The sequence below is a fragment of the Flavobacterium piscisymbiosum genome, assembly GCF_020905295.1.
Lineage (GTDB): Bacteria > Bacteroidota > Bacteroidia > Flavobacteriales > Flavobacteriaceae > Flavobacterium > Flavobacterium piscisymbiosum.
This window is the reverse complement of the sequence record NZ_JAJJMM010000001.1, coordinates 346,028-461,370: the sequence shown is the minus strand read 5'-3', so window position 1 is coordinate 461,370 and position 115,343 is coordinate 346,028. Positions and strand designations below refer to the sequence as shown.

The following is a 115,343-nucleotide window of genomic DNA, read 5'->3' as shown; positions in this document are numbered from 1 at the left end:
TTATTACCTAAGATAGCAAGTACATTAAAATTGTCATTTAAATTATAGTTAAAGTTCAATAAAAAAGTAGATTCTATATCTTGGTTTGTATAGTTATCGCTTAGTAGATCTCCTAAGCCATTATTAGCTCTTGAGCCAAGATCACGAATTTGAATTCTATCTAATGAATATTTATTTAGACCTGCTCTGTAAGATGCTGAAATGTGATCGTCAAAAGCGTAATTTAAATTAATACCAGTAACAATTCTTTCTGTATTGGTGATAATTTGGTCATGTTCCCAAGACCAAAGCGGGTGGTCGAACTGTGTTCCGTTTGGAGTAACTGAAGCACCCGTAACAGGATTTACATATGGTAAATTTAAATCCCAGTTTCTTGCTAGAAATAAAGTTCTGGCAAATGAAGAAGAAGCCCCGTCGAATTGATTTTCTCCAAAAAATGCTCCAACTTGCTTTGTTTTTGAGTAAGCTAAATTCGCCCCTACTGTGAATTTTTTACTTAATTTAAAGTTTCCTCCGGCAGACATCGATGTTCTGTCGTATGTATTATAAGGAATGTAACCGTCTTGACGTAAATCGGAAACGGTAGCATTAAAAGTACCATCTGGTCCTGCATAATTAAAACCAATAGTTTTGTCTAATACTGTTCCTGTTCTAAAAAGGTCTTTTACATTGTTTGGCTTTGCAACATAAGGAACAGTGGCGCCAAATTGATCAGGGAAGGCGGCTAAAAGTGTTGGCCAAGTTGGAATTGTTTCTAAAGTACCAAAGCGTGGTCCCCAAGAACCATTAGCATTTGAGTATTGAAAGTTTGATCCCGCTCCGTAAGAGTTTTGGTAATCTGGTAAATTAGCAATGGTTTCAAAATAGGTTCCTATTCCAACATTTACACTTAGTTTTTCTGCTCTTGTTGTTTTTGAAGATCCTGATTTTGTAGTTACTACGATAACACCATTCATTGCTCTGGATCCGTAAAGTGCAGCAGCAGCAGTACTTTTAAGTACGCTGATGTTGGCAATATCATTTGGATCTAATGAAGATAATGCTGATTCGTAACCACCACCACCAGTAATTTGGCTTGTACTAGTTACCGATACATTGCTGTATGCGATACCGTCAACAATAATTAAAGGATCTGTTTCTCCTGTTAAGGAATTTACACCTCTAATTGTAATTTGATTGGCAGCTCCTGCCACACCTGTTGATGTGTTAATGTTTACCCCGGCAACTTTACCGGCTAGGGCTCTTGATAAATCTGGCTCAGAATTTTGAGTGATTTCTTCTGCTTTTACGGTGCTTACAGAATATCCCAATTTTTTAGGATTTCTTTTAATTCCAAATGCAGTAGTTACAACAACAGCATCCAGTTCTTGTGCGCCTGAATCTAATAGTTTTACATTTACTTTTGCTGCACTAGCCTGTATTTCTTGGGTTTTCATCCCAATGTAGCTAAATACTAAAACTTGTGTTGAAGATGCTTTGATGGAAAATTTCCCATCAAAATCAGTTTGAGTTGCAGTTTTAGTTCCTTTGACTAATATGCTAACACCCGGTAGAGGCATTCCGCTATTGTCGGAAACTGTTCCTGAAACAACTCTTTCTTGCGCAAAGGTTAGTTGCGCAACTAGTACTAATAATAGTACTAAGAATCCATTGAACTTTAGTTTCATTTTTAAAAATTTTGAATTAGTTCGACAAAAATCTTAATAAATTGTTAATATACCTAATAAGTAGACTCTTTTTTTTAGTTAAATTATGTTTTTTGTGCTGGATATTTCATGTTTATTGTTAAATATGTTGCTTAATTCTCTTAATTTGTGTTTTTACTCTATTTTATATATTTTTTAATATTTTGTAGTTTTTATGTTATAATTATGATAATCGTGTAATTTGGATAGTTTTTAAATAGTCTATATTATGAATTATCATTATTTTTGGAGAATTTGTTTTTAAGTTTTAATCAGTTAAATCATTGTTTTTAAAATGTTTAAAACAGTGTTAAAATTTGCTTTTAAATACCCTTTTTTGTGTATTTTTTTTATAATTCTGTGTTTATTTTTATGTAATTGGTCTGAAAATTGTTTGAATATTAAAATGATTCTTGGTATTTGTTAGGATTAGTGTAGTGGGTATTGAAAAAAATAGAATTGAAGAGATTGTGGGGAAGGATTTATTTGGAATACTTAATTCTTAAATTAGTTAAAAAAAAGAAAGGGCTTTTGAGATGTAGGAAGTTTGTGTTGTGGGTATTGTTGTTTAAATCTTCGGTAAGTTTTCGGTTTATAATGTTCTTGTGAGGATTTGTTTTGTTAAGATTTATTTTTTTGTTATCAAAACAAGAGGTTGTTTTTCTTTATATAACTTTTGCGCAAAAAAAACCACCCTTCAAAAAGGGTGGTTTTTCAGTTAAAAAAGTTTGAATTACTATTTTACTTATCCCAGAAAATTTTTGTGCTTAATTTATCACCTCCAATTGAAGTTGATGCGGCATTGTAATTTGTAGCATTTAATGTTTGCTCTCTAATAGGATATGCCATTCTGGAAGGTACCTGACCTTCGGCGGCTGCGTCTGCATTTGCAGCTAGTGCTAAAACCGGGAAATTTAGTCTTCTTGTAGAAGTCCATCCTTCAAAACCTCTATTGAATAAAGCATACCATGCTTGTTCTCCAACTCTTTGTTGCCATGTTCCTGTTGCTGTAGCATAAGCGACAGAAGGTTGGTTTAAGTAAGCGTCTGCATCTGCTGAAGAAACACCCCAATCTTGCATAGAAGCTCTAATTGCAGCTTCATAATGTGAAGCGATAGATCCTCCTACTGCGACTCCTCTTCCAGAAGCTTCGGCTAATAAAAACTCTACTTCGGCATAATCTAATAAAGTACCGCTGAAATCAGGAGCTTTAATTTTATCGCTAACATGTGTAAATCGTGCTTGGGCGTTTTTTTCTCCAACGATTCCTCCGTTATAACCTGTAACTGTTACCAATTCTTTTGTAACGGGATCTTGTACTTTGTAAGTTGGTTTGAAATAGGGAGTTTTTCTTGGGTCGTTAAGTGTTACTAATGCGTCAACGAATGGTTTTGCGACAACAAAGTCATTTCTTCCAGAAAATACCATATCTACGTAAAGCGGATTAGTGTTGGGAAGGTCTAGCATATAAGGTAATTTTGCATTGTCAGCATTTGATGTAAATCCGCCTGCTGCACCTGATATAATTGTAGAGTCGGCAATAGCGTCTTCTAGTCCTGATGCTTTTAGGTTTACTCCTAATTTTAGTTTAATACTATTGGCAAATTTTACCCAGGCGTCTAAGTCATCTTTGTAAATAACTTCAGCATCACCAAATGCAGGTGATGAAGTGTCGATGTTTGCAATGTCATTGTTAAGACGAGTAATTAGATCTTTATAAATATCAATTGCTTTGTCGTACTTAGGTAGATAATTAGCTGCCGCTTTTAAAGATTCTGTATAAGGAACATCTCCATAAGTATCTACTAGTACCTGGTAAGTGTAAACCATTAAGATGTCGATTAGAATCAATTGGTTTTTCTTTATTACGGTTTTTTCAGCAAGTTCAGGATCTGTAGGTGATATTACTTCTTTTTCTATAAAACCTTTTGCTTGTGATAATTCAGCTAATGTTCCTGCGTATAATCTGTCCCAGTGATTGTCAGAAATTTTACGTGTTACCCAGTTGTACGTAGATTCATCCAAGTAAGTGGTTTCTGTCCATTGTTGGTTTACTAATCTAAAAATGTTTTTATTTACGTTAGTGTTAACAATTTGTTCAGTAAGGCCTTTTTCTGCATTTGTAAATAAAGTACTAGCAGGAACAACAGAAGGGTTTTTGACATCTACATTTAAGTCTGTTAGGCTATTATCATCACATGAGACTGTGAGGATCATAATTCCTAAAGCATATATTAATTTTTTCATTTTTTTTGTATTAAAATTTGAATGTTAAGTTAAATCCAATATCTCTGGTTGTTGGAAGCGATCCAACTGAATAGCCTCTTGAGCTATTTCCTGAAGACAATCCGCTTTCTGGATCTGCGTATGGTAGATTTTTACTGATTATCCATAGATTCGATCCTACAAGACTTGCTGATGCAGAGCTTAAAAATGTGTTTTCGAACATGTTTTTAGGGAAGTTGTAGGTAATTGATACTTCTCTTAATTTTACGAATGAAGCGTCGTAAATGAATGCTTTGTTTGGAGCGGCTCCATAACCCATGCTGTTTTCAATTGTTCCGCCTTCTGTTCTTACGGTATTAACTGATCCGTCTGGTGCTACGCCTAGTTGTATAACTCCATTTTCTCTGATGTCTCCTACGGCGGTTTCTTTATATAATCCAGAAGCAAGACCGTAATACATATCTAAAGAGAAAATATCTCCACCTTTTTGAGTATCAATTAAAAACCCGAAAGTTAAATTTTTGTAGGTGAATTTATTTCTAATACCCCCAATCCAATCTGGAGTAATATTTCCGATTGTGTTGCTTGAAGATGTAGTAATCATATATTTCCCTGTTGCTTGATCTATAGTTGGTTGTCCGTTAGTGTAAACGTAATCCGTTCCTTTTAGGGCTCCATAGGCTTCTCCCGGAGCAGCATTAACAGTAACACCACCTTGAAAAGCTCCTAATTGAAGATTGTCTAGTCCGTTTGGTAATGCGATAACCTTACTTCTGTTATTTGACCAGTTGATGATAATTTCCCAGGTAAAATCTTTTGTTTTGATTGGAGTACCATTTAATTGAATTTCTAGACCTTTGTTTTCGATATCTCCACCGTTAACAAGTCCTGCAGTGTAGCCTGAAGCAGAAGATACTGCTGCAGATACAATTTGATCGACAGAGTTTGTTTTGTAGTAAGTAATATCAAATCCTAAGCGTCTGTCTAGCATACTTGCTTCCAAACCAACTTCAAATGATTTTGTTCTTTCTGGTTTAAGTTCCGGATTTTTGTTGATACTACGGAATGGAAGTAATAATGAATTTGTATAAAGGGGTTGTCCTTGAAAATTAGAAACTCTGGTATAGGTATTGTTTAGTTGTAATGCATCTGCATCGTTACCAACTTCAGCATAGTTAATTCTGAATTTTCCTAGATTTAACCAGTTTGCTTTTACTACGTTTGAGAATAAAAAAGACCCTGAAATTGCTGGATAAACGTATGAGTTATTGTCGTCTGGTAATGTAGATGAAACGTCTCTTCTGATAGAAGCGTCTATAAAATAAGTGTCCAGATACCCAATAGATCCCTGAGCATAGATACCGTTAACGCCTGAAGAAATTTTAGCTTCTTTTGGAAATGGTAAGTCTAGTTTTGAGTTAGATAAAGCATAGATTCCGGGTACTACTAATCCGCCAACTGTTGAAGATAGTACGTTTTCTCTGTCGTTTCTTCTTATGTTTGTTCCAAGAACTCCGTTTACACTAATGTTATCTCCGAATTTTTTATTGAAGTTTAACATAAAATCGTAATTGATTTCTTGAAAGCTAATGTCGTTTCTTTGGTATCCTGATGATTCATCAACCGGAGAAAGACCAAATCCTGAAGCAATAGAACCAATTGCTCTTCTTTCTTCCTGAAGTTGTTTGTACGTGTCTAAGGAAGCTCTTCCTAATGCGCTTAACCATGGAGTGATTTCGTAGTTTAAGGATGCGTAGCTAAATAAACGAGTTCTGTCATCAGATGAGTAATTCTGATAACGTGTAAAGTAAGGGTTGTCCCAGTAAGCCGGTACTAAACCAGATGGTTCTGTTGGGTCTTTCCAGTTCCAGGTTACATTTTGTCCTCCTGATGCAAAGTAAACATCTTTTTGAGCTTGAACATCAGTGTTGGTTTGCCACCATTGTCTGAAGTTACCCATAATGTTGTCATTATAACCAGTAGAGTTTCTACCTATTGTACTTTGTAGTGTAACCGAAGCATAAGCATTAGCGGTAAGTTTATCAGTAACTTTTTGACTGAATCTTGCGCTTATTTGATTTTTTTTCAATTCACTATTTGGTAAAATACCTGTTTGGTTTGTGTTAACATAGCTCATAGACAAACTTGATCTTTCTGTAGCTTTTTCAAGAGAGATGCTGTTGACGAAAGTTTGAGCGTCTTTAAAGAAAGTCACAGGACCATTTTTTGCAGCTGCCCATGGAGTTGCTTTTCCGTAATTTGGTGAAAACGGTGTAAAAGCATCCCATTGATATACTAGTTGATTGTTGAATGCGTCTCCATCAGATGCGTCATTCGATGTGTCTACCGTATCTGGGGTTCCGGTTCCTAAAAATGACGAATCAAAACCATATCCTGATCCATATCTGTCTTGGTATTTTGGAAAAGTTGATTTGTCAATCCTTCCATTTGTGAATCCGCTCGAGAAAGTAAAGCCGATTTTGTTGTCATTTGTCTTTCCTTTTTTAGTTGTTACCATTACAACACCATTTGCTGCTCTTGATCCATAAAGTGCTGTTGCTGCGGCTCCTTTAAGAATGTTAATGCTTTCGATGTCTTCCTGGTTGATGTCTGATGCGTTGTTGCCATAATCGTAACCTCCGCCACCAATTTGCTGAGAAGAAGTATTTGAGTTAGAGTTGTCAATTGGTACACCGTCAATAACCCAAAGTGCTTGGTTGTTTCCTGTAAGAGATTTGTTTCCTCTAATTACAACGTTTGTAGATCCTCCAAAGTTGTTATTTCTTTGAACTTCTACACCAGCTGCTTTACCGGATAAAAGGTTAGCAACGTTTGTGCTCCCTGCTCCGCCGTTAACATCAGCGCCCGAAATTTGTTGTGAGGCATATCCCAGAGATTTTTTTTCTCTTTTAATACCCATAGCCGTTGTTACTACAACTCCTTCAAGTTGTTGAGCATCTCCGGTTAGCTTAGTGTTTACTTGTGATGAACTCGCTGCTATTTCCTGCGTTTTCATCCCAATGTAGCTAAATACTAAAACTTGAGTTGTTGTTGCTTTGATAGAGTACTTACCATCAAAATCAGTTTGCGTGCCGGTTTTTGTTCCCTTAACTAATACACTTACGCCTGGTAATGGCATTCCTGCATCATCGGTAACTTTGCCCGAGACAGCTCTTTCTTGCGCAAAGGTTAATTGCGCGATTAGCACTAGTAGGAGTGCTAAAAATCCATTGAACTTTGGTTTCATTTTCTCAATTATTTTGAATTAGTGTTACAATATTCATAATAATTAGTTAATAATCCTAACGTTGTGTTAATGATTTTCTAATAATGGTTAAAATTTAACATTATAACATATATTGACAATAGTGTTAAATAATTGAATTTCCTGAAGTCGTGCCCCGCCATTAGTGAGATTAATCCGTAATAATCCGTTTGTGGTTTGGATATTTGTTCCGATTCCAATTCCTGTTAAATTTTTTATTTTATCCGGATTTTGACTATTTGTTAAATCTTGGTAAAGGGCGTAATCCAAAATTGAGTTTATGTATAAATTGTTTGATACAACATATCTGTATTCTGTTAGAAGCATTGCTGCGAAATTACCTTGAAGGCTATTTTCAGAAAAACCTCTTATGGAGTTTATTCCGCCAAATCGAAATAATTCGTTTGTAATGTAGTTTTTGCTTTTTAGATATAGATTTTGCGAGTTAAGATAGATAAAGTTCTTTTTGTTTAGTTCGAAATTATACGAGAGGTTGAAGGTTGTTGAAAATTGCTTGCTTGGTTCAGCTGTTTCGGGATTGTTATTGGTGTCTCTTTTTCCGTAACCAATCATGAAGTTAAGTGATGCTTTTTTTGGGAATAGGTTATTGATGTAGTCCGTTTTTTTATATTCTAAAGTTGATGTTATATAAGAGTTTTTGTAGTCGCTAATGGTAGAGTTGTTTGTGTTTTGGATATCGCTTGATTCAGTAGATTGGTATCCCAGATATATTTTTGAATTATAATTAATGTAATATCCCAAATCAATTGCCGTTTTTGTGTTTTGAAAAGTGCTATCTTGTTTAAAAATGTTTAATTGTGCTTTTATTCCTAGCCGTGACTGAAATATATAGGGAATTTCTAATTTGGTGTTAAAAGTCTTTTGTTGATTTCCATCGCTTTTCCAGTACAATGAAAATTGCTCGCCGGCATGTAGTGTGTTTATAAGTGCTATGTCAAGGTAGCCATTGATGGTTGTTTTTTTATTTTCGTCGTTAGAAAATCCAATATAGCCATCAAAAGTATTTGCTTTTCTTTTTTCTATGTAGGTATAAATTTTGGTTGAGTCCTTTGTGAATAAAATTTGAGGATATTTGCTTTGAGTTACAAATTCGAAATTATTTATGTCATCATGTAATTCTTTTACAGTCTCTTGGTTAAAAGTTTTATTGATGTATTTTTTGTTTAATTGTTTTAAGTGTCCTTTAGGGAAAAAAATTTTCTCTTCCAAATTAATCTGGGTTAGAATAATTGAATTTACAATGCGTTTTTTTTCGGATTTAAAATTTAAATCAGCGTAAATTATTAAATTCTTTCTCTTGATGTTTTCAAGTTTTATTTTGCTTAGTGCAAAACCTTTTTTTTCTGCGTCAATTATTTTTTGGTTTAGAAAATTTTCTACTTCATAGTATGGTATAGTTATAGTGTCTTTTTCAGTATTTATTGATTCAAAAAAAAGATTATTTGTACCTATATATATATGTATCTCTTTAATTCTTTTTTTTAATTGAATTATTGAGGAATAAGTGCTATCATTTATTTGTTGGAGCTGCTGTGTTTGATTGTCTAAATAGCCAATTTTGTTTAGTTTTTCAGACATGATTGTTGTTTCCTTATTTAATGATTTAATATTAGGGTGTTTTATAGTGTAATTAATAGAGTCAATTATTTGATTTTCGATTTTGCTTGAGCCTGTTATTTTTAAATAAAAATTTTGGCTATAGCTCAATGTGCTGAGTAGGAAAGTAATTATGTATAAGAGATGTTTCAAATCTAATTGTTTGGTTTTTAAAAGTATTGCAAATATCTATTATTTGTTTGTAAAAGTTTAAGCTTAAATAATGTTATTGAAAATTAATGAATTAACGTTTGTATACTGAAAAATATTTTATACATTTGCAACCCCGTAAAAAGCGGGAATTTAATATACATAATAAATTTTTAGTATTAATTATGCCAACAATTCAACAATTAGTAAGAACAGGAAGAACTCAGATAACTAAGAAGAGTAAATCGGTTGCTTTAGATTCTTGTCCTCAAAGAAGAGGGGTTTGTACGCGTGTTTACACTACTACACCAAAAAAACCAAACTCTGCAATGCGTAAAGTTGCGCGTGTACGTTTGACAAATGGTAATGAGGTGAATGCTTACATCCCTGGAGAAGGACACAATTTACAAGAGCACTCGATAGTATTAGTTAGAGGTGGAAGGGTAAAAGATTTACCAGGTGTTAGATATCATATCGTTCGTGGAGCGCTTGACACGTCAGGAGTTGCAGGAAGAACGCAAAGAAGATCTAAGTACGGTGCTAAACGCCCAAAAGAAGCAAAAAAGTAATTTAAAACGTTAAGAGTTGGAGGTTAGGAGTTAAGCGTTGGGGGTTGGAACTTAGGTGAAAATCTGTAACACATAACATTTAACGGATAACCTATAACTTTTTATTAAAAAAAAGACATGAGAAAAAGAGCGGCAAAGAAAAGACCACTTTTACCAGATCCAAGGTTTAACGACCAATTGGTAACACGTTTTGTAAACAACTTAATGTGGGATGGTAAGAAATCTACAGCTTTCAAAGTATTTTATGATGCAATTGACATCATTGAGTCTAAAAAGCAGGATTCAGAGAAATCTTCATTAGAAATTTGGAAAGATGCTTTAACAAACGTTATGCCTCACGTAGAAGTACGTAGTCGTAGAGTAGGTGGAGCTACATTTCAAATTCCAATGCAAATTAGACCAGACAGAAAAATTTCTATGGCAATGAAGTGGTTAATACTTTATTCTAGAAGAAGAAATGAAAAATCTATGGCACAACGTTTAGCGTCAGAATGTTTAGCTGCTGCTAAAGAAGAAGGTGCTGCGGTTAAGAAAAGAATGGATACTCACAAGATGGCAGAAGCTAATAAAGCTTTCTCTCACTTTAGATTTTAATTCGTAAGAAATGGCTAGAGATTTAAAATATACAAGAAATATCGGAATTGCTGCTCACATTGATGCTGGTAAAACAACAACAACTGAGCGTATCCTTTTTTATACTGGAAAGTCACACAAAATTGGTGAAGTACACGATGGTGCTGCAACAATGGACTGGATGGCTCAAGAGCAAGAAAGAGGTATTACAATTACTTCAGCTGCAACAACTTGTGAGTGGAATTTTCCTACTGAGCAAGGTAAACTTTTGCCTGAATCTTTGCCTTACCACTTTAATATTATTGATACTCCTGGGCACGTTGACTTTACTGTAGAAGTAAACCGTTCTTTGCGTGTACTTGATGGATTGGTTTTTTTGTTTAGTGCTGTTGATGGTGTTGAGCCTCAATCAGAAACTAACTGGAGACTTGCTGATCAATATAGAGTTCCACGTATGGGATTCGTTAATAAAATGGACCGTCAAGGATCTAACTTTTTGGCAGTTTGTCAACAAGTTCGTGATATGTTGAAATCAAATGCTGTTGCGATCACTTTGCCAATTGGTGAGGAGAATGATTTCAAAGGTGTTGTAGATTTAGTAAAAAATCAAGCGATCATTTGGCATGATGCAACTCAAGGGGCAACTTTTGATATTGTTGAAATTCCTGCTGATATGGTTGCAGAGGTTAAAGAATATAGATCTATTCTTATTGAGGCAGTTGCTGATTACGATGAAAATCTTTTAGAGAAATTCATGGAAGATGAAAACTCTATTACAGAGGAAGAAATCAACAAAGCTTTAAGAGCTGCTACTATGGATATGGCTATCATTCCGATGATTGCTGGTTCTTCTTTCAAAAACAAAGGAGTTCAATTCATGTTAGATGCAGTTTGTAAATATTTGCCTTCTCCAATGGATAAAGAAGGTATCGAAGGGATTCATCCTGATGATGCTGAATTGTTAGAAGAAGATCAGACTAAAATCTTGCGTAAGCCAGATGTAAAAGAGCCATTCGCTGCTTTAGCATTTAAAATTGCTACTGACCCATTCGTAGGTCGTTTAGCTTTCTTCCGTGCTTACTCTGGACGTTTAGATGCTGGTTCTTATGTTTTGAACACTCGTTCAGGAAACAAAGAAAGAATTTCTCGTATCTACCAAATGCATGCTAACAAACAAAATCCAATCGAGTTTATTGAGGCTGGAGATATTGGAGCTGCTGTTGGATTTAAAGATATCAAAACTGGAGATACATTGTGTGATGAAAAACACCCAATTATTCTTGAGTCTATGAAATTCCCTGCGCCGGTAATTGGTATTGCAATTGAGCCTAAAACTAAAGCTGACGTTGATAAAATGGGTATGGCTTTGGCTAAATTAGCCGAAGAAGATCCAACATTTACTGTTAGAACAGATGAGGCTTCAGGGCAAACTATTATCTCTGGTATGGGTGAGCTTCACTTGGATATCTTAGTAGATCGTATGAAACGTGAATTTAAAGTTGAAGTGAACCAAGGTGAGCCTCAAGTTGAATATAAAGAAGCGTTTACAAGAACTGCTACACATAGAGAAACTTACAAGAAGCAATCAGGAGGTCGTGGTAAATTCGGTGATATCGTATTTACACTTGAGCCAGCTGACGAAGTTGACGGTAAAGTTCCTGTGGGATTACAGTTTATCAATGCAGTAAAAGGTGGTAATGTTCCTAAAGAATATATCCCTTCTGTAGAAAAAGGTTTCCGTGAAGCTATGAAAACAGGTCCATTGGCAGGTTATCAAGTGGATAGTTTAAAAGTAACTTTGACGGACGGATCTTTCCACCCTGTCGATTCTGATGCGCTTTCTTTTGAGTTAGCTGCTAGAATGGGTTATAGAGAAGTAGCTAAAGCTGCTGGTGCGATTATTTTGGAACCAATCATGAAAATGGAAGTTATTACTCCTGAAGAAAACATGGGAGATATCGTAGGTGATATCAACCGTCGTAGAGGTCAGGTTAATGACATGGGTGACAGAAACGGTGCAAAAACTATTAAAGCTGATGTGCCTTTATCAGAGATGTTTGGATATGTAACAACATTAAGAACATTATCTTCTGGTAGAGCAACTTCAACAATGGAGTTTTCTCACTATGCAGAAACACCTTCTAATATTTCAGAAGCTGTAATTAAAAAAGCAAAAGGTAACGCTTAATTCTTAAGAAAATGAGTCAAAAAATCAGAATAAAACTAAAATCTTACGATCACATGTTGGTAGATAAATCTGCTGAAAAGATCGTAAAAACAGTAAAAACTACTGGAGCAGTTGTAACAGGTCCAATTCCGTTACCAACTCACAAAAAACTTTTCACTGTGTTACGTTCTCCGCACGTTAACAAAAAAGCGAGAGAGCAATTTGAAGTAATGTCATACAAGAGATTGATTGATATTTATTCATCTTCATCTAAAACTATTGATGCATTAATGAAACTTGAATTGCCAAGTGGAGTTGAAGTGGAAATAAAAGTATAATTTTTTATTATATTTTATATATAAAAAGCGAGTCAGAAATGTCTCGCTTTTTTTTTGTTGGTAAAAATTTTGATGAGTGAATTTTTGAGATATTTATTTTGATAAAATATTTGCGTTTTTGTTGAAATGTCTTTAGTTTAGGCTGTTAAGAAGGTTTTTTCTTTTGAAGATTATGTAATTGTTAAGGAAGATGACGTCACGGGTTAAGATGAGGAAAATTAATTTTTTAAAGAAATGGAATGTGAATGTTGATGAGATTGGTGCTTTGATTTTGATTATGAGCTATTTAATTTTTATAACCGTTTGGTATATTCAATTTTAATGTATACTTTTGCACTCCCTGTTTGGAAATTTCTGTTATTTTCAAATTGAAGGGAATTTTAGTAATTAATAATTAATATTTATGTCTGGGTTAATTGGTAAAAAAATCGGCATGACTAGTATTTTCGACGAAAACGGGAAAAACATTCCTTGTACAGTAATCGAGGCTGGGCCGTGTGTTGTTACCCAAGTCAGAACCAAAGGTGTTGACGGGTACGAAGCGTTGCAACTTGGTTTCGATGACAAAAACGAGAAACATTCCACTAAAGCGGCTTTAGGTCACTTTAAAAAAGCTGGAACTGTTGCTAAGAAAAAAGTCGTTGAATTTCAAGATTTTGCAACTGAACAAAAATTAGGAGATCTTATTGATGTTTCTATTTTTGCTGAAGGAGAATTTGTAGATGTACAAGGTGTGTCTAAAGGTAAAGGTTTTCAAGGGGTTGTTAAACGTCACGGATTTGGTGGTGTTGGACAAGCAACTCACGGTCAACACAACCGTTTAAGAGCGCCAGGTTCTGTGGGAGCTTCTTCTTATCCATCTAGAGTATTCAAAGGAATGCGTATGGCTGGAAGAATGGGAGGAGACAATGTAAAAGTTCAAAACCTTAGAGTTTTAAAAGTAGTTGCTGAAAAGAACCTACTTGTTATTAAAGGATGTGTTCCTGGACATAAAAACTCTTATGTAATCATTCAGAAGTAATGGAAGTAAAAGTATTAGATTTCAACGGAAAAGATACTGGAAGAAAAGTTCAACTTTCTGATTCAGTATTCGCAATTGAACCAAACAATCACGCTGTATACCTTGATGTTAAGCAATATCTTGCTAATCAAAGACAAGGAACTCACAAAGCTAAAGAAAGAGCTGAAGTGACTGGAAGTACACGTAAGATTAAAAAACAAAAAGGAACAGGTACAGCTCGTGCGGGAAGTATCAAGAATCCATTGTTTAAAGGTGGTGGAACAATTTTTGGACCAAGACCAAGAAGTTATTCATTCAAATTGAATAAAAGCTTGAAAAGATTGGCTAGAAAATCAGCTTTCTCAATCAAAGCAAAAGAGTCAAATATTATCGTTCTTGAGGACTTTAATTTTGAAACTCCAAACACTAAAAATTTCATTAACGTTTTGAAAGCTTTAGGGTTAGATAATAAAAAATCTCTATTTGTGTTGGGAGAGTCAAATAAAAATGTATATTTGTCGTCACGCAATTTAAAGGCTTCAAATGTCGTAACTAGCTCAGAATTAAGCACTTACGCTATTTTAAACACTAATAATTTAGTGCTTTTAGAAGGTTCTTTGGAGTTAATTGAAGAAAATTTAAGTAAATAATAGGAATATGAGCATCATAATTAGACCTATAGTAACAGAAAAAGTAACCAAAGAAAGTGAAGTTTTAAACCGCTTCGGATTCGTTGTTGACAAAAAAGCAAACAAAGTTCAAATTAAGAAAGCTGTTGAAGCTGCTTATGGAGTAACTATCGTTTCAGTTAACACGATGAACGTAAGACCGGATAGAACTACGAAATACACTAAAAGTGGTTTGATCAGTGGAAAGACAAATGCAATTAAGAAAGCGATTGTTCAAGTACAAGAAGGAGAAACAATTGATTTTTACAACAATATCTAAGATAGAAAAATGTCAGTAAGAAAATTAAAACCTATTACCCCAGGTCAGCGATTTAGAGTTGTGAATGGTTATGACGCCATTACAACTGATAAGCCGGAACGCTCTTTGATAGCGCCGATAAAAAACTCTGGAGGTAGAAATAGTCAAGGAAAGATGACCATGCGTTATACGGGTGGTGGTCACAAGCAGAGATATCGTATCATTGATTTCAAAAGAACTAAAGACGGAATTCCGGCTACTGTGAAATCAATTGAATATGATCCAAATCGTACTGCATTTATCGCTTTGTTAGCTTATGCTGATGGAGAGAAAACTTATGTAATTGCTCAAAACGGATTGAAAGTTGGTCAGAAATTAGTTTCTGGTCCAGAATCTCAACCTGAAATTGGTAATACATTACCTTTAAGCAGAATTCCTTTAGGAACTGTAATCTCTTGTATTGAGTTACGTCCAGGTCAAGGTGCGGTAATCGCTCGTTCAGCTGGTACATTTGCTCAATTAATGGCAAGAGATGGAAAATATGCTACAATTAAAATGCCATCTGGTGAAACAAGATTGATCTTGTTAACTTGTTCGGCTACAATTGGAGCTGTTTCTAATTCAGACCACCAATTAGTTGTGTCAGGAAAAGCTGGTAGAACAAGATGGTTAGGAAGAAGACCTAGAACAAGACCTGTTGCAATGAACCCTGTTGATCACCCAATGGGTGGTGGAGAAGGACGTTCTTCTGGTGGACATCCACGTTCAAGAAATGGAATACCAGCAAAAGGTTATAGAACTCGTTCTAAGAAAAACCCGAGTAACAAGTATATCGTAGAACGTAGAAAGAAATAATAAGATATGGCACGTTCATTAAAAAAAGGACCTTTCGTTCATTATAAGTTAGACAAGAAAGTTCAGGAAAACGTAGAAAGTGGTAAAAATAGTGTAGTGAAGACTTGGTCTAGAGCTTCTATGATTACTCCGGATTTCGTTGGACAAACAATCGCAGTTCATAACGGTCGTCAATTTGTACCAGTTTACGTAACAGAAAACATGGTAGGTCACAAATTAGGAGAATTTTCACCAACTAGATCTTTTAGAGGTCATGCTGGAGCAAAAAATAAAGGTAAAAAATAAGAAGCAATGGGAGTTCGTAAAAGAGAAACAGCAGATGCGAGAAAAGAGGCTAATAAGTCTATTGCTTTCGCAAAATTGAATAACTGCCCTACTTCACCTAGAAAAATGCGCTTAGTAGCGGACTTGGTAAGAGGTCAGAAGGTAGAAAGAGCACTTAACATCTTAAGATTTAGTTCTAAAGAGGCTTCAAGAAAATTAGAGAAACTATTATTATCTGCAATCAACAACTGGGAGCAAAAAAATAGTGAAGGTAATTTAGAAGAAGCTGGATTATTTGTTAGGGAGATCAGAGTAGATGGTGGAATGATGTTGAAAAGACTTCGTCCAGCTCCACAAGGTCGTGCACACAGAATAAGAAAACGTTCTAATCACGTAACAATCGTGCTTGGAGCTATCAATAACACACAAAGCAATTCTTAAGCAGCATGGGACAAAAGACAAATCCAATTGGAAATAGACTTGGTATCATCAGAGGGTGGGACTCAAACTGGTATGGTGGAAATGATTACGGTGATAAACTTGCCGAAGATCACAAAATCAGAAAGTATATCCACGCTCGTTTATCAAAAGCTAGTGTATCTAAAGTAATTATCGAGAGAACTTTAAAACTTGTAACCGTTACTATCACTACTGCCAGACCTGGTATCATTATCGGAAAAGGTGGACAAGAGGTAGACAAGTTGAAAGAAGAACTTAAGAAAGTTACTGACAAAGAGGTTCAAATCAACATCTTTGAAATCAAAAGACCTGAATTAGATGCTTATCTTGTGGCGACAAGCATCGCTCGTCAGATCGAAAGCCGTATTTCTTACAGACGTGCAATCAAAATGGCTATTGCTGCTTCTATGCGTATGAACGCTGAAGGTATCAAAGTTTTGATTTCTGGTCGTTTGAATGGTGCAGAGATGGCGCGTTCAGAAGGTTTCAAAGAGGGTAGAATTCCTCTATCAACTTTCAGAGCTGACATTGACTATGCTTTGGCTGAAGCTCACACTACTTACGGTAGAATGGGTATCAAAGTATGGATCATGAAAGGTGAAGTTTATGGAAAGAGAGATCTTTCTCCACTTGCAGGAATGGATAAAAAACAATCTGGAACTGGTGGTGGTAAAGGTGGTGATTCTCCAAGAGGAGACAGAAAACCCTTTAATAAAGGTGGAAAACCAGACGCTCGTAAAAGAAAGTAAATTTTTAAACTAAAGAAAAATGTTACAGCCTAAAAGAACAAAATACCGTAAGGTACAAAAGGGTAAAATGAAAGGTAACTCTCAAAGAGGGCATGAACTTTCTAATGGAATGTTTGGTATTAAATCTGTACATGAAGATGGAATGTTCTTAACTTCTCGTCAAATCGAAGCTGCGCGTATCGCTGCAACTCGTTTCATGAAGAGAGAAGGACAATTATGGATCAAAATATTTCCAGACAAACCAATTACTAAGAAGCCTCTTGAGGTACGTATGGGTAAAGGTAAAGGTGCCGTTGAATATTGGGCTGCCGTTGTTAAACCCGGAAGAATTATGTTTGAAGTTGGAGGAGTTCCTTTATCAGTTGCAAAAGAGGCTTTACGTCTTGCAGCTCAAAAGCTTCCAGTAAAAACTAAATTCGTCGTTGCTAGAGATTTCGAAGCATAATTAAATTTATATTATGAAACAATCAGAAATAAAAGATCTTTCTGCAGCGGAGTTGCAAGAAAAACTTAGTCAAACTAAGAAAATATATGCTGACCTAAAAATGGCTCACGCTATTTCTCCAATTGAGAACCCGCTTCAAATTAGAAGTGTAAGAAGAACAGTTGCAAGATTGGCTACAGAGTTAACTAAAAGAGAGTTACAATAATTGTATTCTGCTGAAAGATGGAAGAAAAAAGAAATTTAAGAAAAGAAAGAATAGGTGTTGTTACTTCAAATAAAATGGATAAGTCTATTGTTATTGCTGAAGTAAGAAAAGTAAAACACCCATTATACGGTAAGTTCGTGTTGAAAACAAAGAAATACGTTGCACACGACGAAACAAACGACTGTAACATTGGAGATACTGTAAGAATTAGCGAAACGCGTCCTTTAAGTAAAACAAAATGTTGGAGATTAGTTGAAATCTTAGAAAGAGCTAAATAATTATGGTACAACAGGAATCAAGACTAAAAGTAGCAGATAACACGGGAGCAAAAGAAGTTTTAACTATCCGTGTTTTAGGAGGTACCAAAAGAAGGTATGCCTCTGTTGGTGACAAGATTGTAGTATCTATTAAAGATGCAACTCCTAACGGTAACGTTAAAAAAGGAGCTGTTTCAACTGCAGTTGTTGTACGTACCAAAAAAGAAGTGAGAAGAGCTGATGGTTCTTATATCCGTTTCGATGATAATGCATGTGTTCTTTTGAACGCTGCAGGGGAAATGAGAGGGACTCGTGTTTTTGGTCCGGTAGCAAGAGAACTTCGTGAAAAACAATTCATGAAAATTGTATCATTAGCACCAGAAGTGCTTTAATTCGTTTTAAGATGATAAAGCTAAAAATAAAATCAGGAGATATCGTAAGAGTTATTGCTGGAGACCATAAAGGTGCTGAAGGTAAAGTTTTACGTGTTTACCGTGAGAAAAATAAAGCGATAGTTGAAGGTGTAAACATGGTTTCGAAACATACAAAACCAAGTGCTAAAAACCCTCAAGGTGGTATCGTTAAGAAAGAAGCTTCTATACAAATATCTAACATTTCACTAATTGATCCTAAAACTAAGGAAACAACTAGAGTTGGTATTAGAGTAGAAGGAGATAAGAAAGTAAGATTTTCAAAAAAATCTAATCAAGTACTATAGTAATGGCATATACACCTAGACTAAAAGAAGAATATAAGAGTAGAGTAATCTCTGCTCTTAAAGAGGAATTCGGATATACAAACGTGATGCAAGTTCCAAAACTTGAAAAAATCGTTTTGAGCCGTGGAGTTGGTGCAGCTGTATCTGATAAAAAACTTATTGACTATGCAGTTGATGAGTTAACAAAGATCACTGGACAAAAAGCAGTATCTACAATTTCAAAGAAAGACGTTGCGTCATTCAAATTGAGAAAAGGGATGCCTATTGGAGCAAAAGTTACTTTACGTGGTGAAAGAATGTATGAGTTTTTAGATAGACTTGTTACTTCTGCTTTACCACGCGTTAGAGATTTTAGTGGTATTAAAGCTACTGGTTTTGACGGAAGAGGTAATTACAACCTTGGAGTTTTAGAGCAAATCATTTTCCCTGAAATTGATATTGACAAAGTAAACAAAATTTCAGGAATGGATATTACATTTGTTACTACTGCAAAAACAGACAAGGAAGCAAAGTCATTATTGGCTGAATTAGGATTACCTTTTAAAAAGAATTAAGACATGGCTAAAGAATCAATGAAAGCCCGCGAGGTTAAGAGAGAAAAAACGGTAGCAAAGTATGCTGAGAAAAGAAAAGCTTTGAAAGAGGCTGGAGATTTTGAAGGTTTACAAAAATTACCTAAAAATGCTTCACCAGTTCGTTTGCACAATCGTTGTAAATTAACAGGTAGACCAAGAGGGTATATCCGTCAATTCGGTATTTCACGTGTAACTTTCCGTGAAATGGCTAACAATGGGTTAATTCCTGGAGTTAAAAAGGCATCTTGGTAATCTCGTAAAAAGTTATTACTTTTGCAAACCAAAAAATAATTTTAATTGATTAAAGGTTCGGGAGGCGAGTGCCTCCCGAAAACCATAATCGCAATCAAATACATATGTATACAGATCCTATTGCAGATTATTTGACTAGAGTTCGTAACGCTGTGGCTGCAAACCACAAAGTTGTTGAAATTCCAGCTTCTAATCTAAAAAAAGAAATAACTAAGATCTTATTTGATCAAGGTTATATCTTGAGTTACAAATTTGAAGACAACTCTGTTCAGGGTTCGATCAAAATTGCTTTGAAGTATGACAAAGATACTAAAGAGCCTGTAATTAAAGATATCCAAAGAATTAGTAAACCTGGTTTACGTAAATATGCAGGTGCTGCCAAATTACCAAGAATCCTTAACGGATTAGGAATTGCAATTGTTTCAACTTCAAAAGGTCTAATGACTGGAAAGCAAGCGAAACAATTAAATGTAGGTGGTGAAGTAATTTGTTACGTATACTAATTTTAAAGACTAAATAAGATGTCAAGAATAGGTAAAAGCCCAATTGTAATCGCTGCTGGAGTAACTGTAGAAGTTAAAGACGGTATCGTTACGGTAAAAGGAAAAAAAGGTCAACTAACTCAGGAGTTTTCGGACATTACTGTAAAAGTTGAAGGCGATCAGGTTCTTTTAGAAAGATCGTCTGATCATAAAGACCAAAGAGCAAAACACGGATTATACAGATCGTTAATCAATAACATGATAATTGGTGTATCTGAAGGTTTTACAAAAGAACTTGAATTAGTTGGAGTAGGTTATAGAGCTTCAAACCAAGGTCAAAAGTTAGATTTAGCTCTTGGATATTCTCACAATATTGTTTTAGAAATTGCTCCTGAAGTAGCTCTAGAAACAATATCTGAAAAAGGTAAAAACCCTATCGTAAAATTAACATCATTTGATAAACAACTTTTAGGTCAGGTTGCTGCGAAAATCAGAGGTTTCCGTAAGCCAGAGCCGTACAAAGGAAAAGGTGTTAAATTTGTGGGTGAAGTATTAAGAAGAAAAGCAGGTAAATCAGCTTAAAAAATAAGATTATGTCATTAACAAAATCTGATAGAAGACAGAGAATTAGATTCAGAATTAGAAAATCGATTAGTGGTACTGCTACTAACCCAAGACTATCTGTATTTAGAAGTAACAAAGAAATTTACGCTCAAATTATTGATGACGTAAACGGAGTTACTTTATTATCTGCATCTTCAAGAGAAAAAGAAATAGGAAAAGGTACTAACGTTGAAATCGCTGCTGCTGTTGGAAAACTAGTTGCTGAGAAAGCGTTAAAAGCTGGGATTGATACCATCACTTTTGATAGAGGTGGATATTTGTATCACGGTCGTATTAAATCATTAGCAGAAGGCGCAAGAGCGGCTGGACTTAAATTCTAATATATTATGTCTAAATACAAAAATGTAGAATTGGTAAAACCAAGTGGTCTTGAACTTAAAGATCGTCTGGTAAGTGTTAATCGTGTTACTAAAGTTACAAAAGGTGGTAGAGCTTTCGGTTTTTCTGCTATTGTAGTTGTAGGTGATGAAAACGGAGTAGTTGGTCATGGATTAGGAAAATCTAAAGACGTTTCTGAAGCAATTGCGAAAGCAGTAGAAGATGCTAAGAAAAATTTAGTAAAAATTCCTTTGAACGGACAATCTGTTCCTCACGAACAAAAAGGTAAATTTGGTGGTGCACGTGTATTCTTAATCCCTGCGTCTCATGGTACAGGAGTTATTGCTGGTGGAGCTGTTCGTTCAGTTCTTGAATCAGTAGGTATTCACGATGTATTATCTAAATCTCAAGGATCATCAAATCCTCATAACGTAGTGAAAGCAACTTTTGATGCTTTATTACAAATGAGAAGCGCTTACACTGTTGCAAAACAAAGAGGTGTTTCTTTAGAAAAAGTTTTTAAAGGTTAATTCAAGGAAATTATGGCTAAATTATTAGTAAAACAAGTAAGAAGCAAAATCAACTGTCCTCTTTCTCAAAAGAGAGGTTTGGAAGCTTTAGGTCTACGTAAAATGGGACAAGTTGTAGAGCATGATTCAAATCCTGCTATCCTTGGTATGATAAACAAAGTTAAACACTTAGTTTCTGTCGAAGAAGCTAAATAACAAATACTGTTATGAATTTAAGTAACTTACAACCAGCTGAAGGGTCAACACACAATCAAAATAAAAGATTAGGTAGAGGAGAAGGTTCAGGAAAAGGTGGTACTTCTGCAAGAGGTCACAAAGGAGCAAAATCTCGTTCTGGTTATTCTAAAAAGATTGGTTTTGAGGGAGGGCAAATGCCACTTCAAAGACGTGTACCTAAGTTTGGTTTCACAAACATCAATCGTAAAGAATACGAAGGTGTTAATTTAGATACGCTTCAATTATTAGTAGACAATGGTGTGATTACTGATTCTGTTTCAATGACAGATTTCGTAGCTAATCGTCTTGCTACCAAAAATGAAATCGTTAAGATTTTAGGTAGAGGAGAATTGAAAGCAAAATTAAAAGTAACTGCCCACAAATTTACTGCTACTGCAAAAGCGGCTATTGAAGCTGCTGGTGGAGAAGCTGTAACTATATAACTTATCTACTAAGATGAAGAAATTTATTGAATCAATAAGTAATGTTTGGAAAATCGAAGAACTGAAAAACAGAATCTTAATTACATTAGGATTGCTTTTAGTATATCGTTTTGGTGCACACGTAACGCTACCTGGAATTGACGCAACTCAATTAACAGGTTTAGCGGGACAAACTAAACAAGGTTTAGGATCAATCCTGGACATGTTTACAGGAGGTGCTTTCTCTAAAGCTTCAGTTTTTGCTTTAGGTATTATGCCTTATATTTCTGCATCTATTGTTGTTCAGTTAATGGGAATTGCTATTCCTTATTTGCAAAAACTTCAAAACGATGGAGAGAGTGGTAGAAAAAAGATTAATCAAATCACTCGTTGGTTGACTATAGCTATTACACTGGTTCAAGGTCCAACTTATATCTATAATTTATACAGAACGTTACCTGGAAGTGCATTCTTACTAGGCTTTAATTCACCTGAATTCTTGTTCTCTTCTGTTATTATCTTAGTTACAGGTACAATTTTTGCTATGTGGCTTGGAGAAAAAATTACAGATAAAGGTATTGGAAACGGAATTTCATTATTGATTATGGTTGGTATTTTGGCGCGTTTACCGCAAGCTTTTATCCAAGAGTTTACAACCAGAGTTACCAATAACAATGGTGGTCCAATGTTGTTAGTTATTGAAATTATTGTTTGGTTATTAGTAATCATTTCTTGTGTATTGCTTACAATGGCAGTACGTAGAATTCCTGTTCAATACGCTCGTCGTACAACAAGTGGGGATTACGAGCAAGATTTGGCAGGTGGTAATAGACAATGGATTCCTCTTAAGCTTAATGCTTCTGGGGTTATGCCTATCATTTTTGCTCAGGCGATTATGTTTATACCTGCAGCTGTAGCTGGATTGTCTAAATCAGACACATCACAATCTATTGTTGGCGCGTTTAGTAATATGTTCGGATTTTGGTATAACTTTGTATTTGCAACTTTAATTATTGTATTTACATTTTTCTATACTGCAATTACAGTTCCTACTAACAAAATGGCTGATGATTTAAAAAGAAGTGGTGGTTTTATTCCGGGCGTTCGTCCAGGAGCTGAAACTTCAGAATTTCTTGATAAAGTGATGTCTTTAATAACTTTCCCAGGATCTTTATTCCTTGCTTTGATTGCTGTGTTCCCAGCTATTGTTGTAAGTATTATGGATGTACAACAATCTTGGGCAATGTTTTTTGGAGGTACCTCGTTAATAATTATGGTTGGAGTTGCAATAGATACTATTCAACAAATCAATTCATACTTGTTAAACAAACATTATGATGGTTTAATGAAGACTGGTAAAAATAGAAAAGCAGTAGCTTAATTTTTATATGGCAAAACAATCAGCAATAGAACAAGACGGATCAATCATCGAAGCATTATCAAATGCGATGTTCCGTGTAGAGTTAGAAAATGGACATATCGTAATTGCTCATATTTCTGGTAAAATGCGTATGCATTACATCAAATTATTACCTGGTGATAAAGTGAAACTAGAAATGAGTCCTTATGATTTGTCAAAAGCAAGAATTACTTATCGATATTAAAGGATATTCACTATGAAAGTTAGAGCATCAGTAAAAAAGAGAAGTCCCGAGTGCATCATTGTGCGTAGAAAAGGGAGATTGTACGTAATAAACAAAAAGAATCCTAGATTTAAACAAAGACAAGGATAATTATGGCAAGAATAGCAGGGGTAGATATCCCAAAAAATAAAAGAGGTGTTATAGCACTTACCTATATCTTTGGATTAGGAAGAAGTAGAGCTATTGAGATTTTAGAAAAAGCTCAAGTTAGCCAAGATAAAAAAGTTCAAGATTGGAATGATGATGAGATCGGAGCGATTCGTGATGCAGTTTCATTTTACAAAATTGAAGGAGAATTACGTTCTGAAGTTTCTTTGAACATCAAACGTTTAATGGATATTGGTTGTTACAGAGGTATCCGTCATAGATCTGGTCTTCCATTAAGAGGGCAAAGAACTAAAAACAACTCTAGAACAAGAAAAGGTAAAAGAAAAACTGTTGCTAACAAGAAAAAAGCAACTAAATAATAAGTAATATGGCTAAAGCAACTGCAAAAAAACGTAAAGTTATCGTTGAATCAACGGGAGAAGCTCATATTTCTGCTACCTTCAATAACATCATCATTTCTTTGACAAACAAAAAAGGTGAAGTTATTTCTTGGTCTTCAGCTGGTAAAATGGGTTTTAGAGGTTCTAAAAAGAATACTCCATACGCAGCCCAAATGGCAGCAGAAGATTGTAGTAAAGTAGCTCTTGAGGCTGGACTTAAAAAAGTAAAAGTTTATGTAAAAGGACCAGGAAACGGACGTGAGTCTGCTATTCGTTCTATTCATAACGGTGGAATTGAAGTTACTGAGATTATCGATGTTACTCCAATGCCTCACAACGGATGTCGTCCTCCAAAAAGACGTAGAGTTTAATTTTATTTATTCATAGTATAAACAAGGTAGAATATAGATTATCGAAGGATTTGACCTGAATTCATAATCTCTACCTTAAATTTAATTTTTTAGAAATGGCAAGATATACTGGTCCAAAAACTAGAATTGCTCGTAAATTTGGCGAAGCAATCTTCGGAGATGATAAATCTTTCGAAAAAAGAAATTACCCACCTGGACAACACGGGATGGCTAAAAAAAGAGGTAAAAAATCTGAGTACGCTGTTCAGTTAATGGAAAAGCAAAAAGCTAAATATTCTTACGGAATTTTAGAAAAACAATTCAGAAATTTATTCAAAAAAGCATCAGCTACTAAAGGTGTTACTGGTGAAGTTCTTTTACAATTATGTGAAGCAAGATTAGATAACGTTGTTTTTAGAATGGGTATCGCTCCTTCTAGAAGAGGTGCTAGACAATTAGTTTCTCACAGACACGTTACTGTAAATGGTGAAGTTGTAAATATCGCTTCTTACCACCTTAAACCTGGTGATAAAGTTGCAGTTCGTGAAAAATCTAAATCTTTAGAAGCTATCGAACGTTCTTTATCAAATTCAAGTCATGTTTATGAATGGATTACTTGGAACAATGATCTTAAAGAAGGAACTTTCGTTTCTGTACCTGCAAGACTTCAGATTCCAGAAAACATTAAAGAACAATTAATCGTAGAGTTGTACAACAAATAATAATTGACTTAGTCGAAATTTATGGCAATATTTAATTTTCAAAAGCCCGATAAAGTTATCATGATCGATTCAACCGATTTTGAAGGTAAATTCGAATTTAGACCTTTAGAACCTGGTTATGGATTGACAGTTGGTAATGCACTTAGAAGAGTTTTGCTTTCAGCATTAGAAGGTTATGCAATTACATCTGTTCGTATCGAAGGTGTAGATCATGAGTTTTCTACTATTTCAGGTGTTGTTGAAGATGTTACCGAAATTATCCTTAATCTAAAACAAGTACGTTTCAAACGTCAAATTGAAGATATCGATAATGAAGCAGTTACAATTTCTGTTTCTGGTAAAGATCAACTAACAGCAGGTGATTTTCAAAAATTTATTTCAGGTTTCCAAGTGCTGAATCCAGACCTTGTTATCTGTAATTTAGATTCTAAAATCAAATTGAACTTCGATTTAACAATCGAAAAAGGTAGAGGATATGTTCCTGCTGAGGAGAACAAAAAACAGAACGCTGCAATTGGTACTATTTTTACAGACTCTATTTTTACTCCGGTAAAAAATGTAAAATACGCAATTGAAAACTTCCGTGTTGAGCAAAAAACAGATTATGAAAAATTAGTTTTTGAAATTAAAACTGATGGTTCTATTAATCCAAAAGATGCTCTTACTGAAGCTGCTAAAGTTTTAATTCACCACTTCATGTTATTTTCTGACGAAAGAATTACACTCGAGGCTGACGAAATTGCACAAACAGAATCGTATGATGAAGAGTCATTGCATATGAGACAATTGCTTAAAACTAAGCTTGTTGATATGGATTTATCTGTGAGAGCATTAAATTGCTTGAAAGCGGCTGAAGTTGATACACTTGGTGATTTAGTATCGTTCAATAAAAATGACCTAATGAAATTCCGTAATTTTGGTAAAAAATCTTTAACTGAGCTAGATGAACTTGTAGCTGTTAAGAATTTAACTTTCGGAATGGACTTAGCTAAATACAAATTAGATAAAGAATAATTCAATCCGCCGCGGCGGATTAAATTTAAAATAGCAATGAGACACGGAAAAAAATTCAATCACTTAAGCAGACAGACTGGACATAGAAAAGCTATGTTAGCTAATATGGCTTGTTCTCTTATTGAGCACAAACGTATTAACACTACTGTTGCTAAGGCTAAAGCGCTTAAACAATTCGTTGAGCCTTTAATCACAAAATCAAAAGAAGATACGACTCACAACCGTCGTATTGTTTTTGCTTACTTACGTAGTAAATATGCGGTAACTGACTTGTTCAGAGACGTAGCTGCTAAAGTTGGAGACCGTCCAGGTGGATACACTCGTATCATTAAAGTTGGAAATCGTTTGGGAGATAATGCTGATATGGCAATGATCGAACTTGTAGATTTCAATGAACTTTACAATGGTGGTAAAAAAGAAGTTAAAAAAGCTAAAAGCCGTCGTGGTGGTAAAGCAAAAAAAGCTGAGGAGACTACTCCTGAAGCTCCAGCTGCTGAATCAGAATCGACTACTGAAGCTTCTGAATAATTATGAAAGTAATGATTCTATAGAAATCAAGGATAAGCTAATTTTTAGTTTATCCTTTTTTTTTTGATTTTTTTTAAAATAGTTTGAAATATAACTTATTTTAAAACTTAGGTTTTAATTTTATCAATGAAATTTTTAAAAAATCTTGGAAGCACTGTTTTAAAGAAGTAAATTTGCAAAATATCTAATTACAAATAAAAACAAGCTTCGCGGTTTTTATAAGACGCTTAAAAAAAACAATACAAAGTAAATAATGAAATACACTACACGACAAAGCGCCATTTTATTACTAAGTGATGGAACAATTTTTCACGGGAAATCTATCGGAATTAGCGGTAAAACTTTTGGTGAAGTTTGTTTTAATACTGGAATGACAGGATATCAGGAGATTTTTACAGATCCTTCTTATTTTGGTCAAATAATGGTAGCAACTAATACACATATTGGTAACTATGGTGTTAATGATTTAGAAGTTGAATCTGATAGTATCAAAATTGCTGGTTTGGTTTGTAAAAACTTTAGTTTTAATTATTCAAGAGAAGATGCTTCAGGAAGTTTAGAAGATTATTTTATTAAGCAAAATCTAATCTGTATTTCTGATGTTGATACCAGAGCACTAGTAAGCTACATTCGTGATAATGGTGCGATGAATGCTGTTATTTGTACAGATGGTACTTCGATTGAAGATTTGAAAAAAGAATTGGCTAATGTGCCAAATATGGAAGGTTTAGAGTTGGCGTCAAAAGTTTCAACTACTGAGCCTTATTTTTTTGGAGATGAAAACGCTACTTATAAGATTTCAGCTTTAGATTTAGGAATTAAAAAGAATATCCTAAGAAACCTTGCGAAAAGAGATTGTTATATCAAAGTGTTTCCATACAACTCTACTTATAAAGATCTGGCCGAATTTAATCCGGATGGATACTTCTTGTCAAATGGACCTGGAGATCCGGATCCTCTTTTTGGAGCTATTGAAGTAGCAAAGGAAATTTTGGCTAATGATAATCCGTTATTCGGAATTTGTTTGGGACATCAGGTAATTGCCTTAGCAAATGGTGTTCAGACTTATAAAATGTTTAATGGTCACCGCGGAATAAATCATCCGGTAAAAAATATTATTACGGGTAAAGGTGAGGTCACTTCTCAAAACCACGGTTTTGCTGTAAACAAAGAAGCATTGGATAATCATCCTGATTTAGAAATTACACATTTACATTTAAATGACGGAACTGTTGCTGGTATGCGTATGAGAAATAAGAATTGTTTTTCAGTACAATACCATCCAGAAGCAAGTCCTGGGCCACATGATTCTTCTTATTTATTCGATCAGTTTGTTGAGAATATAAAAGGAGCTTCTGCTAAAACGATGTAGTTAATAAATAAAGATATTTAATTGTTAAATGTGGTATTTAATATTGAATATTTTTATAATTTCGGAAAATATTTATAATTTATTAATAAAAAACAAAAATAATGAGTATTATAATAAAAGTTCACGCAAGACAAATTTTTGATTCTAGAGGTAATCCAACTATCGAAGTTGATGTAATTACTGAAAATGGAGTTTTAGGAAGAGCTGCTGTTCCGTCTGGAGCTTCAACTGGAGAACATGAGGCTGTTGAATTACGTGATGGAGGAAAAGCATTCTTAGGAAAAGGAGTTTTAAATGCAGTGAACAATGTAAATACTGTTATTGCTGAAGAATTAGTTGGTACTTCTGTTTTCGAACAAAATACAATTGATCAGTTAATGATTGATTTAGACGGGACTCCAAACAAATCTAAATTAGGAGCTAATGCAATTTTAGGAGTTTCTTTGGCTGCTGCAAAAGCTGCTGCTAACGAACTTGGATTGCCATTATACAGATATGTAGGAGGAGTTTCTGCTAATACATTACCTGTTCCAATGATGAATATCATTAACGGAGGTTCTCACTCTGATGCGCCTATTGCATTTCAGGAGTTTATGATCTTCCCTGTAAAAGCAACTTCTTTCTCTCATTCTATGCAAATGGGAACTGAAATTTTTCACAGTTTGAAAAAAGTATTACATGACAGAGGATTAAGTACTGCTGTAGGTGACGAAGGTGGTTTTGCTCCAAACTTGGCTGGTGGTACTGAGGATGCTTTAGATACTATCAAATTAGCTGTTGAAAAAGCTGGATATACTTTTGGAGACGAAATTATGATTGCTCTTGACTGTGCTGCTTCTGAGTTTTATGTAAACGGTAAATACGATTATACTAAATTTGAAGGAGAGACTGGAAAAATCAGGACTTCTGAAGAGCAAGCTGATTATTTAGCTGAACTTGCTGCTAAATATCCAATTATTTCTATTGAAGATGGTATGTACGAAGATGACTGGGATGGATGGAAATATTTAACTGAAAAAATTGGACACAAAGTTCAATTAGTAGGGGATGATTTGTTTGTTACTAATGTTGAGCGTCTTTCAACTGGAATCGAAAAAGGAATTGCAAATTCAATCTTAGTAAAAGTAAACCAAATTGGTACTTTAACTGAAACTATTGCAGCTGTAAACATGGCGAAAAATGCAGGGTATACTTCAGTAATGTCTCACCGTTCTGGAGAAACAGAAGATAATACAATTGCTGATTTAGCTGTAGCTTTAAACTGTGGTCAAATTAAGACAGGTTCTGCTTCTCGTTCTGATCGTATGGCAAAATACAATCAATTATTAAGAATCGAAGAAGAGTTAGGAAGTACTGCTTATTTCCCTGGATTAAACGCTTTCAAGATCAAATAATTGTAAGAGTTATATATTAAATTTAAACCATTCGTTTACGCGAATGGTTTTTTTTTGGAGTTTTAACAAATTCATAGCAGGATTCTTTTTTTAATTAGTCTTAAATTCCTTAGATTTGATAAATTATTATTTTAAAGATTTATTTCCGATATATTATGTCAAAAATAGCTACATTAGAAGTAGATGGTCAAAAAATTGAACTTCCGGTAATTACAGGGAGCGAAAATGAATCAGCTATCGATATTAACAAATTACGTGATTTAACTGGTATTATTACTTTGGATCCTGGATATAAAAATTCTGGTTCTTGCAAAAGTGAAATCACCTTCTTAGACGGAGAATTAGGAATTTTACGTTACAGAGGATATTCAATCGAAGATTTAGCTGAAAAAGCTAATTTCTTAGAAGTATCTTATCTTTTAATTTTTGGTGAATTACCAACAGCTCAACAATTAGAGCAGTTTGAAAATGGTATTAGAAAACATACTTTGGTAAACGAAGAGATGAAAAATATCATTGACGGATTCCCTAAAACAGCGCACCCAATGGGAGTGTTATCAGCTTTGACAAGTGCTTTAACAGCATTTAATCCAAAAGCGGTAAACGTTGAAAATGAAAAAGAGATGTACGAAGCCATTTGCAAAACAATGGGTAAATTTCTTGTAATTGCAACGTGGACTTATAGAAAAACTATGGGTTATCCATTAAATTATTATGACAATACGCAAGGTTATGTAGATAATTTTATGCAATTAATGTTTAAATTGCCTACAAGCCCTTACTCTGCTAATCCGGTTATTGTAGCAGCATTAGATAAATTATTTATTCTTCATGCAGATCACGAACAAAACTGTTCTACTTCTACAGTAAGAATGGTAGGGTCATCTCATGCTGGTTTATTTGCTTCTATCTCTGCAGGAGTTTCTGCACTTTGGGGACCACTTCACGGAGGTGCAAATCAGGCAGTACTTGAAATGCTGGAAGAAATTAATAAAGACGGTGGTGATACTGATAAATTTTTAGCGAAAGCGAAAGATAAAAACGATCCTTTCCGTTTAATGGGATTTGGTCACAGAGTTTACAAAAACTTTGATCCACGAGCTAAAATAATCAAAAAAGCAGCTAAAGAAGTTTTGGAAACTTTAGGAGTTGAAGATCCTATTTTAGAGATCGCTAAAAAATTAGAAACAGCAGCTTTAGAAGATGAATACTTCAAATCAAGAAACTTATATCCAAACGTAGATTTCTATTCTGGAATTATTTATAGAGCATTAGGTATTCCTACAGATATGTTTACAGTAATGTTTGCTATAGGTAGATTACCAGGGTGGATTGCACAATGGAAAGAAATGCGTGAGAATAAAGAACCAATTGGCCGACCAAGACAAATTTATACTGGGCACCCGTTGAGAGACTTTAAGTCGAACAAATAAAAATATTTTAAAGCTTCACTTAACTGTGAAGCTTTTTTTATCTTTGGCCAAAATATAATAAAGTTATGTTGCAATTAAATATAAAGAACGAAACGTCAAGATTGCGTGCTGTAGTCTTGGGTTCTGCTGTTCATAATGGGCCGACTCCATCTTTAGATGATGCCTATGATCCTAAATCATTGGAACATATTAAAGCAGGGACATATCCTATCGAAAAAGATATGGTTGCTGAAATGGATACTTTTAATGCCGTTTTTCAAAAATATGATGTAAAAGTTTATCGTCCTGAAATGATTGAAAACTACAATCAGATTTTTGCAAGAGATATAGGTTTTGTAATAGATGATACTTTTGTAAAATCAAATATTCTTCCTGATAGAGAGCGTGAATTAGATGCTATTCAATATATAATTGATCAGATAGATCCTCTAAAAGTAGTTCGTCCGCCAGAAGAAGTTCATATAGAAGGTGGAGATGTTATGCTTTGGAATCATCACATTTTTATAGGAACTTATAAAGGAAGTGATTATAAAGATTACATTACGGCAAGAACCAATATGCACGGTGTAAATTTTATTAAAGAATTATTCCCAAATAAAATCGTAAAAGAGTTTGATTTGGTGAAATCTAAAATCGAAGCGCGCGATAATGCGTTGCACCTTGACTGTTGTTTTCAGCCTGTTGGAAAAGATAAAGGAATTATTTATAAAAGAGGTTTCCGTGAAGAAGCTGATTATATGTATTTAGTGAATCTTTTTGGAAAAGAAAACTTATTTCATATCGAAAGAAACGAAATGTATAATATGTTTTCAAATGTATTTTCTATCGACGAAAATGTAGTTGTTTCAGAGAAAAATTTCACAAGATTGAACAATTGGCTTCGTGCTAAAGGTTTTACAGTAGAAGAAATTCCGTATGCTGAAATTGCAAAGCAGGAAGGTTTGTTAAGATGTTCGACATTACCTTTAATTAGAGACTAAAAAATAAAGTTTCAAGTTTGCTTCGCCTGTTCGAGCAAAGCAAACTTGAAACAAAAAAATATAAAGAAAATGAAACAAACGACAAATGCAATTGTAATGATTCGGCCAGTTGCTTTCAGAATGAATGAGCAAACAGCTGTAAATAATTATTATCAAAAAGTATTAGACGGACTTTTACCAAGTACGGTAAATGCTAAAGCGCAACAGGAATTTGATGTTTTTGTAGAAAAATTAAGAGCAGTTGGGGTTGATGTTACAGTTATTGATGATAATTTGGAAACAGATACACCGGATAGTATTTTTCCAAACAATTGGGTTTCTTTTCACGAAAATGGTGATGTAGCACTTTATCCCATGTTTGCAGAAAATCGTCGTCAGGAACGTCGTGAGGATATTCTAGATACTCTTGAAGACAAAGGATTCGAAATTGCTAATATAATGGATTATACATCTGCAGAAGAAGATGGCTTTTTCTTGGAAGGAACAGGAAGTTTACTTTTAGACCGAGCAAATGCAAAAGCATATTGTGCACTGTCTCCTCGTGCTGATGAAGAATTGTTTATAGAATTTTGTGAAGATTTTGATTATGCTCCGGTTATTTTTGAAGCTTTTCAGACAGTTGACGGAGAACGTAAACTAATCTATCATACTAATGTAATGATGTGTTTAGGAGAAACTTTTGCTGTTATCTGTGCTGATTGCATCGATGATAAAAAAGAACGCAAAATGGTTCTTGAAAACCTAAAAGCGGATAAAAAAGAAATTATTTTGATCACCGAGGCTCAGGTAAATAATTTTGCAGGTAATATGCTCGAAGTTAGAGGTGCAAACGATAAGAAATATATCGTTATGAGTGCATCGGCACATCAAAGTTTAACCCCAAAGCAAATTGCTCAATTAGAAAATCATGCTGAAATTTTAAGTTCAAGCCTGGATACGATTGAAGCTTGTGGTGGCGGAAGTGCAAGATGTATGATGGCTGAAGTGTTTTTGCCAAGAAATTAAGTTTTAGCAACTTTAAATAAAAAAATCCAAATTCTATACTGAAATATTCAGCTTTGGAATTTGGTTTTTTTTATTTGAAATATTGAACAAGTTACATCAAATTCCCTTTGACAATATTGATAATCGAACTTACGATATATTGAATTCCGATAGAAATTACTATAAAACCAACAATTCTGGAAATAGCCACAATTCCTGATGCACCTAATATTCGGGCTAAATAATGCGCACTTTTCAAAATGGCGAAAATGGCAACTGCAATAGCCAAAATGGCTAGAGAAGATATAATGATTTCTTCTATTCCGTGATGTTCCTGATAAAAAGCAATAAGTAACGAAATTGATCCCGGTCCGGCTAACATTGGTATTGCTAATGGCGTTAGTGCAATGTCATTACGCTGTTGCGCATCCGTTTCAACCTTTTTATTGATTCCTCGTTTTTTATTGATTTTTCCGGAAAGTAACGAAAACCCAGAGTTTACAATTACAATTCCGCCTGCAATTCGAAGCGCGTCAATGCTAATTCCAAAAAAGCTCAGAACATATTGACCAATAAAAAACGAAACGATCAAAATGATAAAAACGTTTATGGCAGTCCAAAGCGAAATGCGGGAACGTTCTTCCTGAGAATCATGCTGCGTAAGTCCAACAAAAATTGGCACGGTACCAATTGGGTTTAAGACCGAAAAAAGTGCCGCAAATAAATAAATGAATAAATCCATGTAGTTTGAGTTAATGAAGTAAAAATAGTTATTTTTTGATATCTGAAAGCAAATTCTTGTTAGGATATTGTCGCGAATGTTATTATTTCTAAATCAATAACCTAAAATAAGCTCATTCTTTTTGATTACTTTTGTAAAATATTTAAAAATGATGAAAAATAAAAAAACTTTAGTTCTGGGTGCAACCACTAAGCCAGATCGTTACGCTTTTAGAGCCATAAATATGTTAGTAGAAAAAGGACATACTGTATTAGCAATTGGTCAAAACACAGGAGAAGTTGCAGGTGTAAAAATTCAAACCAAAGCAATTCCGGTAAAAAACATAGACACAGTGACTTTGTATCTAAATCCTGCGCGTCAGCGTGATTACTATAATTATATAATCGAAGCACAGCCAAAGCGTGTAGTTTTTAATCCGGGAACCGAAAATCCGGAATTATATCAATTATTAGAATTGAATAATATTAAGGCAGAAGTTGCTTGTACTTTGGTTTTATTAGCTACGAATCAATATTAATTTTTTTTAGGAGCTATTTCTCCCGAAGTTTCGGGATCCACTATATCTTTTGTGGTGAACCCCACCACAAAAGGATGCCGTTACCATCTGGGCTAGAAAGAACTTTTGTATTTATAATTAGTATTCTTGATCATATTGAATTTAGTTGTCTCCAAGTCTACTAAACCATTAAAAATATTACTTTTGTCGTCATGGAATTTTCATCAAAATTAATAGAAAAAGCGGTCAACGAAATGTCACAATTGCCAGGAATTGGTAAGCGTACGGCATTGCGTTTGGTGCTTCATTTATTAAAACAGCCAAAAGAGCAAACGGGCTTTTTATCTCAGGCATTATTAAATATGCGTGAGGATATTAAATTTTGCGAAAGCTGTCATAATATTTCAGACACAAAAGTTTGCGAAATTTGTGCAAATCTCGCGCGAAATCATCAGACTATTTGCGTAGTCGAAGATATTCGTGATGTTATGGCGATTGAAAATACCGGTCAGTACAAAGGAATTTATCATGTTTTAGGCGGCAAAATTTCTCCCATAGAAGGTGTTGGCCCAAGTCAGTTAAACATTTCGAGTTTGGTCGAAAAAGTAAAAGCAGGAAAAGTAATCGAAATTATTTTTGCCCTTAGCTCAACTATGGAAGGAGATACAACCAATTTTTATATCTATAAACAAATTGCAGAATCAGAAATTATAATTTCTACAATAGCCAGAGGTATATCAGTAGGCGATGAATTAGAATATGCAGACGAAATTACCCTCGGAAGAAGTATTTTACATCGCGTTCCGTTCGAAAAAACTTTCAAAAACAATTAAATAAACTCAAATAAAGGTTAGATTTTCTGAAAATTAAAGGAAAAGCTATATTTGCGATAAAATTTCAATAATGACAAAAAACGGCTTTTATATATTACTGCTAATTAGCGTGTTGTTTACATCCTGTATTCCAGTAAAAGACTTGACCTATTTGCAGGATAAAAATACTTCAGCAGAGCAAAATAATATAGCTGCAGTAGAGTCTAAACCTTATAGGTTACAAGTAAATGACATTTTAAGTGTCGATATAAAAGCGATAGATCCTAAGTTAGTTTCAATTTTTAATACAACAGAAGTTTCTTCTGGAGCAGGGAAATCTGAATCGACGTTATATTTTAACGGATTTACAGTTGATGATCACGGTAATATTAGAATGCCTATTTTAGGAGAAATTAATGTTATAGGATATACTCTTGAAGAAGTTCGGGTTACAATTGAAAAAAAATTACTGGAAGAATATTTTAAAAAAGAAGCTAATATTTTTGTTACTGTAAAATTAGCAGGTTTTAGGTATACAATAAATGGCGAAGTAGAAAGTACCGGTACTAAAACATTATTTCAGGAACATGTAAATATTATGGAAGCCATAGCAAATGCGGGTGATATAACCATAACAGGAAATAGAAAAGCAGTAACGATCATTCGTCAGACTCCAACAGGCGTACAAATGCATGATATTGATTTAACAGATGTTAATGTAATAAAATCGCCTTATTTTTATTTACAGCCAAATGATTACGTTTACGTAAAACCACTTAAACAAAAAAGTTGGGGAACAGGAAAAACAGGTATAGAATCCATAACTACAATTATTACTGTTTTGTCATTGGCCACGACAGTTTTTCTATTGCTTAAAAACTAAACTTAAATTCAAAAAATGTTAGATATAAAAGATTTTTCCATTTTTGAGAATCATTCAAATTTTGATTTTAAAGGATTCCTGTTGAAGATTTTAAGTTATTGGAAATGGTTTTTAGCTAGTTTGATCATTGCTTTTACAATTGCATATCAGGTAAATATTCGAAAAGAGAAAATTTACGCCATGCAAACCATGGTTTCTATTAAAGAAGAAAGAAACCCATTTTTTACATCAAATACCAGTTTAGTTTTTAATTGGGGAGGAGTTTCTGATCAGGTAAACGGAATTTCGACTATAATACAATCACGATCTCATAATGAATTGGTTGTAGATAAATTGCAATTTTATATCGATTACCTTACACAAGGAAAATACAATTTAGTAGATTCTTATGGCGCAGTTCCCTTTTATGTCAATATAGACAAATCAAAAGGGCAATTAGCGAACACCTTGATCAGTGTTAAGTTTTTAAGTGCCAATGAATATGAAATTCGCATCCCTTTCGAGAATAGTTCTGTTTCATTAATAACCTATTCTAATAACACTTATAGCAATACTGCTGTTCAGCCAACAGAATTTGTAAAAAAATATAAGGTTGGAGAACAAGTTTCGTTACCTTTTTTAAACTGGAAACTTCAAATCAATGATAATCCCGGTATGTATACAGGGAACGAGTATTTTGTAAAATTCAATGATTTTGATGGTACTGTATCAGGTTACAGAGGGGTAAATGTTAGTTCTGACGATAAAGGCGGTTCAATACTTACATTATCAATGCAGGGAACAAACAAAGCCCGAATGGTGGAGTATTTGAACGCTACGGTAAAAATGTTAATCAAACTTCAGCTTGACGGAAAAAACCAATTTGCAACCAATACCATACGATTTATTGATAGTACGCTGGTTGCAATGGAGTCGCAATTGAAAGAAACAGGAAGTGAGCTTAAATCTTTCAGGAAAGACAAAAATATCTATGAAATTGAAGGAGGAGGAGAAAAGGTTTCGGATAAAATTATGGATTTTGATGTCGAAAGAGACCAGGTTACAAGAAAAATTGCCTATTACAATTCTTTAAAATCATATTTAAATAATAGCGTTGATTATTCGAGATTGCCTGCGCCATCTGTTGCAGGAATAGAAGATCCTAATGTTGTTGTAAACGTATCAAAACTTATTGCCCTTTCTACACAAAGGTCAGAAATGGCTTATGCGGTAAAAAGCGACAAGATTTTTAAAGATTTTGATAATCAAATGCAGGCTGTGAAAAATGTTTTGCTGGAAAATATAGCTTCTGCAAAAGGATCTTTATTGACAGATTTAGCAATGGTAAATTCTAAAATTGGTCAGGCCGAAAGTACTGTAAAAAGACTTCCGGAACAACAGCAGGAATTATTGAAGATCCAGAGAAAATATGATTTAAGTGATAATATTTATAATGAATTTTTGAAGAAAAGAAATGAGGCCGAGATTGTAAAAGCATCAAATTTATCAGATCTGCATTTTATCGATCCCGCAAAAGATATTGGCGGAGGATTAATTGGCCCTAAAACTTCTGTAAATTATATTTTAGCTTTATTCTTAGGGACCTTAATACCTTTATTATTCATTTTCGGAATTTTCTTTGTTAATAATTCAATCCAGAATACTGAAGATATTAGCAAATTAACTCAAATACCATTAATTGGAGTGATTGGAGTTAATAAAGATTCTTTGAATTTAGCGGTTTTCGATAAGCCAAAATCGGCACTTTCAGAAGCCTTTAGGACGATTCGTTCTTCGTTGCAGTTTTTGTATAAAAAACAACAAGTAAGCGGTTCAAAAACATTGATGATTACTTCGTCTATAAGTGGTGAAGGAAAAACATTTTGTTCGATAAATATCGCTACAGTTTTCGCTTTAAGCGAAAAGAAAACGGTAATCATTGGTTTGGATTTAAGAAAACCAAGATTGGCAGATGAGTTTAATTTGAAAAATCAAATAGGGGTTGTAAATTATTTAATAAAACAAAATAGTTTAGCTGAGATTATAAACCCTACACAAATTCCGAATCTTGATGTTATTCTTTCAGGTCCAATTCCGCCTAATCCGTCAGAGTTAATTTTGAGCGATGCAATGCGGGACTTGATTTTGGAGCTGAAACAGCAATACGATTATATTATTCTGGACACGCCTCCGGTTGGGTTAGTGTCAGATGCATTAGAGTTAGCACAATTTGCAGATGTTACGCTTTATATAGTAAGACAAAATTATACTAAAAAAGACATGATAACGTTGCTAAATACCAGGGTGCAGCGTGGCGAGCTTGCAAATGCGAGTATTATTTTGAATGGTTATGAAAATAAAGCGAAATATGGCACGGCTTATGGATATGGGTACGGCTATGGAGCTTACTCAAACGGTTATCATGATGAAGTAAATAAATTAAGTTTCTGGAAAGAAATTTTGAATAAATTCAGGAAAAAATAATTGGTCATATGAAAACATCAACTCAACGTACAATTTTAATTACGGGCGGAGCGGGCTTTATTGGTTCCAATTTGTCCGAGTATTTTTTAGGATTGGGTCATAAAGTAGTTTGTCTGGATAATTTTTCTACAGGGCATCGTCATAATTTGAAAGATTTTATAGAGAATCCGAATTATAAATTAATCGAAGGAGATATTCGAAATATTGCCGATTGTAATTTAGTAGTAGATGGAGTCGATTATGTTTTGCACCAGGCCGCTTTAGGTTCTGTTCCAAGATCTATAAATGACCCCATTACGACAAATGATGTTAATGTTTCCGGTTTTCTAAATATGTTAGTGGCTGCTCGTGATGCAAAGGTTAAAAGATTCGTATACGCAGCAAGTTCTTCGACGTATGGAGATTCTCAGGGATTGCCAAAAGTAGAAGATGTTATTGGTAAACCTTTATCACCATATGCAATTACAAAATATGTAAACGAATTGTATGCTGAAATTTTCAGTAGAACTTACGGTTTAGAAACGATAGGTTTGCGTTATTTTAATGTTTTTGGAAGAAAGCAAGATCCAAATGGAGCATATGCCGCTGTGATTCCAAAGTTTGTTAATCAGTTAATGAATTATGATAGTCCCGTTATTAATGGAGATGGAAATTATTCTCGCGATTTTACTTATATCGACAATGTAATTCAGATGAATGAATTGGCAATGACAAGTCAAAATCCGGAAGCTATAAATACAGTTTATAATACCGCATTTGGAGATCGCAATACATTAAACGATCTCGTAGGATACTTAAAAAAGTATCTGTCTGAATTTGATGCTAAAATTGCTGATGTAGAAATTGTTTATGGAGAAAATAGAGCAGGAGATATTCCGCATTCACTGGCAAGTATCGATAAAGCAAAAACAGTTTTAGGATATGATCCTAAATATTCATTGCAAGATGGATTAAAAGAGGCTGTAAGCTGGTATTGGAATAATTTAAAATAAAATAAGGATCAAGATAATAGTAAATTAAATGAAAATTACAAAAATTTGTTGCATTGGTGCAGGTTATGTTGGAGGTCCGACAATGGCAGTAATTGCTCAAAAATGCCCGAATATTCAAGTCACAGTTGTTGATTTGAATGAACAAAGAATTAAAGACTGGAACGATCCAAATACAGATAATATTCCAATTTACGAACCGGGACTTTCAGAAATAGTTGGTGAAGCAAGAGGAAGAAATCTTTTCTTTTCGACTGAAGTAGAAAAAGCTATTGATGAAGCTCAGGTTATTTTTATATCTGTAAATACGCCAACAAAAACCTACGGAAAAGGAAAAGGCATGGCTGCCGATTTAAAATATATCGAACTTTGTGCGAGACAAATTGCTAAAGTAGCAAAGCAGAATAAAATTGTTGTCGAAAAATCAACTTTACCAGTACGTACAGCCGAAGCGATAAAAAGTATTCTGGACAATACCGGAAATGGAGTTCAGTTCCAAATCTTATCAAATCCTGAATTTTTGGCTGAAGGAACTGCTGTAACTGATTTATTAAACCCGGATAGAATTTTAATTGGTGGAGATACAACGCCGGAAGGTGAAGAAGCAATTAATGCTTTAGTTGATGTTTATGCAAATTGGGTAAGCAAAGATAAAATCCTGACAACAAATGTTTGGTCATCTGAACTTTCAAAGCTAACGGCTAATGCATTTTTAGCACAACGTATTTCATCTATAAATGCAATGTCTGAACTATGTGAAAAAACAGGAGCTGATGTTAGTGAAGTGGCAAAAGCAATTGGGATGGATAGCAGAATTGGGCCGAAATTTCTAAAAGCATCGGTTGGCTTTGGAGGTTCTTGTTTTCAAAAAGACATTTTGAATTTAGTTTACATTGCAAAATCTTACGGATTAAATGAGGTGGCTGATTATTGGGAGCAGGTAATTATAATGAATGATCATCAAAAAAGAAGATTTTCGAACAAAATTGTGCAAACTTTATATAATACAGTTGCTGATAAGAAAATTACATTTTTGGGATGGGCTTTCAAAAAAGATACCAATGACACCAGAGAATCTGCTGCAATTTATGTAGCTGATGATCTTATCAACGAGCAGGCTAAAATCTCTGTTTATGATCCTAAAGTTTCGAGAAATAAAATGCTTAACGATTTAGATTATTTACAAACCAGAAGTGAGGAAGCAAATAGCAAAGCCTTATCAATATTTGATAATGCTTATGAAGCATGTAAAGGCGCTCATGCTATTGCGATTCTAACAGAATGGGATGAGTTTACAACTTATGACTGGCAAAAAATTTACGATTCGATGCATAAACCGGCATTTCTTTTTGACGGAAGAAATATCTTAAATGCAAAAGAATTGGAATCAATAGGCTTCATTTATAAAGGAATAGGTTCTTAATTGCAAAAGATATTGAGGTAAAATTTAATATGAAATGAATAAGGCAAGATTGGTTTAAGGTTTTATTTCAATAAAAAGAAAAATGAAGAATTGGTATGTAGTGTATACAAAACCCAAATGGGAGAAAAAAGTTGCGGAAAAACTCAATGAAATCGGAATTGAATGTTACTGTCCATTAATAATCCAAATCAAACAATGGACAGATAGAAAGAAGAAGATTGAGGTGCCGCTTTTTAACTCCTATGTTTTTGTCCAATTAGAAGATGGTGATCGAAATTCCGTTTTTCAGATCTCAGGTGTAGTCCGGTATTTGTTTTGGTTAGGAAAACCTGCGATTGTTCGTGATGAAGAAATTAATATCATAAAAACAAGTTTGGCGTCTCCTAACTTAAGTGATGTTTCAGTGTCTTCGATTCAGGTTGGTGATCGTATAAAATTAGAATCAGGAGCTTTTAGTAATCAAGACGCAATAGTTCAGGAAATCTCAAATACTTATTATACGTTAGTTTTAGAATCTTTAGGGTGTGTCCTTAAAATAAAATATAAATAATATAGTTATATTGTGTAGCTATTGGTAATAAACAGAAGGTAAAATTTCTCCAAATAGAGATTTTATTTTCTGTTTTTTTTATAAGGTAAATTTTTACATACTGATAGATAGAGTGTTGGTGCTTAGTGTTGCTATTTATTTGTTAGTTTTTTCTGTATTACGGGAAACCGTATTGAATAAATTGACTTAATGTGCTATATTTGCCGAAAATGATTTTAGAGTATCTGTGTCAAAATTTTGTGACTCAGAGTGGCGAAGCCGTGAATTGTTATGACTGAAATAGATAAAAAAGATTACAAATTGAACGAAAACATAAAAATCGCCATTATTGGTTTAGGTTATGTTGGCCTGCCTTTGGCTCGATTATTTGCTACTAAATATTCAGTTATAGGTTTTGATATTAATGAAGCAAGAGTAGCTTCTTTAAAATCAGGTACAGATACAACATTAGAAGTTGATGATGCTACATTGCAGAATGTTTTAGTAGATAATTCCACTTCTGACGCGGGATTGTATTGCACAACTTCTTTAAACGATATTGCAGATTGTAATTATTTTATAGTTACGGTTCCTACTCCGGTAGATAAAAATAATCGTCCTGATTTGACTCCGTTATATAAATCGAGCGAGTCTGTTGGTGAAATATTGAAAAAAGGAGATATTGTTATATATGAGTCAACGGTTTATCCAGGTGTTACTGAAGAACAGTGTGTGCCAGTTTTAGAAAGAGTTTCAGGATTAAAATTTAATGAAGATTTTTATGCAGGATATTCACCGGAAAGAATAAATCCGGGAGACAAAGAGCATACAGTCGAAAAGATCTTAAAAGTCACTTCAGGTTCAACACCTGAAATTGGTTTAAAAGTTGATGCTTTGTACAAGTCAGTAATTACTGCTGGAACTCATTTGGCACCTTCCATAAAAGTGGCAGAAGCGGCTAAAGTGATAGAAAACTCACAAAGAGACATTAATATTGCTTTTGTAAATGAACTGGCTAAAATATTCAATTTAATGAATATTGATACGCAGGAAGTATTAGCAGCAGCCTCAACAAAATGGAATTTTTTACCATTTAAACCAGGATTAGTAGGAGGACACTGTATTGGTGTCGATCCTTATTATTTAGCACAAAGAGCTCAAGAATTTGGATATCATCCCGAAATAATTTTAGCAGGTCGACGTTTGAATGACAGCATGGGAGAATACGTTGCTTCTCAAATAGTGAAGTTGATGATTAAAAAAGGAATTTCTGTTAATGGTGCAAATCTTTTAATGCTTGGAATTACTTTCAAAGAAAATTGTCCTGATGTACGTAATACAAAAATTGTTGATGTTGTAAAAGCATTAAAAGAATATGGTATTTTAGTAACAATATTTGATCCCTTGGCTAATGCGAATGATGTAAAAAAAGAATATAATTTAGTAACAATTAACACTTTGCCAAATGATAAATTTGATGCCATTGTTCTGGGAGTTTCTCACAAGGAATTTTTAGAATTAAATTTTTCAGAGTTGCAAAAAGAAAATAGTTTATTATACGATGTAAAAGGAGTTTTAGGAGCTATAGCTGATAATAGATTATAGTAACTAAAGGTCTTTTTTTATTTTAAGAAAAATGGAAACAAAGAATTCAATTATACATGTCATTTTAACTGGTGGAGTTGGTAGTAGATTATGGCCGCTATCTCGAAAAAGTCAGCCAAAACAATATTTAGAAATATTTGAAAATAAATCTTTATTTGAAATAACTGTGGATCGTAACAGTCATTTAGCAAATAAGGTCATGGTGGTGGGGAATGTAGATAATCATCACCTAAGTGGTAAGGTTATGGATAAAACCAAAACTTCTTATGTAAACATTGTTGAAGCTACACCTCGCAATACTGCAGCTGCAATTGCTTTTGCTGCATTTGCTTCAGATCCTGATGATATACTAATTGTAACGCCTTCAGATCACATTATTGATAAAATAGAGGATTATAATAAAGCTATAGATGAGGCAGTTCTGAAGGCAAAAGAAGGATTTATTGTGACTTTTGGGATTATCCCAACCAAGCCAGAAACAGGATATGGTTATATTGAGTCAAAAGGGGATAATGTAATTTCGTTTCGTGAAAAACCCAATCAAACTACAGCAAAAGAATTCATTGCAAAAGGAAATTTTCTTTGGAATAGTGGGATGTTCTGTTTCAAAGCGAGTGTTCTTTTAGAGGAGCTAAAACAATTCCAGCCGGATGTTTATGAGAAATCAAAAGCAGTTTGGGAAGCCAGCGAAAATGGATTTTTAGATTTGAATTTGTCATTAGAAATTCCATCAATCAGTATTGATTATGCTGTTATGGAACGCAGTAAAAAAATAAAAGTCGTACCTGCATCATTTTCATGGTCTGATTTAGGATCATTTGAGTCGGTTTATGATTATTTAGTTTCAAAAGGACATCCTACAGATAAAAATGGAAATATGGTGATTGGTTCTGGTAAGCATACTACTTTTCTGGGATTAAAAAACACTATTTTCGTGTATACCGATACAGCAAATTTAATTTTGCAAAAAGAAAACTCACAAGATGTAAAGGATATTTATAGTGAGTTGGAAAAAATAAATTCAGATTTATTAAATTAATTGAAATTTAAATGAAAAAAATTCTTATAACTGGTGGTGCTGGTTTTATTGGTTCACACGTAGTAAGACGTTTTGTAAATAAATATCCTGAATGCCAAATCTTTAATTTAGATGCATTAACTTATGCAGGTAATTTAGAAAATATTAAGGATATTGAAAACCAGCCTAACTATACCTTTGTAAAAGGAGATATTGTTGATGAATCTTTTATAAATGAGCTTTTTTCATTACATAATTTTGATGGTGTTTTGCATTTAGCAGCAGAATCTCACGTCGATCGTTCTATTGAAGATCCATTAGCATTTGTTAGGACGAATGTCATTGGTACGATGAATTTATTAAACGCAGCCAAGAATCAATGGAAGAATAATTTTGAGGATAAACGTTTCTACCATATTAGTACCGATGAAGTCTATGGTTCTCTTGGAGCAGAGGGACTTTTTACAGAAACTACTTCTTATGATCCTAATTCGCCGTATTCTGCTTCTAAGGCAAGTTCAGATCATTTTGTAAGAGCGTATGGTGAAACTTACGGTTTACCCTACGTTCTGACCAATTGTTCCAATAATTATGGTTCCTATCATTTTCCTGAAAAATTAATTCCACTTTTTATAAATAATATTATTAATAACAAACCATTACCAGTTTATGGAGATGGGAATTATACCCGTGACTGGCTTTTTGTTGAAGATCATGCTATTGCTATAGACTTAGTTTTTCATGAAGGAAAAAATCATGAAACCTATAATATTGGTGGTTTTAATGAATGGAAAAATATTGATTTGGTAAAATTATTATGCCAAATCATGGATCAAAAATTAGGAAGGTCTGAAGGAACTTCCCAGAGATTGATTACTTATGTAAAAGATAGACCTGGACATGATTTGCGTTATGCGATAGATGCTTCGAAAATTAATAAGGAATTGGGATGGAGACCTTCTGTTACTTTTGAGGAAGGTTTAGAAAAAACAATTAATTGGTACCTTAATAATGAAGTATGGTTACAAAATGTAACCTCTGGATCTTATAAAGAGTATTATCAAAAACAATATTCATAAACAATAAACAATTTTATTTAAACCAACTTAGGTTGAATTATAGTTTCATATGAAAAAGATAACATACGTTCTTACACTGTTTTTTATTTTATTGCTTTCATTTAATGCAAATGCACAGGACATCCTTAAATCAAAAGATTTAAGCACAGTAAAAGTAGATTATTTGTCTGATGATGATTTAGCTAAAATTAGTGCTCAATTAAAAAGTAATAATGCAACGATTGATAGTGTAGAGTCAATGGCTTTGTCGAAAGGGATGAGTCAAACTGAATTCAATAAATTGAGAATCAAACTTAACGAATTTGACAAGAAAAATGCTAAAGGAGATGTAAATGATAAAAATAGTAAGCCAAAAATAGTAGATAAGGATTCTGAGTTTGGAAGAAAACAGGAAAAAACTAAAAATGATAAAGTAAAAGATTCTGTAAATGCCTTAATCTTTGGTTCTGAATTATTTGATAATCCTACTTTAAATTTTGAACCTGATTTAAAATTAGCCACTCCTATGAATTATGTTTTGGGACCAGGAGATGAATTGCAGATAAGTGTATATGGTGTTCAGGAATACAATGCCAGTATTCCAGTTAGCGTAGAAGGAAAGATAACGATAGATTACGTTGGTCAAATTTCGGTTTCGGGAATGTCAATTGAAGCAGCTACTCAAAAAATTAAAGCAGCTATAGCAAGGGTTTATAGTACAGTAAGTTCTGGACAATCTCAAGTTAGTGTAAGTTTAAGTCGAATTCGTACTATTAAAATCACTATTGTAGGTGGGAAACAGCCGGGAAATTATTCTATTTCTTCTTTGGCGACAGTCTATAATGCTTTGCATTTGGCTGGAGGGCCTGGAAAAAATGGAAGTTATAGAAATATAGAATTAATTAGAAATAATAAAGTTTACAAAAATGTAGACATCTATAAGTTTTTAGTTAAGGGTGATCAATCTGATAATGTAAGTTTGAAAGATAACGATGTTATTCGAATTCCGGCATATAGCCAAAGAGTTACAGTTGAAGGAGAAGTAAAACGTCCCGGGATTTTCGAGATGAAAAAAGGAGAAAAGTTTTCTGACCTATTGAATTTCGCATCTGGTTTTAATGAATTTGCCTATACTGCATCAGTAAATGTAATGCAGAAAACAGGAAAAGAATTTAAAGTGCATGATATAAATGAAAGTGAGTATAATACATATTTACCACAGTCTGGAGATGTTTTTAGAGTTACTAAAATTTTAAACCGATTTGAAAACCGTATTAAAATCGAGGGTGCAGTTTTTAGACCGGATTATTACTCTTATAATGAAGGAATGCGAATTTCGGATCTTATTACAAGAGCAGAAGGTCTTAAAGAAGATGCCTATACAAAAAGAGCAAGGATTATTCGTTTAAAAACGGATTTAACTACAGAAATTGTTAATGTTGATTTAGCGACGGCCTTATCAGGAGACTTAAATTCAGATATAGCATTAAAAAGAGAAGATATTGTAACCGTATATTCTATTTTGGATTTTAGAGAAGAATATAAAGTTACTATTGATGGTGAAGTTAAAAACCCTGGTATATACGAGTATTTTGATAATTTAACGCTAAATGATTTGGTAGTTCAGGTAGGTGGTTTAACTGGCTCTGCATCTAAAAGAGTTGAGATTGCAAGGATGGTTAAATCTGATGAGATTGACGATGCCGATCCTAAACGCATCGAATTAGTGGAACTTGAAATTACAGCTAACAACAACGAGCAGATTAAAAACTTTGTTTTAAAACCTTTTGATGTTATAAATGTTAGGAAAATGGCTGTTTATGAGAAACCGGAAATGGTATCCGTAAGTGGAGCAGTAAGTTATCCTGGGAAATATGTACTGGCAAATAAAAAAGAGACCGTATATAATGTTGTAATGAGGGCTGGTGGACTCACTTCTATTGCCAATTTAGATGGTATGAAGATTAGAAGACCTATCAAACAGGAGCAAATAGATAAACTGCAAAGTATTGATTTGAATCTGACTAAAAATGATTCGGTAAAAGATAAACTAACTAAAAAATTAAAGGAAAATCTAAAATTTGCTACCATTCCTGTTAATTGGGAGAAAATTGTAAAAGATAAAAATCATTATTCTAATGTAACATTATTTCCTGGTGATGAGATTGAAGTTGCTGTTTATAATGAAGGAGTTAAAGTCACAGGCAATGTTTTGCTAACATCTGAGATTCCCTATAGAAGCGGAAAAGGATTTAAATATTATATCAATGCTGTAGGTGGTGTAGATAGTAAAGGATGGAAGAAAAAAGCTTATATAATTTATCCCAATGGTAAAGCTTCCGTGACGGGTTCATTCTTGTTTTTTAGATCATACCCAACAGTGACCCCAGATTCTCAAATTGTCGTTCCGGAAAAACCAGAAACGAAGAAAATGAGTACAGGAGAATGGGTAGGTATTGGAAGTGTGCTTACTAGTTTAGCATTGTTAATTGTTACTGCTTTTAAATAGTATTTGATGGAAAATAGAGTGAATCAAGGTGATGAAATTACATTAAAAGAATTAATTCAAAAGATAAGTGATTGGTATTCATATTTAATTAAACGATGGAAAATTATAGTAATTGCGGGTTTAATTGGTAGTGTATTTGGGATCTTGTATGCAATTAGTAAAAAACCTGTTTACACAGCTACATTGTCTTTTGCATTAGAAGATGATAAGGCTGGTGTTGGTTTAGGTGGCGCTTTGGGATTTGCCAGTTCCTTTGGCCTAGATTTAGGAGGAGGAGGTGGAAGTATCTTTACAGGATCTAATCTAACTGAATTATTTAAATCGAGGTCAATGGTAGAGAAAACATTATTATCTCCTGTAAATATTAATGGTAAAGAAATTTCTTTAGCTGAGATGTACATCAGAAATAATGAATGGAGAAAGGGTTGGGCAAAAAAAACAAAATTTGAGAAAATACAATTTTCACCAAATAGTAGTCGTAAAAGTTTTACTAGAATACAAGATAGTATTATTGGTAAAATATATCAAAATTTGTCTGCTACAAGTTTGTATGTAGGACAAAAAGATAAGAAAATTTCTATAATTAATATTGATGTTTCTTCAACAGATGAGCTTTTTGCAAAGTATTTCTGTGAAGCTTTAGCTAAACAAGTTGGCCAGTTTTATATTGAGACAAAAAGTAAAAAAGCAAGGATGAATATGGCTATCTTAGAACGTCAAGTTGACTCGGTTCGCGGAGAACTTAATGGAGCTATTACTGGAGTAGCTATTGCAAATGATAATACTTTTAATTTGAACCCAGCTCTTAATATTCGTCGGGCTCCTTCGGCTAGAAGGCAAGTCGATGTTCAGGCTAATAGTGCGATATTAACAGAATTAGTTAAACAAGCTGAGTTGGCTAAAGTTACTCTGAGAAAAGAAACTCCATTAATTCAAGTAATTGATAGACCGATATTGCCTTTAAATAAAGAAGGTTTTGGTAGGTTAAAAGGATTATTAATTGGAGGTTTTTGTGCTGGTCTTTGTGCCGTTTTTATTTTGATCTTTAGAAGATTGTTGAAATTACTTACACAATAATTTTAAAATAAAAATATAATTAAATTGATATAAATGAACATTTTAAAATTAATAGGTAGAAACGAAGAAATATTTGAGAAAGATATTTTTGCTTATGAAGATCAGTTATTCAAAATCATTAATAATTCTTCTTTTTTAGTTATAGGCGGTGCAGGTTCGATTGGTCAAGCTGTTACAAAAGAAATATTTAAGCGTAAACCGCTTAAGTTGCACGTAGTAGATATTAGTGAAAACAATATGGTGGAACTTGTTAGAGATTTAAGAAGTTCTTACGGTTATATTGATGGAGATTTTCAAACTTTTGCATTAGATATAGGATCAATTGAGTATGATGCCTTCATTAAGGCAGATGGTAAATATGATTACGTCTTAAATCTATCTGCTTTAAAACATGTTCGTAGCGAAAAAGATGCATTTACCTTAATGCGAATGATAGATGTAAATATTTTTAATACTGATAAAACATTACAACAGTCAATTGATAATGGAACCAAAAAATACTTTTGTGTCTCAACAGATAAAGCTGCTAATCCGGTTAATATGATGGGTGCTTCAAAAAGAATAATGGAAATGTATTTAATGCGAAAAAGTCATCATATTAAAATTTCTACAGCACGTTTTGCAAATGTTGCATTTTCAGATGGTTCTTTGTTGCACGGGTTTAATCAGCGTATTATTAAAAAACAACCAATTGTTGCACCTAATGATATTAAACGATACTTTGTTACTCCAAAAGAATCAGGTGAACTTTGTTTAATGTCATGCATTTTTGGAGAAAATAGAGATATCTTTTTTCCTAAGTTAAATGAAAATTTACATTTAATTTCTTTTGCAGATATAGCAGTTAAATATTTAGCTGAAATTGGTTATGAAGCTTATTTATGTAAATCCGAAGAAGAAGCTAGAAATAGTGTAGAAGAGCTTATAAATCAAAAAAAATGGCCATGTTTATTTACAGGCAGTGATACTACTGGCGAAAAAGATTTTGAGGAGTTTTTTACCCATAATGAAATTTTAGACATGGATAGATTTGAAAATTTGGGAGTAATCAAAAATGAACCAAACTTCTCTGCTCAAAAGTTAGAAGAATTTACTACCGAAATAGGACTTATGAAGTCAAATAGAAGTTGGAAAAAAGAAGAAATAGTAAATTTGTTTCATAAAATGATACCAGATTTTGGACATAAGGAAACAGGTAAATATTTAGATTCAAAAATGTAATTATGAGTAGTATTAATACAGTTGTATCTTTTATAAAACAACAGTATAAAACAGATGATTTTATACCTCTTCATGTTCCTCACTTTGCAGGTAATGAAAAAAAATACTTATTAGAAACAATAGATTCAACATTTGTTTCGTCTGTAGGTGCATATGTTAATCAGTTTGAAGTAATGATGCAAGCTATAACAGATACACAAAAGGCTGTTGCTGTTGTTAATGGTACTGCAGCAATTCAAGTAGCTTTGCGTCTAGTAGGAGTAGAATCAGGTGATGAAGTGCTAACTCAAGCATTAACTTTTGTTGCAACTGCGAATGCAATTGCATATCAAAATGCTACTCCAGTTTTTTTAGATGTAGATATAGATACTATGGGATTATCTCCTAAAGCTGTTGTTTCTTTTTTAGAGGAATTTGGCGATTTACGTGAGGATGCTTGTTATAATAAAAAAACTGGAAAAAAAATTGGCGCATGTTTGCCAATGCATACTTTCGGTTTTCCAGTACATTTAGAAGAATTGATGACAATTTGCAATATTTGGAAAATTCCAGTAGTTGAAGATGCAGCTGAGTCATTAGGAAGTGAGTATAAGGGTAAACCAACAGGGAGTTTTGGTAAAGTTGGTAGTTTTTCATTTAATGGAAATAAAATAGTAACCTCTGGCGGAGGTGGAGCTATAGTAAGTAATGATCTTAAATTAGGTGAAAAAGCAAAATACTTAACGACTACAGCTAAAATCCCGCACCCTTATGAATATGTTCATGATGAGATGGGGTATAATTTCAGAATGCCTAATTTGAATGCAGCATTAGCATGTGCTCAATTGGAACAATTGGATAGTTTTTTAGTAAATAAAAGGCAATTAGCAAAAGAATATGAATCTTTTTTTGCAACTAAAGGTATAAAATTTAGAACGGAGACACCAGAAACTAAAGCAAATTATTGGTTGATGTGTGTAGAGTTAGAGGATAAGTTTGAAAGAGATTTGTTTTTGGAAACAACAAATGCAAATAATGTAATGACACGACCTATTTGGCAATTAATGTATCGCTTACCTATGTATGCGAATTGTCAAAAAGATTTACAAATTAATGCTGAATTTTTAGAAGAAAGAATTGTCAATATACCAAGCAGTGTCAGATAAAAAGATAATTCTTATTGGGTATTCAGGACATGCTTATGTTGTGGCAGAAACCATTTTAGAAAATGGATATGAATTGATTGGATATTCAGAAAAAGAAGAATCAGCCAGCAATCCTTACAATTTATCGTATTTAGGATTTGAAAATGAAGAAAGTTTTGTAGGCTGGAGAAGTTACGTTTCTTTCGCAATTGGTATAGGAAATAATAAGATAAGACAAAATGTTGCCAGTTTAATCGAGGCCAAAGGAAAAACAACTCAAACAATTATTCATAAAACGTCTAATTTGTCAAAGTATGCTTCAATAGATAGTGGGACCTTTATTAATAAAAATGTAGTCGTTAATGCATTTGCATCAATAGGGAAAAATGTAATTTTAAATACGGGTTGTATAATTGAGCATGAATGTGTTTTGTATGATGCAGTACATATAGCACCCGGAGCTGTTTTAGCAGGTAATGTCACAGTTGGAGAAAGGACTTTTGTAGGAGCTAATTCTGTAATTAAGCAAGGTATTGTAATTGGTAAAGATGTTATAATAGGCGCAGGCAGTGTCATAATCAATGATGTGCCTGACGGTAAGAAAGTAGTTGGAAATCCTGGTCGAATAATTTAAAATATGAATAAAGTAGTTATTATAGCTGAAGCTGGGGTAAATCATAATGGTGATATTAATGTAGCAATGAAACTAATTGATGCTGCAGTAGATGCGGGTGTAGATTATGTAAAGTTTCAAACTTTTAAAGCAGATAGTTTAGTTAGTAAATTGGCTAAAAAAGCAGAATACCAGAGCGTTAATGTTAATGACGGCGATGATTCTCAATATGCTATGTTGAAAAATTTAGAGTTGAGTCATGAAGATCATTTGCAGCTAATGTCTTATTGCTCTGAAAGAAATATTAAATTTTTCTCAACAGCCTTTGATGTGGAAGGAGTGAATTATTTAAATGATTTAGGACTTTCTTTTTTTAAAATTCCTAGTGGAGAAATAACAAATTATCCTTATTTAAAAGCGGTTGCTTTATGTGGGAAACCCGTTATTATGTCGACAGGTATGTGCTCAGAAATAGAAATAAAGAATGCTTTAGAGGTATTAATGAAATTTGGTATTAGTAAAGAAAAAATTTCAATTCTGCATTGTAATACAGAATATCCAACTCCAATGAAGGATGTAAATCTAAAAGCAATGTTAGCTATTCAAAAGACTTTTGATGTAGAAATAGGATATTCAGATCATACACTTGGTATTGAAGTACCAATAGCAGCAGTTGCAATAGGAGCCAGAATAATAGAAAAACACTTTACATTAGACAGAACATTACCTGGGCCTGATCATGTGGCCTCTTTAGAGCCTGATGAATTGAAAAATATGGTGAAGGCAATTCGTAATATAGAATTGGCTATCAGTGGAGATGGAGACAAAAAACCAAGTGAAAGTGAAACTAAAAATATTGCTATTGCCAGGAAAAGCATTTTTATAAATAAGAGATTAGAAAAAGGACATACAATCACTGATAGTGATATAGTTTCATTGAGACCTGGAGATGGAATATCTCCGATGGAGTGGGAAAATATAGTTGGAAAAAAATTGGTCGTTGATAAAAATGAGTTTGATAAACTTTTATTTTCTGATATAGGATGAAAATAGGGGTATTAACTAGTTCAAGAGCTGATTACGGAATATATCTTCCTTTGCTTCATAAAATGAAAAATGATTCTTTTTTTGAAATAGAGATTGTAGCTTTTGGAACTCATTTGTCAAGATTGCATGGATATACAGTAACAGATATAGAAAAAGACAAATACAATTGTATTCATCAAATTTCTTCTCTCATTTCAAATGATGACGAGCAATCGATTGCTTCTTCTTATGGATTAACGGTATTAAAATTTGCAGATTTTTGGAAAATGCATCAATACGATTTAGTACTATGTTTAGGAGATCGTTTTGAAATGAGTGCGGCCGTACAGGCAGGAATTCCTTTTGAAGTAAAATTTGCTCATTTGCATGGAGGAGAAACTACATTAGGAGCAATAGATAATATTTATCGCCATCAAATTACTTTAGCATCATTCTTACATTTTACTGCTACAGAAACGTTTAGTGATAAAGTTAGGTGTTTAACAAATTCAGATAACAACATTTTTACTGTTGGATCGTTAAGTTTGAGCGACATTATGAGTTTTACTCCTGTAGAAAAACAAGCTTTTTATGAAAAGTTTATTATCCCTAATGAAGAATTTGCATTAGTTACCTTTCATCCGGAAACTATCTCGTCCAATGATAATATTCAATACGCACAGGAAATGAAAAATGCTTTGGCTACTATTTCTGAGAAAATATTTGTAGTTATTACAATGCCAAATGCAGATACACAAGGATCAATATATAGGGAGGAAATTCAAAAACTAAAGACAGAAAAACCTGAAAAAATCCTATTAATTGAAAATTTTGGTAAGATTAATTATTTTTCCGCAATGCATTATTCTAAAATTCTAATTGGCAATACATCAAGTGGTATTTTAGAAGCAGCTTCATTTGGTAAATATGTTATAAATGTTGGAGATAGACAGAAAGGAAGAGCTCAAAGTAATAATATTATAGACTGCAAGTTTGAAGAATCAGGTATTGTTTTAGCTTTTGATAAAGCATTAAACTTGGAAAAATACGACGGTGATAATATATATTTTAGAGATCATGCAGCCAATAATATAATTAATATTATAAAGGAATTTTTATGAGAATTTACAAAGACCATCTAATTCTTTCTGGAAGTAAAGTAAAAGAAGCACTACTTTTATTAAATGAATTGTCGCAAGATGCCATTCTTTTTGTAGTTAATCAAGAGGATAAATTAATTGGTGCACTTACTGATGGAGATGTAAGAAGAGGATTGATTAAAGGTTTCACCATTGATAGTTATATTGATGAAATTATTCAGGATAATCCACGATATATAACTAAGGGGGAAAATAATTTAGCAAAAATTATTGAGTATCGTGAAGGGGATTTCAGAATTGTACCCGTAGTTGACGAAAACCATAAAGTTGTAAATGTTATTAATTTTAGAAATATTAGGTCTTATTTGCCTATTGATGCTGTAATTATGGCAGGTGGTAGAGGACAACGTTTACAGCCTCTAACTGATTCTAAACCAAAACCATTGTTAAAAGTTGGTGATAAGGCAATTATGGAACATAACCTCGACCGTTTAACATTATTTGGAATCGATGATTTTTGGGTATCTGTAAAATATTTAGGAGAACAAATCGAAACCCATTTTGGAAAAGGAAATGATAAAAACATTAAAATAGAATATGTTTGGGAAAGTGAGCCTTTAGGTACAATTGGCGCTGTTTCTAAAATTAATAATTTCGAACATGATTATATTTTAGTTACTAATTCTGATTTATTAACAAATATAGATTACGAACAATTTTTTTTAGAATTTATAAAACAAGATGCTGATTTGGCAGTTTTGACTATTCCATATCAGGTTAGTATTCCATATGCCGTTTTAGAAACTAATAATGGTCTGGTTAAAAGTTTTAAAGAAAAGCCAACATATACTTACTATTCCAATGGAGGGATTTATTTAATGAAAAAAGAAATGCTTAAATATATTCCGAAGGATATTTTCTTTAATGCCACTGATTTGATGGAAGAACTAATTAAAAATAATTTAAAAGTGATTTCCTATCCATTTGTTGGGTATTGGTTAGATGTTGGTAAACATGAGGATTTTGAGAAGGCACAAAAAGATATAAACTATATAAAATTTAAGTGATGAAAAATTTTATACTCATAATTGGATTAGGTTCCATGGGTAAAAGAAGGGTGAGGAATTTACAAGCTCTAGGAATAAAAAATATAATCGGATTTGATAAAAGAGATGACAGGAGAAGCGAATCTGTGGAGAAGTATCAAATAGAAGTTGTGAGTAGTTTAGAAGATGCTCTATCAAATTTTAAAATTGATGCTTTTGTTATTTCCTTACCACCAGATATTCATCATATTTATATGAAGAAGGCTTTAGAATTAAATATACCAGCTTTTATTGAAGCGAGTGTAGTTAATACTGATTTTGAAGAAATGATTATAGAGTCTAGAGAAAAAGGTATATGTTTAGCACCATCATGTACTTTATTTTTTCATCCGGCAATAAAAAAAATAGCTGAAATTGTAAAAAATGGGGATCTTGGTATAATATCTAACTTTTTATATCATTCAGGACAATATCTTCCTGATTGGCATACGTATGAAGAGGTTAATGAATATTATGTTTCTAATAAAGAAACAGGTGGAGGAAGAGAGATTGTTCCTTTTGAATTAACATGGATTACTTTAGTTTTAGGATTTCCAAAGAGAGTTGTTGGTCTCTATAAAAATGCAATTCAAATAAAAGGGGCAGAGCATATCGATGAAACATACAATTTATTAATGGATTATGGTAATTCAATATTTAATTTATCAGTTGATGTTGTTTCTAGATATGCAACCAGACGATTAACTATCAATGGAGACAAAAAACAGTTATATTGGAATTGGGATGATAATATGATTAAAATTTATGACCCGGAAACAAGTAATTGGGATGAAATAAAGTATGAAACTATATCTGCTCAAACTGGATATAATAAAAATATAACAGAGCAGATGTATATAGATGAGATGGCAGCTTTTTTAAAGGCGGCCAAAAGAGAAGGTGACTTTCCAAATACATTAGAACATGATCATCAGGTGTTGAAAGTTTTATATGCTGTTGAAAGTTCGGATGATAATAATGTCATTGAAAAATTGTAATGATAGGAATTTTTATTACCGCGAGATTAGGTTCAACCAGATTAAGTGAGAAGCATTTGATAGAAGTAAATTCAAAACCGTTGATAAAACATCTTGTAGAGCGCTTTTCCTTTGCCTTTAAAGAAGTTATTGAGAAAAATGAATTGAAAATATTTATTACAACTTCGATAAAGCCTGAAAACAAAAAATTTGAAACAATATTTGACGAACATGATGTAGAAGTAGAAGTATTTTATGGCTCTGACGAAAATATTCCTTTTCGTCATTTGCAATGTGCTCGTAAATTTGATGTAGATTTTATAGTTTCCATAGATGGGGATGATATCTTATGTTCTACTGAAGCATCAAAATTAGTAATAGATAGCTTGATGAACGGTTCAAAAATGGTATATACTTCTGGACTGCCTTTAGGTATGAATAGTACTGGTTATAGCAAGGACTTTTTAGAGAATTCTTTAAAAGGAATTGAATCTAATAAATTAGAAACCGGATGGGGGAAAATTTTTAATAAAGATGAGATTGATATTATTCAATTAAAATTTGCAGATGAAGTAGCAAAAATCAGAATGACTTTAGATTATGAACCAGATGCTGACTTTTTTAAAAAGGTGATATCAAATATTGATGTTTTAAATGTTTCTGACAAAGTCTTGATTGATTCGATAATTAAAAACGAGTGGGATCAATTAAATAAGCATCTAGATGATATTTATTGGTCAAATTTTAACAAACAAAAACAAGAAGAAAACTAATTTTTTTGATATGGAAAAATCATATTCACAAAGACTGCATAATGTAATACCAGGAGGAGCACATACCTATTCAAGAGGAGATGATCAATTTCCATCAAATGCACCTTCTATTTTAGAAAGAGGAGAAGGAGCTTACGTTTTTTCGCCAGAAGGGAATAAGTACTTGGATTATGGAATGGGATTACGATCGGTTAATATTGGTTATGGAAATAAGGAAATAGCCGATGCGTGTTATGAAGAGATTTTAAAAGGTAATAATCTTACAAGGGCTTCTGTGACAGAGTTGAAAGCAGCTGAATTATTGTGCGAGTTAATCCCGTCTGTAGATATGGTCAAATTTGCTAAACATGGTTCTGCCGTTACAACAGCAGCTATGAAATTAGCGAGAGCCTATACTGGTAGAAAGATGGTCGCAGTTCCTGTAGAACAGCCTTTTTTCTCATATGATGATTGGTTCATAGGTTCAACAGTTCTTACTAGAGGTACGGTTGAAGAAGCGAGTCAACTTACTCTTAAATTTAATTATAATAATATAGATTCGTTAAAAGCACTTTTTGATGAATATCCAAATCAAATTGCGGCAGTAATGCTTGAAGCGGCAACGACGTTAGAGCCAACAGCCAATTTCCTTCGCGAAGTTCAGACTTTATGCAAAGCAAATGGAACAGTTTTTATAATTGATGAAATGATTACTGGTTTCAGATGGGACTTGCAAGGTGCTCAAACTTATTATGGAATAGAACCTGATTTGTGTACATTTGGAAAAGCTATGGCTAATGGTTTTGCTGTTGCAGCTTTGGCAGGGAAAAGAGAAATTATGCAGATTGGAGGAATATTGGATGAAGGAGCCGAGAGAATATTTTTGACATCGACAACTCATGGTGCAGAAATGAGTGCATTAGGAGCTTTTATTAAAACGATGGAAATATTAAAAAGAGACCTCGTAGTAGATCATTTTTGGAATTATGGTAATAAATTAGTTACCGGAATAAATAATATTTCTAAGGAATTGGGAATTCATGAGCAATTTTATGTAGAAGGATATCCTTGTTCTCCAAACTATGTTGCAAAAGATAAGGATCATAATGTGTCGTTGGCAATGCGTACTTTGTTTGCTCAGGAAATGTTAGAAAAAAAGATAATGATGCCATATATAGCAGTTTCTTATTCGCATCAGGAGATAGAATTGGATATGACATTATCGGCCGTGAAACATGCTTTGACAATTTATAAAAAAGCATTAGAAAGTGGATTGGAAGTATATCTAAAATCTCCAGTCATTAAACCAGTATTCAGAAAATATAATTAATGAAGTTAGCTATAGTTTCTTTAGATTCAGTTTGGGAGGATAAACAAGCCAATTTGAAAGAGGTTGAACGTATAGTTGCGTCTTTAAGCCCAAAGGTAGAGTATGTGGTTTTTCCTGAGATGTCTTTGACTGGTTTTTCTATTTCTAATTTGGCTTTGGCAGAAGATTTTGAAAGTTCAAGTTCTCTTCAAGCTATCCAAAAAATGGCTAAAGAGTATCAAATGAATATTGTATTTGGATTGATGATTTCTAAAGATAAAAAAAAATATAATAGTTGCATTGCTGTAAATAATAAGGGAGAAATAGCTGGGACTTATGAAAAAATACATCTATTTTCTTATGCTGGAGAAGATGAATTAATTGTAGGAGGTAATCAGATTAAGAGCCTTCCTTGGAATGGTGGTTGGGGATTGAGTATTTGTTTTGATTTAAGATTTCCAGAGCTTTATCAAGAATTGTCGAAGGAGAATTTAATCTTGCTTAATATAGCTAATTGGCCAAAAGGAAGAGTGAGTCATTGGAGAGCTTTACTGAATGCACGAGCTATAGAAAATCAAAGTTTTATGATTGGTGTTAATCGAACTGGTATTGATGGGAACGGTTTGGAATATGAGGAAAGTTCTTGTGTTTTTTCGCCTACAGGAGAAAAGTTAGAACCTTTGGAAATCTTTGAAGAAATAAAAATCTTTGATTTGAATTTAGAAAATGCGATAGAATATCGAAAAAACTTTCCAATTAAAAAAGACAGGAAGAATAGCATTTATAGAGAGTTCTATAATTAAATAATTAAACAAGTATATAATAACGATGTTTTCAATAAAAGATAAAGTAATAGTTGTAACAGGAGGTAATGGATTATTAGGAAAGCAGATGGTTTCTACTTTTCGTGAACAAGGAGCAGTAGTTATATCAGCTGATATTTTTTTTGAAGACCAAGATAGTTATGATTTTGTAATTGATATTACTAATGAAGATTCAATAAAGAACGGAATAGTGAGTATAGTCGAGAAATACGATCGTATTGATGGCTGGGTAAACAATGCTTACCCCAGAACAAAAGATTGGGGGACTAAATTTGAGGATATACCACTTGAATCATGGCGTAAAAATGTGGATATGCATTTAAATGGATATTTTCTATGTTGCCAAGTGGTAATGGAACAAATGAAAAAGCAAGGATTTGGGTCGCTTATTAACATGTCATCTATCTACGGATTAGTTGGGCCTGATTTTACAGTTTATGAAGGTACAGAAATGACCATGCCAGCTGCTTATTCGGCAATTAAAGGTGCACTAAATAATTTTACACGTTATTTGGCATCTTACTATGGAGCATATCAAATTCGTGTAAATACAGTTTCTCCTGGAGGAATTTTTGATAACCAACCGGAATCATTTGTAGAGAATTACAATAAAAAAGTACCGTTGAAACGAATGGGAAGTCCAAGAGATATTGTTTCAGCAGTCTGTTTTTTACTTACAGATGATTCATCTTATGTAACGGGACATAATTTGGTGGTGGATGGTGGATGGAGTATCATTTAACTGAATTTGTAAAAAATTAAACTACATAAGCGTGCTGGATAGATTAGGTTTTTGTACATGAAATCGGGTGTTTAATGTTAGAAATTTTTGTTTATAATGATTAAAAAGCCAGTGATTTAATAAATTTTTAAAATAATAGTTTTAAGTATACAAAAATATAGATGTTCAATAAAATAAAATTTTTAATAAATCATAGGGAAATACGTAATTTTATAAATTATTATATTTTTACAATTATAAATGCCGCGATTGGAATATTTTCAATCTCTTATTTAACTAAGCATATACTCCCTGAAGATTATGGAATGATTGGTATATACGCAAGTATCCTATTTTTTTTACCAACATTAATGTCTTTTTCAGCAAACGGATTACAAGCAATTGAGATCGTAGATCTTGAAAAAGATAAATATCTAGAGTTTAGAAATAGTTTAATTTCATTTGTTTTAATTTCATTTTCGGTTTGTTTTATTTTTACAATATTGGCTTCTTTAATGTTTGAACAATATAGTTTTGTAATTGTTATGGCAACAATTATGGGATTCATAACAACTTTTAGTTCCATACATAATACTGAACTTTTTCAATATTCTCAAGCAACGCGTTTTGGATTAATTTCTACGGTTACTGTTTTGTTGGGATTTGGCTTAACAGTTATATTCCTTTCTTTTTTTGATTTGGATTGGAAGTTTAGGATAGTAGCTATTGTACTTGCAGAATTTATCGTTTTAATTATTAGATTTTTTTTTCTAAGTACAATTGGATCTTCTTTCTATTTTATATTTGATAAAGTTCATTTTAAATATATTATTAAATATGGAGCACCTCTAATTATTTCTGTTTTAGCTGGATGGGTTTTAAATCAGTCCGACAGGTATTTTTTACTAAATTCTTTTGGATTAAAAGAAGTAGGATTGTATGCAGCTGCTGCAGGAGTTGCTTCTTTTGTAGTAATGATAAATTCAAATATGATAAAAGTAATTTATCCTTTAGTATATAAAAAATTAAGTGAAAGAGAGGGTAAGAATTTTATTTTAAAAGTTTCAGGTATATATTCTGTCATAATATTAGTAATTTCTATTTTCTTTTGTGTTGCATTGTCTTTTTTTGGACCTTTTTTTTTAGGTAAAAAATATCTGTCAGCAATGCCTATAATTTACATTATGTGTATAGCCCAAGCTTTTTTTGGTATCTACACAACGACTGGATTAGTTATTGACTATTTTAAAATGACTAAGCTAAAAACTATCTTAGTTCTGCTAAGTGCAGTGCTAGTTATTGTCTTATCGTTTATTTTAATTCCAATTGTTGGGATTTATGGACCTGCAATAGCCTCACTACTATCTTTTTTATTTCTGTCTATATTATCATTGATAATATCCTTAAGTTTATTTAAAAAGTATAATGTTATTTAAAAATGGTTAAGCTAATTTTAAAATTAATTCTGGGATTAAAAATTGATTTGTTTATAAACAATATTATTATTTATAAACAATTGTTAGATATTAAGAGAATAGAAATTAAGTGTGGATGTAAAATCAATTATGTTAATCAAGGCTTTGGCGGTTTAAAAATAATGAGTGCAACTGGTGATTTTACTAAATTCAAAATAGATATTACAAGTCATTTAAAATCAGACACAATTATTGAATGTTCAGGAGGAGTTTATATAGGAAAATTTTTTCATACCGGAAGAGGATTAACTATATTTTCCACAAATCATAACTATCAGAGCAAATTTTCTATTCCTTACGACAATATTGATTTAATTGAGCCTGTTGAAATAAAAGATTTTGTATGGTGTGGGACAAATGTTACCATTGTGCCAGGAGTAACAATCGGTGAAGGTGTAGTTATAGGTTCAGGAACTGTAGTGACAAAAGATGTGCCAGATTATGCGGTGATAGGAGGAAATCCTCATAGAATTATAAAATATAGAGATATAGAAACCTTTAAATACTTAAAAGAGAATGGTCAATTCTATTGAAGAAAGATTTGAAATGATTGTTTTTTGTCAAGCACCTGCTGATATTCCTTACTTCTTAAGTTTATACGAAAAATATAAAGGAAAAAAGATCATTAATGTTTATGTAGTAAATGTTGAGAATGTTTTTAAATTTATAGAAAGCTTAAATTTAAATTTGAACTCTCTAGTTTTTATACCCTACGGTCATTTATCAATTAAGAATTTTGCGTTAGTATTTAAGGAAAGAAAAAGAATTAATTTTTTTGCGAAGAAGTATTTTAAAGGTGTAGTTAATAATGATGTTTATTTCTTTTCTAGATTTGAAGATTGGCTTACTTCTGCTTTCTTAGTTAAATTATCTGATAATAATTCGTTGTATTATGTCGATCATTATGATTTTTCAGCTGATTTGTTTGATAGAAAAAAAATGAACTTCAAAAGAATTATTTTAAAATTTATTTTATTCATTATTACAGGGGCAAATTTTAAATTGGAAATTTTAGAAAAAATACCTGAATTTCATTTTAAAAGATATAATATTAGGAAAATAGCACCAGATTTGACTCAATCTGTTTTCGATCTATATAAATATCAAATAAAAAACATTCAAGATGTAAATCCAATTGTCATCTTTTTTATTTCGCCTTGTGAAGATTCTATATATGAACCAGTAAGTCATGATTCTATACAGTTAAAAATTATAGAGTCCTTTAAGAAACATAATTGGACTGTAGTAGTAAAAGGCCACCCGCGTATAGGAATTCCTGAGAATGTGATGCACCTAGTAGATATTGAAATTCCATCTTATATCCCTGCCGAATTTCTTGAATTTTCAAATTCTTCAATGTACATAGGAATTATTACTTCATCATTATCGCATTTTGTAAAAGAAAATCAAATACCTACCTATTCACTAATTAATTTATTTCAATTTAAAGAAATAGGTCTTGCAGATAAATATAAAAACTATTTGAATGGCTTAACAAACAATAAGATTAAATATTTTGAAAATTTTGAAAATTTTGAAAATGTTATAAAAAGCATTAGTTAGCATATGAAGAATGTCAAGATTACTATTATTACTGTTGTATATAATGGCTCAAAAGATATTGAAAATACGATTTTAAGCATAATAAATCAGCAGTATGATAATTTAGAATTAATTATTATTGATGGGGGCTCTACAGATGGAACGCAAGAGATTATAAAAAAGTATAGTAAAAACATTGATTATTGGGTTTCAGAACCTGATAATGGAATATATGATGCTATGAATAAAGGAATCGAAGCAGCAACTGGTGAATGGGTAAATTTCATGAATTCCGGTGATAGTTTTTATTCTCCAGAAGTCTTGTCTAAATTTAGTTTTTCCAGTCTTTCAAATTTTGACGTGGTATATGGTTCAATTAATTGTATTACTAAGTCGAATTCTTTTATATTAAAACCAAAATCAGTTGACAAAATATTAAAGTCAATGATTTTTTGCCATCAGGCGGTATTTACAAAACGTAGACTTTTAATAAATAATAATTTTGATATATCTCTCAAGATTGCAGCTGATTATAAAATGTTTTTTACATTCTTTAGAAACAATGCAAAATTTAAAGAATTAGATATTATTGTTTCTAATTATGAATCAGAAGACGGAATATCGTCGAATAGTTTTTATCAAATGGGGCGTGAATATGCTATAGTAAGAGGGAATTGGAATAATGTTTTTGTTAAAATTAAAGTATTATTAAAAACTAATATTCAGACTGGAAGTAATTTTTTGCGAAATGCCGTGCCTTTAAATTTTAGAATATTTATTAGAAATAAAATTATTAAAAAATAAAATAATAATAGTGATTCCCAAAATATCAGTTATAATTCCAGTTTATAATGCGGAGAATTTTTTAACAAGATGTCTGAATAGTGTTTTAGCACAAACTCTCAGTGATATTGAAATAATTTGTATTGACGATTATTCGGAAGATAATTCCTTTAAAATTTTAGAAAATTTTTCAGTAAAAGATAAAAGATTTAAAATTTTTAAAAACGATGAAAATTTAGGCCAAGGTTTAACAAGAAATAGAGGGCTAGATTTAGCCACTGGAGAATATATAGCTTTTGTAGATAGTGATGACTGGATTGAATCTAACATGTATGAGGTTGTTTATAACCAGGCAATTACGAATAATTATGATTTAGTTTATTGTGGTTTAATTTATGATTTTTCAGATGGAAAATCTGCAACTCCTGAATTACCATCTATTAATCCAGAATTACCAACAATACAATTTTTATTGAATGAAGCTATCGCCCCTTCCTTAAAATTATTTTCTCCTAATTCTCCATGTGATAAGATTTATAAACGTCAATTTATAGAAGATTTAAATTTAAGATTCGAGAGTGAGAGAATATTTCTATATGAAGATAAATTTTTTAATATAAATTTTTTAGTTGCAAATCCAACATATACTTTTATTCCTGAAATATTTTATCACTACGTAGTAAGACATGGAAGTACAATGACTTCACATAGGAAAAATTTCTTAAAACGTTATTTTGTAATGGATGAAAAGTTGAAAACTATTTTATTTGAAGGTAATTATTTAAATAATGAATTACAGTGGAGATTTAGACGAAGCCTGTTTGAGATCACATTTTCTTTTTGTTTAAATGCATTAGTTTATAATAGATCAATAAAAGGTAAAATTTCTGAATTTTTGGCTATACTAAAAGATGATAGAGTATCATCAAATATAAAATATTTTAGTCTTAAAGATATTCCAGTATCAGCATCAAAAATGAATAGTATCGTGAAATCTATTTGCTTTCTGATATTGAAATATTTATGTTAGTATTTAAAAACACATGAAATTCACAAAATATAGTTTATTTTTTTCTGTTTTATTAGTCGAATCAATTCTGTTGTTTCTTTTAGCGCCTAGGCATTATGATTATAATTTCAACTTATTTTGTATGATCCAATACTTTGTAAGTTCTTTTTTGTTTTTAAAAGCAAAAAAAAAGCAAAATTATTTTGATTTTGACATGATTTTTATGTTTACATATTTTTTTGTAATGTTTTTTTATCCTGTCTTTATGTTTCAAAGCGATCCCACAAAATATTTTGCATTTCAATATGAATTTAATGAAAATGTAATCTCAAGAGCTACAGCACTTTCATTATTAGGAATGCAAGCCTACTTTTCAGGAAGCTTAAGTTTTAGTAATAAACAATTTAAGAAGATGCTTCCTCAAAAAAAATATAATAGCATAACTACATTTTCAATTATTTCCTTTGTTTCCTTTTTTCTTTTCATTATATCGGGTGGATACGCTAGATTAGCTGGAGAATATTCGGGAGAAGCGGTTGAGGCTTCTGGAGCCGCATCTTATTTTTGGGTATTTTCCCCTGCGTTTTTGTTCTGTGCAATAGCTTTTCAATTTAATAATTTGTACATCATTGATCAAAATAAATTTCGATTAAAGTATTTAAATAAATTTTTGATACTTTATTTGTTTTTTTTTGTAGGAATGATTCTTGTGGCAGGAAGTCGAACTTATCCTCTACAAATAATTCTAATATGTTGTTCTTTATTTACTTTATTCTATAAGCCTATAAGCTTTTTCAAGTTTATTCCTTTGATAATAATTGGCGTTCTGGCTATGTTTGGAATAAATTTATTGAGAGGTGGAGATACCACTTTGGAATTAGTAGACTCAGTAATGGATCTTGTAATTTGTAATAGAAATACATATGTTTCTATTGATTACGTTGATGTGCACGGTTTAACTTTTGGGAAATCTATGTTATCAGTTCTTCTTGCACCAATACCAATGATGCAATCGATAATTTTTAGTATTTTTAATATCGATTCATGGGACACTTCTTCTGCATTAATTATTTCAAGAATTTCATTAGGAGACAAAGGATCATTAGGTTTTGGCACCAACATCATTGCAGATCTTTATATGTCTTTTGGACTTTTAGGCGTCGTGTTTTTTATGTTTTTATTAGGTAAATATATTGCCAAACTATTATATTTCGCAAAAAATAACATTTACGCTCTTGTTGGCTATTCAGTAATGATTTCTTATTCTGTCTTTATTGTTCGTGCAGAGTTCTTCTTTTTTAGTAGGTTTCTTTTATGGGGTTTATTTTTTGTATTTTGTTTGGATGTTTATAATAATTCAATAAAAAGAAATAACCTTAAACAATGAAAATTTCATTAATAATATCTGACATCTCTAAATCTGGAGGAACAGAAAGATCTGTATCGACTTTAGCTAACATGCTTTGTAAAAAATATGAAAAAGTAGAGATTATAAGTGTTATAAAAACCAACACTAAGAAAAGTTATTACGATATTGATTCTAGAGTTTCGGTTAAATTTTTGGGTCAAATACCTCTGGCTTCAAGTTTGTTAAGTAAAATAAAGTGGAGTGTTTCGACAGTAGTTTTGTTACGGAAGTACTTTAATGAAAATAATAGCAACTTAATTATTTCTACAGGACATAATTACAATTGGTTGTTGCCTTTTATAAAGATTAGAAAGAAAGTAAAAATAATTGCGTGCGAGCATATTGTTTATAAAAGTATTCCTAAAGTTTCAAGAATATTTATGTCCTCTACTTATAGTTTTTTGGATGGAATTGTTGTTTTATCAGATAAAGCTAAAGAAAGTTTTAAAAAATATTCTATGATTTTTGTCATCCCTAATTCTTTACCTTTTAAAGTTAGTATGGAATCGGAACTTACTAGTAAACAAATTTTGGTAGTTGGAAGATTAAGCGCTGAAAAGGGTCTTGAAAGATTGATACCTGTTTCAAATAAATTAAAAGAGAAATTTCCAGATTGGCACATCACTATAGTTGGGGAAGGACCCGAAAAAGAAAAGCTTTCAACGTTAATTTCAGAAGCGAATCTTAGAGATGTTTTAAAATTAAATGGTATTTCAAATAATGTTGAGAATTTTTATTTGGAAAGTTCTATTTATATAATGACATCACATTTCGAAGCTTTTCCCATGGTATTATTAGAAGCTCAATCTTTTGGACTACCAGTAATAGCTTATGACTGCCCTGAAGGTCCAGGACAGATTATTAATAATGGTGAAAATGGATATTTAATAGAAAATGATAACGTTACTGATTTTAGCGATAAACTTTTTATGTTGATAGAAGATGAAGAATTGCGAAAAAAAATAGGAAAAAACGCAAAATCAAATTCATTAAATTTTACTGAAGAAAGGATTATAAAAAAATGGATGTTTTTATTTGATGAATTAAAATAGTATGGAGGTATTTTTAGATAATATAATTTTCTCATTGCAAAAAAGTGGCGGAGTCTCTGTAGTTTGGGAGCAACATTTAAAAAGGATATTAGTTGATCAAGATTTTCAATGTAATGTTTTAGAATATGATAGTGCAAATTCAAATTTTTTTAGACAGCAAATTTCTATAAATAGTGATTTGATTGATTTAAAAACATCTAGATTACTATTTTTAAATCGTTATTTGAACATTAATTCAAAGGAAAAAGGGAGACACATATTCCACTCTTCATATTATAGAACGGAAAATAATAAAAATGCCATAAATGTTACGACAGTACATGATTTTACGTATGAACACTTTGTAAAAGGAATAAGTCAAAAGATTCATTCTTGGCAAAAAAATAATGCAATAAATAATTCAGAAGGAATTATTTGTGTTTCAAATAGCACTAAAAGAGATTTATTAAATTATCTACCCCATATAAAAGAGAATAAGATTAAAGTTATTTACAATGGTGTTGATAACAGTTTTCATTTATTAAAAGAGGATGTTTTTTTTGATAAGAAGCATAATTTTGAAGATTTTAGTTACGCCCTGTATATCGGAGATCGGCGAGCAAAATACAAGAATTTTTATATGGCGGTAGACGCTTGTGCATTGGCAAATATCCCTCTTTTAATTGTAGGAGGAGGGGAATTGTCAACGGAGGAATTATTCAATTTACAGAAGAAATTAGGAGATGGTAATTTTTTTGCTTTGTTGGGGGTAAAAGTTGACGATTTAAATTATTACTATAACAAAGCCTTTTGTCTGCTATATCCTTCTCTATATGAGGGTTTCGGAATACCAGTTGTTGAAGCTCAACGAACAGGTTGTCCCGTTATAGCTTCAGATTCTTCATCTATTCCAGAAATTATAGGAAATCAATATTTAGCGATAAAAGACCCTACACCACAAAAAATAGCTAAAAGAATACAAGAATTGGTCTTAAATAGCAATTTAAGAAAAGAAGCTATTGAACTTGGTCTTGAAAAGGCGTCTACTTTTAGTTGGGAAAATTCGTACAATCAAACATCAGAATTTTATAAAGAATTATATAAGTCATGAAAATTTCCATAATTACAGTTGTCTATAACAACGAAAAAACAATCAAGGATGCTTTAGAATCGGTACTTGGACAAACATATAAAAATATAGAATATATAATTATAGATGGAAAATCTAAAGATAATACAGTATCAATTATTAAAAAGTACGAAGACAAACTTGGTTATTTTGTTTCAGAAAAAGATAATGGTTTATATGATGCTATGAATAAAGGAATTCGATCGGCAACAGGGGATATAGTTGGAATATTAAATTCGGATGATTTATATCAGGATTTAAATGTTATTAAAGACGTTATGGAATATTTTAGTAGTGATTCGCATTTAGATATATTATACGGAAACCTTGTATATGTAAAAAGTGATGACACTAACAAAATAGTTAGAAACTGGAAATGTAAGCCTTATTATGATCGTTTTTTCGAAAATGGCAATGTACCACCTCATCCAGCACTGTTTGTAAAAAGAGCTGTATACGATAAAGTAGGATTATTTAATTTAGATTATAAATTAGCTGCCGATTATGACTTAATGCTTAGGATGTTAAAAAAATATGATTTTAAAATTAAATATGTTGATAGATTAATTGTAAAGATGAGGCTGGGAGGTGCAACAAATCAAAGTTTTACTAATATAGTTAATCAAAATAAAGAGATTGTTAGATCTTGGAAAAATAATTCATTAAAAGCTCCTTTTTATTTAATGCCAGTTAGAATATTTAAACGTCTTATCCAATTTATTTAAAATTAAAAATAATCTATTTCAATAGAGTTAAAAAAAATCAATGAAAATATTATTAACTGGTTCAAACGGTTTTCTTGGAAAATTAATTTCTTTAGAATTAGAAAAAGAAAATCAAATTTTTGGATTATCTAGAAATTCGGGAAACTACAAGGTTTTATTAGAAAAAAGTGTTCCAGTATTTATTGATCATTTTGATCTCGTAATCCATTGTGCAGGAAAAGCACACAGCATTCCTAAAACTGAAGTTCAAAAGAAAGATTTTTACGATGTTAATGTATTGGGAACTCAAAATTTACTAAAGGGATTAGATAAATCTAAGTTGCCTAAAAAGTTTATTTTTATAAGTTCTGTATCCGTATATGGAAAAGATACGGGAAGTTATATTCAGGAAAATCATCCTTTACAAGCTATAGACGCATATGGGAAAAGTAAATTTGAGGCTGAAAAAATTATAATAAACTGGTGTGAAGAAAATAATATTATTTGTACAATTTTACGTCTGCCGTTACTTGTAGGCAAAGAGCCTCCTGGAAACTTGGGAGCAATGATAAAAGCTATAATTAAAGGATACTATTTTAATATAGGTGGAGGAAAAGCAAAAAAAAGTATGGTTTTAGGTAAAGATGTAGCCTCTGTAATTATAAAGGTTGCTTCAATTGGTGGAATTTATAATCTTACAGATGGACATCATCCAAATTTTGATGAGTTAAGTTTGGCTATTTCCAAAAATAAAAACAAAAAAAAACCTATAAATTTGCCAATGAAAGTAGCTTTTATTATAGGTAAAGTTGGAGATCTACTAAGAGGGAAAGCACCAATTGATTCATTAAAAATAAAAAAAATGACTTCCGATCTAACTTTTGATGACACTAAAGCAAGAACTATATTGGATTGGAATCCTCAATCGGTGATTGATTATATAAATAAGAATAAAATATAAAACTATAAAAAATGAAAATTGCACTTATAACAGGTATTACAGGACAAGATGGTTCCTACTTGGCAGAATTATTATTAGAAAAGGGTTATATGGTTCATGGAGTTAAAAGGAGAGCCTCTTCATTTAATACGCAACGTATTGACCACATCTATCAGGATCAACACGAAACCAATGTGAATTTTAAGATGCATTATGGAGATTTAACAGATTCTACCAATATTATCCGAATTATTCAAGAAGTACAACCTGATGAAATCTATAATCTAGGAGCAATGAGTCATGTGAAAGTATCTTTTGACTCACCAGAATATGTTGCGAATGTAGATGGTATTGGTACACTAAGAATACTTGAAGCAGTGCGTATTTTAGGATTGGAAAAGAAAACCCGAATTTATCAAGCATCGACATCTGAATTGTACGGCGGCTTGGCAGAAAATAAAAATGAAAAAGGATTTTATGATGAGTATTCTCCTTTTTATCCACGTTCACCTTATGGAGTAGCAAAAATTTACGGTTTCTGGATTACTAAAAATTATCGTGAGGCTTATAATATGTTTGCTTGTAACGGAATCTTGTTTAATCACGAATCACCTCGCAGAGGAGAAACTTTTGTAACTCGTAAAATAACTATGGCTACGGCTGCAATTGCTTTAGGAGAGCAAGACTGTTTATATTTAGGAAATCTAGATGCCCAGCGTGATTGGGGACATGCCAAAGACTACGTAGAAGCTATGTGGCGTATTTTACAACAAGATGTTGCAGAAGATTATGTTATCGCTATGGGTGAAACTACTTACGTACGTGATTTTGTTAAGATGTCATTTGCCGAAGTAGGAATAGATGTTGAATTTAGAGGAGAAGGAGTACATGAAAAAGGATATGTTGCTTCTTGTAGCAATCCGGCTTATCAAATTGAAATCGGGAAACAAGTTATTTCTGTTGATCCACAATATTTTCGTCCTACAGAAGTGGACTTACTTATTGGAGATCCTACAAAATCGAAAACACAATTAGGATGGGTTCCTAAATATGATTTAGCAGGATTAGTGAAAGAAATGATGGCGTCTGATCTTCAATATGTTTTAAAAGAAAAAATGTTAAAAGAAGTAAGATCTGCTATTAAATATTAATTTGGAAAAATTTAGAATAACCTTATTCTTGAATTAGAATTTAACATTATGAATTTAAAAGATAAAATATACATAGCTGGACATCGCGGAATGGTGGGTTCCGCTATATTACGTCAACTCAAATCTGAAGGATATACCAATTTTGTTTTAAAAACTTCATCAGAGTTGGATCTAAGAAATCAGCAAGCTGTTACTGATTTCTTTGCAACAGAAAAGCCAGATTATGTATTTTTAGCTGCGGCAAAAGTAGGGGGGATTATTGCAAATAATACTTATAGAGGCGATTTTATTTATGAAAATTTGATGATACAGAACAATGTTATTCATCAGGCTTATGTAAATAATGTAAAAAAATTAATGTTTTTAGGATCTTCCTGCATTTATCCTAAGATGGCTCCCCAGCCGTTAAAAGAAGAATATATGCTTACAGGAGAACTTGAACCTACAAACGAACCGTATGCAATTGCAAAAATTGCAGGTATTAAAATGTGCGATGCCTATAGAGATCAGTTTGGGTGCAATTTTATTTCGGTTATGCCTACTAATTTGTATGGACCAAATGATAATTATGATTTAAAAAACTCACATGTATTGCCTGCTATGCTTAGGAAATTTATTACAGCTAAGCGTAATAATGATATCTCAGTTACTATATGGGGAACTGGGAGCCCTAAAAGAGAATTTTTATATGCTGATGATCTTGCTGAAGCGTGTGTATTTTTAATGGAAAATTATAATGAATCTGGATTAGTTAATATTGGAGTTGGTGAAGATATTTCAATTTTAGATCTGGCAATTTTAGTTAAAAAAGTCGTTGGTTTCGAAGGTGAAATTCTAACGGATACAACCAAACCAGATGGTACTCCACGTAAATTAATGGACGTCTCTAAGCTAAGCAGTTTCGGTTGGAAGGCTAAAACTAGCTTGGAAGAAGGTGTTCAGAAAGTTTACAACGAAATAAAAGATACTAATTGGGAGTAACCTCATAAATAATGCAATACACAATACTAGGAATAATTTTAATGATTTTGATGTTACTTTATTTTAAAGTGGCTGATCGTTATAATATTATTGACAAACCCAATTTAAGAAGTTCACATACAGAAATTACCTTAAGAGGCGGCGGAATCATTTTTTGGTTTGTTGCTCTAATTTATTTTTTGCAAAATATTCAGACGAATTATTTTTTCTTTACCGGGATTACCTTGGTAAGTTTAGTGAGTTTTTGGGATGATATTAGGAGTTTGTCTAACAAAGTTAGAATATCAATTCATTTTTTAGCGATTACCTTGATTTTTTATGATTTAGGAGTATTTACCCTGATGCCTTTTTATGGAGTTGCTATTGCATATATCCTGGCAATAGGATTGATAAATGCTTATAACTTTATGGATGGGATTAATGGTATTACAGGATTGTATACTTTGGTTGTTATGGGAGCATTATTGTACGTTAACAAAAATATTCAATTTTTTTTTGATGCTGTTTTTATAAAGTATGCCATGATTGCCAGTTTAGTTTTCTTGTTTTTTAACTATAGAAAAAAGGCAAAATGTTTTGCCGGGGATATTGGCAGTATCGCTATTGCTTTTTGGGTCATTTACTTGATTTTGAAATTGATATTAGTAACCAATTCTCTTGTATGGCTTTTGTTCTTAGCGATTTATGGTGTTGATGCCATTTGTACCATTATCCATCGATTGTACTTAAAACAAAATATTTTTGAAGCGCATCGTCTTCATTTGTATCAGGTTTTAAGTAATGAATATAAAATACAACACCGTTTGGTGTCTTTATATTACGCAATCGCTCAAAGTGCAGTTTCAGCTTTAGTGATCTTTTTATATCAAAAGATTAATGATATAATACTATTTGTAATTGTGATATCACCATTACTTTTATTATATACCATTAAGTTTTATTTGTTAAATAAAAGCGATTTAAAATTAAAGGCATGATTCCAAAAATAATTCAGGGAGGTAATTTCTCCGATCATCGCGGAACTATTTCGTATGTTAATGATTTTAAGTTCACGGATATCGAGAGATTCTACATCATTAGTAATTCTGAAGAAAATCCTATTCGTGCCTGGCAAGGACATAAATTAGACACCAAAAACTTTTATTGTTTAACCGGTTCTTTCAATATTCATTTTATAAAAATTGAAAACTGGGAAAATCCTTCGAAAGAATTAACAGTAGAAACTATTTTTGTTTCTGCTGATGATAATAAGATAGTGCATATTCCTGCGGGTTATGCGAATGCTATAGAATCTTTAGAAAAAGATTCAAAACTAATTTCTTTTTCAACGTTACCCCTTGTAAATGTTGGAGATGATGATGTTCGGTATCCTTCAGATTATTGGAAAATTAATGGATAATAAACGAATTTATTTATCCTTATCTGAACAAAGCGGTTTTGAACAAGAGTATATTCAAAAAGCTTTACAAACAAATTGGATCACTTCCGGAGGTCCAAATGTTGATGAATTTGAAAGTGTTTTAGAAAATTATCTAGATGAGAAGTCATTTGTATCAGCACTCAATTCAGGTACATCAGCTATTCATTTAGCATTGGTTTTGTTAGGAGTGAAGGAAGGAGATGAGATTATTTGTCAAAGTATGACTTTTTCAGCTTCGGCCAATCCAATTCTGTATCAGGGCGCCATCCCAATTTTTGTAGATAGCGAATTGGGCACTTGGAATATTTGTCCTGAGCAGTTAGAAATCGCAATTAAAGATAGAATTAAAAAAGGAAAAAAGCCCAAAGCGATTATAGCAGTGCATCTTTACGGAAATCCTTATAAAGTGGATGAAATTCATGCTATTGCCGATAAGTACTTTATTCAGGTTATCGAAGATAGTGCCGAAGCTTTAGGAAGTTCTTATAAAGGAAAAAAATGCGGGAGCTTTGGAGATTTTGGAATATTTTCATTCAATGGAAATAAAATAATTACCACCTCAAGTGGGGGGGCATTAATTATTAATTCAAAAGAATTAAAAAATAGAGCCATTTTTTATGCAACACAATCTAAAGACGAAGCGGTACACTACCAGCATAGCCAAATAGGCTATAATTACCGAATGAGTAATATTTGTGCAGGAGTTGGATTGGGGCAGATAAAAATTTTAGATAAAAATGTAGATTCCAGAAGAAAGATAAATAGTTTTTATAAGGAGATATTTAGGAATATTGAAGGAGTGGATGTTTTTGAGAGTATTGATGAAAATTATTTTTCAAACTATTGGTTAAGTACTATTCTGGTTGAACCTTATAAAAATAGAAATAAAGAAAGTTTGAGACTTGCACTTGAAAATGCAAATATAGAAAGTCGCCCACTTTGGAAACCGATGCATTTACAGCCAATTTTCGAAAAACACCCCTATTACGGTAATAAAATTGCCGAAAATTTATTTGAAAAAGGACTATGTTTACCTTCGGGATCAAATTTGTCAATAGAAGATAAAAAGAGAATTAGACAAGTTATAGTTAACTTCTTTAAAAAATAAATGAAAATTGATTTTAATATGAAAATTGAAGAGACGTTTATAAAAGATTTAGTAGTTGTAGAACCAACTGTTTTTGGAGATGAAAGAGGTTATTTTTTTGAATCTTATAGTAAAACTAAATTTGAAGATTTAGGTATTACTATTGATTTTGTTCAGGACAATCAATCTTTTTCTAAAAAAGGAACTTTAAGAGGTTTGCATTACCAAAATCCACCATTTGCACAAATAAAATTAGTTCGTGTTTTAGAAGGAGAAATTATCGATGTCGCTGTTGATTTAAGAAAAGATTCGCCTACCTACGGAAAAGCATTTAGTGTTCTATTATCAGCTGAAAATAAAAAGCAATTATTGGTTCCTCAGGGATTCGCTCATGGTTTTTCAGTTATTAGCGAAACAGCATCTGTAATGTATAAATGTGATCAGTTTTATAATAAAGCTTCTGAAGGCGGAATTAAATTTGACGATCCTTCTTTGAATATTGATTGGGGAATGAATTTAGAGGAAGCTATTGTTTCTGAAAAAGATCAAATACTTCCTTTTATTGAAAATTGTAATAGTTTATTTTAATGAAGAAGATTCTTGTAACCGGGGCAAATGGACAATTAGGTTCTGAATTAGCTATTTTATCTGCAAATTATTCTCAATATGAATGGATCTTTGCTGATAGAACTCAAATCACTTTAGACGATTTAGAACTTCTTGAAATTCAACTAAATCAAATTCAACCTGATGTAATTTTTAATTGTGGTGGCTATACAGCAGTTGATAAGGCTGAAACTGAAAAAGAACTGGCTTTTACCATAAATCATAGAGCGGTAGAATTAATTGCAAAATATACTCAAGAGAATAATGCGAAACTAATCCATATTTCTACAGATTATGTTTTTAATGGGACTTCTTCAATTGCCTTAAATGAAGATGAGAAAACTAATCCTATCAATGTTTATGGAGCTAGTAAAAGAGCCGGGGAAATTGCTTGTTTGAAAGAAAATCCAAATTCAATTATTATAAGAACTTCGTGGGTCTATAGTAAATTTGGAAATAATTTTGTAAAAACGATGCAACGATTAATGCAGGAAAGAGAGGCTGTTAACGTGGTAAACGATCAAATAGGGTCTCCAACGTATGCAGCTGATTTGGCTCAGGCCATGATTGATATTTTCGAATTTCCGGAATGGATTCCTGGGATTTACAATTATTCTAATGAGGGTGAAATAAGTTGGTATGAATTTGCGTTGAGCATAAAGGAATTTGGAGGATACAGTTGTAATGTTGGCGGGATATCATCGGCATCCTATCCAACTCCTGCAAAACGCCCTGAATTTTCATTATTAGATAAGAAAAAAATTAAAACTATTTATAATCTGGATATTCCAAATTATAAAGAAAGTTTGAAAAAAATGTTTATATAAAATAAGTAAAGATGATTTTAAGATGTGATTGCAGCATTTCAGTATTAAGAAATCTAAAATCTAAAGTCTAAAATAAAATTTTATGAAAGGAATTATTTTAGCCGGAGGTTCTGGTACACGTTTACATCCATTGACACTTGCGATGAGCAAACAAATGATGCCAGTATATGATAAACCAATGATTTATTATCCGTTGTCTACTTTAATGATGTCAGGGATCAGTGAAATTCTGATTATTTCTACTCGACATGATTTACCAAATTTCAAAAAACTGTTAGGAGATGGCTCTAGTTTAGGTTGTAAATTTAGTTATGCAGAACAGACAATTCCTAACGGTTTGGCTCAGGCTTTTGTAATTGGAGAAGAATTTATTGGTAAGGATGATGTAGCTTTGATATTGGGAGATAATATCTTTTTTGGATCTAATATGCAGGAACTTTTAAAATCAAATACAAAACCAAATGGAGGTGTCGTTTTTGCTTATCATGTTTCAGATCCGGAAAGATACGGAGTAGTTGAGTTTGATGAAAATTTTAAAGCTATTTCTATAGAAGAAAAACCTGAAGAACCAAAATCTAATTTTGCAGTTCCGGGATTATATTTCTACGATAACTCGGTTGTAGAGATTGCCAAAAATATAAGGCCAAGTGCTCGTGGCGAATATGAAATTACAGATGTTAATAAGGTTTATTTAGAAAGAGAAGCTTTAAAAGTAGGTATTTTAAGCAGAGGAACAGCCTGGTTGGATACCGGAACATTTAATAGTTTAATGCAAGCGGGACAATTTGTTCAGGTTCTTGAAGAAAGACAAGGATTAAAAGTTGGCTGTATTGAAGAAGTTGCCTGGAGACAAGGATTTATAAATGATGCTCAGCTCGAAGAATTAGCTTTACCTTTAGTTAAATCCGGATACGGATCTTATTTGATAGAATTTTTAAAACAAAAGAAAAAAGGTGTTAAAATCTAATTTGCATTAAGAAATAATTTTTTAAAACCTTTAATTTGTATTTTTGTAAGACAGACAAAGTTTACAAAATTAAACTATACCCAATTGGATACAGACAAACAAACCAAAATAGCCTCTTTATTGCATAATTTTCTCTCACCAAGAAATCTAAGAAGCAGTATTAATAATCTTAGCTATTTGCCTAGATGGATCATTATTGCTATAGATGTAATGGTGTTGATTTTTTCATTCACATTTACTTATATGTTGTTTGAAGGGACGGCATTGGGCTATATTATTACCTCACATCAGTTTTATTTTGTCTCGAGTTTAATTGTTATCAATGTATTTTTCTTTTGGCTGTTTAGAACGTATTCTGGGATTATCAGACACTCATCTTATATAGATGCTATCAAACTGCTATTTTCTCAAATGTCAGTTTTGGTTTTCTTTTTATTTTTCAATTTAGTTTTTGAATTGTATACCGGACATAAAGCTTTTTTAAATACAGCACTTTTCATAAATTTGGTTTTATCATTTTGTGGTTTATTTCTATACCGTGTTGTTGTAAAACAAACTTTCGAATTGTATTTTTCTGAAAAAACCAATTCTAAATTGATTAGAACGGTAATTTATGGAACTGATGCTAATGCTATTTCGGTAGCAAATGCCTTAAAATTTGAAACACCTTCAAGATTTAAAATTGTTGGTTTTGTAGATAAAAACAATCAGAATGCATCTAAACGAATGTTAGATTTACCAATTCTGATTTTAAGAAAAAAATTACCAGCTTTAATGCGTTCTGTAGCTGCAGAAGGTGTTATTATAGCGGATAAAAGTTTATCAAAAGAAGAACAATTGATTATTGTAGATCAATGCTTAGAATTCAATTATAGAGTATATACTGTACCATTGATTTCAGATTGGGAAAATCAAAAAGAAATTTCCCAAAAAGTAAAAAACATTCAGATTGAAGATTTACTCGAAAGAAAACCTATAGTTTTGGATAGTAAATCAATTTCAAAACAATTAAAGGATAAAACAATTCTTATTAGCGGTGCTGCCGGATCAATTGGAAGTGAAATAGTAAGGCAGGTTTTAGGATTTAATCCTAAGGTGGTTATTATTTTAGATCACGCTGAAACACCGCTTCATAATTTATGTTTAGAAACTCTTGCTTTAGGATCGCAGGCCAAAATTGTAGCAGTAATTGCAGACGTTAGAAGTAAAAAAGCTTTAGAAAAAGTTTTCAAAAATTATAGTCCACATGTTGTTTTTCATGCGGCAGCTTACAAACATGTTCCTTTGATGGAGGAAAACCCATCCCAAGCTATTCAGACGAATATTAAAGGAACTAAGAATCTGGCCGATTTATCTTGTAAATATCGTGTGAAGAAGTTTGTTATGGTATCTACTGATAAAGCAGTAAATCCTAGTAATGTTATGGGAGCCAGTAAACGAATAGCAGAGAAATATGTTCAATCTTTATTTTTGAAAAATCAAAGAGAAAATATTGATGGAGCAACGAAGTTTATTACAACTCGTTTTGGAAATGTTTTAGGCTCAAACGGATCTGTTGTACCTTTGTTTACAAAACAAATTGCTGAGGGAGGTCCAGTTACCATTACGCATCAGGATATTATTCGTTATTTTATGACGATTCCCGAGGCATGCCAATTGGTATTAGAAGCCGGTGCTATGGGTAACGGAGGTGAGATTTATATTTTTGATATGGGTAAACCCGTGAAAATAATCGATCTTGCTAAAAAAATGATTAAGCTGGCAGGATTTATTCCGGATAAAGAGATTAAGATTAAAATTGTTGGTTTAAGGCCTGGCGAAAAATTGTATGAAGAATTATTAAATGATACTTCTAAGACTTTACCAACATATCATAATAAAATCATGATTGCTCAGGAAATACAAGACGAGTATGAAAATTTACACATTGAAATCGACGAGCTTATAGGCATTGCAGATTTTTATGATAATGATGATATTGTAACTAAAATGAAAAAAATTGTTCCTGAATTTAAAAGTATGAATTCTGCTTTTGAAGTTTTAGATAAGTAGTTTCTTATGATAAGTTGAATTTTGGATTCAAATGATATTAAAAAGGTGTTTTTTTATAAAACGCCTTTTTGCTTTTATAATAATTTTATAAGCGAATAAAAATCTTGTTAATTAAATAAATCTTGCTTTTTAAGAACTATTTCGATTAATTAGTTTAAAATAAAAATGAACGACAACAATACCCCAAATGATTGGTTGTTTGAAATAACACCTAAAAATAAATTCTTCTCCCTAAACCTGAAAGAAGTTTGGCAATATAGAGATTTGCTATTGCTTTTTGTAAAACGTGATGTTATTACCGTTTATAAGCAAACGGTTCTTGGACCACTTTGGTACTTAATTCAGCCTTTATTTACTTCCGTAACATTTACTATAATATTCAATAACGTCGCTGGTATTGATACAGGTACTGTTCCTCCATTTTTATTTAATTTGGCCGGAATAACCGTTTGGAATTATTTTACAGCATGCTTAACGGGCACTTCAGATACGTTTAAAGCTAATGCTGCCATATTTGGGAAAGTATATTTTCCTCGTATTATTACTCCTCTATCGGTTGTGATTTCTAATTTAGTAAAATTCGGAATTCAATTTTTGATTTTTATCGGATTTTACATTTTCTATTATTTTCAAGGAGCAAATTTGGGATTAAATGGCCTGATTTTATTTTTTCCAATTTTGATTATTATAATGGGAATTTTAGGACTAGGATTAGGAATGCTTATTTCGGCAATGGTTACAAAATATCGTGATTTTAGTCACTTAATAGGTTTTGGAATACAGTTATTAATGTACCTGTCTGCAGTTATGTATCCTATGAGTTTAATTAAAGATAAATTACCAGGTTATGGTTGGCTAGTAGAGTATAATCCATTAGCATATATAATAGAAACAGCTCGTTACATGCTTTTAGATGTGGGAGAAATTTCAGTTTTGGGATTATCCTATACTCTTGTTGTTACTATCGCAGTATTTTTTATCGGACTTTTAGTTTTCAACAAAACCGAAAAGAGCTTTATAGATACTGTTTAAAATTGAACATTATAACTGTATATTTCACTTCATTTTAGATTTACAATTGAAAAAAGATATAATATTAAAAGCCGAAAATATCTCTAAACAATATCGTTTAGGGCAAGTAGGAACAGGAACTCTCAGTCATGATATCAATCGTTGGTGGCACAAGATTCGAGGAAAAGAAAACCCGTATCTAAAAATAGGTGAGACAAATGATCGTTCTACTAAAGGTAATTCAGATTATGTTTGGGCTTTGCAAGATATAAATTTTGAGGTTGAACGAGGAGAAGTTTTAGGAATCATTGGTAAAAATGGAGCAGGAAAATCGACGTTATTAAAAATACTTTCAAAAGTTACAGCTCCAACTACAGGAAGTATAAAGTCTCGCGGACGTATTGCATCGCTTCTAGAAGTAGGAACGGGTTTTAATGGTGAAATGACCGGACGAGAAAATATTTTCCTGAACGGAGCAATTCTAGGAATGACTAAAAAAGAAATAGCCTCAAAGCTTGACGAAATTATTGACTTTTCAGGTTGTGAACGTTATATTGATACTCCTGTAAAAAGATACAGTTCCGGAATGACGGTTCGTTTGGCATTTGCTGTAGCAGCTTTTTTAGAACCTGAAATTTTGGTTATCGATGAGGTTTTAGCTGTTGGTGATGCCGAATTTCAGAAAAAGGCTATTGGGAAGATGCAGGATATTTCTCGTGAAGGCGGTAGGACTGTTTTATTTGTAAGTCATGATTTAAGCGCAATCAGTACTTTGGCAACAAGAACTGTTGTTTTGGCAAATGGAAAAGTATTAGCTATTGAAGAAACTAATAAAGCAATTTCAATATATACTTCTCTTGAAAATAATACTGCAGTATTTGTGCAACAACCAGTGACAGATATTCCTACTGTAACCAAGGTTGAGGTTTTAACATCTGAAGGAGGTACTTTGCAAGGAAATAAAAAACCTTTTAAAGTAAACTTTGAAGTGAATATGCCTTATGAAAATGCGGAAAATTTATCACTTTCTTTTCAGATTTTAAACAATCTTCAAGTTCCCGTTCTTTTTGAGTATATATTTGATATTGAAACTAATATATGCAGGAGTAAAGGCAAAAATTATTTTTCATTTACTTATGACGAACTTCTTCTATATAAAGGAAATTATAGTATTAGAGTACATTTAGCAGAGACAAAAACTAAGCAGAAGTTTCAAGAATTTGATTGTTGCTCTTTTGAAATTGAAATGATTGGTTTTAAGGAACCAGAATGGGGATGGCAAAAAAATGTATGTCAGTTTATTGATAAGGGTAAATGGGAATTAGTATGATACAAGAAAATGTTAGAAGATTAAGTTCTACAAAAATTGCAAAAAACGATATCTATTACTTGCACTATAAATCATATCATTTCGATTTGTTTAATGCGTTTGATAAATATGCTTCTGGAGATAGTTTGGACATTGGATGTGGAAATAAGCCATATGAAAAAAAAATTTCTTGTTTAGTTAATAAATATATTGGTTGTGATATCGTTCAGTCAAGTTTAAATAAAGTTGATATTATTGCACCGGCAGATAATATTCCACTTGAATCCAATACTTTTAACACTGTCATTTCTACACAAACAATTGAACATGTTGGAAATCATCAGGGTTTAGTTGATGAAGCATTTCGATTATTGAAACCTGGAGGGCACTTTATATTATCCGGTCCATTTAACTGGCAATTGCATGAAGAACCGTATGATTTTTTTAGATTTTCAAAACATGGTTTTGAATTGATTTTAAAAAAATCAGGATTTGAAATGATTGAATTGAAAGAAAATGGAGGAATGTGGTCAGTTGTAGGACAATATTTATTGATGAGTATTAATAATGATCATAGCGGCAGAGGAAGGAAAACCAGATTTTTGTTTAAAATAATAAAACGATTTAAAGGGATTAATTTAATTAATAGATTTTTTGAATTTCTAGATAAGGCTGATTACAATACCGTTAATACAATTAATTACGTAATTGTAGCTAGAAAGAACTATTAAAATAAATAGATAATTTGCCAAATGAAATTAAAAAGACTTAGAAAAATTTACCGTGCTTTATTTCCAATAAAGCTTTCTGGTTATCAAATTTTTATAAATAATCTTAATACAAATAAACATATTATAGATTTCAAAAAAGTAGAAAACCTTTATACTTTGGTATTGCAAAATGGTAAAAAACTATATTGCAGAGATCAAAACCATAGTGATTATTATGTTTTTAATCAAATGTTTAGTCTGGAAGAATATAGTACGGTTTCTTCTGTTTTAAATATAAATGAAGAGTTTGATTCAAAACAAAGTGTATTAATTGACGCGGGTGCAAATGTTGGATATGCCGCAATATATCTATCTCAAAAAAAAGCCTTTGATAAAATATTCTGTATAGAACCTTCAAAATCTAATTTTGAAATTTTAAAGAAAAATGTCTCGTCATTAAACATTGCAGCTAATGTGACGTTATTAGAAAATGCTCTTGCTGCTACAGAAAATGAAAGTTTTAATATAGACAATAATTTTAGAGATGGAAAAGATTGGTCAATAGCAACAACCCAAAGTGAAAACGGCGAAGTTGAAGGAATTACCATCAATGAAATTATAAAAGAGTATAATCTGCAAGAAATTACTTTATTAAAAATTGATATTGAAGGAGCAGAACGATTTATTTTTAAAGAATCAGCAAATTTGATTTTTCTCGAAAAGACCAAAATAATTGTTATTGAAATACACGATGAATTTAATATCAGAGAAGATATTTATAAGATTTTAAAAAACAATAACTTTTTATTAATCGAATCAGGAGAAGTAACAATCGCCATAAATAAAAAATTTATTTAAGAGTTTCTAAAACAGGATAGGATACATGAACCCAATAATAAGCATAATTATTCCCTGCTACAATTCTGAAGCGACACTTGGAGCAACTTTAAATTCGGTTATGCAACAAGAATTTCAAGATTGGGAAGCACTAATAATTAATGACGGTTCAACCGATGATACAGAGAAAATCTCTTTAGAATGGGTCAATAAGGACAGTAAATTCAAATATTTTTCTAAAGGAAATGAAGGACTAGGTAAAACTAGGAATTTTGGAATTAACAAAGCAAAAGGTATTTATATCTTACCCTTGGACTCAGATAATCTTATTGAAAAGGATTTTACTAAAGATGCGATAAAAGCTTTCGGAAATAACCCAGAGATTGGTGTTGTTTATGGTCATGCGGAGTATTTTGGTCAAAAAACAGGTATTTGGAAAGTAGATGATTATCAATTAGACAAAATATTGGTACATAATTATATTGATGCTTGTGCTATTTATAAAAAAAAAATATGGCAAGATGTTAACGGATATGATGAAAATATGCCCTATCAAGGTCATGAAGATTGGGAATTTTGGGTTGCTTTAGGAAACATAAATGTCCAATTTCAGCATTTAAATAAAGTAACATTTAAATATTTTGTTTCTAATACCTCTATGATACGATCTTTTACAAAAGAAATGGCACTTTTAAACCAAGATTACATCGTAAAGAAATATTCAATTTTATATCATAACTATTTTTGTAAATCATTTTTTAAGTCTAATAACGCCAATTTAATTTTTTCTAAAAAGCTAAAAAGTAAAAAGTTTGTAATTGATTTGTTTTGTAAAACATTTTTTGGTTTTACTTGTTTTAAAAGTAAACTTGATAGGTTGTAAAATGGAAAGCAATAAACCATTAGTTTCTGTGATTGTTCCCAATTATAATCATGAGAAATTTATAAAACAACGTTTAGATAGTATTCTTAATCAGACCTATATTAACTTTGAGGTCATTTTATTAGATGATTGCAGTACAGATAGTAGTCGTGAAATTCTTGTACAATATTCCAATAATCCTAAAGTTAGTCATTGTGTTTTTAATGATATTAATTCAGGAAGTCCTTTTAAACAGTGGAAGAAAGGCATTAATTTGGCAAAAGGAGAATATATCTGGATTGCTGAAAGTGATGATTATAGCGATTTAAGTTTTTTAGATAAAAATATGCAACAATTATCTGTAGATAGAAATTTTGGAATTGCATACTGCCAAACGATTGATATTAATGAACATGATCTAATTTTATCGAATAGAACAGGATATACGGATCAATTTTGTCCTAACATTTGGGAATTTAATTTTTTTAAGAAAGGAAGATTATTTGTAAAAAAATATTTGAGTTTTTATAATGTTATACCGAATGCAAGTGCCGTGGTTTTTAAAAAAACATTTGTAGATGAAACTTTGTTTTGCGAATCTTTACTTGAAATGAGAATGTGTGGAGATTGGTTTTTTTGGATTCAGTTATCATTAAAAACTCAGATTACATATCTGGCAGAGCCTCTAAATTATTTTCGCAATCATACAACCGTTACAAGAAATCATAAAACTTCTGATAGAAAAAAACAAAGACTGATGGAAGAAAGTCAGGTTCGGACTTTTTTGCAGGAAAATAATATATTAAATGTTGAAAGAGAATATTTATTATACATTAATTGGTTTAAGTTTTTTAAGATGAGTGCTGTTTTTTCTTCTGCATTTTATAAAATAAAACTTCGAAAAACTTCTTATATTAAATTTTATTGGTTTTTTTTCCTGTATAAATTTAAATCCAAAAGCTATTTTAGCATCATTAAAAATAGTTTTTTCATAACTTTTTTAATGAAGATATAGTAAATGGCACAAAAAAATATAGCAATTTGCTCACCAAATAAAAGCACTTATTCAGAAACTTTTATTCAGGCTCAAAAAGAAGGGCTTGAAGGAAAAGTTTATTATTATTATGGAGGAGAATTACCAACGGATTTAGAAAATTTCGGGAAGTTATTTAATCAAAAAGATATTTTAATTAATAAAATAAAGCAGCAATTAAAACTCACAGGTTTTAATGCCAATGAAATTGGATTTATTCATTCTTTAAAGAAGAACAAGATTCAAGTTGTTATAGCGCAATATGGTACAACGGCTTATAGAATTGTTGAAGTTTGTAAATATTTAACGATCCCTTTAATTACACATTTTCATGGGTATGATGCTTCTGTAGAGAGTGTTATAAGAAATTGTAATAACTATAAGAATGTATTTGAATATAGCACTTACGTCATTTGTGTTTCAATTTCTATGAAAGAAAACTTAATTTTATTGGGTTGTCCTCCTGAAAAATTAATTTATAATACATGTGCCCCTTCTCCTTCATTTTTGGATATTAAACCTAAATTTGCAGCACCTACTTTTATTGGATTAGGCCGTTTTGTCGAAAAAAAAGCACCTTATTATACTATTTTGGCCTTTAGCCAGGTACTTAAAAAGTATCCAGATGCAAAACTTGTTATTGGCGGAAATGGTAATTTATATGAAGTATGTAAAAATTTAGTTCAGTATTTAAAAATTGAAAAAAATGTTTTATTGCCAGGAATACTTTTAAAAGAAGAATTTACAGAATATTTAGAAAACTCACTTGCTTTTGTTCAGCATTCAGTAACTGCTATTAATGGAGATCAGGAGGGTACACCAGTTGCAATACTAGAAGCTAGTGCTGCTGGTTTACCAGTTATTGCTACTTTACACGCCGGAATTCCCGATGTAATTTTAAACGGACAAACAGGGCTATTAGTTTCAGAACATAATGTAGATGAAATGGCCCAAAAAATGTTAATCCTTTTAGAAGACAAGGAATTGGCTATACAATTAGGCGAAAATGGTAAAAACAGAATGAAATCTGAATATACTATGCAAAAGCATTTAAATACTATTGATGAATTAATTGATAAAATAGTATTAAGCAATGATTAATTCCCTAGTCTCCATAATTATACCAACTTATAATCGAGCACATATTATAAACGAAACGTTAGATAGTATTGCTGCACAAACCTATCAAAGTTGGGAATGTATAATGGTAGATGATGGCTCAACAGATGATACGGATAAAATTGTAAATAAATATTTAGAAAAAGACATTCGTTTTCAATTTTATAGTCGTCCTGAAAATCGCTTAAAAGGAGCAAATGCCTGCAGAAATTTCGGTATAGAAAATAGTAAAGGGGAGTATATCATGTTTTTGGATTCAGATGATATCTGTGAAACGTTCTGTTTACAAGAGCGTGTAGAGAAAGTAGTAAATGATTCTTCGGCTGACTTATTAATTAAAGACACATCTTTATTTATTTTGAATGAAAAATATACTTTTTCTATTAACAAAGATCCAGAGATAAATACTAGTGAGAATTACTTAAGAATGTTTTTGCGCTATGAAATTCCCTGGCCAATTATGGGGTGTTTTTATAAAAAAAGTGCTCTTGAAAATTGTAAATTTGATGAAAATTTAAATCGATTTCAGGACGTAAGTTTTAATATAAAATTACTTTCGCAGGCAAAACAATTAAAGATAGTAAGAGATTTCAAAATTGATACTTATTACAGAGTAGATGACAATAAAGTATTTAATGAAGGGTTTGTAAGTAATATGCTAAATGCATTACTTGTGTTCTATCAAATCCATGTAAATTTAATTCAGGATAAGAACTATGCAGCAGATTTACGAAAATTTAGCTGTAAAATAATTCTGGAATTTGTTATCCCTTATTTTAGTCAAAATAAAAAAGTATCCAACAGAATCTTTTTTTGGTCTGTTAATTCTAAACTTTACACAATTAATCAAAAAAGAGTTCTGCTACTGATGATGATTTTTTTAAACACCAGATTGTTTGAAGTAAAAAAGATAGCAATGAATAAATTTAGAAATAGATTTAAAAGAATTTTAAGTCAATAATACGATGTTAGAAAACCCACTTGTTTCAATTATTGTTCCTTGCTATAAACAAGCTCATTTTTTACCAGAAACATTGCAATCAGTACTAGATCAAACCTATGATAATTGGGAATGCATTATTGTAAACGATGGCAGTCCTGATAATACAGAAGAAGTCGCAGGTAAATGGTGTGAAAAAGATAGCCGTTTTAAGTATTTAAAGAAAATAAACGGAGGATTGTCTAGTGCCAGAAATGCAGGTATAAAAATAAGTACGGGACTTTTAATATTACCCTTAGATTCAGATGATTTATTACATTCTAATTTTTTAATCAAACTCGTTCCAGAGCTGATTCAGGATAGTTCATTAGCGATTGTTTCATGTTATAGAGAATTTTTTAGAGACAAAAAAGAAAATGTTTTTTATCAGGAAAAATCTTTAGGAAGTACATATCAAGATTTGATATATGAAAATATTTTGATTTCAAGTTGCTTATATCTAAAAACATGTTGGGAAGAAGTAGGTGGTTATGATGAAGAAATGAAATCTGGATTTGAAGATTGGGAATTTTGGATCTCAATCACAAAACGAGGATGGAAATATAAATTTGTTGAGGAATTTTTATTTTACTACAGAAAGTCAAAGAACTCAATGTTAATCGATACTTTAAAAAATCATGTAGAAGACAATATAGAATACGTGTTTAAAAAGCATAAAGAAATTTATATTGAACATTATGATATGACAATTTTTTACTTTCTCTTTCTAATAAGAAGACATCGTGCGACCGAAATTAAAATTAAAAATTCATGGGAATTTAAAATAGCAAAAATAATCACGAAGCCTTTCAGGATTTTTGAAAAAATATTTTTAAAAAATATTTCAAAATGATATCAGTAGTAATTAGAACTAAGAATCAGGAATCAGCACTTACGTTTTTATTAAAAAACTTAACTGAAAGATATAATAGTGATATCGATGAAATAATTGTAATTGATAATTTATCAACTGATAAAAGCCAGGAAGTCTGCGAAAAATATGGTGCTAAATTTATAACAATTACCAATTTTAGTTACGGAGGCAGTGCAAATCTCGCTGCCAAGTCAGCCAATCATCCGATAGTTGTGATATTTAGCGCGCACTCATATCCAGTTAGCCATGATTTTTTTAAACTGATAAAGATAAAATTTGAAGAAAATTCAAATCTTGCAGGTTTAAGATGTTTGCATAGTTCTAACGATTTTAGAGGTTTTTTAAATAAAATCGAAGCCCAAGACGATCCAAATAAAGCAGGTCTTATATTTTCGGGATCAGCTTTTAATAAAAGTGTTTGGCAGAAACATCCCTTTAGAGAAGATGTAGCGACATTTGAAGATAAGGAGTGGACTAAAAGAGTGTTGAAGGAAGGATACGATATCGAATTTGTACCGTCTATTTTTCATTACGAAATTAAAAGAAGCCGAGAACAGATTTTTTTTAGATTTAAAAATGATGTAATTGGAAACTATCAGCTTTGGCATCAGGATATTACTTTCTCAAATGTTTTTAATTCATTTTTTAAATCTTTTTACACATTATTTGAAAATTTCATCATAGATGCTTATTATGTGGTATTGAAACTTTTTTATTTAATAAAATTTTTATTCAATAAACCACATAAATTTTAATTATTGTTATTAGTCTTAAAAGTAAAAATGTATAAATGATAACACTAGTTTTAATTAATCGTAATCGCAATTTTGGCATTATAAAAAAATGCCTGAATTCTTTAATGTTACAATCTAATACTGATTTCGAATTGATTTTGGTAGATTACGGTTCTGAAGAAAAATATGTTATAGATTTAGAAAAACTACTTATTGAATATCCAAAAGTGAAATTTATAAAATGTTCAGTTCACGGACAACTTTGGAACAAATCCAGAGCAATAAATATTGCCTTAAAACAAGCAGTAAATCCGTATTTCTTAATAGGAGATATTGATATGATTTATCATCAGGATTTTTTTAATTATCTCGACAAATTAAAGTCAGAGCAAAAAGCAATATATTTTAAGGTTGGTTTTTTAAACAGAGAAGAATCTCTTAATGAAAAATCTTTTGCTGATTATAAAATCAATCACTTATCATCAATAGAAGCTACTGGAATTACGCTTTATCCAACTTCCTTATTAAAAAGTATTAATGGATATGATGAGTTTTATCACGGTTGGGGTGCAGAAGATACTGATGTGCATATCCGTTTTAAAAACGCAGGATATGCAGTAGAATTTTATGAAAAAAAGACTTTATTGCTGCATCAATGGCATTCAAAAGAATATCGTTCGAATAAAAGTAAGGCACCTTTTCATTCCACATTAGAAAAAATAAATCATTGTTACAGCCAATTAGCTGTAGAGATGGCAAAAACAAAAGCAAATGTAAATTTGTCTTGGGGAAAGATTAGTAACGAATCTGATTGTTTGAAATTAAATGATTCACCAGATTTCAGTACGACACTTGAACCTGTAGACGCACAAATTAAATCTTTTATTGCGCAGTTTAAAGACTGTAGCAATAAACTGATTTCAGTTGAAATTAAAGATGTTTCTATTGGTGATAAAATAAAACAAACCTTAAAAAAAATACTAGGCAAAAAATATATGATCTATCTAAACATGAATGATGTCAATGATAGATTGTTAGAAGAAATAGTATTTAATTACAGAGCTCAACTTTATTTTTATTCCTTTGACAGACAAAAGAATATAATTACTTGGAAAATTCTATTTTAAAGATAAAGCTCAAAATCTTAACCTAAAAAAATCTTAACCGAATGAAAAAAATCCTTTTTAAAATATTAAATAAATTTAAAAATAGAAAAGACCAAAATAGAGTAAGAGGTATTCAAAAAGCTACAAATCTTTTAAAATCAAAAAAAGAATCTGATAGTGCAAGATGGGCAAAAAACAATGAATTATTTTCTAATTGGAACGAAAGAACAGCAATATTAGCCTCTTTTATCAAACCAGATTCCAGTATTATTGAATTTGGAGCCGGAGTAATGCACATGAAAACATTATTGAAAGATTTCAAATTATATACTCCGACAGATATTGTAAAAAGATATGATGAAACTGTAGTTTGTGATCTCAACGAACCAATTTCTTTAAATCTACAGTCTTACAACGTTGCGGTTTTTAGCGGTGTTCTTGAGTATGTATACGACGTTGATAACATTATTCGTCAGTTAAGCCACAACAATATAGAACAAATTATATTATCTTATTGCTGTTCAGACATTGTTAAATTGTCCAGAGATAAAAATGGCTGGTTAAGCGATTTAACAAAGAAAGAATTAGAAACTGTATTCAGCAATTATAACTATAAAATTGAAGCTTATAAAGAATGGAATAATCAGTCGATTTATAATCTTATAAAAGGATAAATTCATGAAAACGATAAAAATATTTAAAGCTTCCTCATTTTCTTATACTCCTTTTAATAACTACATACAAGGAGATATAGATTTTCTATTAACTAACAATATAATTCTTGTAGATGATGTTAATGATTCCGATATCATAATATCTCAAAATTATAAACATTTAAAAAAATATTTTTGGAGATTTTTACAGAAAAAGAAATTTTTAGTTTGGACCCATGAACCAAGATTTGATACCTCTTTTAAAGTTCTTAAAAAAAAATATTTTGGATTAGTAAAAATTCATTTTATGAATGTTTATACCCGTGATGTATTTGTTTCCAATTTATCTTTTATTGTAGAATTGATAGATAAAAGATTAGAGCCAATCTCAGATATAAAATCGAATAAAAATAAAAAAGTTGTGGGTTTAATGTCTTATTATGGAGGATCAAAAGCTCCAAAACTAATGAAAGACGGAGTTAATATAGATTTAATAGCCTTACGCACGCAAATCGCTATAGAGGGTAGTAAATCTTCATTGATAGATGTTTATGGTAGAGGTTGGCCGGAAGGTATATCAAAAGAGGATTCAAGAGAAGGCGATTGGAGTTTAAGAAAAAAGACGGTATTAGATTCTTATCAATACAATCTATGTTTTGAAAACACCATTGCTTTTAATTATATGACGGAAAAAATTTGGAATAGTATTGAAAATTACTGTTTGCCAATATATTACGGGAAAGGAAGTAATGTTTATGAAATTTTTCCGAAAAATAGTTTTATAGATTATTCGAATTTTAGGGAACCAAAAGAGTTATTTGATTTTATTAAACAAATGCCAGAAAAAGAATATATTGAAAGAATAAATAAATGCATAGAAATATATAATTCTATAAGTTCTGATAAAGACATTGCAAAAAGAGAAAGGATTGCTATGTTAAATAAAACAGTAGAAAAATTAAAGTACATTTTTATATCATAAATATATTTTTTAAAATTAAACGACATGAACTATTCTAAAATAACCTCATGAGATTTAAGATAGCTTTAAAAATAAGTACTATTTGTACATAGGTTAATTTTAATCAAAAATAGTAGTTCTAACAAAATTGTAAAATTTTTAAAAAATTATATTTGAATCAAAATCATAGCTAAACATATGAAAAAAACAGCCATAATTCCATTACGTAAAAATTCTAAAGGAATTCCCGGAAAAAACAAGAAAAAAATGTTAGGCCGTCCACTTTTTTCATGGGTTCTGACAGAAGCAATTTTTTCGGAATTAGATGAAGTCTGCATTTTTACAGATGATCAGGAAATAATCGATTATATAAATAAAGAATATCATTGGTCACCAAAAGTAAAAGCACTTTTGCGCAATGATGAAAATGCTTCAGACACCGCTTCTACAGAAAGTGTTATGCTGGAATTTGCTGACGTCGTAAATTACGATTTTGATGTTTTATGCTTATTGCAAGCAACTTCGCCAATGACAAAAGCAGCAGATATTAATGCAGCATTAAACGAGATTTCGCAAAACAAAAAGGATTCAGCATTAACGGTTGTAAATACGCATCGTTTTACTTGGAATTCTGACGGAACAGCTCAAAATTATGATGTTTTTAAAAGACCAAGACGTCAGGATTTTGATGGTTTACTGATAGAAAATGGCGCGGTTTATGCCACTACAAAAGAAGCTTTTTTAAATTCAAAAAACAGAATAAGCGGTGCGGTTGGTTTGGTGAAAATGCATGAAGAATCTCTTGTTGAAATAGACAGTACATCAGATTGGAATATTATTGAAAATTTATTAGCAGAACGTCAGAAAAAAGGTAAGATCCATCAAAAAATCGAGTATTTAATACTGGATGTTGACGGGGTTTTTACAGATGGAAGCGTTTATTATAATGCCGAGGGTGAAATGGCAAAAAGATTTGATATGCGCGATGGTATGGGATTGGAAATTATTAGACAAAACCAGATTCAGGTTATTGTTTTAACATCAGAAAATTCTGATTTAGTAGCGCAACGCATGAAAAAATTGCAGATAAAAGACACGTTTTTGGGGGTAAAAGACAAATTTTCTTTTTTAACACATTTTCTTTTAGATAGAAATAGTAGTTTTGGCGCCGTTGCGTATGTAGGAGATGATGTAAATGATCTGGCAAATATTTGTAGTGTGGGCTGGTCTTTTGCTCCTGCAAATGCAACCTTAACAGTAAAAGCAAATGCTGATTATATTTTGACCCATGCATCTGCATCAGGAGCAATAAGAGAAGCTTGTGAAATTTTAATAAGGTACAATAAACGTTATGAAGGAATATAAAAAACCTTATGTGATTGCCGAAATTGGTTGTAATCATAAAGGCGAAATGTCAATAGCAAAGGAATTAATTAAAATTGCTAAAATTTTTGGAAATGCAGATGCTGTTAAATTTCAAAAACGTAACAACAAAGAACTTCTTACAGAAGAACAATACCACACTCCGCATCCAAATGCATCAAATTCGTATGGAGACACTTATGGTGCGCACCGTGAATTTTTAGAATTTGATGTTGATCAGCATCGCGAACTAAAAGAATATTGTGAAGAAATTGGTATTACGTATTCTACATCAGTTTGGGATACGACATCGGCAAAAGAAATCGCCTCTTTAAATCCGGAGTTTATTAAAATTCCTTCAGCATGCAATAACAACTTTGATATGTTGGGATGGCTGTGCGAAAATTATTCTGGTGAAATTCATATTTCTACTGGAATGACTACTAAAAATGAAACAGATATTTTAGTGAATTATTTTGCCGAAAAAGGAAGAAATAAAGATCTGGTATTGTACAATTGTACCTCAGGATATCCGGTACCATTTGAAGATGTTTGCCTGCTGGACATCAACTTATTAAAACAAAAATATGTAGATCAGGTAAAACACATTGGTTTTTCTGGTCATCATTTAGGAATTGCTGTTGATATTGCTGCTTATACTTTGGGGGCCAATATTATAGAAAGACATTATACAATAGACAGAACCTGGAAAGGAACAGATCATGCGGCTTCGTTAGAACCAATGGGTTTGCGTAAACTTTCTCGCGATTTACAGGCTGTTTATCAGGCTTTAACTTTTAAATCGACTGATATACTTCCAATTGAGCAAGTTCAAAGAGAAAAGTTAAAGAATAAAAAAGTTTAAAACGGATGCTTTCTTCGAAAAGAATTAGAGTTTTTTGGTGGAATGAAAAAATTATTCAGGGTAAATCTAAAGAAAACTACGGCGACGTCTTAGGGAAATATCTGGTTGAAAAAATTTCGGGGAAACAAGCCATTTTTGCTTGGCCAAAGAATTTTTCTTTTCTTGATTGGTTTTTCCCGATTTATGTAACCATCGGAAGCATTTTAACAAACGTAAATCACAAATGTATCGTTTGGGGCAGCGGAATAATTAGTAAAGATTCTAAAATAAAAAATGCAATTTTTTTAGCCGTTCGCGGACCTCAAACTAGAAAGCATTTGTTAAACTTAGGTTATAACGTTTCGGAAGTATATGGTGATCCGGCTTTGCTTTTGCCAGATTATTTTAATCCTGAAGTTGATAAGAAATATTTGTACGGTATCGTTCCTCATTATAACGATTATAAGTTAGTTAAAGATTGGTATCAAGGTCAAAAAAATATCAAAATCATAGATATGATGACCAATGATATTGAGGCCAAAACGATAGAATTTTTAGAATGCGAAAAAATAATTTCGTCTTCTTTACATGGTGTCATTATAGCACACGCTTATTCTATTCCGGCAGTTTGGCAGCCGTTTTCAAATGGAGTTTTTGGAGACGATATTAAATATCAGGATTACTTTGAGTCAGTAAAAATAAAGTCATATAATCTATCAATAAAAACATATGAATTTTCAGTTCAGGAATTAGAAGATTTATTTGCCAAAAATGTAAGTTTGCCGGATAAACATGTTATAGAATCTTTAAAAAAAGGATTAATGGCAGTTTGTCCTTTTGTAAAAAGAAGTAATAAATAACAATCAATTTTCTAGAATTATTTTATAAAATTGATTCAATAAATACCACTTAGTGTTTAGGTTATGAGTAAAAAAGTATTTGTTTTTTTCCCCGATGGTGTAGGACTGCGTAATTTTGCTTTTACAGATTTTAAAGAAATAGGAGAAAATAAAGGATGTCAGATTGTTTATTGGAACAATACTATTTTTTCTTTAAAAGATCAGTTAGGATACGATGAGGTTAAAATTGAAAACCATGAAACACATCCTTTAACATCTCTTTATTCCAGAATAAGAAAACATATAGAACTGAATGTTTCCCAAAAAAAATTCAGCGATAAAGTTTACGAAACCTACAAATTTCCATTTAGTTACAACGGTTTCAAAAATACTTTAAAGACATTGTATATTCGATTATTAATTGGTTTTAATTCTTCAGAAAAAGGAATTATAAGAATTAGAAAACGTATCAATGCTCTCGAACGTTCTACTATAAAATATAAATATTGCAAAGTCCAATTGCAGGAACATAAACCCGATTTGGTTTTTTGTACTACTCAACGGGCTACACAGTCTATTAGTGCACTATTGGCGGCTAAAGATCTAAAAATTCCTGTAGTAGCATTTGTATATTCATGGGATAATGTTCCTAAAGCAATGCAGGTAGTCGAAGCCGATTATTATTTTGTATGGAGCGATTTAATGAAAGATGAAGTTTTAAAATATTATCCTTTCGTAAAAGAATCTCAGGTTTTTGTAACAGGTACACCTCAGTTTGAACCTCATTATGATGATACCTTATTAAAAAGCAGAGAAGTTTTTTTTAATGAAAACAATTTAGATACTTCAAAAAGATACATCTGTTTTTCCGGTGATGATGAAACGACTTCGCCACTAGACCAATATTATCTTGAAGATTTGGCAAAAGCAGTTACAAACTTAAATGTAAAAGGCGAAAATATTGGAATTATTTATCGCAAATGTCCCGTAGATACAACTACGAGATATGATGCTGTGATAAATTCGAACAAAGATGTTATAGAAGTTCTTGATCCTTTATGGAAACCCGCAGGCAAAAACTGGAACGAAATTTTACCAACAAAAGAAGATTTGGGATTATTGCATAACGTTTGTGCACATTCAGAATTTGTAACAAACGTATGCTCTTCTACTGTATTTGATTTTGTAGCACATGACAAACCTTGTATTTATTTTAATTACGAACAGCCGCAGTTAAAAAAAGGCATAAGAGATATAGGCCAAAATTACAAATATGTTCATTTTAGAAGTTTGCCGAGTCAGGAGGCAGTAATATTCTGTACTAATAAAGCAGATTTAGAAAACCAGGTGAAACAAATTCTGGATAAAAAATTATCCAATGTGCCGGACGGTAAAAAATGGTATAAGATTGTTGCAGGTACTGATCCAACTGCTGCATCACAGAAAATTTGGGATAAAATCGATTCTATATTAAAACAATAAAATTTTATGTTTTTTAATTCAATAGCTTTTGCTGTTTTTTTACCAATCGTTTTTTTCTTGTATTGGTTTGTTTTTAACAAAAACAAAAGCACTCAGAATGCTTTATTAATTGTTGCCAGTTATTACTTCTATTCTTGTTGGGATTGGAGATTTCTGTTTCTATTAGTTTTCTCAACTTTTCTGGATTACTATACAGGAATTCAGATCGAAAAAGGGAAATCTGAAAAGAGCCGTAAGTTTTGGTTTTGGCTTAGTATTTTAGTCAATTTAGGATTTTTAGGAATTTTTAAATACTATAATTTTTTTGCTGCTTCGTTTGCAGAATTACTAAATTCTGCAGGACTAAAGACAAGTCCAATTTTATTGAATGTAATTCTGCCGGTTGGAATTTCATTTTATACTTTTCACGGATTATCATACGTAATAGATATTTACTACAAACGAATAAAAGCCGAATACACCTTTATAGATTATTCCTTATTTGTAAGTTACTTTCCGCTTTTAGTAGCCGGACCAATAGAAAGAGCTACTCATTTATTACCTCAGGTAAAAGTAAAGCGTGAGTTTGATTTTGAAAAAGCCAAAGAAGGAATTTGCCAGATTATTTGGGGATTGGTAAAAAAAGTAGTGATAGCTGATACTTGTGCAACATACGCAAATGCTATTTTTGACAATTATACTGCAATGAATTCATTTTCATTAATTCTGGGAGCAATATATTTTGCATTTCAAATTTATGGAGATTTTTCAGGATATTCAGATATCGCGTTAGGAGTTTCAAAACTGTTTGGTTTAGATTTATTACGAAACTTTAATTACCCCTATTTTTCAAGAGATATAGCCGAGTTTTGGCGTCGTTGGCACATCTCACTTTCATCATGGTTTAGAGATTATTTGTATATTCCGTTAGGCGGAAGCAAAGGCGGAATCTGGATGAAAATTAGAAATACCTTTATCATTTTCGTAGTGAGCGGATTTTGGCATGGAGCCAATTGGACTTATATTGCCTGGGGATTTATAAATGCGCTATACTTTTTGCCTTTACTTTTGTCAAACAGTAACCGTAATAATATAGACGAGATCCATCTCAAAGTTAATTTTGATTCCGTGAAAGTCATAATAAGCATATTTTCAACGTTTTTAATTACTTGTGTCGCGTGGGTATTTTTTAGGGCAAAAACCATATCAGATGCTATTTTGTATTTAAAAAGAATTGTGACGGATCGAAATTTTGGTTTTCAATATTTAGAAAATGAACGTTACAATTATGAATTACTGCTTATGATTGGAGTATTTGTTTTAGTAGAGTGGAATAACAGAACTAAAGTTGAACCACTTTCCGGGAAAAGAAATCTACTTAAAATAGCTTTGGCAATACTTGCGATAATAGCATTTGGTACATTTTCAGATTATAAAGAATTTATATATTTTCAGTTTTAATGAAGCATTTTTTAATTTATACAGTCAAAATTATTGTTGTAACCCTTTTAATAGCCGTTGCGCTTGATGGTTTATACACAGTTATTTTTATGCAGTCTGAAAATAGAGGAAAAGTAGAAACGGTTTTTAATTCTAAAGCGCAAAAATACGATGTTGTCATTTTGGGTTCTTCGCGGGCAAACAATCATTTTGTGTCACAAATGTTCGAAAATAAAGGACTAAAAACTTTTAATTACGGTATAAGTGGCGGTCATTTGTTCGAAGCTTCACTTGTGCTAAAATTAATGATAGAAAGAAAATATGAGATTAAAAATGTAATTCTTGAAGCAGATCTGAATCTTTCTAATGATCAGGAATCAGATGGCGTTTCTGCAAAGTTCCTACCTTATATTCATAATTCGGAAATTATAAAAGAGCATTTTTCTAACCAAAAAAACTTCGATGAACTATATTATATTCCGTTTTACAGATATATAAAATACGATTCTAAAATTGGATTTAGAGAAGTCGTAAAAATTGAATCTAAAGAAAAAACCAATGCTTTAGATAATTTAGGGTTTTATCCGTTAGAGAAACACAAAAATGGTAATATGAGAAATAATATTGTTAATTTACCCCCCCTAAAACGCAATAAATACTACGAAGAAATTAAAAATATCTGCAAGGCAAACAAAATCAATTTTATTCCGGTAATGACGCCAATGTGCGAAAATGTTGTAGGGATGAATTATTTTGATAAAGTAAAAAAGCAGTATCCTGAAATTTATAATTATGAAAATGTAGTAATCGAAAACAAATATTTTTCATCTTGCGGACATATGACAAATGAAGGAGCCAGGATCTTTACAGCCAGAATAATTAAAGATTTTTTTGATAAATAGGATTATAATTTAGTAGTAAATATTTTTTAAATGATTACGTACAGTAAGTTAGGAAAGAAAGGGAATTTAGGTAATCAGCTTTTTCAAATTGCTTCTACGATTGGATTGGCAGTTGAAAGCAAACAGGATTTTTTTTTCCCAGTCTGGAAGTATCAACACTATTTCAAGAATAAATTACCTCTACTGGATAATGATCTGTTAAATTTTGTAGATGTTAAAGAAAAAGAATACAATTATTATAAAAGAGAATTAAAAAAAGTGAACTATGACATTTCAGGCTGGCTTCAAACAGAAAGGTACTTTGATAAAGAATTAACGAAGCACTATTTTGAGTTTTCAGAAGTTTTAATTGACCGGTTAACGGAAAAATATAAGGAAGCTTTTACCAAATCTACAATCTTAATTTCGATTCGAAGAGGAGATTTTGTTAACCATCCAGATTACCTACAATTGCCCATAAAGTTCTATCTAAATAGTTTGGCGCGATTTTTTCCTGATTGGCAGTCCCGTAATTTGATTGTTTTAAGTGATGATATTAAATATTGCAAGTTTCATTTTTCATTCTTAGAAAATGCTTTTTTTGGAGATGGATTAAATGAAGCTGAGCAATTGTGTTTAGGAGCATTATGCAATGATTTTATAATTAGTAATTCTACTTTTTCGTGGTGGTCAGCCTGGCTGGGTGAAAAATGTGACTCGAAAATCATAAGACCCTTTAAAAATTTTGATGGATTAAAAAGTTTAGAACTAGATGATAGAGACTATTATCCTGAAAGATGGATAACCTACAATCATTTAAATGATAAACTTAAGTTAGATAAGCTAGTTTTTTACATAAGGACAAAAAAAAACAAAGAAATAATTAAAGATTATATTTTAAATTATTTTGATGTAGCAGTTGTTTTTGATAATAACGATGTATCTAAAAATAGCTATGTTTTAGAAAAAGATTACTTTTTGCCACCGCTTTTAATCTACTCCAGCTGGCTGGAACTAAATAAAGGGAAAGTAAAAAAGGTAACAAATCATATAACACAAATTTTTAAAGTCTCTAAACGTTTGAATTATGAAGAATTATTTGTTCAAAAAGATTTTGGATTGTTTTCTTCTATCTTTTCCTTTTCTACAAAGGAGAGGAAGCAACGAAAAAGATCTTCAGATGTTTATCTGAAAAAAAGTAATGATTTAGAACAAGATTCATCATGTGATTTTATTAAAGATGAAATCTGGATAAGTTCCTCAGGAGGAAAGTTGTTAGCTATTGGCGGCTATAACTACAGCTTAAAAAAATATATTAAAAGAAAAAAAGTACTGTTGAAAAAACGATTAAAGAAATTACTTCTAAGTAAATAAATATGGCAGTAAAAATGCATGTAGCCTATATAGTATCACATTATCCGCACAAGGCTTTTGGTCATGATGGAGGTTTAGGTACAAGTGTTTATAATTTAGTAGAGAAACTGAATGTCTTGGGCATTAAAGTATCAGTTTTTATTTACGGACAAAAAAAAGAATTTACCCTCGAAGAAGAGAATGTAACTATTTATAGTCTGACTGATAGTAAAGTGAAATTTTTTAGATTTTATTTTAACAGAAAAAAGATAGAAAGATTTATAAACGAAACAATTGTCGAAAAAAGTATTGATATTATTGAAGCACCGGATTGGACAGGGATAACTGCCTTTATGAAATTTAAAACGCCCTTGATAATCCGCTTTCATGGTAGCGATGCCTATTTTTGTCATTTAGAAGAAAGAAAGCAAAAACTAAAAAATTACTGGTCAGAGAAAAGGGCATTAATAAGGGCAAAAGGTTTTATAGCACCCACAACTTTTGCTGGAGAACTTTCCAGGAAAATTTTCAAACTAAAAAATAAAGAAATAAAAACAATTCATTACGGATTAGAATTGCCAAAATTTACAAATAACTCTCCCACGATTTATGAAAAGGGATTGATTTTGTATGTGGGAACTTTAATTCGTAAAAAGGGAGTTTTAGAATTACCAGCAATTTTTAGCAAAGTACGCAAAGATTTTCCTGATGCGAAGCTAGTTTTAATAGGAGGCGACTCCAGAGACATTAAAACAAATTCAGACTCTACCTGGCAATTGGTACAAAATCAATTTACAAAGGTTGAATTGGATAAGGTCGAATATTTGGGAAAAATACCATACAATGAAGTTGAGAATTATATAAAGAGGGCCAATGTTTGTGTATACCCAACTTTTGCCGAAACATTAGGAATGGTTACAATAGAATCTATGGCGATGAAAAAAGCGGTTGTAAATAGTAATATTGGGTGGGCACAAGAACTTTTAGTTAACGAAGAAAGCGGGTATTTAGTACACCCGGCAGATCATGAGTTATTTGCTAACAGAATAATAACCTTGCTTAAAGACGAATCACTTTGTTTAAAAATAGGTGAACAAGCCAGAGAAAGAGTGGAAGTTAAATTTGATATTGATAAAATTGTACTTGAAAATATTGAATTTTATAAAAGAATAATAAATCAAAATATAAAACAACAATGATAATTATTTATCATAAAAAAAATAAAGTTGTTGAAGTAGAGTTTGAAAAGAAAACAGTGCATTTTTCGCAAGTCAATATTGCAAAAATGGTATTTGAAATGGCTGCCTTGCATCCTCAAAGTTTAATAGTTTGGTGTCATATTGATTTTAAATCGAATTTAAATATTTCAAAATTTCAGGATGTGTTTCATCATTCGAAAATAATGGCTTCTTACAATCCATTTTCAACATTATTCTTATCAGATTCTATTGGTTATGTCGAGGAATCACCATTTATAAAAATCAATAAAAAAGTTAGTTATCCCACTTGGCAGACAAGTAGCCTTGTAGGGGGGCTTCATGCCTCTGTTTTATTAGCCTTGAACGGAAAAATTAAAACGACTTTTAATTTCGATTATTTTCTACATTCTTTGGCAAAATTAACAATGGAGAAAGGCCTTTTTTGTTATTCAGAACCAACATTATTAATTGATAATATAGTAGAAATAAAAGAGCAGAAATCCTACACATATACTTTATTTCGATTTGTAAAACAACATTATAGAACACGTTGGGTATTTTTGTTGTTTTTTAACTTGTTGCTCTTTAAAAGAAAACTAAGCATTATTCCATTACTGTATTGTCTTATTTATCGAAGACGAAAATTGGGAGATGATTTGTTAGAGCATATTGAAGTTTACTCGTCAAAGCATATATGTAGTACAGAAACTATTGATGTAATAATTCCAACAATCGGACGGAAGCAATATTTATATGATGTTTTAAAAGATTTATCGGTACAAAGTCATTTGCCAGAAAATGTTATAATTGTAGAACAAAATACAAATACAGAAAGTGTTTCAGAACTTGATTATCTTCAAACTGAAAGCTGGCCATTTAAAATAAAACATACATTTACACATCAGGCAGGAGCCTGCAATGCAAGGAACTTAGCATTAGCAAAAGTAGACAGTGAATGGGTTTTTTTGAATGACGATGATAACAGGTTTGCTCCCGATTTAATCAAAGAAACTTTAAAGAAATGTAGAAAATTTGGAGTAACAGTTGTAAATAACTGTTATTTAAAGAAGAACGAAAAAAAAGAATTTGATGTAGTAAATCAAGCCTCAATATTTGGATCAGGAAATAGTTTTATGACTAGTAAACTACTTAAAAAAGTCTCTTTTAGAATGGGATTTGAATTTGGGTATGGAGAAGATAGCGATTTTGGGATGCAATTGCGCAATATAGGAGCAGATGTTATATATTTTCCTAGTCCTGAAATTTTACACTTAAGTGCTCCAATCGGAGGGTTTAGAACAAAACCTGTTTTAGCTTGGAAAGATGATATTGTTCAACCAAAACCATCACCTACAGTAATGCTCTATAAACAATTACACTTAACAGATGAGCAAATAAATGGATATAAAACAATCTTATTCTTTAAATTCTATAAAGCTCAGACGATTAAAAATCCAATGCAATATTATAAAAGTTTTCAAAAACAATGGAAACAAAGTTTGTATTGGGCAAATGAATTAATCACTAAATAAAGAAATTTGATACAATCTATAACTATTATAAAACCTTTGCAAAGTCATGTGCTTGTGTTTGATAAGCAATCATACAGAGTAGGTATTGATTTATCTCAGGTTGATCTTTCAGATTGTAATTCATTTGATATAAAAATTGTTTTTTCAGAATCAGTGACTCAATTTCGTAATCATGACTATACGTGGCAAAAACTAAAAACTAACTTTATCGCAAACGAATTTAGTCCTAAAATTATTAAATTTCAGGATAACAAAGTTGCTCAGGCAAATATAACAGCTGGAATTTGGGAAATTGATCATCATAATCCAACTGTTTTGTTATGGAGATTTAATCCAGAGTCATCATCACCTATTACCAATTACATTGAGAATGGAAATAAGAGAGCTTTGTCTCAAGCCAAACAAAAAAATAGTTTTGTTGAAGAACTGGCACTTTTATTTCCTAAACAAGAAGCAATAGAATTAAGCAGATCAATATATTCATTTTCTGCAATAGCATGTTTTACCGATCATTGTGATTTTGATACGGCTGAAAATCTGGCAATTCAGAGGGCGTTTTTTAAAAAAAATCAGATAAAAATAACAAAAGGGTTTTTCTTAAATCATTTTTCGAAAAGAGAAGATAACGCATCCTTTCAAAATCAAAAAGAAGAATTTTTAGAATGGAAACAAAATGGGCACGAGCTGTGTTATCATTCACTTTCACAATCTATAAAGTCAAATAATGAAAGTTTTGACGACTTTAAGCAATTTGTTCCACCATTAAATAATTTAAAAGTCTGGATCGATCATGGATATCAACCTTACAATTTCTCACTCTTTAAAAAAAATAATATCGATGAAAAAGAATTTGGTGCAGTTTTAGAAAGTAAAAAAATCAATGTTTTATGGAATTACATAGATTGCGGAACCGCAACAAATGGTGTCATAAATCAATTTAATACACAACATTTTACTTTGTCAAGCTTTATGAATGGTATGAAAGATTTTGAACTGATTAAAAAAATGCAGTTGATTATTAAAAATACTATTTTCCATTATTATAATGAAGAAGATGTTATTTTGAGATATAGAAATACCGCAACAAACTTTAAAAAAGTATTTCTTCAAAGAAAATGGAAATCGATTTTTTTATTGACAAAAGATGTCATTAAACTTGGAGCTTCTATTTTTTCGGTTTTCTTATTCTGGAATACTAATAAGTCTAAACCTTATAAATTGGCAAAATACTCACCAATTTTATTTAAACACAATATTGCGGATAAAGAATTTTACATATTTCAAACATTAGAAATGTTAGATTTTAAAAAATCGTTGTCAGAAAAGAATATACAGACATTAATAAACGAAAAAGGGGTTTTTATAGCGCATACTTATTTTTCAGTTCCCATGGAATATCATTGTGGAAAGCTGTTCTCATCCCCAACAAAAATAGATGAAAAAGTTGCCGAACGATTTCAGTTTTTATCAAAAAAAATCAAAAATAAAGAGATTTGGAATCCAACACTTTCAGAGCTTATTGAGTATTGGCAAGGTTTTGAAAAAATAGTTTTTGATATAAATGGCGAAGGAATTTTATTTGAAAAAAGTGATTCAGGTCTACAAATGCGAAAAGTAATTTAATTATAAAAATGAACCATAAATTAAAAACAGTATTATTTAAAACTCTGACTTTGTTGCCAAATAAAGTAGATGATTATTTTTATCATAAAATTCAGAGTTCTTTTGATAAAATGACGTTGGAAGATCGCTTAAAAAGTGTCGAATCAACTTATTTAAGACTTTCAAAAGTCTTAAATAAGTTGAACATTGATTTAAAAGACAAAACTATTTTTGAATTTGGTTCGGGATGGTTTCCTGCCATGCCTTATTTCTTTAAATATAAATTTGAAGCCAAAGAAGTATCTACCTATGATATTAATAAGCACTTTAAAAAAGAAACAGTTTTAAAATTAAATAATCTTTTTTGTAAGCGATATGGATTTTCGGTAATACCCAGTTTAAGTAGTAAATATAGGCTTCCTAACGGAATCGAATATTTTCCAGATCATAATATTATAACAAATGACTTTCCGGAAATTGATGTTGTGTTTTCGCGTTATGTCCTTTCGCACATGAACGAGAATGACGTTGATGTTTTACATCAAAAAATGAAAAGAGAACTTAAAAAAGACACCCTTGTTATTCATTTTATTTCGCCAAGTGATTTAAGACAGCATAATGACAGTAGCTTATCGCCTCAGGATTTCTTAAAATATAGTAAGGAAGAATGGAACAAAATCCATACTAAATATGATTATCATAATCGTTTAAGATTACCCCAGTTTCTTGAAATATTTAAAAAATATGATTACGAAATTATTCATCTGGATTATGAAAGTTTAAATCAAGAAACAAAAAAGTATGATTTGTTTAAAAAAGTTAAACTGCATGAAGATTACAAAAAATATTCTGATGAAGAATTAACAGCAGGGAATATCTTTTTGATTTTAAAAGTATAAAATGTAATGAATATACCTTTACCCTTTTCCCTAATTGTTTGTACGTATATGCGTCCGGAACCTTTGTTGGATTTATTGCAATCGGTTCAAAAGCAAACATTATATCCGGATGAAATTATAATAATCGACGGATCAACTAATGATGAAAGTAAAATAATTTTAAAGGAAAATCGATTTCAAAATTTAAAATATTTTTTGGCTTCAGAAGAAAACAGAGGTTTGACAAGACAAAGAAATTTCGGGATATCGAAAGTAAGCGAGAATATCGAAATAGTTTGTTTTTTAGATGACGATACAGTTTTAGAACCCGATTATTTTTTTGAAATTGTAAAAACGTTTCAAAACAATTTAGACATCATTGGAGTAGGAGGAGTGGCAATTAATGAAAACAATTGGAAACCTCAAGATGCAAATATTTCTTACAATCCTAAAAAATATTATTTGTTTGAAGGATGTTTTTATAAAGAAGGATTGCGAAATGTAGTGAGAAACTATCTGGGACTTGCATCTGATTTAGGCTCAGGCAAAATGCCAAATTACTCACATGGACGAACTTCCGGATTTCCAATGACAGGAAAAATATATGAAGTCGATTTAATGATAGGAATGTCTATGTCGTTTAGAAAAATCGTGGTAGACACGATTAAATTTTCTCGTTTTTTTGAAGGATATAGTTTGTATGAGGATGCAGACTTTAGTTTGAGAGCACTAAAATTCGGTAAAAATGTAATAAATACAAATGCCCATTTATCTCATTTTCATGCAGTCTCAGGAAGACCAAATCAATATAAATATGGTAAAATGGTAGTTCGAAATGGATGGTATGTTTGGCGTGTCAAAAATCCGAATCCAGTCTTTAAAGATCGGCTTAAATGGAATCTTATTACAGTTTTATTGACCTTAATAAGGTCTGCAAATATTTTGACAGAAGGAAATAAAAAAGCTGCTTTTACTGAAACATTGGGAAGAACTATTGGTTTTTTTAGTCTATGCGTTAATAAACCAAAAATTGAATAATGAGATTTGCAATAATTACACATGTTGACCATATTCAGTATGTAAATCAATATTTTGGTTATGCACCTTATATTCGTGAAATGAATATTTGGTTTAAATATATTGATGAGGTAATTATTATTGCTCCATTAAAAAATACAAAACCAACAGAAATTGATATTCCTTATGGTCGTAACAAGATTGATTTTCGTCCGATTGCTGATTTCAATCTGACTAATTTTAAAAATATTTTAGGTTCAGTATTTAAATTACCAATAATTTTCTGGAGAATATTTTGGGCAATGAAAAGCGCTGATCATATTCATTTACGTTGCCCCGGCAATATGGGGTTAATAGGTTGTTTGGTTCAGGTTTTATTTCCTAACAAAATAAAAACAGCAAAATATGCCGGTAATTGGGATCCTCAAAGTAAGCAACCATATACATACAAATTGCAAAAATGGATTTTGAGAAATACTTTTTTGACTCGTAATATGACCGTTTTGGTTTATGGAGATTGGGAAAAACAATCTAAAAATATAAAGCCTTTTTTTACTGCGACTTATTCAGATTCAGAAAAAGAAATTATATCAAAAACATGTTTTAATAGCACGATTGAATTTATTTTTGTTGGTAGTTTGGTTTCAGGCAAAAATCCTCTTTACGCAATAAAAATAATACAACATTTGATAGAAAAGGGATTTAATGTAGTTCTTAATCTATATGGAGAAGGTTATGAAAGAGGTAATTTAGAAAATTACATTCAGATAAATAATCTGGAAAAATTTATTGTTTTACACGGAAATCAGAATAAGGAAATCATAAAAAAAGCCTATCAAAAAAGCCATTTGGTGATCTTGCCTTCTAAAAGCGAAGGTTGGCCAAAAGCTATTGCCGAAGGAATGTTTTGGGGTTGCGTTCCTGTGGCGACTAAAGTTTCTTGTTTACCATCTATGCTAGATTATGGTAATAGAGGTGTTTTGTTAGAAATGGATTTAGATAAAGATGTAAATATGATAAAGGAAATAATAAGTGACGAACAAGCATTTTTAACTAAAAGTAGTTTAGCCATTCAATGGTCGCAAAATTACACGACAGATCTTTTTGAAACTGAAATCAAAAAACTATTGATCTAATGAGAATTGTACAAATCATAGATTCTTTAGAAACAGGTGGAGCGGAGCGTATGGCAGTAAATTATGCTAATGCATTATCTGAAAAAATAGAATTTTCAGGTTTAATTACATCTCGTAAAGAAGGATTATTACTCAATCAGATTGATAAAGACGTTTCTTATCTGTTTTTGAAAAAAAAGAAAAAAATAGATTTTGGAGCAGTTTTTAGATTACGTAATTATTTAAAAAATAATAATATTGATATAATTCACGCCCATAGTTCTTCATTTTTTATTGCAGTTTTGGTAAAAATAATTTTACCAAAAATTAAAATTATTTGGCATGATCATTACGGAATTTCACAGGATTTATCTTCTAGGAAAAATATAAGTTTAAAAGTTAGCTCACTCTTTTTTACTGGAATTATTTCAGTAAATTCAGATTTGAAAAATTGGGCAAAGTTTTATTTATTGTGCTCCAATATTATTTATTTACCGAATTTCATACTGGATTCTTCTTTTTCAAATGAAAAGTTAAGCCTAAATGGATTTGAGAGTAAAAGAATTATTTGTGTAGCAAATCTGCGTCTGCAAAAAAATCATATATTATTGATTGATGCTGCTAATGTTTTAAAAGACAAATTCCCGGATTGGACTTTTCATTTATTCGGAAAAGACTTTAATGATTCTTATTCTCATCAATTAAAGAAAAAAGTTAACGATCTACAACTTCAAAATACAGTATATTTTTACGGAACAACAAATAATATAAGTTCTTCATTATTACAATGTCAGATAGGTGTTTTGCCTTCTGTTTCAGAGGGACTTCCGCTTGCAATTCTAGAATATGGATTGAATAGACTGCCTGTAATTGCCACAAATGTAGGGGAAATTTCAAAGATTATTAGTTCTGAAAAAGAAGGGGTAATAATAGAATCCAACAACCTTAACGCGCTTGTTGCAGCGATTGAAAAATTGATTGAGTCAGAAAAATATAGAAATGAAATAGGTTTGAATTTATATAATAAAGTGCAAAAAGATTTTAGTGCTAAGACTATTGTTTCTAATTATCTTTTATGGTTGAAATCTTTAATTACTTTTACAGCTTAAAAATTAATAGATGAAGATGAAAAATACAAAATTATCCTATAGCTTTCTGCTTGTACTTCATGCAGTAATTGCTTTGGCTGTTTTTGCAATACCTCTTTTGTCGAAATTATATGCACTTTTTATTCCAATTGCTGGTTTTTTTATTGTTTATAGAACAAAAAATGCAAATAACGAAGTACTTTATATCGCCGCTTATTTAGTTGGCGTGGAGGTTTTTTTACGTATGACAGGAGGTAATTTTAATAATGAATTTATAAAAGTTAATGTTATTTTTTTCATGCTTTTAGGCATGATATATAGTAATTTTTCGACAAATGCATTTCTATATTGGTTCTTTCTGATTTTATTAATCCCGGGGATTTTAATTACAGCTACAATTTTTAACCCTTCGATAGATGTTAAAAAATCATTAGTTTTTAATTTATCAGGACCTGTCTGTTTGGCGATATCTTCTATCTACATGTTCAAAAGAAGGATTTTATTTTCGGAGTTACAGAATATACTGGTAGCAATGGCTTTGCCAATACTGAGTACGACAGTATATTTATTTTTATTCAATCCTAGTGTCAGAGATGTAGTGACAGGAACACAATCTAATTTCGAAACTTCAGGAGGATTTGGACCTAATCAGGTTTCAACTGCATTAGGTTTAGGTATGTTTGTTCTTTTTACACAATTAGTACTGTTCTCAAAATCAAAAATGACAATTGTTATAAATAGCTTTTTACTACTCTTTATAACTTACAGAGGTATTGTTACTTTTTCAAGAGGAGGAATTATAACAGCAGTCGTTATGATTGTTTGTCTGTTGTTTTTGTTGTATAGATTTTCTAATGCAAAAGGGAAAAGTAAGTTTGTTTTGGTTTTTATTCTGACAGGTTTAATGGCAGTTGGAGTATGGACGTATTCTTCTTTTCAAACTAGAGGTCTTATCGAAAAAAGATATGCAAATCAGGATGCTCGTGGGAGAGAGAAGAAAGATAAATTAGGAGGTAGAGAACAAATTATGAATGAAGAGGTCACGCTTTTTTTAGAAAATCCTCTTTTGGGTGTTGGAGCAGGAATGGGAAAACAAATTAGAAAAGAAGCATTTGGAGAAGAGGTAGCTTCACATAATGAGATTACTCGCATGCTTAGTGAACATGGTTTATTTGGTGTTTTTGGTCTCTTGATACTTATTATAACTCCTTTTGTTCTTTATATAAATAATAGACAGCATTTATATTTTTTGTCTTTTTTTGTTTTTTGGCTTTTAACAATAAATCATGCTGCAATGCGAACGGCTGCACCAGCTTTTGTATATGCATTATCGCTTCTTTTGGTTCAGGTTAAAATTCCTGAAAAAGCAGAGAATTAGGTAGACTAATATCTGTTTTTTTATAATACATTTGCCTCAAGTTTAAGCCCCTAACAAACTGAATAAATGTTCTCTACTACTAAAATGCATTTCGAAATTTCGGAAAGAAGAATATTACTTCTTTTCTTTGATGCTGTTTTTATTTTATCGGCATTATACATATTAAGCCTGATATTTGATTATAATTACTTTGTATTTGATACAAGTAATTTTGTAAGCTTTGTTTTACTTCTGAGTTATGTATACGTTTTCGGATTAATATTCGAAATGTATAATTTGCAGGTAGCAAGTAATCAATTGCAAATTCTTCAGAGTGTAATATTTACTGGAACTGCTTCTAGTGTGGCTTATTTATTTACGCCTGTATTATCTCCAGAATTGCCAAAGCAGCGTTTAATTATATTTATCTTCTATTTTACTATAATAGGAACACTTTTATTATGGCGTTTGTTTTATGTTTATTTCCTGGCATCACAGCGATTTTCTCAAAGTGTAGTTTTAATATGCGATCAAAATCAGGTTGAAGAATTGGTTTTAGGATTAGAGAATGTCGACCCTCACTATAAAATTGTTGGCTTTGTAAATTCAGATTCTATATCAGAGGAAAATTCAAATTTTCACTATGTAAAAGAAATTAAAAAGAAAGACTTAGAAGATTTCGTATTTAAAAATCAAATTTCCGAAATTGTAATTGCTTCTCAAAAAACAGACGGAATTACAGCTGATCTATACCAGCAATTACTTCACTTACTAGAATCTGGGAATGTCATCCGGGAATACACTCAGGTTTATGAAAGTAAAACACAGCGTATTCCGGTACATTATATAGCAAGGGATTTTTACAGGTTTTTCCCTTTTAGCAGAAGTAACACAAATAGGCTTTATTTGTCTTTGGTTCGCTTTATGGAGTTTCTGTTTTCTTTTATTGGTTTGTTACTTTGTATTGTTTTTATCCCTATAATTTTTATTGTAAACCTTTTTGCAAACAAAGGAACATTGTTTTACACTCAAGAACGCGTTGGTAAAAATGGTGTTGTTTTTGAAATTTATAAGTTTAGAACAATGGTTGAAAACTCTGAATCGAATGGAGTTGCTTTTGCAACTTCAAACGACAGACGTATAACTCCATTTGGCAAAATGATGCGTAAATCCAGAATAGACGAATTACCTCAGTTTTTCAATGTTTTAAAAGGCGATATGGCTGTTATTGGCCCAAGACCAGAACGACCATTTTTTGTTGAAGAAATAGCACGTGTAATGCCTTTTTACGAAACAAGACATGTTATAAAGCCAGGACTTACAGGCTGGGCTCAGGTAAACTATTCTTACGGAGAATCTATCGAAGAAAGTTTGGTAAAACTGCAGTATGATTTATACTACATAAAACATCGAAGTATATTTCTTGATTTAAGTATTACTTTCAAAACAATCACAACAGTTTTATTCTATCGCGGACAATAATTTAGATAATAATCGGAATACGTTTTTTATTTCGAATAGCAATTCTCACTAAAACAAACCCGCTTGTAATAATCATTGGTAAAACAATCAGGAAATGTGCTTTGTTGATCATGAAAATAGCATAAACGATTAAAAACAATAGATGCAGAACTGCAAATCGATACGTCCATCTTTTGTTTTTGATAACTGAAAAAAGAAGTAAAATCAATAATAATGGGCTAAATAAAAGCACATTATAATTCATCGCCAGTTCGTGGTGAAATGAATAAAATCCCATAAAAACAAAAAAGGTTCCTATTAAAGTTAAAATTAAAAGATAGATTTTATCCACTATTTTATTATGTGCCAAAACTATAAAGGCAAGTATAAAAAGATAAGTATAAACGTTGTTCCACCATGAACTCGGGGTTTCTTTTTCAAAGCTAAGTAGAGTGTTACTTTTAGCAGCTAATGATTGGTTCTGATAAGTAGTTTTCTCTAAACTATTTTTCAATTCAAAAGGCAAAAATATTTTAGTTCCCAATTGATCTACTTTTGTTCCAAAAATGATACTTGTTCCTAATTGATCATAAAAATGACCATTGAAGTATGGGAATAAAATAGATCTATAAGTGATATCTTTATCTCCTTTTTTTGTAATAACAGTACCATTCAAACTTTTATTGATGATATCCACTACCATTGATGTACAGTTTTTATCAATAAATTTATAAGTGTAAAAACGATCTTCAGAAGCTAATGTGGTATTTAAATTATCAAAAAGCCTTTGTTTTGCGTCCTGAGCAATAAGAAGTTCTTGTTCGAATACACTTCTTTTCTCATTATTATATTCTTCAATAAACTCCGGAAACGAATGTACAATTACAAAATATTGTAAATCTCCTTTTGCAAATTTCGCAACAAAGTTTGGCGTTCTAAAATCAAAGGCACCGTAATTATACACAACATCAATATTATTTCCAGGGTCAGCAACTCGTATTGCGGTATGTCCAAAATAAGAATAGGTTTCATTACCTAATCCGCAAGTGAGGACGCTTATTTTAGCATCTTTCGATAAAGATAAATTTTGACTAAACCCAATAAAACTTAGTAATAATAGTAAAATAAAAAGTGTTTTTTGAAATATAGATTTTTTCATGAGTTTATTCTTTAATTGGTCTTAGAGCCTAAAATATTATACTTTTTAAAAATCATATTTAAAGTATTAAAACACATAATTTGTCCATCAAGTTGTTCATCTAAATCTAATATTATTTTTAAAACTTCATTAGCTTGAATGCTTCCGGCAATAGTACAGGTTGTATTTATAATCCCAGCTACTTCGCAACTGGAAGTATTGCTTTCAAGAAGTGATTTTTCGCTAAATATATCTTCTAAATTAATTTTGTTTTTATGATGTAAAATCGAAACGTATCCTTCCCAGTCTTTTACAGCTGCATATACTAATGGTAGATGGTTCTCTTGACAAAAATTATTGATAAGGATTCTACTTTGTCCATTATCTGTACAATCACAAATAATGTCAAAGTTAGTAAAAGTTTTTTGAATGTTTTTCTCTGTAATAAAGTAGGGAAAATTCACAAATTCTGTTTCCGGATTTTGTTTGCTTAGTTTTGAAATTATAACATCAGTTTTTAAAAGTCCTATTTCTGTTTCATAATATAAAAATTGTCTATGAAGATTACTTTTGCTAATGCTATCTCCATCTGCAATTCCAATTACTCCAACTCCCATAGTTCCCAATAGTGTAGCGACAGGGGTTCCTAAGCCTCCTGCACCAATTATTAGTACTTTTGTGTTTTTGAGCTTGTTCTGGCCTTTTTTACCTATTTCAGAAACAGTAATTTGTTGTAAATATCTAGACACTACTTTTGGTTAATTTGAGATGTTATAGTGCTATCCGTTATTTTGTCATCATCAGCTAATAAAAATGCTTTTGATAAAATAATAGACAATCCGCTATCCCCTTCAAAAGGTAAAAACAAATTATCGGTATGATTTTTAGCACTTCTGTCAGGTACAATACATAAATATTGATCATTAGGTTCCATCAAAATATTAGTACTGCCAATATGAATTTTATAGGTTCGCAGCTTTCCTTGTACAACCAGAAATTTATCTTTTACTTCGGCAATTTTATTGATTTTCAATCTAGGAACTAAATTAGTCAAAATGTCTTTTCTCATTTTTGCCACTTCAGAGAGATCTCCAAAAGAGTAGGACTGCCAGTAATCTCTGTAGGCAGGAACTCCACCGGTATCTTGCCATGTAGGATCATTGCCCACACTTGCGACCCCAACAAAAAGATCGACATCTCTCATTATTTCAGAAAAAACCTGGGCAGGGACATTTATTAAATCTACAGGTTCATTATTTGCTAAGTTTTCAAACCGAACCTGATCTGTAGCAACATAATTCCAAATTCCTGCATCGTTAAACTGATTGTCAGCATTTACTTCGCTAACCCAGAATTCGGCTCTTAAGTTATGCTCTTTTAATATGATTTCGGCAGACTCATTCTCTCTGCCATCATCATAACTTCCCATCAATGAATATTTCCAACCTCTTGTTTTTGCCAATATATTAAATTGATGTTGTTTTAATATATGGGCTGCCATTCGGTTACTGTAATTTTTGGTATTGATTTCGGCTTCCGTTAAAAGATAAACTTCACGGAATGCTTGTTTTATAGGTTGTTGGATTTTATTTTCGATTAAAAAATTTCTCCAATCTGATACATCTTTTATTGTTTCAAGAGAAGGATGCCATAGAGAAACAAAAGAGTTTTTAGAAGGATTAAGAACTTCATTTGCAGAATTTCTCCAACTATTATCGATCCAAATTGCCGAAACGGAAGTGTCATTTTCAGTAATAATCCAGATTATTTTTTTAGCAATAAAAGAAATTAATCCGTGAGACAAGTAGTAAGTATCAAAATGCTGCCAGGGCATTTTTCTTCCTGATCGAAACATTCTGTCTATTCTGTCTCGTTGCGAAGAACTATTTTGTTCAACTTGTTTTACTATATTTTTAAGTGCAGTAAATTCTGCTCCAAATTTTTCTTTAACAAAAGTTGGAACAGTTTTTTGTAGATTTTCATCTGGCTTAATCCATTTTGTTTCTACTTTTCCAATATTCAAAAGAGATATTTCAGCTTTGTAGTCATCAAATAGCCAGGTTCTTTTTCCATCTGATAAATCAAAATCGTCGGCAGCTAAATCTTCGATTTCATAAATCGAAATACCTTGTTCTTCTGCTGCTTGGTACAGATACTTTTCAATTAAAGTCTGAGTATTATTTTGTTTGATTCTTAATTTTAAACGTGATAACTGACTTATTCCTTCGAGCCCTTCTGTTTTATAAAGTGTAAATAAACACGCGTTTCCTAAACCAGCCGCAGCGGGACCTTTATTTGGTATTTTTTGATAACAACGTTCAGCTAATTTTGAAATTTTGTAAATCGTTTGGCTGTCATTAAAATGAGAACACATCCAGACTAAGCCTTTTAGCATATCTGTATTTTGAAGCGAAAGGGCAAATGTACCTACAAAATATTCTTGTTCTGGAATTTCATCTTTGGACTGTATTGTTACAGTCATCCATTCATTTAATAATTGTTTGAATTTTTCAATACTAAGCTGCTCCAGAATGTTTTTGGTTTCTTTTAGAAATTTATCAGATGGTTTGGCTCCTGTAGCTTTTCTTGCTTCGGTCAATATTTTATACCATAAGATTTTTTCCTCTTTAGGCAGATTCTCTATTTGTAAATTGGCATAATCTGAAAGTACATCACTTTCAAAAAAAAGAACTGGTTTTACAGAGTCAGATCCATTTTCGGATTCAAATAATAAAGAATCTATTTTTTCAATGATTTTAAATTTCGCTTTATCATAATATTGTGCGTTAATAAGATTTGAATCGTTTTTTAAATCCTCAAGAACTGTTTTTAAAATATAATTCAGTTCTTTTCCTTTGTATTGCGAAGCTACTTTAGTAACAAATTGATTTACTGGCCAAAAAATAAAAGCAGGTAATTCTCCATCTTTGTTTTTGTGGGTAATAAAGGCAGTTATAATATTATAAATATCCATTTCGTCATAAGATATCTTTTCTTTTACTAAAGAAGTAATTATATCGTTTATGATATGAGTTAAACGAAGTTCTGCTTTTAAAAATTTTTCATGTTGATGCTTTTTTTCGATTAAAAATAATATTATTTCTACTTTTTGCTTATCATTAAATTTTAAAATTTCCTGATAAGTAGATAATTTTTTAAAATCTACAGAATAATAAGTTTGATTATTTTTTGCAATATCAGTGATTAGTTTCCAAAACAAATCTTCATTAGGATCAACTTCACTTTTTTTGTTTATTATGTTTTTTATTTTATCTAAAAAGCTCATAATTATCCGCCAATTAAAGGTGTTAATTTTACAAAACTAATGGTAGTGTTTTTTGTAAGAGTAATTTCTTGTTCTAAACTTTCGGCTTGAAGATTATCTACCAAAATAAAATAACCGTTTTTTAAGAAGGCATCTAGTGCAATGTAAATCTGCTTTTCGGCGTCGATGGTTTTTTTAGGTTTTAATTTATAGCCGTTTAATGTTTTTTCGGCGTCATTGGGTTCGATTAATCCATTAAAAAAACCGCTCAGTTTTTGGTTATAGTTTTCTACCTCTTGCGAAACCCTCTGTTCTATAATATCTTTTATAGTTGCTGACTCAGACTTGAAGTTCAAATTTAATTCGTTTAAAACCTTTCCTGCAAAGGTTTCGTCTTTAATAGTTATAATCATTATAATCGTGTTTTTTTTGTAAGAATATAAAGATAGTTAAAGAAATGATTTTTATGTTGAATTTGATAAAAAAGTAAATTTTATCTAAAGATACCTAAATCTACTTTTAAAGAAAAAATATTTGAGTACAAAGCAGTGCTTTGGTTTCCTAAGTCTGTCAAGGCATAATCAATCTGAACGCCTTTGTATTTAAAACCCAGACCAATATTTGGTTGAAAGTTCAATTTCTCAGTATTGTCTAATTGTGTCACATTCTGAAAATTTCCAGCTCCCGCTCGCAAAAATACAAGATCGGTGTATCCAAATTCGAATCCTAGAGCAGGATCAATACTTACTATTTTAGATGAAATAATATCATTCGTTTGTTCAAAACGCATATTCAGGTTAGTGGCAACCAAAAGGCTATAGTCATTATGAAAATCGAACGTTTTCGAAACTCCCAATTGTGCTTTTGGCAAAGTAATTTCGGTACTTTCAGGTAGTTCATTATTTTCTCCCGGAATCGCATTGGCAATTTTCGCATATTCTTCTTCATCAATATTCCAGACATTATAAGTTGTTGTAATATCGCGAAGCATTAAACCGAATTTCCAGTTATTGCGTTCAAACTGAAGTCCAACATCAAAACCAAACCCCCATGAATTCG

Annotated in this window: 118 protein-coding genes (2 of these 118 running past the window's edge); 108 read left to right on the top strand and 10 right to left on the bottom strand. The window is 31.6% G+C overall.

Annotation, left to right across the window (positions count from 1 at the left end; genetic code table 11):
- The 4 genes from LNP81_RS02250 to LNP81_RS02235 all read right to left on the bottom strand — a co-directional run.
- On the bottom strand, positions 1 to 1,667 hold the 5' portion of the coding sequence (locus LNP81_RS02250; protein ID WP_230033117.1) for a SusC/RagA family TonB-linked outer membrane protein. 1,498 nt of this gene lie to the left of the window's left edge; only the first 1,667 of its 3,165 coding nucleotides appear in the window; its start codon is at positions 1,665 to 1,667; its stop codon lies beyond the left edge, outside the window.
- 759 nt (positions 1,668 to 2,426) lie between these two features.
- On the bottom strand, positions 2,427 to 3,932 hold the full coding sequence (locus tag LNP81_RS02245) for a SusD/RagB family nutrient-binding outer membrane lipoprotein (RefSeq protein WP_230033115.1): 1,506 nt from the start codon (positions 3,930 to 3,932) through the stop codon (positions 2,427 to 2,429).
- 10 nt (positions 3,933 to 3,942) lie between these two features.
- Positions 3,943 to 7,158, bottom strand: coding sequence for a SusC/RagA family TonB-linked outer membrane protein (locus LNP81_RS02240; RefSeq protein ID WP_230033113.1), 3,216 nt, complete (start codon positions 7,156 to 7,158; stop codon positions 3,943 to 3,945).
- An 87-nt stretch (positions 7,159 to 7,245) separates the two neighbouring features.
- Positions 7,246 to 8,946: a ShlB/FhaC/HecB family hemolysin secretion/activation protein gene (locus LNP81_RS02235; RefSeq protein WP_230033111.1), complete on the bottom strand. Its 1,701-nt coding sequence runs from the start codon at positions 8,944 to 8,946 to the stop codon at positions 7,246 to 7,248.
- Positions 8,947 to 9,128: 182 nt separating this feature from the next.
- On the opposite strand from LNP81_RS02235, the gene rpsL reads away from it, so the two are divergent.
- From rpsL to ctlX, 37 genes are all read left to right on the top strand, one after another.
- A complete protein-coding gene (gene rpsL, locus LNP81_RS02230; protein WP_007136570.1) occupies positions 9,129 to 9,512 on the top strand; it encodes a 30S ribosomal protein S12 in 384 nt (127 codons plus the stop codon).
- Between the two features lie 117 nt (positions 9,513 to 9,629).
- Entirely contained in the window at positions 9,630 to 10,106 is a 477-nt protein-coding gene (rpsG, locus tag LNP81_RS02225; protein ID WP_007803600.1) for a 30S ribosomal protein S7, read from the top strand.
- A gap of 10 nt (positions 10,107 to 10,116) precedes the next feature.
- Positions 10,117 to 12,273 (top strand): elongation factor G, encoded by a 2,157-nt coding sequence (fusA, locus tag LNP81_RS02220; protein WP_194617157.1) that lies wholly within the window; start codon positions 10,117 to 10,119, stop codon positions 12,271 to 12,273.
- An 11-nt stretch (positions 12,274 to 12,284) separates the two neighbouring features.
- Positions 12,285 to 12,590, top strand: coding sequence for a 30S ribosomal protein S10 (gene rpsJ, locus LNP81_RS02215; RefSeq protein WP_007803605.1), 306 nt, complete (start codon positions 12,285 to 12,287; stop codon positions 12,588 to 12,590).
- A 403-nt stretch (positions 12,591 to 12,993) separates the two neighbouring features.
- On the top strand, positions 12,994 to 13,611 hold the full coding sequence (gene rplC / locus LNP81_RS02210) for a 50S ribosomal protein L3 (RefSeq protein ID WP_007803612.1): 618 nt from the start codon (positions 12,994 to 12,996) through the stop codon (positions 13,609 to 13,611).
- Entirely contained in the window at positions 13,611 to 14,240 is a 630-nt protein-coding gene (gene rplD, locus LNP81_RS02205; protein WP_041516263.1) for a 50S ribosomal protein L4, read from the top strand. Before rplC ends, rplD begins: the two co-directional genes overlap by 1 nt.
- Before the next feature lie 7 nt (positions 14,241 to 14,247).
- Complete coding sequence (gene rplW / locus LNP81_RS02200; RefSeq protein WP_017495018.1) at positions 14,248 to 14,538, top strand: 50S ribosomal protein L23; 291 nt, start codon at positions 14,248 to 14,250, stop codon at positions 14,536 to 14,538.
- Between the two features lie 9 nt (positions 14,539 to 14,547).
- Complete coding sequence (gene rplB, locus LNP81_RS02195; RefSeq protein ID WP_007803623.1) at positions 14,548 to 15,372, top strand: 50S ribosomal protein L2; 825 nt, start codon at positions 14,548 to 14,550, stop codon at positions 15,370 to 15,372.
- 6 nt (positions 15,373 to 15,378) lie between these two features.
- Positions 15,379 to 15,657 carry a 30S ribosomal protein S19 gene (gene rpsS / locus LNP81_RS02190; RefSeq protein WP_012022488.1) on the top strand — a complete coding sequence of 93 codons (279 nt, stop codon included), beginning with the start codon at positions 15,379 to 15,381 and terminating at the stop codon, positions 15,655 to 15,657.
- Between the two features lie 6 nt (positions 15,658 to 15,663).
- Positions 15,664 to 16,077: a 50S ribosomal protein L22 gene (gene rplV / locus LNP81_RS02185; protein WP_230033109.1), complete on the top strand. Its 414-nt coding sequence runs from the start codon at positions 15,664 to 15,666 to the stop codon at positions 16,075 to 16,077.
- A gap of 5 nt (positions 16,078 to 16,082) precedes the next feature.
- Entirely contained in the window at positions 16,083 to 16,844 is a 762-nt protein-coding gene (gene rpsC, locus LNP81_RS02180) for a 30S ribosomal protein S3 (protein WP_007803635.1), read from the top strand.
- A 19-nt stretch (positions 16,845 to 16,863) separates the two neighbouring features.
- The gene (gene rplP / locus LNP81_RS02175) at positions 16,864 to 17,289 is read left to right on the top strand and encodes a 50S ribosomal protein L16 (protein ID WP_007803637.1); all 426 of its coding nucleotides are present in this window, start codon (positions 16,864 to 16,866) and stop codon (positions 17,287 to 17,289) included.
- A gap of 13 nt (positions 17,290 to 17,302) precedes the next feature.
- Positions 17,303 to 17,494, top strand: a complete 192-nt coding sequence (gene rpmC / locus LNP81_RS02170) for a 50S ribosomal protein L29 (RefSeq protein ID WP_007803639.1) — start codon at positions 17,303 to 17,305, stop codon at positions 17,492 to 17,494.
- Positions 17,495 to 17,511: 17 nt separating this feature from the next.
- On the top strand, positions 17,512 to 17,772 hold the full coding sequence (rpsQ, locus tag LNP81_RS02165) for a 30S ribosomal protein S17 (protein WP_007803646.1): 261 nt from the start codon (positions 17,512 to 17,514) through the stop codon (positions 17,770 to 17,772).
- A gap of 2 nt (positions 17,773 to 17,774) precedes the next feature.
- Positions 17,775 to 18,143, top strand: coding sequence for a 50S ribosomal protein L14 (gene rplN / locus LNP81_RS02160; RefSeq protein WP_007803649.1), 369 nt, complete (start codon positions 17,775 to 17,777; stop codon positions 18,141 to 18,143).
- A gap of 11 nt (positions 18,144 to 18,154) precedes the next feature.
- Positions 18,155 to 18,469 (top strand): 50S ribosomal protein L24, encoded by a 315-nt coding sequence (gene rplX / locus LNP81_RS02155; RefSeq protein WP_007803650.1) that lies wholly within the window; start codon positions 18,155 to 18,157, stop codon positions 18,467 to 18,469.
- A gap of 2 nt (positions 18,470 to 18,471) precedes the next feature.
- Complete coding sequence (gene rplE, locus LNP81_RS02150; RefSeq protein ID WP_007803652.1) at positions 18,472 to 19,023, top strand: 50S ribosomal protein L5; 552 nt, start codon at positions 18,472 to 18,474, stop codon at positions 19,021 to 19,023.
- A 3-nt stretch (positions 19,024 to 19,026) separates the two neighbouring features.
- Positions 19,027 to 19,296 (top strand): 30S ribosomal protein S14, encoded by a 270-nt coding sequence (gene rpsN, locus LNP81_RS02145; protein WP_007803655.1) that lies wholly within the window; start codon positions 19,027 to 19,029, stop codon positions 19,294 to 19,296.
- A gap of 104 nt (positions 19,297 to 19,400) precedes the next feature.
- Positions 19,401 to 19,799, top strand: a complete 399-nt coding sequence (gene rpsH, locus LNP81_RS02140; RefSeq protein WP_017495014.1) for a 30S ribosomal protein S8 — start codon at positions 19,401 to 19,403, stop codon at positions 19,797 to 19,799.
- Between the two features lie 18 nt (positions 19,800 to 19,817).
- Positions 19,818 to 20,360 carry a 50S ribosomal protein L6 gene (gene rplF, locus LNP81_RS02135; RefSeq protein WP_042565877.1) on the top strand — a complete coding sequence of 181 codons (543 nt, stop codon included), beginning with the start codon at positions 19,818 to 19,820 and terminating at the stop codon, positions 20,358 to 20,360.
- 11 nt (positions 20,361 to 20,371) lie between these two features.
- A complete protein-coding gene (rplR, locus tag LNP81_RS02130; protein WP_065450857.1) occupies positions 20,372 to 20,722 on the top strand; it encodes a 50S ribosomal protein L18 in 351 nt (116 codons plus the stop codon).
- Positions 20,723 to 20,725: 3 nt separating this feature from the next.
- Positions 20,726 to 21,250, top strand: coding sequence for a 30S ribosomal protein S5 (gene rpsE, locus LNP81_RS02125; protein WP_085950271.1), 525 nt, complete (start codon positions 20,726 to 20,728; stop codon positions 21,248 to 21,250).
- Positions 21,251 to 21,262: 12 nt separating this feature from the next.
- Positions 21,263 to 21,445, top strand: a complete 183-nt coding sequence (rpmD, locus tag LNP81_RS02120; RefSeq protein WP_017495010.1) for a 50S ribosomal protein L30 — start codon at positions 21,263 to 21,265, stop codon at positions 21,443 to 21,445.
- Between the two features lie 11 nt (positions 21,446 to 21,456).
- Positions 21,457 to 21,909, top strand: a complete 453-nt coding sequence (gene rplO, locus LNP81_RS02115) for a 50S ribosomal protein L15 (RefSeq protein WP_017495009.1) — start codon at positions 21,457 to 21,459, stop codon at positions 21,907 to 21,909.
- Positions 21,910 to 21,922: 13 nt separating this feature from the next.
- The gene (secY, locus tag LNP81_RS02110) at positions 21,923 to 23,269 is read left to right on the top strand and encodes a preprotein translocase subunit SecY (RefSeq protein ID WP_072960632.1); all 1,347 of its coding nucleotides are present in this window, start codon (positions 21,923 to 21,925) and stop codon (positions 23,267 to 23,269) included.
- Between the two features lie 7 nt (positions 23,270 to 23,276).
- On the top strand, positions 23,277 to 23,492 hold the full coding sequence (infA, locus tag LNP81_RS02105) for a translation initiation factor IF-1 (RefSeq protein ID WP_007136545.1): 216 nt from the start codon (positions 23,277 to 23,279) through the stop codon (positions 23,490 to 23,492).
- A gap of 12 nt (positions 23,493 to 23,504) precedes the next feature.
- Positions 23,505 to 23,621, top strand: a complete 117-nt coding sequence (gene ykgO, locus LNP81_RS02100; protein ID WP_072945378.1) for a type B 50S ribosomal protein L36 — start codon at positions 23,505 to 23,507, stop codon at positions 23,619 to 23,621.
- Between the two features lie 2 nt (positions 23,622 to 23,623).
- Positions 23,624 to 23,998, top strand: a complete 375-nt coding sequence (rpsM, locus tag LNP81_RS02095; RefSeq protein ID WP_007803675.1) for a 30S ribosomal protein S13 — start codon at positions 23,624 to 23,626, stop codon at positions 23,996 to 23,998.
- An 8-nt stretch (positions 23,999 to 24,006) separates the two neighbouring features.
- The gene (gene rpsK, locus LNP81_RS02090; RefSeq protein ID WP_007803677.1) at positions 24,007 to 24,390 is read left to right on the top strand and encodes a 30S ribosomal protein S11; all 384 of its coding nucleotides are present in this window, start codon (positions 24,007 to 24,009) and stop codon (positions 24,388 to 24,390) included.
- Positions 24,391 to 24,485: 95 nt separating this feature from the next.
- On the top strand, positions 24,486 to 25,091 hold the full coding sequence (rpsD, locus tag LNP81_RS02085; RefSeq protein WP_026982953.1) for a 30S ribosomal protein S4: 606 nt from the start codon (positions 24,486 to 24,488) through the stop codon (positions 25,089 to 25,091).
- Between the two features lie 21 nt (positions 25,092 to 25,112).
- A complete protein-coding gene (locus tag LNP81_RS02080) occupies positions 25,113 to 26,105 on the top strand; it encodes a DNA-directed RNA polymerase subunit alpha (RefSeq protein WP_026109818.1) in 993 nt (330 codons plus the stop codon).
- A 36-nt stretch (positions 26,106 to 26,141) separates the two neighbouring features.
- A complete protein-coding gene (rplQ, locus tag LNP81_RS02075; RefSeq protein ID WP_029272056.1) occupies positions 26,142 to 26,633 on the top strand; it encodes a 50S ribosomal protein L17 in 492 nt (163 codons plus the stop codon).
- 253 nt (positions 26,634 to 26,886) lie between these two features.
- Entirely contained in the window at positions 26,887 to 28,005 is a 1,119-nt protein-coding gene (gene carA / locus LNP81_RS02070; protein ID WP_230033107.1) for a glutamine-hydrolyzing carbamoyl-phosphate synthase small subunit, read from the top strand.
- Between the two features lie 101 nt (positions 28,006 to 28,106).
- Complete coding sequence (gene eno / locus LNP81_RS02065) at positions 28,107 to 29,399, top strand: phosphopyruvate hydratase (protein WP_230033106.1); 1,293 nt, start codon at positions 28,107 to 28,109, stop codon at positions 29,397 to 29,399.
- A 155-nt stretch (positions 29,400 to 29,554) separates the two neighbouring features.
- Entirely contained in the window at positions 29,555 to 30,832 is a 1,278-nt protein-coding gene (locus LNP81_RS02060) for a citrate synthase (RefSeq protein WP_065450861.1), read from the top strand.
- 65 nt (positions 30,833 to 30,897) lie between these two features.
- Positions 30,898 to 31,812, top strand: coding sequence for a dimethylarginine dimethylaminohydrolase family protein (locus LNP81_RS02055; RefSeq protein WP_230033105.1), 915 nt, complete (start codon positions 30,898 to 30,900; stop codon positions 31,810 to 31,812).
- Positions 31,813 to 31,881: 69 nt separating this feature from the next.
- Positions 31,882 to 32,817: a citrulline utilization hydrolase CtlX gene (gene ctlX / locus LNP81_RS02050; protein ID WP_230033104.1), complete on the top strand. Its 936-nt coding sequence runs from the start codon at positions 31,882 to 31,884 to the stop codon at positions 32,815 to 32,817.
- Between the two features lie 91 nt (positions 32,818 to 32,908).
- Here ctlX and LNP81_RS02045 read toward each other — a convergent pair whose 3' ends face one another.
- Positions 32,909 to 33,538, bottom strand: a complete 630-nt coding sequence (locus LNP81_RS02045) for a MarC family NAAT transporter (protein ID WP_230033103.1) — start codon at positions 33,536 to 33,538, stop codon at positions 32,909 to 32,911.
- A 151-nt stretch (positions 33,539 to 33,689) separates the two neighbouring features.
- Between LNP81_RS02045 and LNP81_RS02040 the strand changes: the two genes are divergently transcribed.
- The 71 genes from LNP81_RS02040 to LNP81_RS01690 all read left to right on the top strand — a co-directional run bounded on the left by LNP81_RS02040 (position 33,690) and on the right by LNP81_RS01690 (position 109,902).
- Positions 33,690 to 34,055, top strand: a complete 366-nt coding sequence (locus LNP81_RS02040) for a CoA-binding protein (protein ID WP_230040847.1) — start codon at positions 33,690 to 33,692, stop codon at positions 34,053 to 34,055.
- Between the two features lie 191 nt (positions 34,056 to 34,246).
- Positions 34,247 to 34,867 carry a recombination mediator RecR gene (recR, locus tag LNP81_RS02035; protein WP_078005993.1) on the top strand — a complete coding sequence of 207 codons (621 nt, stop codon included), beginning with the start codon at positions 34,247 to 34,249 and terminating at the stop codon, positions 34,865 to 34,867.
- Between the two features lie 70 nt (positions 34,868 to 34,937).
- Entirely contained in the window at positions 34,938 to 35,729 is a 792-nt protein-coding gene (locus LNP81_RS02030) for a polysaccharide biosynthesis/export family protein (protein WP_230033096.1), read from the top strand.
- Between the two features lie 15 nt (positions 35,730 to 35,744).
- Positions 35,745 to 38,192, top strand: a complete 2,448-nt coding sequence (locus LNP81_RS02025; protein ID WP_230033094.1) for a polysaccharide biosynthesis tyrosine autokinase — start codon at positions 35,745 to 35,747, stop codon at positions 38,190 to 38,192.
- 8 nt (positions 38,193 to 38,200) lie between these two features.
- Entirely contained in the window at positions 38,201 to 39,184 is a 984-nt protein-coding gene (locus LNP81_RS02020; RefSeq protein ID WP_230033092.1) for an SDR family oxidoreductase, read from the top strand.
- A 28-nt stretch (positions 39,185 to 39,212) separates the two neighbouring features.
- Positions 39,213 to 40,604: a UDP-glucose 6-dehydrogenase gene (locus LNP81_RS02015; protein ID WP_230033090.1), complete on the top strand. Its 1,392-nt coding sequence runs from the start codon at positions 39,213 to 39,215 to the stop codon at positions 40,602 to 40,604.
- An 82-nt stretch (positions 40,605 to 40,686) separates the two neighbouring features.
- Positions 40,687 to 41,154, top strand: coding sequence for a UpxY family transcription antiterminator (locus tag LNP81_RS02010; RefSeq protein ID WP_230033088.1), 468 nt, complete (start codon positions 40,687 to 40,689; stop codon positions 41,152 to 41,154).
- Positions 41,155 to 41,454: 300 nt separating this feature from the next.
- The gene (locus LNP81_RS02005) at positions 41,455 to 42,738 is read left to right on the top strand and encodes a nucleotide sugar dehydrogenase (RefSeq protein ID WP_305070231.1); all 1,284 of its coding nucleotides are present in this window, start codon (positions 41,455 to 41,457) and stop codon (positions 42,736 to 42,738) included.
- A 31-nt stretch (positions 42,739 to 42,769) separates the two neighbouring features.
- The gene (locus LNP81_RS02000; protein WP_230033084.1) at positions 42,770 to 43,777 is read left to right on the top strand and encodes a mannose-1-phosphate guanylyltransferase; all 1,008 of its coding nucleotides are present in this window, start codon (positions 42,770 to 42,772) and stop codon (positions 43,775 to 43,777) included.
- A gap of 11 nt (positions 43,778 to 43,788) precedes the next feature.
- Positions 43,789 to 44,835 carry a dTDP-glucose 4,6-dehydratase gene (rfbB, locus tag LNP81_RS01995; RefSeq protein WP_230033083.1) on the top strand — a complete coding sequence of 349 codons (1,047 nt, stop codon included), beginning with the start codon at positions 43,789 to 43,791 and terminating at the stop codon, positions 44,833 to 44,835.
- A 49-nt stretch (positions 44,836 to 44,884) separates the two neighbouring features.
- Entirely contained in the window at positions 44,885 to 47,323 is a 2,439-nt protein-coding gene (locus LNP81_RS01990; RefSeq protein WP_230033082.1) for an SLBB domain-containing protein, read from the top strand.
- Between the two features lie 6 nt (positions 47,324 to 47,329).
- Positions 47,330 to 48,400: a Wzz/FepE/Etk N-terminal domain-containing protein gene (locus LNP81_RS01985; RefSeq protein ID WP_230033081.1), complete on the top strand. Its 1,071-nt coding sequence runs from the start codon at positions 47,330 to 47,332 to the stop codon at positions 48,398 to 48,400.
- Between the two features lie 33 nt (positions 48,401 to 48,433).
- Entirely contained in the window at positions 48,434 to 49,621 is a 1,188-nt protein-coding gene (locus LNP81_RS01980) for a UDP-N-acetylglucosamine 4,6-dehydratase (protein ID WP_230033080.1), read from the top strand.
- A gap of 2 nt (positions 49,622 to 49,623) precedes the next feature.
- On the top strand, positions 49,624 to 50,766 hold the full coding sequence (locus LNP81_RS01975) for a LegC family aminotransferase (protein ID WP_230033079.1): 1,143 nt from the start codon (positions 49,624 to 49,626) through the stop codon (positions 50,764 to 50,766).
- Entirely contained in the window at positions 50,738 to 51,379 is a 642-nt protein-coding gene (locus tag LNP81_RS01970; protein ID WP_230033078.1) for an acetyltransferase, read from the top strand. The genes LNP81_RS01975 and LNP81_RS01970 overlap by 29 nt, the downstream gene beginning before the upstream one ends.
- 3 nt (positions 51,380 to 51,382) lie before the next feature.
- Complete coding sequence (neuB, locus tag LNP81_RS01965; protein WP_230033077.1) at positions 51,383 to 52,405, top strand: N-acetylneuraminate synthase; 1,023 nt, start codon at positions 51,383 to 51,385, stop codon at positions 52,403 to 52,405.
- Entirely contained in the window at positions 52,402 to 53,505 is a 1,104-nt protein-coding gene (gene neuC / locus LNP81_RS01960; RefSeq protein ID WP_230033076.1) for a UDP-N-acetylglucosamine 2-epimerase, read from the top strand. Before neuB ends, neuC begins: the two co-directional genes overlap by 4 nt.
- Positions 53,502 to 54,551 (top strand): nucleotidyltransferase family protein, encoded by a 1,050-nt coding sequence (locus LNP81_RS01955; RefSeq protein WP_230033074.1) that lies wholly within the window; start codon positions 53,502 to 53,504, stop codon positions 54,549 to 54,551. The genes neuC and LNP81_RS01955 overlap by 4 nt, the downstream gene beginning before the upstream one ends.
- Complete coding sequence (locus LNP81_RS01950; protein WP_230033072.1) at positions 54,551 to 55,567, top strand: Gfo/Idh/MocA family protein; 1,017 nt, start codon at positions 54,551 to 54,553, stop codon at positions 55,565 to 55,567. Before LNP81_RS01955 ends, LNP81_RS01950 begins: the two co-directional genes overlap by 1 nt.
- Positions 55,567 to 56,319 carry a cytidylyltransferase domain-containing protein gene (locus LNP81_RS01945; protein WP_230033069.1) on the top strand — a complete coding sequence of 251 codons (753 nt, stop codon included), beginning with the start codon at positions 55,567 to 55,569 and terminating at the stop codon, positions 56,317 to 56,319. Before LNP81_RS01950 ends, LNP81_RS01945 begins: the two co-directional genes overlap by 1 nt.
- Positions 56,320 to 56,329: 10 nt before the next feature.
- Positions 56,330 to 57,628, top strand: a complete 1,299-nt coding sequence (locus LNP81_RS01940) for a glutamate-1-semialdehyde 2,1-aminomutase (RefSeq protein WP_230033067.1) — start codon at positions 56,330 to 56,332, stop codon at positions 57,626 to 57,628.
- On the top strand, positions 57,628 to 58,410 hold the full coding sequence (locus LNP81_RS01935) for a nitrilase-related carbon-nitrogen hydrolase (protein ID WP_230033064.1): 783 nt from the start codon (positions 57,628 to 57,630) through the stop codon (positions 58,408 to 58,410). Before LNP81_RS01940 ends, LNP81_RS01935 begins: the two co-directional genes overlap by 1 nt.
- Before the next feature lie 25 nt (positions 58,411 to 58,435).
- Complete coding sequence (locus LNP81_RS01930) at positions 58,436 to 59,173, top strand: oxidoreductase (RefSeq protein ID WP_230033062.1); 738 nt, start codon at positions 58,436 to 58,438, stop codon at positions 59,171 to 59,173.
- 161 nt (positions 59,174 to 59,334) lie between these two features.
- On the top strand, positions 59,335 to 60,588 hold the full coding sequence (locus LNP81_RS01925) for an oligosaccharide flippase family protein (RefSeq protein WP_230033060.1): 1,254 nt from the start codon (positions 59,335 to 59,337) through the stop codon (positions 60,586 to 60,588).
- 2 nt (positions 60,589 to 60,590) lie between these two features.
- Complete coding sequence (locus tag LNP81_RS01920; RefSeq protein WP_230033057.1) at positions 60,591 to 61,160, top strand: acyltransferase; 570 nt, start codon at positions 60,591 to 60,593, stop codon at positions 61,158 to 61,160.
- On the top strand, positions 61,144 to 62,190 hold the full coding sequence (locus LNP81_RS01915) for a hypothetical protein (RefSeq protein ID WP_230033055.1): 1,047 nt from the start codon (positions 61,144 to 61,146) through the stop codon (positions 62,188 to 62,190). Before LNP81_RS01920 ends, LNP81_RS01915 begins: the two co-directional genes overlap by 17 nt.
- Before the next feature lie 3 nt (positions 62,191 to 62,193).
- The gene (locus LNP81_RS01910) at positions 62,194 to 62,973 is read left to right on the top strand and encodes a glycosyltransferase family 2 protein (protein WP_230033052.1); all 780 of its coding nucleotides are present in this window, start codon (positions 62,194 to 62,196) and stop codon (positions 62,971 to 62,973) included.
- A gap of 10 nt (positions 62,974 to 62,983) precedes the next feature.
- The gene (locus tag LNP81_RS01905; RefSeq protein WP_230033050.1) at positions 62,984 to 63,982 is read left to right on the top strand and encodes a glycosyltransferase family 2 protein; all 999 of its coding nucleotides are present in this window, start codon (positions 62,984 to 62,986) and stop codon (positions 63,980 to 63,982) included.
- A gap of 13 nt (positions 63,983 to 63,995) precedes the next feature.
- Positions 63,996 to 65,348, top strand: a complete 1,353-nt coding sequence (locus LNP81_RS01900) for an O-antigen polymerase (RefSeq protein WP_230033048.1) — start codon at positions 63,996 to 63,998, stop codon at positions 65,346 to 65,348.
- A complete protein-coding gene (locus LNP81_RS01895) occupies positions 65,345 to 66,421 on the top strand; it encodes a glycosyltransferase family 4 protein (protein ID WP_230033046.1) in 1,077 nt (358 codons plus the stop codon). Before LNP81_RS01900 ends, LNP81_RS01895 begins: the two co-directional genes overlap by 4 nt.
- Before the next feature lies 1 nt (position 66,422).
- A complete protein-coding gene (locus LNP81_RS01890) occupies positions 66,423 to 67,511 on the top strand; it encodes a glycosyltransferase family 4 protein (protein WP_230033044.1) in 1,089 nt (362 codons plus the stop codon).
- A complete protein-coding gene (locus LNP81_RS01885; RefSeq protein WP_230033042.1) occupies positions 67,508 to 68,254 on the top strand; it encodes a glycosyltransferase family 2 protein in 747 nt (248 codons plus the stop codon). Before LNP81_RS01890 ends, LNP81_RS01885 begins: the two co-directional genes overlap by 4 nt.
- A gap of 40 nt (positions 68,255 to 68,294) precedes the next feature.
- Positions 68,295 to 69,194: an NAD-dependent epimerase/dehydratase family protein gene (locus tag LNP81_RS01880; RefSeq protein ID WP_230033040.1), complete on the top strand. Its 900-nt coding sequence runs from the start codon at positions 68,295 to 68,297 to the stop codon at positions 69,192 to 69,194.
- Between the two features lie 11 nt (positions 69,195 to 69,205).
- On the top strand, positions 69,206 to 70,324 hold the full coding sequence (gene gmd / locus LNP81_RS01875) for a GDP-mannose 4,6-dehydratase (RefSeq protein ID WP_230033039.1): 1,119 nt from the start codon (positions 69,206 to 69,208) through the stop codon (positions 70,322 to 70,324).
- Positions 70,325 to 70,372: 48 nt separating this feature from the next.
- Positions 70,373 to 71,305: a GDP-L-fucose synthase family protein gene (locus LNP81_RS01870; RefSeq protein ID WP_230033037.1), complete on the top strand. Its 933-nt coding sequence runs from the start codon at positions 70,373 to 70,375 to the stop codon at positions 71,303 to 71,305.
- Between the two features lie 11 nt (positions 71,306 to 71,316).
- The gene (locus LNP81_RS01865) at positions 71,317 to 72,282 is read left to right on the top strand and encodes an MraY family glycosyltransferase (protein ID WP_230033035.1); all 966 of its coding nucleotides are present in this window, start codon (positions 71,317 to 71,319) and stop codon (positions 72,280 to 72,282) included.
- Positions 72,279 to 72,704, top strand: a complete 426-nt coding sequence (locus LNP81_RS01860; protein WP_230033033.1) for a cupin domain-containing protein — start codon at positions 72,279 to 72,281, stop codon at positions 72,702 to 72,704. The genes LNP81_RS01865 and LNP81_RS01860 overlap by 4 nt, the downstream gene beginning before the upstream one ends.
- Positions 72,697 to 73,833 (top strand): DegT/DnrJ/EryC1/StrS family aminotransferase, encoded by a 1,137-nt coding sequence (locus tag LNP81_RS01855; protein WP_230033032.1) that lies wholly within the window; start codon positions 72,697 to 72,699, stop codon positions 73,831 to 73,833. Before LNP81_RS01860 ends, LNP81_RS01855 begins: the two co-directional genes overlap by 8 nt.
- A gap of 18 nt (positions 73,834 to 73,851) precedes the next feature.
- Complete coding sequence (gene rfbC / locus LNP81_RS01850; protein WP_230033030.1) at positions 73,852 to 74,400, top strand: dTDP-4-dehydrorhamnose 3,5-epimerase; 549 nt, start codon at positions 73,852 to 73,854, stop codon at positions 74,398 to 74,400.
- Positions 74,400 to 75,245, top strand: coding sequence for a dTDP-4-dehydrorhamnose reductase (gene rfbD / locus LNP81_RS01845; RefSeq protein ID WP_230033028.1), 846 nt, complete (start codon positions 74,400 to 74,402; stop codon positions 75,243 to 75,245). The genes rfbC and rfbD overlap by 1 nt, the downstream gene beginning before the upstream one ends.
- Positions 75,246 to 75,327: 82 nt before the next feature.
- Positions 75,328 to 76,212 (top strand): glucose-1-phosphate thymidylyltransferase RfbA, encoded by an 885-nt coding sequence (rfbA, locus tag LNP81_RS01840; protein WP_230033027.1) that lies wholly within the window; start codon positions 75,328 to 75,330, stop codon positions 76,210 to 76,212.
- Between the two features lie 84 nt (positions 76,213 to 76,296).
- Entirely contained in the window at positions 76,297 to 78,264 is a 1,968-nt protein-coding gene (locus tag LNP81_RS01835; RefSeq protein ID WP_230033026.1) for a polysaccharide biosynthesis protein, read from the top strand.
- 165 nt (positions 78,265 to 78,429) lie between these two features.
- On the top strand, positions 78,430 to 79,296 hold the full coding sequence (locus LNP81_RS01830; protein ID WP_230033025.1) for an ABC transporter permease: 867 nt from the start codon (positions 78,430 to 78,432) through the stop codon (positions 79,294 to 79,296).
- A 46-nt stretch (positions 79,297 to 79,342) separates the two neighbouring features.
- Positions 79,343 to 80,605, top strand: coding sequence for an ABC transporter ATP-binding protein (locus LNP81_RS01825; protein ID WP_230033024.1), 1,263 nt, complete (start codon positions 79,343 to 79,345; stop codon positions 80,603 to 80,605).
- Complete coding sequence (locus LNP81_RS01820; RefSeq protein ID WP_230033023.1) at positions 80,602 to 81,315, top strand: class I SAM-dependent methyltransferase; 714 nt, start codon at positions 80,602 to 80,604, stop codon at positions 81,313 to 81,315. The genes LNP81_RS01825 and LNP81_RS01820 overlap by 4 nt, the downstream gene beginning before the upstream one ends.
- A gap of 21 nt (positions 81,316 to 81,336) precedes the next feature.
- Positions 81,337 to 82,152 carry an FkbM family methyltransferase gene (locus tag LNP81_RS01815; RefSeq protein WP_230033022.1) on the top strand — a complete coding sequence of 272 codons (816 nt, stop codon included), beginning with the start codon at positions 81,337 to 81,339 and terminating at the stop codon, positions 82,150 to 82,152.
- Positions 82,153 to 82,177: 25 nt separating this feature from the next.
- Positions 82,178 to 83,014, top strand: a complete 837-nt coding sequence (locus tag LNP81_RS01810) for a glycosyltransferase family 2 protein (protein ID WP_230033021.1) — start codon at positions 82,178 to 82,180, stop codon at positions 83,012 to 83,014.
- A gap of 1 nt (position 83,015) precedes the next feature.
- Positions 83,016 to 84,008 (top strand): glycosyltransferase family 2 protein, encoded by a 993-nt coding sequence (locus LNP81_RS01805; protein ID WP_230033020.1) that lies wholly within the window; start codon positions 83,016 to 83,018, stop codon positions 84,006 to 84,008.
- Positions 84,009 to 84,011: 3 nt separating this feature from the next.
- Positions 84,012 to 85,127 (top strand): glycosyltransferase, encoded by a 1,116-nt coding sequence (locus LNP81_RS01800; RefSeq protein ID WP_230033017.1) that lies wholly within the window; start codon positions 84,012 to 84,014, stop codon positions 85,125 to 85,127.
- Positions 85,120 to 86,106, top strand: coding sequence for a glycosyltransferase family 2 protein (locus LNP81_RS01795; RefSeq protein WP_230033015.1), 987 nt, complete (start codon positions 85,120 to 85,122; stop codon positions 86,104 to 86,106). The genes LNP81_RS01800 and LNP81_RS01795 overlap by 8 nt, the downstream gene beginning before the upstream one ends.
- Before the next feature lie 4 nt (positions 86,107 to 86,110).
- Positions 86,111 to 86,977 (top strand): glycosyltransferase family 2 protein, encoded by an 867-nt coding sequence (locus LNP81_RS01790; RefSeq protein ID WP_230033013.1) that lies wholly within the window; start codon positions 86,111 to 86,113, stop codon positions 86,975 to 86,977.
- Positions 86,974 to 87,753 carry a glycosyltransferase family 2 protein gene (locus tag LNP81_RS01785; RefSeq protein ID WP_230033011.1) on the top strand — a complete coding sequence of 260 codons (780 nt, stop codon included), beginning with the start codon at positions 86,974 to 86,976 and terminating at the stop codon, positions 87,751 to 87,753. The genes LNP81_RS01790 and LNP81_RS01785 overlap by 4 nt, the downstream gene beginning before the upstream one ends.
- 35 nt (positions 87,754 to 87,788) lie before the next feature.
- Positions 87,789 to 88,859 (top strand): glycosyltransferase family 2 protein, encoded by a 1,071-nt coding sequence (locus tag LNP81_RS01780; RefSeq protein ID WP_230033009.1) that lies wholly within the window; start codon positions 87,789 to 87,791, stop codon positions 88,857 to 88,859.
- Between the two features lie 41 nt (positions 88,860 to 88,900).
- The gene (locus LNP81_RS01775) at positions 88,901 to 89,512 is read left to right on the top strand and encodes a class I SAM-dependent methyltransferase (protein WP_230033007.1); all 612 of its coding nucleotides are present in this window, start codon (positions 88,901 to 88,903) and stop codon (positions 89,510 to 89,512) included.
- Between the two features lie 4 nt (positions 89,513 to 89,516).
- Positions 89,517 to 90,473 carry a glycosyltransferase family 10 domain-containing protein gene (locus tag LNP81_RS01770; protein WP_230033006.1) on the top strand — a complete coding sequence of 319 codons (957 nt, stop codon included), beginning with the start codon at positions 89,517 to 89,519 and terminating at the stop codon, positions 90,471 to 90,473.
- Between the two features lie 177 nt (positions 90,474 to 90,650).
- Positions 90,651 to 91,817, top strand: coding sequence for an acylneuraminate cytidylyltransferase (locus LNP81_RS01765; protein ID WP_230033005.1), 1,167 nt, complete (start codon positions 90,651 to 90,653; stop codon positions 91,815 to 91,817).
- Entirely contained in the window at positions 91,804 to 92,679 is an 876-nt protein-coding gene (locus tag LNP81_RS01760; protein ID WP_230033004.1) for an N-acetylneuraminate synthase family protein, read from the top strand. Before LNP81_RS01765 ends, LNP81_RS01760 begins: the two co-directional genes overlap by 14 nt.
- 5 nt (positions 92,680 to 92,684) lie before the next feature.
- Positions 92,685 to 93,518, top strand: a complete 834-nt coding sequence (locus tag LNP81_RS01755; protein WP_230033003.1) for a polysaccharide pyruvyl transferase family protein — start codon at positions 92,685 to 92,687, stop codon at positions 93,516 to 93,518.
- Between the two features lie 63 nt (positions 93,519 to 93,581).
- Positions 93,582 to 94,979 carry a glycosyltransferase family protein gene (locus LNP81_RS01750; RefSeq protein WP_230033002.1) on the top strand — a complete coding sequence of 466 codons (1,398 nt, stop codon included), beginning with the start codon at positions 93,582 to 93,584 and terminating at the stop codon, positions 94,977 to 94,979.
- A gap of 6 nt (positions 94,980 to 94,985) precedes the next feature.
- A complete protein-coding gene (locus LNP81_RS01745; RefSeq protein ID WP_230033001.1) occupies positions 94,986 to 96,419 on the top strand; it encodes an MBOAT family O-acyltransferase in 1,434 nt (477 codons plus the stop codon).
- Complete coding sequence (locus tag LNP81_RS01740) at positions 96,419 to 97,300, top strand: hypothetical protein (RefSeq protein ID WP_230033000.1); 882 nt, start codon at positions 96,419 to 96,421, stop codon at positions 97,298 to 97,300. The genes LNP81_RS01745 and LNP81_RS01740 overlap by 1 nt, the downstream gene beginning before the upstream one ends.
- A gap of 30 nt (positions 97,301 to 97,330) precedes the next feature.
- Positions 97,331 to 98,653, top strand: a complete 1,323-nt coding sequence (locus tag LNP81_RS01735) for an alpha-1,2-fucosyltransferase (RefSeq protein WP_230032997.1) — start codon at positions 97,331 to 97,333, stop codon at positions 98,651 to 98,653.
- 2 nt (positions 98,654 to 98,655) lie between these two features.
- Positions 98,656 to 99,831 (top strand): glycosyltransferase family 4 protein, encoded by a 1,176-nt coding sequence (locus LNP81_RS01730; RefSeq protein ID WP_230032995.1) that lies wholly within the window; start codon positions 98,656 to 98,658, stop codon positions 99,829 to 99,831.
- Positions 99,828 to 101,363: a glycosyltransferase family 2 protein gene (locus LNP81_RS01725; RefSeq protein WP_230032993.1), complete on the top strand. Its 1,536-nt coding sequence runs from the start codon at positions 99,828 to 99,830 to the stop codon at positions 101,361 to 101,363. Before LNP81_RS01730 ends, LNP81_RS01725 begins: the two co-directional genes overlap by 4 nt.
- Positions 101,364 to 101,369: 6 nt before the next feature.
- Positions 101,370 to 102,986 carry a hypothetical protein gene (locus LNP81_RS01720; protein WP_230032991.1) on the top strand — a complete coding sequence of 539 codons (1,617 nt, stop codon included), beginning with the start codon at positions 101,370 to 101,372 and terminating at the stop codon, positions 102,984 to 102,986.
- A gap of 8 nt (positions 102,987 to 102,994) precedes the next feature.
- A complete protein-coding gene (locus tag LNP81_RS01715; RefSeq protein ID WP_230032989.1) occupies positions 102,995 to 103,864 on the top strand; it encodes a hypothetical protein in 870 nt (289 codons plus the stop codon).
- Positions 103,865 to 103,870: 6 nt separating this feature from the next.
- Positions 103,871 to 104,881: a glycosyltransferase family 2 protein gene (locus LNP81_RS01710; RefSeq protein ID WP_230032987.1), complete on the top strand. Its 1,011-nt coding sequence runs from the start codon at positions 103,871 to 103,873 to the stop codon at positions 104,879 to 104,881.
- Positions 104,881 to 105,996 carry a glycosyltransferase family 4 protein gene (locus LNP81_RS01705; RefSeq protein WP_230032985.1) on the top strand — a complete coding sequence of 372 codons (1,116 nt, stop codon included), beginning with the start codon at positions 104,881 to 104,883 and terminating at the stop codon, positions 105,994 to 105,996. The genes LNP81_RS01710 and LNP81_RS01705 overlap by 1 nt, the downstream gene beginning before the upstream one ends.
- On the top strand, positions 105,996 to 107,084 hold the full coding sequence (locus LNP81_RS01700) for a glycosyltransferase (RefSeq protein WP_230032983.1): 1,089 nt from the start codon (positions 105,996 to 105,998) through the stop codon (positions 107,082 to 107,084). The genes LNP81_RS01705 and LNP81_RS01700 overlap by 1 nt, the downstream gene beginning before the upstream one ends.
- Positions 107,085 to 107,100: 16 nt before the next feature.
- The gene (locus LNP81_RS01695) at positions 107,101 to 108,441 is read left to right on the top strand and encodes an O-antigen ligase family protein (RefSeq protein ID WP_230032981.1); all 1,341 of its coding nucleotides are present in this window, start codon (positions 107,101 to 107,103) and stop codon (positions 108,439 to 108,441) included.
- 66 nt (positions 108,442 to 108,507) lie between these two features.
- Positions 108,508 to 109,902 (top strand): exopolysaccharide biosynthesis polyprenyl glycosylphosphotransferase, encoded by a 1,395-nt coding sequence (locus LNP81_RS01690; protein WP_230032979.1) that lies wholly within the window; start codon positions 108,508 to 108,510, stop codon positions 109,900 to 109,902.
- Position 109,903: 1 nt separating this feature from the next.
- Here LNP81_RS01690 and LNP81_RS01685 read toward each other — a convergent pair whose 3' ends face one another.
- The 5 genes from LNP81_RS01685 to LNP81_RS01665 form a co-directional block, all read right to left on the bottom strand.
- Complete coding sequence (locus LNP81_RS01685; RefSeq protein ID WP_230032970.1) at positions 109,904 to 111,040, bottom strand: lipoprotein N-acyltransferase Lnb domain-containing protein; 1,137 nt, start codon at positions 111,038 to 111,040, stop codon at positions 109,904 to 109,906.
- Between the two features lie 11 nt (positions 111,041 to 111,051).
- The gene (locus tag LNP81_RS01680) at positions 111,052 to 111,768 is read right to left on the bottom strand and encodes a HesA/MoeB/ThiF family protein (RefSeq protein ID WP_230032968.1); all 717 of its coding nucleotides are present in this window, start codon (positions 111,766 to 111,768) and stop codon (positions 111,052 to 111,054) included.
- On the bottom strand, positions 111,768 to 114,305 hold the full coding sequence (locus LNP81_RS01675; RefSeq protein ID WP_230032966.1) for a DUF4132 domain-containing protein: 2,538 nt from the start codon (positions 114,303 to 114,305) through the stop codon (positions 111,768 to 111,770). Before LNP81_RS01675 ends, LNP81_RS01680 begins: the two co-directional genes overlap by 1 nt.
- Positions 114,306 to 114,307: 2 nt before the next feature.
- Positions 114,308 to 114,697: a hypothetical protein gene (locus LNP81_RS01670; protein ID WP_230032965.1), complete on the bottom strand. Its 390-nt coding sequence runs from the start codon at positions 114,695 to 114,697 to the stop codon at positions 114,308 to 114,310.
- Positions 114,698 to 114,777: 80 nt separating this feature from the next.
- Positions 114,778 to 115,343, bottom strand: partial view of a putative type IX sorting system protein PorV2 gene (locus LNP81_RS01665; protein WP_487318659.1) — the 3' portion only. Its footprint extends 502 nt past the window's final position; only the last 566 of its 1,068 coding nucleotides appear in the window; its start codon lies beyond the right edge, outside the window — the gene reads right to left on this strand; its stop codon occupies positions 114,778 to 114,780.

Excerpts from the sequence above, each read along its gene's own strand:
- LNP81_RS02245 (WP_230033115.1), bottom strand. The coding sequence starts at position 3,932 with ATGAAAAAATTAATATATGCTTTAGGAATTATGATCCTCACAGTCTCA.
- LNP81_RS02240 (WP_230033113.1), bottom strand. The coding sequence starts at position 7,158 with ATGAAACCAAAGTTCAATGGATTTTTAGCACTCCTACTAGTGCTAATC.
- rpsL (WP_007136570.1), top strand. The coding sequence starts at position 9,129 with ATGCCAACAATTCAACAATTAGTAAGAACAGGAAGAACTCAGATAACT.
- rpsG (WP_007803600.1), top strand. The coding sequence starts at position 9,630 with ATGAGAAAAAGAGCGGCAAAGAAAAGACCACTTTTACCAGATCCAAGG.
- fusA (WP_194617157.1), top strand. The coding sequence starts at position 10,117 with ATGGCTAGAGATTTAAAATATACAAGAAATATCGGAATTGCTGCTCAC.
- rpsJ (WP_007803605.1), top strand. The coding sequence starts at position 12,285 with ATGAGTCAAAAAATCAGAATAAAACTAAAATCTTACGATCACATGTTG.
- rplC (WP_007803612.1), top strand. The coding sequence starts at position 12,994 with ATGTCTGGGTTAATTGGTAAAAAAATCGGCATGACTAGTATTTTCGAC.
- rplD (WP_041516263.1), top strand. The coding sequence starts at position 13,611 with ATGGAAGTAAAAGTATTAGATTTCAACGGAAAAGATACTGGAAGAAAA.
- rplW (WP_017495018.1), top strand. The coding sequence starts at position 14,248 with ATGAGCATCATAATTAGACCTATAGTAACAGAAAAAGTAACCAAAGAA.
- rplB (WP_007803623.1), top strand. The coding sequence starts at position 14,548 with ATGTCAGTAAGAAAATTAAAACCTATTACCCCAGGTCAGCGATTTAGA.
- rpsS (WP_012022488.1), top strand. The coding sequence starts at position 15,379 with ATGGCACGTTCATTAAAAAAAGGACCTTTCGTTCATTATAAGTTAGAC.
- rplV (WP_230033109.1), top strand. The coding sequence starts at position 15,664 with ATGGGAGTTCGTAAAAGAGAAACAGCAGATGCGAGAAAAGAGGCTAAT.
- rpsC (WP_007803635.1), top strand. The coding sequence starts at position 16,083 with ATGGGACAAAAGACAAATCCAATTGGAAATAGACTTGGTATCATCAGA.
- rplP (WP_007803637.1), top strand. The coding sequence starts at position 16,864 with ATGTTACAGCCTAAAAGAACAAAATACCGTAAGGTACAAAAGGGTAAA.
- rpmC (WP_007803639.1), top strand. The coding sequence starts at position 17,303 with ATGAAACAATCAGAAATAAAAGATCTTTCTGCAGCGGAGTTGCAAGAA.
- rpsQ (WP_007803646.1), top strand. The coding sequence starts at position 17,512 with ATGGAAGAAAAAAGAAATTTAAGAAAAGAAAGAATAGGTGTTGTTACT.
- rplN (WP_007803649.1), top strand. The coding sequence starts at position 17,775 with ATGGTACAACAGGAATCAAGACTAAAAGTAGCAGATAACACGGGAGCA.
- rplX (WP_007803650.1), top strand. The coding sequence starts at position 18,155 with ATGATAAAGCTAAAAATAAAATCAGGAGATATCGTAAGAGTTATTGCT.
- rplE (WP_007803652.1), top strand. The coding sequence starts at position 18,472 with ATGGCATATACACCTAGACTAAAAGAAGAATATAAGAGTAGAGTAATC.
- rpsN (WP_007803655.1), top strand. The coding sequence starts at position 19,027 with ATGGCTAAAGAATCAATGAAAGCCCGCGAGGTTAAGAGAGAAAAAACG.
- rpsH (WP_017495014.1), top strand. The coding sequence starts at position 19,401 with ATGTATACAGATCCTATTGCAGATTATTTGACTAGAGTTCGTAACGCT.
- rplF (WP_042565877.1), top strand. The coding sequence starts at position 19,818 with ATGTCAAGAATAGGTAAAAGCCCAATTGTAATCGCTGCTGGAGTAACT.
- rplR (WP_065450857.1), top strand. The coding sequence starts at position 20,372 with ATGTCATTAACAAAATCTGATAGAAGACAGAGAATTAGATTCAGAATT.
- rpmD (WP_017495010.1), top strand. The coding sequence starts at position 21,263 with ATGGCTAAATTATTAGTAAAACAAGTAAGAAGCAAAATCAACTGTCCT.
- rplO (WP_017495009.1), top strand. The coding sequence starts at position 21,457 with ATGAATTTAAGTAACTTACAACCAGCTGAAGGGTCAACACACAATCAA.
- secY (WP_072960632.1), top strand. The coding sequence starts at position 21,923 with ATGAAGAAATTTATTGAATCAATAAGTAATGTTTGGAAAATCGAAGAA.
- infA (WP_007136545.1), top strand. The coding sequence starts at position 23,277 with ATGGCAAAACAATCAGCAATAGAACAAGACGGATCAATCATCGAAGCA.
- ykgO (WP_072945378.1), top strand. The coding sequence starts at position 23,505 with ATGAAAGTTAGAGCATCAGTAAAAAAGAGAAGTCCCGAGTGCATCATT.
- rpsM (WP_007803675.1), top strand. The coding sequence starts at position 23,624 with ATGGCAAGAATAGCAGGGGTAGATATCCCAAAAAATAAAAGAGGTGTT.
- rpsK (WP_007803677.1), top strand. The coding sequence starts at position 24,007 with ATGGCTAAAGCAACTGCAAAAAAACGTAAAGTTATCGTTGAATCAACG.
- rpsD (WP_026982953.1), top strand. The coding sequence starts at position 24,486 with ATGGCAAGATATACTGGTCCAAAAACTAGAATTGCTCGTAAATTTGGC.
- LNP81_RS02080 (WP_026109818.1), top strand. The coding sequence starts at position 25,113 with ATGGCAATATTTAATTTTCAAAAGCCCGATAAAGTTATCATGATCGAT.
- rplQ (WP_029272056.1), top strand. The coding sequence starts at position 26,142 with ATGAGACACGGAAAAAAATTCAATCACTTAAGCAGACAGACTGGACAT.
- carA (WP_230033107.1), top strand. The coding sequence starts at position 26,887 with ATGAAATACACTACACGACAAAGCGCCATTTTATTACTAAGTGATGGA.
- eno (WP_230033106.1), top strand. The coding sequence starts at position 28,107 with ATGAGTATTATAATAAAAGTTCACGCAAGACAAATTTTTGATTCTAGA.
- LNP81_RS02060 (WP_065450861.1), top strand. The coding sequence starts at position 29,555 with ATGTCAAAAATAGCTACATTAGAAGTAGATGGTCAAAAAATTGAACTT.
- LNP81_RS02055 (WP_230033105.1), top strand. The coding sequence starts at position 30,898 with ATGTTGCAATTAAATATAAAGAACGAAACGTCAAGATTGCGTGCTGTA.
- ctlX (WP_230033104.1), top strand. The coding sequence starts at position 31,882 with ATGAAACAAACGACAAATGCAATTGTAATGATTCGGCCAGTTGCTTTC.
- LNP81_RS02045 (WP_230033103.1), bottom strand. The coding sequence starts at position 33,538 with ATGGATTTATTCATTTATTTATTTGCGGCACTTTTTTCGGTCTTAAAC.
- LNP81_RS02040 (WP_230040847.1), top strand. The coding sequence starts at position 33,690 with ATGAAAAATAAAAAAACTTTAGTTCTGGGTGCAACCACTAAGCCAGAT.
- recR (WP_078005993.1), top strand. The coding sequence starts at position 34,247 with ATGGAATTTTCATCAAAATTAATAGAAAAAGCGGTCAACGAAATGTCA.
- LNP81_RS02030 (WP_230033096.1), top strand. The coding sequence starts at position 34,938 with ATGACAAAAAACGGCTTTTATATATTACTGCTAATTAGCGTGTTGTTT.
- LNP81_RS02025 (WP_230033094.1), top strand. The coding sequence starts at position 35,745 with ATGTTAGATATAAAAGATTTTTCCATTTTTGAGAATCATTCAAATTTT.
- LNP81_RS02020 (WP_230033092.1), top strand. The coding sequence starts at position 38,201 with ATGAAAACATCAACTCAACGTACAATTTTAATTACGGGCGGAGCGGGC.
- LNP81_RS02015 (WP_230033090.1), top strand. The coding sequence starts at position 39,213 with ATGAAAATTACAAAAATTTGTTGCATTGGTGCAGGTTATGTTGGAGGT.
- LNP81_RS02010 (WP_230033088.1), top strand. The coding sequence starts at position 40,687 with ATGAAGAATTGGTATGTAGTGTATACAAAACCCAAATGGGAGAAAAAA.
- LNP81_RS02000 (WP_230033084.1), top strand. The coding sequence starts at position 42,770 with ATGGAAACAAAGAATTCAATTATACATGTCATTTTAACTGGTGGAGTT.
- rfbB (WP_230033083.1), top strand. The coding sequence starts at position 43,789 with ATGAAAAAAATTCTTATAACTGGTGGTGCTGGTTTTATTGGTTCACAC.
- LNP81_RS01990 (WP_230033082.1), top strand. The coding sequence starts at position 44,885 with ATGAAAAAGATAACATACGTTCTTACACTGTTTTTTATTTTATTGCTT.
- LNP81_RS01985 (WP_230033081.1), top strand. The coding sequence starts at position 47,330 with ATGGAAAATAGAGTGAATCAAGGTGATGAAATTACATTAAAAGAATTA.
- LNP81_RS01980 (WP_230033080.1), top strand. The coding sequence starts at position 48,434 with ATGAACATTTTAAAATTAATAGGTAGAAACGAAGAAATATTTGAGAAA.
- LNP81_RS01975 (WP_230033079.1), top strand. The coding sequence starts at position 49,624 with ATGAGTAGTATTAATACAGTTGTATCTTTTATAAAACAACAGTATAAA.
- neuB (WP_230033077.1), top strand. The coding sequence starts at position 51,383 with ATGAATAAAGTAGTTATTATAGCTGAAGCTGGGGTAAATCATAATGGT.
- neuC (WP_230033076.1), top strand. The coding sequence starts at position 52,402 with ATGAAAATAGGGGTATTAACTAGTTCAAGAGCTGATTACGGAATATAT.
- LNP81_RS01955 (WP_230033074.1), top strand. The coding sequence starts at position 53,502 with ATGAGAATTTACAAAGACCATCTAATTCTTTCTGGAAGTAAAGTAAAA.
- LNP81_RS01950 (WP_230033072.1), top strand. The coding sequence starts at position 54,551 with ATGAAAAATTTTATACTCATAATTGGATTAGGTTCCATGGGTAAAAGA.
- LNP81_RS01945 (WP_230033069.1), top strand. The coding sequence starts at position 55,567 with ATGATAGGAATTTTTATTACCGCGAGATTAGGTTCAACCAGATTAAGT.
- LNP81_RS01940 (WP_230033067.1), top strand. The coding sequence starts at position 56,330 with ATGGAAAAATCATATTCACAAAGACTGCATAATGTAATACCAGGAGGA.
- LNP81_RS01935 (WP_230033064.1), top strand. The coding sequence starts at position 57,628 with ATGAAGTTAGCTATAGTTTCTTTAGATTCAGTTTGGGAGGATAAACAA.
- LNP81_RS01930 (WP_230033062.1), top strand. The coding sequence starts at position 58,436 with ATGTTTTCAATAAAAGATAAAGTAATAGTTGTAACAGGAGGTAATGGA.
- LNP81_RS01925 (WP_230033060.1), top strand. The coding sequence starts at position 59,335 with ATGTTCAATAAAATAAAATTTTTAATAAATCATAGGGAAATACGTAAT.
- LNP81_RS01920 (WP_230033057.1), top strand. The coding sequence starts at position 60,591 with ATGGTTAAGCTAATTTTAAAATTAATTCTGGGATTAAAAATTGATTTG.
- LNP81_RS01915 (WP_230033055.1), top strand. The coding sequence starts at position 61,144 with ATGGTCAATTCTATTGAAGAAAGATTTGAAATGATTGTTTTTTGTCAA.
- LNP81_RS01910 (WP_230033052.1), top strand. The coding sequence starts at position 62,194 with ATGAAGAATGTCAAGATTACTATTATTACTGTTGTATATAATGGCTCA.
- LNP81_RS01900 (WP_230033048.1), top strand. The coding sequence starts at position 63,996 with ATGAAATTCACAAAATATAGTTTATTTTTTTCTGTTTTATTAGTCGAA.
- LNP81_RS01895 (WP_230033046.1), top strand. The coding sequence starts at position 65,345 with ATGAAAATTTCATTAATAATATCTGACATCTCTAAATCTGGAGGAACA.
- LNP81_RS01890 (WP_230033044.1), top strand. The coding sequence starts at position 66,423 with ATGGAGGTATTTTTAGATAATATAATTTTCTCATTGCAAAAAAGTGGC.
- LNP81_RS01885 (WP_230033042.1), top strand. The coding sequence starts at position 67,508 with ATGAAAATTTCCATAATTACAGTTGTCTATAACAACGAAAAAACAATC.
- LNP81_RS01880 (WP_230033040.1), top strand. The coding sequence starts at position 68,295 with ATGAAAATATTATTAACTGGTTCAAACGGTTTTCTTGGAAAATTAATT.
- gmd (WP_230033039.1), top strand. The coding sequence starts at position 69,206 with ATGAAAATTGCACTTATAACAGGTATTACAGGACAAGATGGTTCCTAC.
- LNP81_RS01870 (WP_230033037.1), top strand. The coding sequence starts at position 70,373 with ATGAATTTAAAAGATAAAATATACATAGCTGGACATCGCGGAATGGTG.
- LNP81_RS01865 (WP_230033035.1), top strand. The coding sequence starts at position 71,317 with ATGCAATACACAATACTAGGAATAATTTTAATGATTTTGATGTTACTT.
- LNP81_RS01860 (WP_230033033.1), top strand. The coding sequence starts at position 72,279 with ATGATTCCAAAAATAATTCAGGGAGGTAATTTCTCCGATCATCGCGGA.
- LNP81_RS01855 (WP_230033032.1), top strand. The coding sequence starts at position 72,697 with ATGGATAATAAACGAATTTATTTATCCTTATCTGAACAAAGCGGTTTT.
- rfbC (WP_230033030.1), top strand. The coding sequence starts at position 73,852 with ATGAAAATTGAAGAGACGTTTATAAAAGATTTAGTAGTTGTAGAACCA.
- rfbD (WP_230033028.1), top strand. The coding sequence starts at position 74,400 with ATGAAGAAGATTCTTGTAACCGGGGCAAATGGACAATTAGGTTCTGAA.
- rfbA (WP_230033027.1), top strand. The coding sequence starts at position 75,328 with ATGAAAGGAATTATTTTAGCCGGAGGTTCTGGTACACGTTTACATCCA.
- LNP81_RS01830 (WP_230033025.1), top strand. The coding sequence starts at position 78,430 with ATGAACGACAACAATACCCCAAATGATTGGTTGTTTGAAATAACACCT.
- LNP81_RS01820 (WP_230033023.1), top strand. The coding sequence starts at position 80,602 with ATGATACAAGAAAATGTTAGAAGATTAAGTTCTACAAAAATTGCAAAA.
- LNP81_RS01815 (WP_230033022.1), top strand. The coding sequence starts at position 81,337 with ATGAAATTAAAAAGACTTAGAAAAATTTACCGTGCTTTATTTCCAATA.
- LNP81_RS01810 (WP_230033021.1), top strand. The coding sequence starts at position 82,178 with ATGAACCCAATAATAAGCATAATTATTCCCTGCTACAATTCTGAAGCG.
- LNP81_RS01805 (WP_230033020.1), top strand. The coding sequence starts at position 83,016 with ATGGAAAGCAATAAACCATTAGTTTCTGTGATTGTTCCCAATTATAAT.
- LNP81_RS01800 (WP_230033017.1), top strand. The coding sequence starts at position 84,012 with ATGGCACAAAAAAATATAGCAATTTGCTCACCAAATAAAAGCACTTAT.
- LNP81_RS01795 (WP_230033015.1), top strand. The coding sequence starts at position 85,120 with ATGATTAATTCCCTAGTCTCCATAATTATACCAACTTATAATCGAGCA.
- LNP81_RS01790 (WP_230033013.1), top strand. The coding sequence starts at position 86,111 with ATGTTAGAAAACCCACTTGTTTCAATTATTGTTCCTTGCTATAAACAA.
- LNP81_RS01785 (WP_230033011.1), top strand. The coding sequence starts at position 86,974 with ATGATATCAGTAGTAATTAGAACTAAGAATCAGGAATCAGCACTTACG.
- LNP81_RS01780 (WP_230033009.1), top strand. The coding sequence starts at position 87,789 with ATGATAACACTAGTTTTAATTAATCGTAATCGCAATTTTGGCATTATA.
- LNP81_RS01775 (WP_230033007.1), top strand. The coding sequence starts at position 88,901 with ATGAAAAAAATCCTTTTTAAAATATTAAATAAATTTAAAAATAGAAAA.
- LNP81_RS01770 (WP_230033006.1), top strand. The coding sequence starts at position 89,517 with ATGAAAACGATAAAAATATTTAAAGCTTCCTCATTTTCTTATACTCCT.
- LNP81_RS01765 (WP_230033005.1), top strand. The coding sequence starts at position 90,651 with ATGAAAAAAACAGCCATAATTCCATTACGTAAAAATTCTAAAGGAATT.
- LNP81_RS01760 (WP_230033004.1), top strand. The coding sequence starts at position 91,804 with ATGAAGGAATATAAAAAACCTTATGTGATTGCCGAAATTGGTTGTAAT.
- LNP81_RS01755 (WP_230033003.1), top strand. The coding sequence starts at position 92,685 with ATGCTTTCTTCGAAAAGAATTAGAGTTTTTTGGTGGAATGAAAAAATT.
- LNP81_RS01750 (WP_230033002.1), top strand. The coding sequence starts at position 93,582 with ATGAGTAAAAAAGTATTTGTTTTTTTCCCCGATGGTGTAGGACTGCGT.
- LNP81_RS01745 (WP_230033001.1), top strand. The coding sequence starts at position 94,986 with ATGTTTTTTAATTCAATAGCTTTTGCTGTTTTTTTACCAATCGTTTTT.
- LNP81_RS01740 (WP_230033000.1), top strand. The coding sequence starts at position 96,419 with ATGAAGCATTTTTTAATTTATACAGTCAAAATTATTGTTGTAACCCTT.
- LNP81_RS01735 (WP_230032997.1), top strand. The coding sequence starts at position 97,331 with ATGATTACGTACAGTAAGTTAGGAAAGAAAGGGAATTTAGGTAATCAG.
- LNP81_RS01730 (WP_230032995.1), top strand. The coding sequence starts at position 98,656 with ATGGCAGTAAAAATGCATGTAGCCTATATAGTATCACATTATCCGCAC.
- LNP81_RS01725 (WP_230032993.1), top strand. The coding sequence starts at position 99,828 with ATGATAATTATTTATCATAAAAAAAATAAAGTTGTTGAAGTAGAGTTT.
- LNP81_RS01715 (WP_230032989.1), top strand. The coding sequence starts at position 102,995 with ATGAACCATAAATTAAAAACAGTATTATTTAAAACTCTGACTTTGTTG.
- LNP81_RS01710 (WP_230032987.1), top strand. The coding sequence starts at position 103,871 with ATGAATATACCTTTACCCTTTTCCCTAATTGTTTGTACGTATATGCGT.
- LNP81_RS01705 (WP_230032985.1), top strand. The coding sequence starts at position 104,881 with ATGAGATTTGCAATAATTACACATGTTGACCATATTCAGTATGTAAAT.
- LNP81_RS01700 (WP_230032983.1), top strand. The coding sequence starts at position 105,996 with ATGAGAATTGTACAAATCATAGATTCTTTAGAAACAGGTGGAGCGGAG.
- LNP81_RS01695 (WP_230032981.1), top strand. The coding sequence starts at position 107,101 with ATGAAAAATACAAAATTATCCTATAGCTTTCTGCTTGTACTTCATGCA.
- LNP81_RS01690 (WP_230032979.1), top strand. The coding sequence starts at position 108,508 with ATGTTCTCTACTACTAAAATGCATTTCGAAATTTCGGAAAGAAGAATA.
- LNP81_RS01685 (WP_230032970.1), bottom strand. The coding sequence starts at position 111,040 with ATGAAAAAATCTATATTTCAAAAAACACTTTTTATTTTACTATTATTA.
- LNP81_RS01675 (WP_230032966.1), bottom strand. The coding sequence starts at position 114,305 with ATGAGCTTTTTAGATAAAATAAAAAACATAATAAACAAAAAAAGTGAA.
- LNP81_RS01670 (WP_230032965.1), bottom strand. The coding sequence starts at position 114,697 with ATGATTATAACTATTAAAGACGAAACCTTTGCAGGAAAGGTTTTAAAC.